A 110,452-nucleotide genomic window follows, 5' to 3' on the forward strand; every position below is an offset into this window, starting at 1 on the left:
TGTCTGGCTCGCCAGGCACTTACACCTATCGGTTATTCGTTTTGTTAAAGAGCGGGCTGACTTCGTTTCGTTGCGTCGTCAGCAGAGGAGGCGAACTATACCCAGCCAACCCACACCCGTCAACACCGGGAAGCGAAGAAAATTGCACAAATTCGCTAACCTATTGATTTGAATAAATACAAAAACACCGCCACACCGTTAATCTGACCGCGCTACACTGCGCATTCTGATTTTTGATGACGTAAACAATATTGATGAACTGGCTATTTGATCTGGATGAGACGCTGCATCACGCCGGCCATGCCGTATTTCCACGTATTAGCCAGCGCATGACCGACTATATCGTGCGGTACCTTGGCTATGACCTGCAGCAGGCCAATCTGCTACGCACACATTACTGGCGTCGTTACGGCGCCACCTTAGGTGGGCTGGTGCGCCATCACCACGTATCGGCAGACCACTTTCTGCGTTTCACCCACGACATGGACGAGCTGCTGCCCTGGATCAATTACAGCAATCGCTTACCACAGTTGCTGCGCAGCCTACCTGGTCGCAAGTGGGTATTTTCCAATGGTCCGCAACATTATGTAGAAGCCATTACCGCCCACCTGGGGATCGGACATCTGATTAGCCGCTGCTACGGCATGGAAGCACTGGACTACCAGCCCAAGCCGCACAGCAGTGGCTATCACCGGGTGTTGCGCGATGCCGGCCTGGCTGCCGGCAACTGTGTGATGATTGAAGATACTGCGGCCAACCTTAGAACGGCGAAACGCCTGGGCATGCAGACAGTGTGGATCAGCCCGACACTACGCAAACCGAGCTGGGTAGACTGGCGCATTACCGATTTGCGACAGCTAGCGACGCTGCCACTTGGCCGCTAACTGTTGCCACAGGCCAAGCCCCAGACACAGCAATGCTGTCGCTGGCCACAGGTCGGACAGAAAGTCCACTAGCGCACTCATATTGTGCAGATGCCCGTACGGCCAGCGGAACAAAGACAGGAAATCGGCCTGAACACCGCCCAGCGGCCATAACACGGCGGCAGTCTGAGCAATGGCCAGCGCAAGAATCGCGAGGAATGTCTGCACCATGCGACTACATCGAGCCAGCAACCAGGACAGTAGAAAGCCGGCAGCCCAGCCGGTTATCAGATGCGGATTTACCCACTGAAAAAATGCAAACGGCTTGAGCAACGCACCGGCAGCCAGCAACTTGAGTAGCCAGGCCGACAGCAGCAGCAGGAAAATGAACTTGCCGCGTTCTGCCTTGTTGGCAACAAAACAGGTAATGAACAGACAGACGGCCAGCATATTGCTGGCAGCCCCGCCGGCCTCCAGCAGAAACAGGAACAGCCGCGGGTTTTCCAGTGGTGAAAGATACGGTTGTGGCAGGCCTTGCGGGTAGGCAACCACCCCGAACAGCGGCAACGCGGGGTTAAGCTGGGTAAGAAACCATAGCCCCATCGCCAGCAGCGCGTAATCGACCGCACTGCCGGCAACAAAATGACGGCGACGCCACTGCCACAGATGATGCCAGTGCTTACGCAGCCAGGGAGAAACCGCCAGTACCGCCCCGAGCAATGCCCCCGCCAGATTGCACAGCACATCCAGATTGGAAGCAATGCGCGTCGGCAGGAACTCCTGCAGAAATTCGACACTGATGCTGGTCAGCGCCGCAACCAGCAGGGCAAGCAGCAGTGAAAACCAGCGCGGCACCAGCAACAACGCCAGACTGAAACCGTAGGGAATGTAGATCAGCAGGTTGGCCGCATTATCAAACAGCCGGGTGTAGTAAGGCAGTGGATAGAACAGGAACTCAAACAGCGGGCGCCCGCTATAGCTCCAACCGGAAAAGGGATACAGGCTAAGAAAGACGATGATGACCGCATTGATCAGTGCGGCATACAGCGCCACATGACTATGAGACGCGCGAGCGGGAAAGGCGGCCATCGCCAGATTCATTCCGGAGAAATAACCGGGCAAGGATACCCAGCCCCCTGTGCTGGCACAAGGAAGTAACGGCAAAAAGGGGCGCCACAGCGCCCCTTTCAGATAAATACAGCTAGCCCCAAATTAGAACTTGGTGCCGATACCTACACCGAATACCCACGGATTGATTTTCAGGGTACCCAGATCACTGCCACCAGCACTTACGTCGGTCTTGATGTAAATCTTCTTCACATCAACGTTAACGAACCAGTCCTTGTTGATAGCGATGTCGGTACCGACCTGCAGTGCGCCACCCCAGCTATTGCTATCTACATCAATTTTGGTGCCATTTGGCAATTGCAGATCGTTCTTGTAGAAGCGGGTGTAGTTGACACCAGCACCTACGTACGGACGAATCTGACCTTCCGGGTTGAAGTGATACTGCAGGGTAACGGTCGGCGGCAGATGGTTGATCTTACCCAGCGACCCCAGGTCGGAGGTCACTTCATGACGGGCAGTGCCAAGGATCAGCTCGGCACCAATATTGTTGGTGATCATGTAAGTGAAGTCCAGTTCCGGTACGGTCTGGTCATCTACATCAACATGTACGGCTGCCAAGGTCTGATCCGTCTTCACATCCGGGCTCACATTGATGATGCGCAGGCGAGCCAGGATGTCACCCTGGGCAGCAAAAGCGGAACTGGACAGCGCAGCAACCAGAGCGGCAATGGCGAACTTTTTCATATTTATCTCCAAGCATTTAGCAGACAGTCGAACTGTGCGCAGCCACTGCCAGCGGTTGACTTGCCAGTAAGCGGACAGTAGCTTGCGACGTTGGAGAAAGCTTAACCCTGCGCTGCCAAGGGCTTTTTGCGCTAGATCATGAAAGCAACATGAAATACAACGACCTGCGGGACTTCATGTCCCAGCTTGAATCGCAAGGCGAACTCAAGCGCATTCAGGTGCCGGTATCGCCGCACCTGGAAATGACCGAAATCGGCGACCGCGTGCTGAAGGCCGGCGGCCCGGCGCTGCTGTTCGAGCAGCCGCAACAGGGCGACAAACGCTATGACATCCCGGTGTTGGCCAACCTGTTCGGCACCCCCAAACGGGTAGCAATGGGCATGGGCGCGTCTGACGTGATGGAGTTACGCGAAATCGGCAAGACCTTGGCCTACCTGAAGGAGCCGGAGCCACCCAAGGGACTGCGCGATGCCTGGGACAAGCTGCCGCTGTTGAAGCAGGTGCTGTCGATGGCGCCGAAGGAAGTCAAGAAGGCGCCGTGCCAGGACATCGTGTGGGAAGGCGACGAGGTCGATCTGGCCCGCCTGCCTATCCAGCACTGCTGGCCCGGCGACGTGGCACCGCTGATCACCTGGGGCCTGACCGTTACCCGCGGCCCGCACAAAAAGCGGCAGAACCTGGGCATCTACCGCCAGCAGGTGATAGGCCGCAACCGCGTGATCATGCGCTGGCTGGCGCACCGTGGCGGCGCGCTGGACTACCGCGAATTCCGTGCGGCCAACCCGGACAAGCCCTACCCGGTGGCGGTGGTGCTGGGCTGCGACCCGGCCACCATCCTGGGCGCGGTGACGCCGGTGCCGGACACGCTGTCCGAATACCAGTTTGCCGGCCTGCTGCGCGGCAGCCGCACCGAACTGGTGAAATGCATCGGTTCCGACCTGCAAGTGCCGGCCAGTGCCGAAATCGTGCTGGAAGGCCACATTCACCCGAATGACATGGCGATGGAAGGCCCGTACGGCGACCACACCGGCTACTACAACGAACAGGACAGCTTCCCGGTATTCACCATCGACCGCATCACCATGCGCGAGAACCCGGTGTACCACAGCACCTATACCGGCAAGCCGCCGGATGAGCCGGCAGTGCTGGGTGTGGCACTGAACGAGGTGTTCGTGCCCATCCTGCAGAAGCAGTTTCCGGAGATCGTCGATTTCTACCTGCCGCCGGAAGGCTGCAGCTACCGCATGGCGGTGATCAGCATCAAGAAGCAGTACCCCGGCCACGCCAAGCGCGTGATGATGGGCTGCTGGAGCTTCCTGCGCCAGTTCATGTACACCAAGTTCATCGTGGTGGTGGACGACGACGTGAACACCCGCGACTGGAAGGAAGTGATCTGGGCTATCACTACCCGCATGGACCCGGTGCGCGATACCACGCTGATCGACAACACCCCGATCGACTACCTGGACTTTGCCAGCCCCATTTCCGGGCTGGGCGGCAAGATGGGGCTGGATGCCACCAACAAGCTGCCGGGCGAGACCAACCGTGAGTGGGGCACCCCCATCGTGATGGATGCCGACACTCGCCAGCGCGTGGATGGGCTGTGGCAGCAACTGGGGCTGTGAGCACCGGAAAGTGGCGGCCAGACCCGGCCGCCGCTGTTATCATGCCGCTTCTGATTTCTGAAAGAGTTTCACACCATGACCAACGCCAACTCCCGTAACCGCCTGAAACGCCTGAACAGCCGCCAGCGCAAAAAACTGCGCGTCGGCGAATTCCAGGAACTGGGCTTTACCGTAGTCGCCACACTGAGCTGCGACGAAGCCGCCAGCGACGCGTTCCTGAACGACTGGCTGGAAGCCGTGGATGCACAAGGCGTGAGCTTTGGCGGCCACTACAACCAGGGCGAACTGGACGGCATCGTGTTCCCGGTTGGCGCCGCGACGATTACCGCCGAGCTGCGCTCCGCGCTGGTGGCCTGGCTGCAGGGCCGTAAGGAAATCACCCAGCTGCAGGCCGGCGAGTTGATGGACGTGTGGCACAGCCACTGGTAAGCCGACGGCCTACCAGCTGCATAGCAAACGGCTCCCGCGGGAGCCGTTTTTCATGTGGACGTCGCAGCTAGCGCAACGCCTGCCGTGCATACCCCAGCAGACCGTCGCTACCGTGTCGGTGGCAGGCCGCCACGCAACGTTGGCCGCAGCGCCACAGTGGCCGCAACAGCCGTGCCGGACGCGGCACCGCCAGCAGCTGCGCCCAGTAGTGCATGCCGGCATCGAAGCAATCGTAGCCCAGCGCCAACCAGTGGCGCCGCAGCTGCTGCTGCCAGCGCGGCCAGTCATCGCTGCCGTTGGCCGCATCCAGCCACAGATGCGCGCAGCTCAGCCCTTGCGCGCGATGCCAGGCCTGCCAGCTTTGCCGCTGCGCCCGCTGGCAACGCAGCCAGGCATCCGGTAACGCTGCAACCCTTTCCCGCAACAGAGCAGCCATGGCACCCCCGATTGTGCAATGCAACAATCGTGGTATAGCCCACCCGCCGCGCTCAGACCAGCTCTTTTTCCAGCCACACGATGGCATCGTCCGGCGCCCGCGGATGCGGCTCTTCGCCGCTACGCACGTAGCCGCAGCGCAGATAGAACGCCAGGTTGCCCGGCAGCTTGCGACGGATCGACAGCCGCAGCCGCGCATAACCGTGCGCTTGCGCCAGCGGCTCCAGCCAGGCCAGCAACTGTTGGCCGCAGCCGTGGCCCTGCCACTGCGGCAACACCGCCACCCGCTTGATCTCTGCCACCCCGGCGCAATCGGTCGGCAACAGGCAGGCGGTCGCCACCGCCCTGCCCTCCAGCTCGCCGATGGCGAACAACTGCCCCTGCGCCAGCCGCTGTGTCAGCGTGGCCGCATCCTCATCCAGCGCCGTCGGGCGGCTGGACACCACCGCCTGCAGCGGGCCAAACGCCGCCTGCAACAGTGCGTGCAGGATGTCCACATCCGCCGGCCCGGCCAAGCGGCATGCAAGCTTGTCCATGCTCTCTCCCCACTCATCGTTGCCAGCCTAACAGAAGCAAAAAAATGCCGCGGCATCTTGCGACGCCGCGGCCAAGCTTCTTCACGTTACAGAGAGGGAGGGTAAATCTACAGTTGCAGCCAGCGCGGGCTGGTCAGCGCCGCCGGTTGCAGCACGGTGTCCAGCTGCGCCTGGGTGAGCAGCCCACGGCGCAGCACGATGTCGTAGACGCTGCAGCCGGTCTGGTGTGCTTCGGTCGCCACTTCGGTGGCGGCGGCATAGCCGATATAGGGGTTGAGCGCGGTCACCAGCCCCACCGAGCGGTGCACACTGTCGCGCAGGTAGTCGATATTGGCGGTGATGCCCACCACGCAGTTGTCGCGCAGCGTGTCGCAGGCATTGGCCAGGTGGCTGACGCTGCGGAACAGGCTGTAGGCGATCACCGGCTCGAAGGCATTGAGCTGCAGCTGGCCGGCTTCCGCCGCCATGGTCACCGTCATGTCGTTGCCGATCACCTCGTACGCCACCTGGGTCACCACTTCCGGAATCACCGGGTTCACCTTGCCCGGCATGATGGACGAGCCGGCCTGCCGCGCCGGCAGGTTGATCTCGCCCAGGCCGGCACGCGGGCCGGACGACAGCAGGCGCAGGTCGTTGCAGCTCTTGGACAGCTTTACCGCCACGCGCTTGAGCACGCCGGACAGCTGCACGAAGGCGCCGCAATCCTGAGTGGCCTCGATCAGGTTGGGTGCGGTCTCCAGCGCGAGGCCAGTCAGCGCCGACAGTTTCTCGCACACCAGCGGCGTGTAATCCGGGTGGGCGGTGATGCCGGTGCCGATGGCGGTGGCACCCAGGTTGATTTCCAGCATCAGCGCACTGGCCTCGTACAACCGCTGCTCGTCCTCGCCCAGCATCACCGCATAGGTGCGGAACTCCTGCCCCAGCGTCATCGGCACCGCGTCCTGCAGCTGGGTACGGCCCATCTTCAGCACGTCGGTAAACTCGTCGGCCTTGTCATCAAAGGCATCGCGCAGCCGGGCCATGGCCGCCAGCAGGCGCTGCACGCCCCAGAAGGTGGCCAGCCGCAGCGCGGTGGGATACACGTCGTTGGTGCTCTGCCCCATGTTGACGTGCTCATTGGGGTGCAGCTGCTGGTACTCACCCTTGGCGTGGCCCAGCAGCTCCAGCGCGCGATTGGCGATCACCTCGTTGGCGTTCATATTGGTGGAGGTGCCGGCGCCGCCCTGGATCACGTCGACCACGAACTGGTCATGCAATTTGCCGGCGCGGATTTCCTCGCAGGCCAGCACGATAGCGTCCTTGTGGTGGTCGCTCAGCAGCCCCAGCTGGTGGTTGGCCTGCGCCGCCGCCTGCTTGATCACCGCCAGCGCACGGATCAGATCACCGTAACTGGCGATAGTCTGCCCGGTGATGGGAAAGTTCTCGATGGCACGCAGGGTATGCACGCCCCAGTAAACATGCGCCGGCACTTCGCGGTCGCCGAGCAGATCGTGTTCCAGACGGATGGACATGGTGGCGCTCTCTTGCGTGGTTTGGATGCCGCGCACTGTAGCGCCGCCCGCCGACACGCCGCCAATTCCGAATGCCGATTGCCCCATGCAAGACTTGCATGATCCGCAAACGCGCCGGCTGCCGACGCAAAAATGGCCGCATCGCGCGGCCATCTGCAGGCTATCTATGTGCTACACCGCCGGATAGCGTGCGGCCAACCTTTGCCATAAACCATCCAGTGCCGGCAGCTCGCGGCGCGCATCACGGTAGACGCGGATCTCCATCTGCAGTGACCAGTCGTCGTCGCCGGCCAGCGCGAGCTGTCCGCCGGCCAGTTCGCGCTGTACCGTACTGTGCGGCAGGAAGGCGATGCCGTGCCCTTCCAGCACCATCGCCTTCAGCCCCTCGGCCATATCGGTTTCGAAGCACTGCTGCAGCACCGCCGGCTGCGGCACCCGCTCCAGGATCAGCTCCACCATGCGGTGGAAGTAGGCATTGGGGCCATAGGCCAGAAACGGGATCGGCAGCCGCGCCTCACCCGGCAGCTGCCATTCCGCGGTGCCGTCCGCCAGCTGGCGGGTGAACGGCCGCAGCGTCTCGCTGCCCAACACCAACGCCTGGTAGCGGTCGCCCGGCAGCTCCACCGGGTGGCGCGGATGGTGGTAGCACAGCATCAGGTCGGCGTGGCCTTCCGCCAGCGCCACCACCGCATCGTGCACATTGTGCGCCAGCAGGCGCCAGGCGATGTCGCCGACCGACTCGCGCTCTTCCGCCAGCCAGCGCGGCACGAAGCCGAACGACAGCGTGTGCGGCACCGCCAGCGTCAGCGTGGCGGCATCGGCCGCCTGTAGCGCACGCAGCTGGCTGCGGGTGGACGACAGCTCGCCCACCAGCAGGCGCGCCTTTTCGCGCAGCATCTCGCCGGCCGGCGTCAGCTGTGTCGGCCAGGTGGTGCGGTCGATCAGATCGGCGCCCAGCCAGCTCTCCAGCGCCTTGATGCGGCGCGAGAATGCCGGCTGCGTCAGGTGGCGCAGCTCGGCCGAGCGGGTAAAGCTGCCGGTTTCGGCCAGCAGCAGAAAATCTTCCAGCCAACGGGTATCCATCGGGCACTCCAGCACAAGTTGGCCGCATGCTACACCACTGCACGCCAGACGCAAAAAAGCCGCCCGTAGGCGGCTGTCTGGTGCGGCGGCAGGCAGCGGCGATCAGGCCTGCTGCTTGGCGTACGCCGGCTCCAGCTCCTGACGCGGTTCCGGATCGATATCGTCGTCCTCGTCCAGCTCCGGCTGGGCGGCACCCAGCGCATTTTCGCTCTTGGCTACCACGCTGGCGGCAATAGCGTTGCCCAGCACGTTGGTGGCGGAACGGCCCATGTCCAGGAAGTGATCCACGCCCAGCAGCAACAGCAGGCCGGCTTCCGGGATGTTGAACTGCGCCAGGGTGGCGGCAATCACCACCAGCGAGGCGCGCGGCACGCCGGCCATGCCCTTGGAGGTCACCATCAGGATCAGCATCATGGTGATTTCCTGCGACAGCGACAGGTTAATGCCGTAGGCCTGGGCGATGAAGATGCTGGCAAAGGTGCAGTAGATCATCGAGCCATCGAGGTTGAACGAGTAGCCCATCGGCAGCACGAAGCTGGCGATGCGGTCGCTGCAACCGAAGCGCTTCAGGCGATCCAGCGTCTTGGGGTAGGCGGCCTCGGAGCTGGCGGTGGAGAACGCCAGCAGCGCCGGCTCGCGCACCGCGGCCAGCAGTTCGAACACGCGGCGCCCCAGGAACACGCTACCCATCAGCAGCAGACACGTCCACAGCATGCCCAGCGTCAGGTAGAACTGCGCCATGAAGCTGCCGTAGGTGGACAGGATGCCCAGGCCTTCCTTGGCCACCATGCTGGCAATCGCCGCGAACACCGCAAACGGCGCGAAGTTCATCACGTAGCCGGTGACTTTCAGCATGATGTGCGCCACCGCGTCGATGGCGTCGATCAGGCCACGGGCCTTGTCGCCGACGGCGGCCGCGGCGGTGCCGAAGAATACCGAGAACACCACGATGGACAGGATTTCGTTCTTGGCCAGCGCATCGAACACGCTCTTGGGAATCAGGTGGCCGATGAAGTCCTTCAGCGTCAGCGCACCCTTCTCGATGCCGGAGCTGGCGGTCACGTCCGGCAGCGGCAGGCTCAGGCCCACGCCCGGCTTCAGCAGGTTCACCATGATCAGGCCCAGCGACAGCGACACGAACGACGCGGTCACGAACCAGCCCATGGTCTTGGCGCCGATGCGGCCAACGGTGGCCGAGTCGCCCATGCGTGCGATGCCCACCACCAGGGTGGAGAACACCAGCGGCGCGATGATCATCTTGATCAGGCGCAGGAAGATGTCGGTCAGAATGGAAAGCTGGTCGGCGAAGGCGGTAATGGCCTCCGGGCTGCCAGCCATTTCACGCCAGCCGTAGCCAGCAGCAATACCCAGCACCATGGCGGCCAGGATCATTGCGGTAAGTCGGTTGATTTTCACGGTGGTTTCCCTGTGCTGTCGTCACTGAAAACCTCCTTTGTAGTGCGCTGACCGGTCGTTGCCGCTCATTATCGTTGGCCTTCTTGGAGGCCTGTATTGCCGGCGGGGACCGGCCTTCATCGCGGACGCTGTCGACATCCGTCGTGAAGGGGTGGGATTAAAGCAGAAAACGCTGCGCTTGCCAGCCCTCCGTTTTCCCTATTGCCACAAAAAACCCCGTCGGCATGCGACGGGGTGCGAGAAGACCACAGCGACACACGCGGCACCATCAGCCCCTGCCGGCCTGGCTCACCCAGTCGGCCGTGGCCGCCGCGGCCTTGAATTCATGCACCACGCCCTGCAGCAGCGCAAACGCCTGGGCGGCATCCAGCTGCTGGCAGGCGGCGGCCAACGTTTGCAGATGGCGCCCCAGCTCGTCGGCCGGCAGGTGGTATTCCTGCGCCCGCATGATGCGCGGGTGATCGGTGGCCAGCACGCCGTCGCCGATCAGCAGCTCCTCGTACAGCTTCTCGCCCGGGCGCAGCCCGGTGCAGCGGATCTCGATATCGCCGTGCGGATGCTGCTCGTCGCGCACCTCAAGTCCGGACAGGTGCACCATGCGCCGCGCCAGATCGATGATCTTCACCGGCTCGCCCATGTCCAGCACGAACACGTCACCGCCCTGCCCCATCGCGCCGGCCTGGATCACCAGTTGCGCCGCTTCGGGAATGGTCATGAAGTAGCGGGTGATGTCCGGGTGCGTCAGCGTCACCGGGCCGCCGTTGGCAATCTGCTGCTTGAACAGCGGCACCACCGAGCCGGAGCTGCCCAGCACATTGCCGAAGCGCACCATCACGAAGCGGGTACGGCTGCCGGCGGCGTGGCGCGCCTGCAGTGCCAGCTCCGCCAGCCGCTTGGTGGCACCCATCACATTGGTTGGCCGCACCGCTTTATCGGTAGAAATCAGTACGAAGGTGGCGACGCCAGCGTCTTCTGCCGCCTGCGCGCAGGTATCGGTGCCGAAGGCGTTGTTGACGATGCCGGCCACCGGGTTGTGCTCCACCATCGGCACATGCTTGTAGGCGGCGGCGTGGTACACGGTGTCCACCGCAAACGCCCGCATCACCGAAGTCAGCCGCGCCAGGTCGGTAACATTGCCCAGCACCGGCAGCCGCTCCACCGTCGGCGCCATCCGCGCCAGCTCCTGGTCGATGCTGTACAGCGCGAACTCGGTCAGCTCGAACAGCACGATGCGCGCCGGCTGCTGCTTGACGATCTGGCGGCACAGCTCGGAGCCGATGGAGCCACCGGCGCCGGTGACCATCACCACCTTGCCGGTGATGTTGGCCGCCAGCAGCTCGCCGCGCGGCGGCACCGGGTCGCGGCCGAGCAAGTCTTCGATATCCACCTCGCGCAGCTCGTCCACCCGCACCTCACCGGACACCAGGTCGGCCATGCCCGGCAGGCGCTTGATCGGCACATGCAGGGTTTCCAGCTGCTCCAGAATCTGGCGGTGGCGCCCACGGCTGGCCGATGGTATCGCCAGCAGGATCAGCTCGGCCGCGGTGTCGGCCAGCAGTGCGGCCAACGTTTGCGGGTCATGTACCATCAGACCGCGATAGGTGCGGCCCCACAGCTGCGGGTTGTCGTCGACAAACGCCAGTGGCCGGTACTCGCGCCCTTCCTGCAACGCCGCCATCAGCTGCAGGCCGGCGCGGCCGGCGCCGTAGATGACCACCGGCCGCCGCGGCGCATCCAACGCATCGATACGGCGCACCACCCCGCGCAGCAGGAAGCGGCTGCCGCCGATGTAGGCAATGGCGAACACCCAGAAGATGATGATGGAGGTACGCGGAAAGGCGCCGATGCCGGCCATCAAGATCACCGCCATCAACAGCAGCACCGACAGCGACACGCCGACGAACACGGTGTACACGATGCGGTCGTCCAGAAACTTCAGCACCGCGCGGTACAGCCCCAGCTTGATGAAGATCGGCAGCACCCACAGCGGCGGCACCGCGAAAATCCACAGGTAGGCATCCAGTTTCGGGTCCCAGTTGCCGCCCAGGCGCAGCAGCACCGCGCTCCACAGCGCCAGCGGCAACAGCAGCGCATCCAGCAGCATCAGCAGCGCCATCTTGTGATGGCGCGAGAAGGAAAGCAGTTTGTCCAGCATGTCAGCTCTTGTAATGGGTTCCGCCATTCACGGCATCGCCGCGCCGATGGCCTGGCGCAGCGGGATGCCGCTCGGATCAAAGTCGTCCAGGCAACACACGTTGATGCCGAAATTGTCCGGCGTCACGCGCTTGCGATGAAACGGGTAAATACCGCACACCTTGCAGAAGAAATGCCGTGCGGTATGGGTATGAAACTGGTACTCGCTCAAGCTGTCCGCGCCGGCCAGCAGGCGGAACTGGCTCTCGTGCACCTTCACCATCAGCGCGTTCTTCTTGCGACACAGCGAGCAGTCGCACATAGTCAGCTCGGGAAAATCGCTGCGAATCTCGAACTGCACCGCGCCGCAATGGCAGCTGCCGCGATAAGTCTGTTCCGGTCGGCTCATGGCGCCCCCTCAGCGGGTAATGATCTTCAGCAAGGTGGCGAGGATGATCTGCACATCCCCGGCCAAGGTGTAGCTTTGCGCATAGCGCAGGTAATAGCCGAGCTTTTCCGGCAACACCTGCTCGATGTAGGCGCGTTCCGGGTCGGCAGCCTTACCCAGGATCTGGTTCTCGTCGATCATCCTGATCGACGCCCAGTCGGTAATGCCCGGGCGTACCGACAGCACAATGTCGCGCACCGCGGCCGGGTAATGCGCCACGTATTTGGGCACTTCCGGGCGCGGGCCGACCAGGCTCATGTCGCCGTACAGCACGTCCAGCAATTGCGGCAGTTCGTCCAGCTTGGTCTTGCGCAGGATGTGGCCGGCGCGGGTAACGCGACTGTCCGCGCCCACCGTCAGCTGGCCGGCGGCCTCGGCATTGATGCGCATGGTGCGGAACTTGTGGATGCGGAACAGCCGGCCGCCGCGCCCTACCCGCAGCTGGCGGAAGAACACCGGGCCGGGCGAATCCAGCTTCACCCACAGGCCGATCAGCAGCAGCAGCGGCCACAGCAGCCACAGCCCGGCCACTACCGCCAGCAGGTCAAACAGCCGCTTCAGCAGCGGCGAGCCGTGGGATGCGGCCAACGTTGGCCGCAGATTATCAGGCATCTCGCTCATTACTTACCCAGCAGCTGGCGCACGGCGGCAATCACGCGGCTCTGGTCGTCGTCCGTCATGCGGGTGTACAGCGGCAGCGTCACCTCGGCTTCGAACGCGGCATCGGCTACCGGGAAGCTTTCGCGTTTGAGGCTGTAGCCATCGCGCCATACCGGCTGGCGGTGCAGCGGGATGAAGTGCACCGAGCAGCCGATGCCCAGCTCGGCCATGCGCACGATAAAGTCATCGCGGCTGATGCCGGCTTCCGGCTTGAGGCGCACCGGGTACAGGTGCCAGGCGTGATTGCTGCCGGCCTCCGTGGGGCGCGCCGGCAGAATCAGCGGCAGGTCGGCCAGCTCGGCGTCGAAGCGTGCGGCCAAGGTTTCGCGTTTCTTCAGGAAGGCGTTGATCTTCTTCAGCTGATGGATGCCCATCGCCGCGGCGGTGTCCGGCATGTTGTACTTGTAGCCGGGGGCGACCACCTCGTAGTACCAGGCCGGGGTCTTGGAGGTGTAGCGGTCGAAGGCGTCGCGGCTGATGCCGTGCAGGCGCATCACCTTGCAGCGCGCAATGATGTCCTTGTTTTTGGATACCACCATGCCACCCTCGCCGGTGGTCATGGTCTTGTTGGCGTAGAAGCTGAACACCGTCACATCGGAATCCAGCGTACCGATCAGCTTGCCCTTGTAGTAGGTGGGCATGGCGTGAGCGGCGTCTTCGACGATCTTCAGGCCGTGCTCGCGGGCAATGGCAATGATCGCGTCCATGTCGCAGGCCAGGCCGGCAAAGTGCACCGGCATGATGGCGCGGGTCTTGGCCGTGATCGCGACGCGGATCGCCTCCGGGCGGATGTTGAACGTCACCGGATCGACGTCCACGATCACCGGATGGGCGCCCAGATAGCGCACCACCTCGGCGGTAGCGGTAAAGGTGTAGGACGGCACGATCACCTCGTCGCCCTCCTTCACCCCTACCGCTTCCAGCGCCAGGTGCAGGCCGGCGGTGGCGGAGTTGACGGCAATCGCCTCCACGCCGTCACCGATAAACGCCGCAAAATCGGCCTCGAACTGCTTGGTCTTGGGGCCGGTGGTTACCCAGCCGGAACGCAGCGCGTCGACCACTTCGTTGATTTCGTCTTCGCCGATATCCGGCAGTGCAAACGGGAGAAACTTCTGTTCAGCCATTGTCTTGTCTTTCGTTCATTCCGGCCGGCAACACCAGCCGGTTCATCATTCTTGTGGCCAACGTTGGCCGCGTCACTCATGCCATGTGTCGGCGGAACGCCGCGCGGCGGCTTCCGCCCTACTTGAGCTTGTCAGCCAGTTGCTTGCCGATCTTCTGCGTCGGCAGCTCCACCAGGCGGTTGATGGCCACGGCCATATACCAGGTAGCCACCAGCGCGATGGCCACCATCAGCCACCACGGGGTGCCGTATTGTGCCAGCGCGAACAGGATGGCGTAACCGGCCACCGAGTGGCACACGTACCAGGCGTAGCTGACACCGGCCACCCGCGTCAGCAACGGCGCGGCGACCAGCCGCGGCCACAGCGCGCCGGCGACGAACAACGCCACGCCGATGCCGTAGCTGGCGTACAACTCTACCGAGCCCCAGTTGCTCACCCACACGAACAGGCCCAGCATGGCGAGGAAGTGCAGCACGGTTTCCCATTTGCCGGCCTGCCCGGTCTGGTAGAAGTACAGCCAGCAGCCGGCGAACATCAGCGGAAAGTAGCAGACGATGGTCTGTAAACCGTTGGACGGAGCCAACTGGCACAGCCACACCACCAGCGGCAATAGCAGCCAGATCGCCCACTTGATGCGCCGGCCGCTGAGCGTGAACGCCGCGCCGAGCATGGCGTAGAACCACAGTTCCACCTTCAGCGTCCACATCACCGGGTCGATGTTGCGCCCGCCCAGCCAATCCTGGAACGCGATGCTGGCGTGGCCCAGTACGTCGGCGCGGGTCACGTCGAACTCGCCATCCGGTAGCAGGGAGGCCAGCCACAGCGCGCCTACAGTCAGCGCCAGCCCGGCCCAGTAGGTGGGATAAATACGAAAAAAACGCGACACCGCAAAACGCACCACGCCCATGCGAGTGAGCGACAGCGGGATCAGCAGCCCGGAGATCAGCAGGAACAGCCCCACCCCCACCGCGCCGAGGTTGAACGGCAGCACGAAGGAAGCGCCGTGGTAGCCGTCCAGCGGCGGCAGGTGCATCACCTCGCCGATGCGGTCGCGGCGCTGCCAGAAGATCTGCGTGTAGTGGAACAGCACCACGGCCAGCATGGCCAGCCCGCGCAGGCCGTCGGCAAAGTCGAAACGGAGGTGTTGTTGCTGGTTCATACCTGTCCTTGTGTGATGCGGCCAACGTTGACCGTGCTATTTGCGCTGCGCTGCCGTCGCCGCGGCAATGTCTATACCTGGCGGCCGACTCGGGCCGCAGCCTTAACGGATGCCCTGCAAAAAGCGTCTGGCCAGCACCGCGTAGTCGTGCTTGGCCAGCACGTACGCCTTGCCGGCGGCGCCCATGCGCCCGCGCTGGTTCGGCGTCAGTGCCGCCATGCGCCGCAGGCCGTCGGCGATGGCCGCCGGGTCTTCCGCGCCGACACTGATGCCGGCACCGGCATCAAGCACCATGTCGTTGCCGGCCTCTACCGAGTGCAGCACCGGCTTGGCGGCCATCAGGTAGTCGAACAGCTTGTTGGGGTTGATGCCGAAGCGGTAGATCGGCAGCTTGCGCCAGCCGATGTACAGCGCGTCACACTCGGCCAGAAAGGCCGGCACCGCGCGCTTGGGAATCGCCGGCAGGAAGCTGACATTGCCCAGCCCCAGCTGCTGTGCCTGTGCCTGCAGCGCCGCCTTGTCCGGGCCGTCGCCGACCAGCACGATGTGCAGGCCGGCGTCCGCCGGCAGCAGGCTGGCCGCCTGCAGCAGGAAGTCCAGCGCGTTGGCCAGACCGTGGCCGCCGGCATAGCCGACGATGAAACGCTTGTCGGCTTTCAGCTCTGCCAGTCGCATGCGGTGTTCGGCCGGCAGCGGCTCACTGGCGCCCTGCCACTCGGCCACGTCCACACCGTTGGGAATCACCACGTATTTTTCCGGCGCCATGCCGTGCTCAGTCATGTAGTCCTTCGCGCACGGCAGCATCGACACCACGGTGTCCGCCTTGCGGTAGCCGAAGTCCTCCGCCCACTGCAGCAGGCGGATGAACGGGTGCTTCGGGCTCATGCCGCCCACTTCCACCGGCGTCAGCGGCCACAGGTCGTGCACCTCGTACACCAGCTTGGCGCCGGTCTTGCCGGCGATGAAGGCCGCCGGCACGGTATCCAGCGGGTAGGTGGACGAGGCGATCACCACGTCCGGCCGCCACTCCTTGAGGTAGCGCCCGGACAGGCCCATCACCCGGCCGAGGAAACGGAAGATGTTGATCACCCGCTTCAGGCCGTTGCCTTCGTACTTCGGCGTCTTGCACCAGGTGTAGCGGATGCCGGCTATGTCCTCGTCGACATAGTTGGCCGCCAGCGTCGGATTGTGCTGGCGCAGGTGCGAGTAGTCCGCCGCCAGCATGTGCACTTCGTGCCCAGCCTTCACCCATTCGCGCGCCAGGTAGTAGGGGCGGAACTCCATGCCGTGCCGCGGGCTGCCGGCGTAGTGATTGATGTAGAGAATGCGCAAGTTACTGCTTTCTGAATTGGTTTAGCGCCGGCCCAGGCCGGCGCGCTGTGTGACGTGGCCTGCCCTGCGGCTACAACATGCCGGCGAGGATGTTGATCATCAGCGCCAGCACCGTGGTGTTGAACAGGAAGGACAGGATGCAATGCACGGTACCGATGCGCCGCATCTGCCGCGTGGCCAGACTGACATCAGCAGTCTGGGCCGAGGTACCGATCACCGCGGAAAAATAGAAAAAGTCGCCGTAGTCCGGGGTGTCATCGCCCGGAAACTGCAAGGCCGCCGGCGCGCCGCGCGCCAGACCGACAAAGTAGGTATGCGCGTAGTGCAGCGCGAACATGGTCTGGGTGAACAGCCACGACGTCAGGATGGTGAGCGCCGCCAGCGCCACATGGCTGGCGCGCAGCGCGCCGTGCAGCTGCCGCGCCGCCGACAGCTCCAGCGCAATCGCCAGCAGGCAGGTGATCGACGAACACACCACCAGCGCCAGGATGGTGCGCTGGCCCACGTCTTCGCGCAGCGCCTGGCGGCGGATATGCACCTCGCTGGCGCCGTACATCATGTGCGCGGCCAACAGCAGGTAGACCAGCGCGCCGGCGTTCCAGCCCAGCATGAACGCCGTCATGGTATGCAGCGGCAGCAGCGACTGGAACTGCACCAGCCACGCCACCGCCAGCCCCAGCAGGCCGGCCGACAGCAGCCGCGGCCGTGCCAGCAGCATGTGCAGCGGCAAGGCCGCGTGCGGGCGATGGGGTTTGGGCTTGGCCGCCGTCATCACGCCTCCCGTTTACGCCGCCAGCTGGCGATACAGTGCCAGCAGCTTGTCGCCCTCGGCCGCCCAACTGTATTTGGCCTGCACTGCGCGCTTGCCGGCATTGCCCATCGCCTGGGCGCGGGCATCGTCACCCAGCAGTTCGGCGACGGCATCGGCGATGGCGTGCGGGTCTTGCGGATCGACCAGCAGGCCGCAGCCGGCATCCTCGACAATGCCACGCCACAGCGGGAAATCGCTGGCGATCACCGGCATACCGGCGGCCATGTATTCGAACAGCTTGATCGGCAGCGATTCCACATAGCTGGGCGTCGGCAGCAGCGTCACCAGCCCTACCTTGCTCTGCGCCAGCACCGCGGCCACGCCGGCGCGGTCCAGCACGCCCAGATCATTGACACGGCTCCAGCCGGCCTCGCGCTGCAGCGCCGCCTTCAGCTCCGGCTCGCTCCAGATGCCGGCCAGGTTGAGGCGGGTGTCGGTGTCCGGCAAGGCGGCGATGATCGGCTCGATACCGCGGGTGCGGCTGATGCCGCCCAGGTAGCAGATCTCGTTGCGGCGGCTGGCCCACGGCGTATCGCGCACCAGCTCCTCCAGAATCGGGTAGTTGCACACGTCCACCGCGTGGCGGGCGCCGGCGCGTTCGAAGCGCTGGCGGATCACCGGCGTGGCGGCGACGATGGCGTCGAAACGGCGCGCAGCGTAGTCCTCCAGCGTTTCCACCCCGCGTGACACCCACGGTCGCGCCATGCCCGGAATCCAGTGCTTGGCCAGTACCTGGCGCGGCACGTCCTCGTGCACGTCGTACACCACCTTGATGCCGGCCTGCTGCAGGCGCAGCGCGGCGGGGATCAGCTCCGGGTCGTGAAAGTGCGCCACCTCCGGCATCAGCGCCAGCACCTTGTCGTATACCCGCTTCACCGTGCCGGTCATGCGTGCCAGCCGGCCGCCGCTCTTGGCGCCGACATCATGCAGCCGCACGCCGCGGTTGATCTCGTCGCCCAGCCCGTCGGCGACGATCAGGTGCACCTCGTGGCCGGCAGCGGCCAGGGTGGCGCACTCCTTGACGAAGATGCGGATGTCGTGGCGCGGGTGGGCGCTGGTGAGATGGGCGATTTTCATGTCTATGCTTTCCTGCTTCAGTGCGCCGCGGTGTCGCCGCGGCACACCAGCAATTCATGGTAGATGGCGGCAAAACGCGCCATATTGGCCTGCTGCAGGCCCTTGTCACTGACCAGCCGGCGGTTGAGCGCTACGGCAGCGGCCAGCTGGCGGTCATCGGCGGCGCGCAGCAGCTGGGCTTTCAGCGCATCGCCCAGCCGGCCCACGTCCTCGACGATGGCGCCGTTGACGCCGTCCAGCACCCACTCCAGGTTGGCCGGCAGGTTGGACAGCAGCGGCAGGCAGCCGTGGCCCATGGCTTCCAGCAGGCTGATGCTGGTGGCGTCGCTCTGCGGCACGCTGACAAACAGCCGCGCATCGCGGTACAGCCCGGCCAGCACCTCCGGGGTGACAAAGCCGGTGAACTCCACCCGCGTCAGCTGCAAGGACTGCGCCAGTTGCAGCAGCGCCTCGGTCTCGCTGCCGCTGGCGGCCACGGTCAGGCGCCAGCCGGCAAAGCGGGCATCCGCCTCCACCGCCGCCCAGGCGCGCACGATGGCATCGATGCGGTACAGCGGCTTGTGCAGGCGGCAGGACAGCACCTGCAGCGGCTTGGCGGCGATGTCCGGCGCCGGCGGCAGTTGGTCCATGCCGAAATTCAGCACCGCCATGCGCTGCAGTGGCGCCAGCTGGCGGCATACCGCCGCCATGTGCAGCGAATCGCTGGTCACCGCGCTGGCGGCCGCCAGGTTGGCCGCCACCATGCGTTTCATCAGCCGGCTCTGTTGCGGCAGCAGCAGCACGTCGGAGCCCCAGGTGGTGAGCACCCACGGTAGAGCCTTGCCGGCCAGCGCGCGGCGCGCGTGCCAGGCCACGCTGTTGGCCTGGTGCACGTGCACCAAGTCCGGCTGCACCGCGGCGATCAGCGCGGCGATCTTGCTGGCGGTAGTCAACGCGCGCAGGCTGAAATCCACCTGCAGCACGCGGCCAACGTTGGCCGCATGGTAGCGCGCCGGCAGCGGGCCGCTGGTCACCAGGTGGATTTCATCCACATGCGGCGCGATGCCGGCCAGGTAGCGAAAGGTATGCACCGAGGCCGAGCCGATCAGCAGCAGTTTCATGCCGACTCCTTCTGCTCGCGCAGCAAGCGGGCCAGCGCCTGCTGCAGGCGTTGCAGCTTGCGTTCCAGCGCGCCATCCACGGCGAGGTTGATGTTGACCGGCAGGTTGAACACGCTGGCCGCCAGCGTCTCGGCATGCGGCGCACTGCCGGCGGCATAGCCGTGGCGGAAGGAGCCGGCCGGATGGATCACGTCGTCGAACCACACACCGATGTTCAGGCCGCAGGCGGCGGACAGCTCGCGCGCCAGCCGCGCCTTGTCCACCACGTGGAACGGCAGCGCAAACGGGTAACGCACCCAGTGGCAATCGGCCGCGGCCGGCCACTGCTGGATGCCGGGCACCGCGCCGAGGGCGGCCTGATAGCGCGTCACCAGCTGCTGCTTGTGCGCCAGCGTCGCCGGCAGCCGCGCCAGCTGCGCGCGGAGCAGTACCGCCGACAGCAGCGGCAGCTCGCGCGCCGGATGCGCAGCGCCGTCGACTACCTCGTGATCGCCGGAGCGGTACACCAGCCCCAGCCGGCGCACCAGCGCCATGGTGAGGCGGCCAAGCAGCGGCCAGCGGGTAGACAGCAGGTGCGCCTTCAGCGTCGCCAGCAAGCGCCACTGGTCCAGGCAGGACACTTCCGGCAGCGCCGGCTGCGGCAGGTAGGCGCCGGCGGGCAGCAGCGCAAAGCCGCCAATGCCGCCGGTGAGATTCTTGGAATATTCGAAGCTGAAGAAAGCGCCGTCGTGATAACTGCCCAGCCACTGGCCATCGCAGCGCGAGGCAAAGCCGTGGGCGGCGTCATCGACGAAGCGCACTTGGCGGTGCTTCTCGCGCAGCCAGGTCGGCACCTCGCAGGCGATGCCGAAATTGTGCGGCACCACCACCACGCGGGTGTTGCGGCGGATGGCGATGTCCAGCATCTGCCAGTCGTAACCCAGGCTGCCGCGCTGGATGTCGACGAAACGCAGCGTGGCGCCGCTGGGCGGCACCTGGTTGGGCACCACCACGCAGGTGAAAGCCGGCACGATCACCTCGTCACCCGGCCCCACGCCGTGCAGCTGCAGCAGCGCGGCAAAGGCGGCGCGGCCGCTGTCGTACAGCACGATGCGGCTGTCCTCCACCTGCAGCAAGGCGGCCAGCTCGCGGCTCAACGCCCGCCGCTGGTAGCGCCGGCCGGCCAGCACGCCGGGCAGCGCCAGCAGAAAACGGCTGAAGGTCAGCGAATTGGCAGTCAACACAACGGTTTCACCTTTCTGGCCGGCGCACCGGCATACACCCAGCCGCTTTCCAGCACGCCCTTGACCACGCTGCCGGCGCCCACCACCACGTTGTCGCCGATGCGCGCCCCGGGCAGCACGATGCAGCCGGCGCCGATCAGCACATTATTGCCGACGCTGATGTCGCCATCGACATGGCAGTCGCTAAACGGCGTCGCCGGCGCATCGGCGGGAATGCCGTTGCTGTGGCAGAAAAACATGCAGCGCGGACCGACGGCGACGTGATCGCCAAAGCGCAGCCGATTCGCGCCCAGCAGGCAGTAGTAATGCGGCGCCAGGTGGCTGTGCGCCCCCAGTTGCAGGCCGCCGGCGCCATGGCTAAGCACCTCGCCGCCCCAGTACAGGCGGGCATGTGCCCCCAGCTGCAAAGCCGCAGGACGGGCTTTGACCGATGGATTCACCCGCGCCGATGCGGCCAACTTGGCGCCACGTAGCTGCAGCCAGCAGCGCCACAACAGCAGCAGCAGTCGATTAAGCATGTACCAGTTCCCGGCGGCCCAGCAGGCGGAACACCCACGCCACGTAGGCCGCAAAATAGACAGTCATCACCGCCGACATCAGCGCGAACGCCTGCATGGCATCGCGACTGGCCAGATACACCGCGGCAAAGGCCGCCAGATTGACCACCACGCCGATCAGCACAAACACGAACGAGGCGCGCTGGCGGCCGATCACCATCGGCACCATGAAGGCCGGGCCGGCGATGAACGCGGCGGCAAAATACGGCGCCAGCAGCGCGGCGATCTGCCCGGCACCGTGCCAGGCCGAGCCGAACACCAGCGCAAACAACGGCCCGCCCCACGCCGCCAGCACGCCGAACGGCAGCAGCGACAACGCCGCCAGAATCAGCAACGCGCGCTTGAGCAGGCCGGACAGCGCGCGGCCGCTGGCGGCGGCTTCGGCCAGATCGCGGAACACCACCTGCGCCACCGCCTGCCCCACCAGCGCCGCCGGCAGCTTGAGCACGCGCAGCACCAAGGCATACTGGCCGACGATGCCGGCGCCGGACAGCGCGGTGAGCATGGCCAGCATCAGCGAATCCTGAAACGCCACCACGAAGGCGTGCGGGGTATTCACCAGCGGGAACTCGCGGTAGCGCCGCGCCACCGCCCGCAGCGCCTGCGGCGCATGGCCGCGCAGGCTGGCAAACCGCGCCGCGATATCGGCGCGTGCCAGCGCCAGCAGCGCAATGGCCTGCCCCAGCAATTGCGATACGATCAGGCCGCCAGCCGCCAGCCCGGACCAGCCGGCCGCCACTTGCAGCAGCGACACCCCCAGCGACTGCGCTACCCGCCCCTGCGCGTTGGCCGCATAGCGGCGCTGACGGTTATTCCATGCCGTCCACGCCGCCACGCTACCGGCCAGCCACACGCCAAGCGGCAGCAGCGGCAGCCACGACGCCAGCGCCGGCGCCTGCAACAGCGTGGCGATGGCGTCGTGCCACGGCCAGAACAGCAGCAGGCACAGCAGCAGCAAAACCGTGTTGATCAGCAGCGACAGCCGCATCAGTTGCGCCGCCTCGACATCGCTTTTCGGCAATACCACCGCCATGTCGAAACGCGCGGTGGCGATCACCGCCAGGTTGGACAGCCAGGCAACGAACACCGCCAGCAGGCCGAAATCGGCCGGCGAGTACAGGCGGGTAAGCAAGGGCGCAAACAGCAGCGGCAGCGCCTGCGCCAGCGCGGCGCCACTGGCCAGGGTGGCCACGTTGCGGGCAAAACCGCCGGCCGTCAGCCGGCGCACAAGCGCCTGCATATTCATAGCAGCTGAATCCCGAACGGGCGCAGCAACCAGGCAAACAACGCGAACAGCAGCATGGTCAGCAGCGCGCTGGCACCCAGCGCCAGCCAGAACCCGAGCCGGCCCTGCAGCCAGGGAAACAGCAGGAACATCGGCAGCGTTGGCAGTACGTACCAGAAGGTATACCAGGCGTGGTTAGCCACCTTGGCCGCCGGCTGTTTTTCCAGCTGCAGCCAGATCAGCGTCAGCACCGTCACCAGCGGCAAGGACGCCAGCAGCGCGCCCAGCTTGTCGCTGCGCTTGGCCAGCTCCGACACCAGCACCACCATGGCGGCGGAAACGAGGTACTTGAACGCCAGATACGCCACTTAGGCCAGCGCCTTTTTCACCGCGGCGACGATGGCATCCTGGGTCGCTTCATCGAGGAACGGGTGCATCGGCAGGCTCATCACCCGGCGGCCGGCGGCCTCGGCCAGCGGGAAGCTGCCCGCGCCCTGCCCCAGATCGGCAAATGCCGGCTGCAGGTGCAGCGGGATCGGGTAGTGCACCGCGGTCGGCACCCCCAGCTCCTGCAGCGCCTTTTGTACCGCTTCACGGTTGTCCACCTCGATGGTGTACTGCGCGTAGACGTGGCTGTTGCCGGCGGCAATCACCGGCACCCGTGCCACCTCCGCCAGCAGCGCGCTGTAGCGCGCACCGATGCGTGCGCGCGCCTCAACCTCGGCCGGGAAACTCGGCAGCTTGGCCAGCAGCACCGCGGCCTGGATAGTATCCAGCCGGCCGTTGAGGCCGATCACCGGGTGGTGGTAGCGGCGGTCCTGGCCGTGCACGCGGATCTCGCGCATTTTCTTCGCCAGTTCGTCGTCGTTGGTGAACACCGCGCCGCCGTCGCCGTAGCAGCCCAGCGGCTTGGACGGGAAGAAGCTGGTGGTGCCGATAGTGCACAGGTTGCCGGAGCGCTTGCCGTGCTGGCTGGCGCCAAAGCTCTGCGCGCCGTCCTCGATCACCGCGATGCCGTGTTTTTCGGCGATGGCGTTGATGGCCGCGAAATCGGCACACTGGCCATACAGGCTGACCGGCATGATGGCGCGGGTACGCGGCGTGATGGCGGCTTCCAGCAGCGCCGGGTCGAGGTTGTAGGTCAGCGGATCGATGTCGACAAACACCGGCTTGGCGCCCAGCAGCGCGATCATCTCGCCGGTGGCGATGAAGGTGAACGGGGTGGTGATCACCTCGTCGCCGGCCTGCACGCCCAGCGCCATCAGCGCGATCAGCAGCGCCTTGGTGCCGTCGCAGACGCCGATCGCGTGTTTGGCGCCGGTATAGGCCGCCAGCTGCTCTTCCAGCTGTTTCACCTCCGGCCCCATGATGTACTGGCCGTGATCCAGCACCGCGTGGATGCGGGCGTCAATGTCGGCCTTGAGATGCTGGTACTGCGCTTTCAGATCGATGAACTGGATAGACATGGTGTCACTCTCAACAGGGTCAAAGCGGCGCGCAGTGGTTGCCGCCGATGTCGTAACGTTGGCCGCAGGCGGTGCAAGCGTGCTGGTCGATGCTGTCCGGCAACCGCTCGCCGCACTGGCACATCCAGCCGATGCGCCGCGCCGGAGTGCCGACCATCAGCGCGTACGGCTTGACGTCGCGGGTCACCACCGCGCCGGCGCCGATGAAGGCGTACTCACCGATTTCGTGGCCGCAGACCACAGTGGCATTGGCGCCGATACTGGCACCGCGCTTCACCACTGTACGGCGGTACTCGTGCTTGCGGTTGACGTGGCTGCGCGGGTTGTTGACGTTGGTGAACACCATCGACGGGCCGCAGAACACGTCGTCTTCCAGCGTCACCGCGTCGTAGATCGACACATTGTTCTGCACCTTGACGTTGTCGCCGATGATCACGTCGTTGCCGACGAACACGTTCTGGCCGAAGGAACAGCGCGCACCGATGCGCGCGCCGCTGCAGATATGAACCCAGTGCCAGACGCGGGTGTCGTCGCCGATCACGGCGCCATCGTCGACGATGGCGGTAGAATGGACAGTGTAGGCAGCCATGATCAGTACTCCAGCGGCAGGCTGATGCGCTTGCCGTCGCGGGCGGACAGGTACATGCCGATCAGCAGTTCCAGCGACTTCAGCCCCTCGCGGCCGTCGGTCTCCGGCTCCGCCTCACCGCGCATCACCTGGATCACATTGTCGTAGTACAGCGGGTGGCCGAAGCCGTACACGCTGGTGGTGGCGTAGCTGGCGCCCTGAATCTCGTCGTCCATCGCGTGCGGCGCGGCAAACTCCCAGTGCTGGATCTCGTTCACCGCCATGCCGCCAACGCGCACACTGCCCTTCTCGCCGAGAATGGTGATCGAGCCTTCCAGGTTCTTCGGGTAGGTGAGCATGGTCACGTTCATGCTGCCCAGCGCGCCGGAGCGCCAGCGCAGGCTGACCACGCCGCTGTCTTCCACCTCGATGTCACGCTCCAGGGTGGCGGTGTAGGCCTGCATGCTTTCCACCGGGCCGATCAGCCAGTCGATCAGGTCGACGTAATGGCTGGCCTGGTTCATGAACGCGCCGCCATCGTATTCCCAGGTGCCACGCCAGTCGGCCTGGTCGTAGTAGGACTGCGGCCGGGTCCAGAACACGTTGATGTTCACCATGTAGATGCGGCCGAAGCGCTTTTCCTGCACCGCGCGCTTGAGCAACTGCAGCGTGGCGTTGCGGCGATTCTGTTTCACCACGAACAGGCGCTTGCCGGCCTGGTCGGCGGCTTTCACCATCGCCACGCCGTCATGCCAGCGGGTGGCCATCGGCTTTTCGGTCATCACGTGGAAGCCGGCGGCAAAGCAGTCGATGGCTTGCTGCGGATGCAGCCCGGACGGGGTGGTCAGGATCACCACGTCGGCATCGCTGCTGGCCAACAGCTCGCGCAGCGTGGCATGGCCACGGGCGCCGGTGCGCGCCACCGCGGCAGCCAGTGCTGCCGGGTCGGTATCGCACACGTCCACCAGCTCGCAGCGCGCGGCGTGCTGTTCAATGGCACCGAAATGGTTGGCCGCAATGCGACCGCAACCGACCAGCGCAAAGCGCAGCTTGCGGTCGGTAATGGTTTGGTAACTGATCATCGCTTTATCCCTTGTTCGGCCGGCCTGCGGCCAACCTGTCAGCCCGTCGTCATGACAACAGGCAAAAAAACCGTTGGCCGCACGCGGCGGCCAGCTTGTGTCGTGCTGCCGTCACAGCAGCAGGCGGTTATTGCTGTGCAGATTCACATCCTTCATACGACTGACAAAGTCGCAGAACTCCAGCCCGAAGCGGCCTTCCAGCTGGTCGGCCTTGGTTTCCAGCGCCTCCCAGCCCAGCGGCGACGGGGTTTCCTTGAACGCCATCACCGCCATATTGCCGTGGCTGACCGCCGGCAATTCGATGACCCGGCCTTCGAACACGGCCAGCAGCCGCTCCACGAACTGCTGGTAGCGCTTGTCGCCGCTCCACCAGTTGGTGACGAACACGCCGTTCGGCGTCAGCGCGCGGTAGCAGTCCTCGAAGAATGCCTCGGTGGTCAGCTCGTCCACGATCTGCAGGCCGTCGAAGCCATCCACCATGATCACGTCGGTGGATTCGCGGAACACTTTCACGTATTCGGCACCGTCGGCTTCGACGATCTCGAAGAAGTCGCCCTCTTCCGGCAGCTGGAAAAACGCGCGCGCCACCGCGATCACCTGCGGATTGATGTCCACCGCCACGCTCACCGCGTCCGGCAGGTATTCGTCGATCCAGCGCGCGAACGAACCGCCGCCCAAGCCGATCTGCAGAATGTGGCGCGGATCGTCGTGCCACAGCAGGAACGCCATCATGGCGCGGCTGTAGCTCAGCACCAGATCGGCCGGTTCGTCCAGGTTCATCGAGCTCTGGATGGTTTCCGAGCCCAGGTGCAACGAGCGGATATTGTCGGCTTCGGAGATTTCCACCTCCGGCATGGCGTCCACACCCTTGCGCACACGGCGGCGGAACGGATGCAGGGCTCTATGCGCCACAGCTGTCTCCAGCCTTGGGCCGCGAATCCAGGATGCTGATGGTGCGGCGCGGCGCGGCGGCCGGCGGCGCATCCTCATCGTCCTCGGCCAGCACCACCGGGTCGCGGAATTCTTCCTTGTCGAAGGCGGTATCGCCGCCCTCGAACGGGGCATCGCCAGTCTGCAGGCCGGCAAAATCGAACAGGCCGGTGTCAGCCAGGTGCGACGGCACTACGTTCTGCATGGCGCGGAACATGCTTTCCACCCGGCCGGGGAAGCGCTTGTCCCAGTCGTTAACCATCTCCTTCACCACCTGGCGCTGCAGGTTGGGCTGCGAGCCGCACAGGTTACACGGGATGATGGGGAACTCGCGTAACGTGGCGTAGCGCTCGATGTCCTTTTCGCGGCAGTAGGCCAGCGGGCGGATCACCATGTGGCGGCCGTCGTCCGACACCAGCTTGGGCGGCATCGCCTTGAGCTTGCCGCCGTAGAACATGTTCAGGAAGAAGGTGTGCAGGATGTCGTCGCGGTGGTGGCCCAGCGCGATCTTGGTGGCGCCCAGCTCGTCGGCCACGCGGTACAGGATGCCGCGGCGCAGGCGCGAGCACAGGCTGCAGGTGGTCTTGCCTTCCGGCACCAGCCGCTTGACGATGCTGTAGGTGTCTTCCTCGACGATGCGGTATTCCACGCCGATGGATTCCAGGTACTGCGGCAGCACATGCTCGGGAAAGCCCGGCTGCTTCTGGTCCAGGTTGACCGCCACGATGGAGAAATTGATCGGCGCCGACTTCTGCAGCCCCAGCAGGATGTCCAGCAGGGTGTAGCTGTCCTTGCCGCCGGAGAGGCACACCATCACGCGGTCGCCCTCTTCGATCATGTTGAAGTCGTTGATGGCATCGCCTACGTGGTGACGCAGACGCTTGGTGAGTTTGTTGCCTTCGAAGCTGGCCTTTTTGGCCTTGGCATCGGCATCGGCATCGCGGAGTTGTTCGGACATGAGGTACGGCTAAGAAATTGAAAAACCGCCTATTTTAGTCCGATCAGGGCGGTTTTTGCCATGCGGCCGCCAATTTTTTGCACGGCAGCAAAGGTTGGCCGCAAGCGGCGGCCAGCTCACGGCTACAGCACCACGCTGCGACCACCGTCCACCGCCAGGATCTGGCCATTGACGTAGTCGGTGTCGAACAGCAGAAACGCCACCGCGCGGGCGATGTCCTCCGGCTGCCCGGCGCGCGCCAGCGGAATCGACGCCTCAATGGCGGCGCGCTCACCGGCATCGAACGACACCTCGTCCTCCGGCCACAGGTTCACCCCCGGTGACACGCCGTTGACGCGCACCAGCGGCGCCAGCTCCACCGCCAGGCTGCGGATCAGCTGCGCGTGGCCGGCCTTGGCCAGGCTGTACACTAGGTGGCGCTTCATCGGGCGCTCGGCATGGATGTCGACGATGCCGACAATGGCGCCGCGGGTGGCCGCCAGATAGCTGGCCGCCGCCTGCGCCAGGAACAGCGGCGCCTTGAGATTGCTGCCCATCAGGTCCAGCCACTCCTGCTCGCGGATGGTGCCGATTTCGGTGGGATAGAAGCTGGAAGCATTGTTGACCAGCCCGTCCAGGCGACCAAAGGCGGCATGTGCATCGTCCACCAGCCGCGGCAAGGCGGCCGTATCCAGCAAGTCGGCCTGCAGCAACACTACCGAGCCGGCACGCTGCGCGTTCAGCTCTGCGGCCAACGTTTCCGCCGCGCGGCGCGAGCCGCGATAATGCAGCACCAGCCGCGCGCCACGGGCATGCAGATGGCGCGCAATGCCCGCCCCCACCCGCTTGGCCGCCCCGGTAATCAGCACCACCTTGTCGTGAACATCCGCTTGCATGCGCTCTCCCGTTGGTATTTGCTTGGCGACAACGCGCCGATTAGCGACAATTCCCGCCATTTTAAACGCGAACCCGCGCCGCGTGATGGCCGCGCGTTCCGCCCTGCGAGTTTTCACACCATGTCCCTGCCCGAAGCTTCCGCCGACGCGCTGGCCGTCAGCCAGACCCTCGCCCGCACCATCGCCGCCGAAATCGCCGACCGCGATGGCTGGATGCCGTTTTCGCGCTACATGGAACTGGCACTGTACGCCCCCGGCCTCGGCTACTACACCGCCGGCAGCCGCAAGTTCGGCGAGAGCGGCGATTTCATCACCGCGCCGGAGCTGACGCCGCTGTTTGCGCAGACGCTGGCGCGGCAGCTGGCCGAACTGCTGCCGCAGACCGCCGGCCACATCGTGGAATTCGGCGCCGGCAGCGGCCGCCTGGCCGCCGACCTACTGCTGGCGCTGAACGCGCTGGGCTGCGAACCGGCCAGTTACAGCATCATCGACCTGTCGCCCGAGCTGATCGAACGCCAGCAGGCCACCATCGCCACCCTGCCGCCAACGTTGGCCGCCAAGGTACGCTGGCTGCCGGCACTGCCGGACAGCGTGGACGGCATCCTGCTGGGCAACGAGGTGCTGGACGCCATGCCGGTGGAACTGGTGCTGCGCAACGCCAACAAGCAGCTGCAGCAGCGCGGCGTTACCGTGCGCGACGGCGCGTTGGCTTATGAAGACCGTGAGATTGCCGAGCCGCAGCTCAAGGCACTGGCGGACAGCCTGTTGCCGCAGATCCCGGATTATGTCAGCGAGATCAGCCTGGCCAACCGCGCCTTCATCCACACCCTGGCCGGGGTACTGACCCGCGGCGCCCTGCTGATGATCGACTACGGTCACAGCGCCGGCGAGTACTACCACCCGGAGCGCAGCATGGGCACCCTGCTCGGCCACTACCGCCACCACACCGTGCAGGACCCGTTCTACCTGCCAGGGCTGATGGACCTGACCACGCACGTGGATTTCAGCGCGGTGGCGCAGGCCGGCATCGACGCCGGGCTGGAGCTGATCGGCTACACCAGTCAGGCACAGTTCCTGATCAATGCCGGCATCACCGAGCTGCTGTCCTTCCTGGATGCGGCCAACGTCAAGGACTACCTGCCGGTAGCCAAGGCAGCGCAGCGGCTGCTGTCGCCACAGGAAATGGGCGAGACCTTCAAGGTGATCGGCTTTGGCAAGCAGGTAGCCATCGACTGGCTGGGCTTCCGCAGCGGCGACCGCTGCTACACGCTGTAAGCATCGCTAGACCATTTGCCGGCATTCCGCAGAAATAGTTGACACTGCAAAAATCGCTACGTATAGTTCGCAACCTCGATGCCAACGCATCGAAATGTGGCGAATTAGCTCAGTTGGTTAGAGCGACGGAATCATAATCCGCAGGTCCGGGGTTCGAGTCCCTGATTCGCCACCACAGTTTATCGAGACTGTGTGCAAGCAGAGTCTCACGGCGAATTAGCTCAGTTGGTTAGAGCGATGGAATCATAATCCACAGGTCCGGGGTTCGAGTCCCTGATTCGCCACCAGTTAAAAAAGCCAGCTCATCGAGCTGGCTTTTTTGCATTCGCCGCACAGCAGCAAACGGCAAGCCTGGAGGCCCGCGCCGCACCTCACTCCCCGCGCAACAGCGCATCCCGCCGGATACGCAGGCCTTCCGGCATGCGCAAGGTCTGCCGGTCCCAGCCCTCCAGCGCCAGCACCTCGCTCAGGCACGCCTCCATTAGCGCATGAGACTCGATGGCATGACGGGCAATGCACTGATGTACCGCGCTGACATGATCCGGCCGCTGCTCGCAGGACAGCTGGTACGCAATGAGTTCGCGCAGGCGGCGGATCTCGCTGGCCACCTGCCCGGGGCAGGCGCACATGTACAGCATTGCCTCCTCGCCGATCCGATCCAGCTCTGCATCCGAATATTCTTTTCGCAACATTTGCCAGTCTCCAGCATCGATTTCGTTTAATTTTAAGCAATTACTCGTTGAGTGCGCAGGAACTCTCGCCGCTGACCGCTCTCGTATTTCAATAAACGAAAACAGGGAGACATCATGCACGCAACACCCCTCATCACCACCCTTGTCGCTGCCCTGGTAGCGGCCTTCGCCCTGGGCGCCGTGGCACTGAAACTGCGCCTGCCGCCGCTACTGGGCTATCTGGCCGCCGGTATCATCATTGGCCCGTTCACCCCAGGCTTCGTCGCTAACGGCCACCTGGCGTCCGAGCTGGCGGAACTGGGCGTCATCCTGCTGATGTTCGGCGTCGGGCTGCACTTTTCCATCAGCGACCTGCTGGCGGTGAAACGCATCGCCCTGCCCGGCGCCATCGCGCAAATCGCAGTGGCCATCGCTTTGGGTTGCGGCCTGTCCACCGTGCTGGGCTGGCCGCTGGCCGAGGGCCTGCTGTTCGGCATGGCGCTGTCGGTCGCCAGCACCGTGGTACTGCTCAAATCGCTGGAAGAACACCAGCGGCTGGAAACCCCGGCCGGCAAGGTGGCGGTAGGCTGGCTGGTAACCGAGGACATCGCCACCATTCTGGCGCTGGTGCTGATCCCGGCCATCGCCGGCAACGCTGCGGCCAACCTTGGCGCCTCACTGCAGGCCATCCTGCTGACGCTGGGCAAGGTGGCGGCCTTCGTGGCGGTGATGATGCTGGTGGGGCAGAAAGTGATTCCGTGGATGCTGGAAAAAATCGTCTACACCGGCAGCCGCGAGATGTTCCGCCTGGGAGTGCTGGCCACCGCGCTGGGCGTGGCCTATGGCGCCACCGCGCTGTTCGAGGTGTCGTTCGCGCTGGGCGCGTTCTTTGCCGGCACCGTGCTGGCCGGCTCGCCGTTCAGCCACCGCGCCGCCGAGGAGGCGATGCCGCTGCGCGACGCGTTCGCGGTGCTGTTCTTCGTCGCCGCCGGCATGCTGTTCGACCCGCGCGTCCTGGTCAACGACCTGCCGGCGGTGCTGGCCACGCTGGCCATCATCATCGTCGGCAAAGGGTTGGCCGCCTGGTGGCTGATGGCGGCGCTGCGCCAACCCAGGGGTGACCGCTGGCTGATCGCCGCCAGTCTGGCGCAGATCGGCGAGTTCTCCTTCATCCTCGCCGGGCTGGGGCTGCAGCTGGAGCTGCTGTCCAGCCGCGGCCATGCGCTGATCATGGCCGGCGCCATCCTCTCCATCCTGCTCAATCCCTTCGTGTTCAAACTGGCGCTGCGCCGCGGCGGCGCCACTGCGACCAGCCCCGCGCTGTGATAAACTCGCGCGCAAGACATTCATTTGCCAGCGAAAAAGCGCATTCCTTCGTGGAAACCGGCGCAGCCACCGCTGGCCTTTCTTTTTGCGGCAGGCCCCGCCTGCCCAGTTTATTTGCAGACAGAAGCAGGCATGAAAAAGGTTTACATCAAGACATTCGGCTGCCAGATGAACGAGTACGACTCGGACAAGATGGTGGATGTGCTGGGCAGCAGCGAAGGCATGATCAAGACCGATAACCCGGAAGACGCCGACGTTATCCTGTTCAACACCTGTAGCGTGCGCGAAAAGGCGCAGGAAAAAGTGTTTTCCGACCTGGGCCGCATCCGCCCGCTGAAGGAAGCCCGCCCCGAGCTGATCATCGGCGTCGGCGGCTGTGTGGCGTCGCAGGAGGGCGACACCATCGTCAAGCGCGCGCCATACGTGGACGTGGTGTTCGGCCCGCAAACCCTGCACCGCCTGCCGGAGCTGATCAAGAACCGCCAGCAAAGCGGCAGCGCGCAGGTGGATATTTCCTTTCCGGAGATCGAGAAGTTCGACCACATTCCGCCGGCCAAGGTGGAAGGCAGCGCCGCCTCGGTGTCGATCATGGAAGGCTGTTCCAAGTACTGCTCGTTCTGCGTGGTGCCATACACCCGCGGCGAGGAAGTGTCGCGCCCGTTCGAGGACGTGCTCACCGAGATCGCCGGCCTCACCGCCCAGGGGGTGAAGGAAATCACCCTGCTGGGGCAGAACGTCAACGCCTATCGCGGCGTGATGGCCGATGGTGAGATCGCCGATTTCGCCATGCTGCTGGAGTACGTGCACGAGATTCCGGGCGTGGAACGCATGCGCTTCACCACCAGCCATCCACGCGAGTTCAGCCAGCGCATCATCGACTGCTACGGCAAGCTACCCAAGCTGGTATCGCACCTGCACCTGCCGGTGCAAAGCGGCTGCGACCGGGTGCTGAGCGCGATGAAGCGCGGCTACACCGCGCTGGAGTACAAGTCCATCATTCGCAAGCTGCGTGCGCTGCGCCCGGACCTGTGCCTGTCGTCCGACTTCATCGTCGGCTTCCCCGGCGAAACCGAGGCCGATTTCGCGGCAACGCTGAAACTGGTGCAGGATCTGGCGTTCGACTTCAGCTATGTGTTCATCTACAGCCCGCGCCCGGGTACCCCGGCGGCCAACCTGACGGACGACACCCCGCACAGCGAGAAGGTGCGCCGGCTGGAAGCGCTGAACGAGGTGATCGAGGCTCGCGGCTTCGAGATCAACCAGAGCATGGTCGGCAGCGTGCAGCGCGTGCTGGTGCAGGCCATCTCCAAGAAAGACCCCAATATGCTGGCCGGCCGCAGCGCCAACAACCGCGTGGTGAACTTCTACGGCCATCCACGCCTGCTCAACCAGCTCGTCGACGTAGTGATCACCGAAGCCTTCCCGCATTCGCTGGGTGGCGAGGTGCTGACCAGCGACACGCTATAAGGCCGCCAGGCCGGGAGATGGCATGAAACACCTGCTGCAACCCCTTCTCGTCGTCGGCCTGCTGGCCGGCTGCGCCAGCACGCCGGACGATGACGGTTTTATCGCCAGCGATCCGGCCACGCTGGACTGCGCCGGGCTGGCACGCCAGCAGCAGCGCAGCGCAGCCCGCCTGCGCCAGCTGCAGACGGCCAACCCGGACGTGCAGATGAACATCGGTCTGGGCAGCGCCATCGGCAGCCATGGCAGCATCGGGCTGTCGATTCCGGTGCCGATGGGCCAGCTGCGCCGCCCGGAGCAGGAAATCGCGGCGCTTGAACAATACCAGTCCCGCCTACGACAATGGCAGCAACAGAAACGCTGCCCGGAAGCCCTCCTCAAGACGCCATGAGCGACCAACAAAGCTGCAGTTACCAGTTCACCCCGGTGGACAACGAACGTCTGGCGCGCCTGACCGGCCCGCTGGACGAGAACCTCAAGCAGATCGAAACCGGGCTGGATGTCAGCATCCAGCGCCGCGCCGAGCAGTTCACCATCAAGGGGGAACAGGCCACCCGTGCCCTCGTGCTGCTGCAACGCTGCTACACCCTGGCGGAAAAGCGCGAACTGAATGTGCGCGACATCCAGCTGGGGCTGGTGGAAGCGCGCCAGGACAACCCGCAGGATGACGACATGCCGCCGCTGGCGACCCGTCGCCGCGACCTGAAGGGCCGCACCCCGCGCCAGAGCGGCTATATCAAGCAGATTTTTGCCCACGACATCACCTTCGGCATCGGCCCGGCCGGCACCGGCAAGACCTACCTGGCGGTAGCCTGCGCGGTGGATGCCATGGAGCGCGAGGTGGTGAAGCGCATCGTGCTGGTGCGCCCGGCGGTGGAAGCCGGCGAGAAGCTGGGCTTCCTGCCCGGCGATCTGGCGCAGAAGGTGGACCCGTACCTGCGTCCGCTGTACGACGCGCTGTACGATCTGATGGGCTTCGACAAGGTGGCGCGGCTGTTCGAGAAGAACCTGATCGAAATCGCACCGCTGGCGTATATGCGCGGCCGCACGCTGAACAATGCCTTCATCATCCTGGACGAGGCGCAAAACACCACGCCGGAACAGATGAAGATGTTCCTGACCCGCATCGGCTTCGGTTCCAAGGCGGTGATCACCGGCGACATCACCCAGATCGACCTGGCCCGCAACCAGAAAAGCGGGCTGGTGGAAGTCGAGCGCATCCTCAAGGACGTGCGCGGCATCCATTTCCATCATTTCAATAGCGAAGACGTGGTGCGCCATCCGCTGGTGCAGAAAATCGTCGACGCCTACGACCGCTATCAAAGCAAGCAGGACAATGAAACAAGCCAAACGTAACAAACTACTGCAAAGGTTGGCCGCACGGCTGGAACTGACGCTGGAAGACCGCCTGGACAGCGAGCAGCCGCTGCCGGACGGCAAGCTGTGGCGCCGCTGGTGCCAGGCCGCGCTGCAAAGCGGCGTGAAGCAGGCACAGATCTCGCTAGTGGTAGTGGACGAAGCCGAAGGCCGTGCGCTGAACCGCGATTACCGCGGCAAGGACTACGCCACCAATGTGCTGAGTTTCGCGCTGAATGAAGGCGACACCGTGGCCGGGCTGCCCCTGTTCGGCGACCTGGTGTTCTGTGCGCCGGTAGTGGCGCGCGAAGCCGCCGAGCAGGGCAAGACGCTGGCAGCACACTACGCGCACCTCACCGTGCACGGCATGCTGCACCTGCAAGGCTTCGATCATGAAGCCGACGACGAGGCCGAGGCCATGGAAGCGCTTGAAAGCGTCATCCTCGCCAAGTTAGGCTATGCCGACCCTTACGCCGCCGAGAAGGCCTGACCCCATCGCCATTATGGAAGATTCCAGTAAACCGTCCCCCAATTGGTTTGAGCGCCTGCTGAACCGCTTCACCCACGAGCCGGAAGACCGCGAGGAGCTGAAAGCGCAGCTGCACGCCGCCTTCGAACGCAACCTGCTGGACGCTGAGGCGCTGGCGATGATCGAAGGCGTGCTGTCGTTCTCCGAGCGCACCGTGCGCGAGATCATGGTGCAGCGCAGCCAGATGGATGTCATCAGCCTGGGCGACCCGATCGAGAACCTGCTGCCGCGGGTGATCGAACTGGGGCATTCGCGCTTCCCGGTGATCGGTGACGACAAGGACGACGTGCAGGGCATCCTGCTGAGCAAGGATTTGCTGCGCTACTTCCTGGCACCGCAGGAGTTCAATCTCCGCGCCATGCTGCGGCCGGTGGTGTTCGTGCCGGAAAGCAAGCGTGTGGACAGCCTGCTGCGCGAATTCCGCGCCACCAAGACGCATATGGCGATTGCGGTGGATGAATACGGCGGCGTGTCCGGCCTGGTCACCATCGAGGACGTGCTGGAAGAAATCGTCGGCGACATCGACGACGAGCACGACCTGATCGAATCGGAAGAAGACATCGTGCCTGTGCGTGGCGGCCGCTTCCGCGTGCTGGCCACCACCACGGTAGAAGACTTCAACGACTTCTTCGAATGCGCGCTGCCAGACGACGAGGTGGACACCATCGGCGGTCTGGTCACTGCCAACCTGGGCTACGTGCCGGTGCGCGGTGAAGGGCTGCAGCTGGACGGCTGGCACTTCACCGTGATTCGCGCCGACAGCCGCCGCCTGCAGGCGCTGCTGGTCGAACGCCGCGGCCAACCCCAGGACTAAGTATGCTGCAACAACTCGCCTGGCTGCTGCTGACGCTGCTCAGCGGTGCCGCCACGGTGCTGGCCTACGCGCCGTACCGGCTGTTCTTCCTGATGCCGCTGTGCATGGCCGTGCTGCTGTGGCTGGTGCAACGTTGGCCGCAACGCGCGTTTAGCACCGCCTGGCTGTGGGGCCTCACCGCCTACTGCGGCCAGTTCTACTGGATCTACATCAGCCTGCACGACATCGCCGGCATGCCGGCGCCGCTAGCCGGTGGCATGACGCTGCTGTTGCCGGCCTATCTGGCACTGTATCCGGCGCTGGCCTGCCACCTCAGCGTGCGCATGCACAGCCAGCCGCTGGTGCGCTGGCTGCTGTTTCCCGCCGCCTGGACACTGAGCGAGTGGCTGCGCAGCTGGATGCTGACCGGCTTTCCCTGGGGCGCCGCCGGCTACAGCCAGATCACCGAAAGCCCACTGGCCGGCTATGCCCCGCTGGGCGGCATCCACTTGGTAACATTTGCCGTCGCGCTTAGCGCCGCGCTGCTGATGCTGCTATGGCAGCTGCCACGCCGCGGCCAACTTGCCGCCGCGCTGCTGCTGGTCGCCGTGTGGGTCGGCGGTAACCAGTTCAAACAGCAACAGTGGACGCAGAACAGCGGCGCCCCGCTGCGGGTGGCCCTGCTGCAAGGCAATATCCCGCAGTCGCTGAAGTGGGACCCGGCCACCTTCGAATTCACGCTCGCCACCTACTACCGCATGCTGGTGCAGGCGCCGCCGGCACAGCTGCTGCTACTGCCGGAAACGGCGCTGCCGGTGTTTCTGGAAGACATGCCTTCCGGCTACCTCACCATGATCAATGCTGCGGCGGGCCTGAAAAACAGCGCGCTGGTCACCGGCCTGCCGCGGCGCACGCCGGATGGCCGCGGTTACCTCAACGCGGTGGTGGCGCTGAACCAGCCGGGGCAGCCGTATTACGCCAAGAACCACCTGGTACCGTTTGGTGAGTTCATCCCGCTGCCGACGCTGACCAGCTGGATCTACCAGTTCATGAATATGCCGCTGTCCGGCTTTACCCCCGGGGGCGACCGCCAGCCGCCGCTGGCCATCGCCGGGCAGCGCATTGCCTTTAACGTGTGCTACGAAGATGGTTTCGGCGAGGAGCTGATCGGCCCGGCCGCCGACGCCACTATGCTGGCCAACGTCAGCAATCTGGCCTGGTTCGGCAAGAGCAATGCCATGAGCCAGCACCTGCAACTGTCACAGGCACGGGCGCTGGAAACCGGCCGCCCGATGCTGCGTAGCACCAATACCGGCATGACCGCCGTAATCGATCATCACGGCGAAGTGGTCGCCGTGGCCGCACCGGATACCCGCCAGACCCTGGCCGCCAGCGTGCAGGGGCGCAGTGGCCTGACACCGTACATGTACTACGGCAACCGCCCGGTGCTGCTCGGCTGCGGCACCCTGCTGCTGCTGGGCATTGGCCTCGGTTTGTGGCAACGGCGACAGCAACGCCAGGCGCTGGAAAGCTGATTGCCCGGCGATATGAAAAAGCCCGGCTTGCGCCGGGCTTTTTTTGCGTGCTGAGCTGCCTTACACCTGGAAGCGCGACACCATGCCGCGCAGGCGCTCAGTCAGCTGGTTCAGCTCGCCGATCGCGCTGGAAGCCTTGCCCGATGCCTCGGCATTGTTGGCCGCACCCAGCGCAATATGCTCGACATTGCGGGTGATTTCCTCGCTGGCATTGCCCTGCTCGGCCAGCGCCTGCGAAATCTCCCGCACCACGCCGACCACCCCATTGGCGCTGTCACGGATGTGGCGGATCGCTTCCCCGCCCTGCTCGGCCAGGGTCAGACCCGATTTCACCCGGCTGACCGCTTCCTCCATATTACTGCGCGACTCCTCGGAGCCGTGCTGGATGTCGCGGATCATCTCAGCGATTTCCTGCGTCGCGCCGGCAGTACGCTCCGACAGTTTGCGCACCTCGTCCGCCACCACGGCAAAACCGCGCCCGGTTTCACCGGCGCGTGCTGCCTCGATTGCCGCATTCAGCGCCAGCAAATTGGTCTGGTCGGCAATATCCTTGATTACCTGCATGATGCTGGAAATGGTCTGCGTCTTGCTGACCAGGTCGCCAATGGTCAGCGCCGCATGATCGACAGCCTCGTTGATGCGCTGCATTTCCACTACCGCGCTGGCGATAACCTCGCCGCCCTGATCCGACAGCTGGCCGGAGTTGGCCGACACTTCGCGTGCATGGTCGGCCAGCTCGGCAATCTGCTTGATGCTGGCTGTAAGCTGTTCGATGGAAGCAGCCATCGCGGTGGCGGCATGGCTTTGCTGGTCGGAGCTTGCGGCCACGGCACCGGCGCTGCCGGAAATATCACCGGCCATGCCAGACAACGTGCGACTGCTGTTGGCAATGCCACCCACCAGTTCGCGCAGGTGTTGCTGCATGTCGGCCACCGCGGCCAACAGGCTGTGGTCATCGCCACTAATCACCGGCACCGGCACATGCAGGTCGCCCTCGGCGATGCGATGCACCACCTCGCGCGTCAGCGCCGGCTCTGCGCCCAGCTGCTGCATCACGCTGCGCCGCAGCCAGATACCGACGCCAATCACCACCGCGATCGCCGCCAGCACCTCCAGCGCCAACAATAGCGCCTGCTCCATGAAGGCCGCCTGCACGTCGTCAAGATAAATACCAGTCCCGACCACCCAGCCCCACTTGGCCGATGTCGCCAAGTAGGACACTTTCGGTTGCGGGCTGCTGAAACCCGGCTTGTCCCACACATAGCTCGCCATGCCCTTGCCGCCACCGGCGCTCAGCGCTGTCTGGAACAAAGGCTTCAACGGATTGCCGGTCGGATCCTTGATGGTTTCCAGATTCTTACCGACCATTGCCTGCTTGGCGCCATGCACCACCCAGTTCCACGCCGGATCGAAGGCAAAAAAGTATTCCGTACCATCGTAGCGGGCGGCATTCAGCACCGCTGCCGCCTGCTGCTTGGCGTCGGCCTCGCTGAGTTGACCACTGGCCGCGCGCTCCTCGTAGTTCTTGATCACGGTGAGCGCCACTTCCACCAGGTTGCGCACCTTGGCCTCGCGGTCCTGCAGCATCACGCTACGCTCGTGCAGCAGCGACAAGCCGCCTACCACGCACAAAATCACCGCCACCAGCATCACCTGCAACTGCAAACGTCGCTTCAGGGTCCAGCCATTGCTTTGCTTCATCGACAATCTCCCGTGTAGCTTTTTGTGTAGTTTGTTCACTACGGAACAATTCAGTGCAGATCAATTTAAGACGGATGCAGTTATCTGTCACCGTATCTGACAATGAAAAAACCGACCACTATCGGTAGAAGATCGCGGATCAAGGGTAATCCCCAGTCTGTAGACAGTGAATTTCACTATGTGCAATACAATGAAATCGAGCGGATACACGGCCAACGTTGGCCGCAAATGCCATAGTCGATGTATTGCATGCTGAGACTAGACGTCGGCCAACTAGTACCGGGGTGTGGCAAGCACAAAGCGGATTAGGTCGTCGGCATGCAGTACGCAGCGGCTCCACGCAGGCATACAAGCCATGTGCGAGCGACAAGTGAAGCGGCATGCGCACTGGATAGTGATTGATGCGCGATGCGCATTGCTGCGCCATACGTAATGCGCGCTGCAAGCGACTGCCGCTTGGCGCTTCCCAGCCGTCTGCACAATGCCTGCCGGCATTCAGCCGTAGCCGCTCGTTAGCGACGACAACCCGCTGCCCCCCCCACGCCGGGATCACGGCCAACAACCAGCAACTACCGTGAACGTGCGCGGCCGCTGGGAAGCAAAACTTACACGGCTTAACGCGCCGTAAACATCGCACATTCACAGCAGCAGCACGCCGGAAATGAAAAAAGCCAGCGCAAGCGCTGGCTTTTTCTAGAATCGACTGCGATTACTCGGCAGCTTCTTCAGCAACTACTTCACCTTCTGCACGGTCAACCAATTCAACCAGTGCCATCGGAGCGTTGTCGCCCTGACGGAAACCGTATTTCAGGATGCGAACATAGCCGCCGTTACGGGCTGCGAAGCGCGGCCCCAGAACGTCGAACAGTTTCACCACGATTTCACGGTCACGGGTGCGGTCGAAAGCCAGACGACGGTTAGCCAGCGACGGCTTCTTACCCAGGGTAATCAGCGGTTCGGCAACACGGCGCAGTTCTTTGGCCTTCGGCAGAGTAGTCACGATTGCTTCGTGACGCAGCAGCGAGTTAGCCATGTTACGAAGCATGGCCAGACGGTGGCTACTGGTACGGTTCAGTTTACGATTGCTATTACGATGACGCATTGTAGTGTCCTTTTATCCCGGCTTAGGGCTTTTCGAGACCAGCCGGTGGCCAGTTTTCGAGTTTCATGCCCAAGGTCAGGCCTTTAGAAGCGAGAACTTCCTTGATCTCATTCAACGACTTACGACCAAGGTTCGGAGTCTTCAGCAGCTCGGTTTCCGTACGCTGAATCAGATCACCGATGTAGTAGATGTTCTCGGCCTTCAGACAGTTGGCGGAACGTACCGTAAGTTCGAGATCGTCTACCGGGCGCAGCAGGATCGGATCGATCGGCGGTGCCTTTTCAACGACTTCCTCAACTGCGGTGCCTTGCAGGTCTGCAAAGATCGACAGCTGATCAACCAGAATGCGGGCAGCCAAGCGGACTGCTTCTTCCGGCTCAATCACACCATTGGTCTCGATATCGAGAACCAGACGATCCAGGTCGGTACGCTGCTCTACACGGGCGCTTTCAACATTAAAGCTGACACGACGCACCGGGGAGAAGGAGGCATCAAGCTGGATGGTACCGATCGCACGGTTATCATCATGATTGATACGGGCCGCTACCGGCTGATAGCCACGACCTTTCTCTACCTTGATTTCCATGTCGATCTTGCCACCAGCAGCCAAATGACCGATAACGTGATCCGGATTGATCACTTCAACGTCATGCGGCAGCTCGATGTCACCGGCCAGAACAGCGCCTTCACCGTCCTTTTTCAAGGACAGGATCAGGCTGTCACGACCATGCAGTTTAAGCACTACGCCCTTCAGGTTCAGGAGGATGTCAACAACATCCTCCCGTACACCGTCAAGAGCGGAATACTCATGCAAAACGCCAGCGATGGTTACTTCGGTCGGGGCGTAGCCCGGCATCGAAGAGAGCAGAATGCGGCGCAGCGCATTGCCCAGGGTATGGGCATAGCCACGCTCAAACGGCTCCATCGACACACGTGCATGTGTAGCCGATACCGGCTGCACATCGATCAGACGCGGTTTCAGAAATTCCGAAGCGCTGTTTTGCATAGTCATTCCTTAAGAGCTAGCGATTACTTGGAGTAGAATTCCACAACGAGCTGTTCGTTGATATCGCTAGACAACTCGGAACGCTCCGGAACAGTCTTGAATACGCCTTCCATTTTCTTTGAGTCAACTGCGACCCAAGCCGGGAAGCCGATCTGTTCGGCCAGAGCCAGACCTTCTTGAATACGAACCTGCTTCTTGGCCTTCTCACGAACAGCAACCACGTCGCCAGATTTGACCTGGTAAGACGGGATGTTCACTACAACGCCATTTACAGTGATCGCCTTGTGGCTTACCAGCTGGCGTGCTTCTGCGCGAGTAGAACCGAAACCCATGCGATAAACAACGTTATCCAGACGGGATTCCAGAATCTGCAGCAGGTTTTCACCAGTGGAGCCTTGACGACGGGCAGCTTCCGCGAAGTACTTACGGAACTGACGTTCCATAATGCCGTACATGCGGCGAACTTTCTGCTTTTCACGCAGCTGAATACCGAAGCCGGACAGGCGGGTATTCTTCGCGCCGTGCTGACCTGGAGCGGTATCCAGTTTGCACTTGGAGTCCAGTGCACGACGTGCGCTCTTCAGGAAGAGATCAGTCCCTTCGCGACGAGCCAGTTTACATTTAGGGCCAGTGTAACGTGCCATTTCTCAGACTCTCCAGATTAGATACGGCGTTTCTTGGGAGGACGGCAGCCGTTGTGCGGAACTGGCGTCACGTCGGAGATGCTGGTCACTTTGAAACCCAGCGCGTTGAGCGCGCGTACAGAGGATTCGCGGCCAGGGCCCGGACCCTTGATACGTACTTCCAGGTTTTTTACACCGTATTCTTGGGCAACTTTACCAGCGTGCTCTGCCGCTACTTGAGCAGCAAAGGGTGTACTTTTACGCGAGCCTTTGAAGCCAGCACCGCCGGAGGTAGCCCAAGACAAAGCATTCCCTTGACGATCGGTGATGGTAATAATGGTGTTATTGAAGGAAGCGTGCACGTGCACGATGCCATCGCTAACAGACTTGCGTACTTTTTTGCGTACACGACCAGCTGTGTTTGCTTTAGCCATTATCTAAGTTCCTTGAATTACTTCTTACCAGCAATAGGCTTACGCGGGCCTTTGCGGGTACGTGCATTGGTACGGGTGCGCTGACCACGGCACGGCAGACCACGACGATGACGGAAACCGCGGTAGCAGCCCATGTCCATCAGTCGTTTGATGCTCATCGTGATTTCACGGCGCAGGTCACCTTCAACAGTGAACTTAGCCACTTCAACACGCAGAGCTTCCATCTCGGCTTCAGTCAGATCTTTAACCTTGCTTGCCGGATTGATACCGGAAGCAGCACAAATGTGCTTGGCGCGGGTCTGGCCGATGCCATAGATTGCCTGCAGGCCGATAACGGCATGCGCATGATTGGGGATGTTTACCCCTGCAATACGGGCCATTCTCTTTCCTTAAGCGTTAAGCTTGAAAAGGTTGCGATTCTAGCACAACAAAAGCCAAGACAACAAATGTTAGCCTTGCTTTTGCTTGTGACGCGGATCAGTACAAATCACTCGTACAACACGGTTGCGACGAATGATTTTGCAGTTACGGCAAATTTTCTTTACCGAAGGTTGTACACGCATTTCAGTTCCTTTCTATCTGAAAGAGCGAGTGCGATTACTTCGCACGGAACACGATACGGGCACGAGACAGGTCATAGGGGGTCATCTCCACTGTAACCTTGTCACCCGGAAGAATGCGGATGTAATGCATACGCATTTTGCCGGAGATATGCCCGAGCACAACGTGTCCATTCTCGAGCTTCACCCGGAAGGTTGCGTTAGGCAACGTTTCCAGGACTTCACCCTGCATCTGGATGGTATCTTCTTTCGCCATTTGCTCAGTTACCGTTTACCTTAGCGACTTACGCCACTCTTGAAGTTCGCTTTCTTCAATAGGCCTTCGTACTGATGGGAAAGAACATACGACTGTACTTGCGCCATGAAGTCCATGGTTACCACTACCATGATCAACAGCGAGGTCCCGCCAAAGTAAAATGGCACGTTCCAGTTCAGGATCAGGAACTCTGGCATCAAGCAAACAAGTGTGATGTAGATCGCACCAATCAGCGTGAGGCGAAGGATGATCTTCTCGATGTAACGCGAAGTCTGTTCGCCAGGACGAATACCGGGAATAAACGCCCCGCTTTTCTTCAGGTTGTCTGCAGTCTCTTTGGGGTTGAAAACCAAAGCGGTGTAGAAGTAACAGAAGAAAATGATTGCCGCAGCGTACAGCAACACATAAACCGGTTGACCAGGATGAAGCTTGTCAGCGACAGACTTCATGAACCCCAGACCCTCGGTATTACCAAACCAACCCAGTACGGTTGCCGGGAACAGGATGATACTTGAGGCAAAGATAGGAGGGATAACACCTGCCATATTGAGCTTGAGCGGCATATGCGTACTCTGGCCCTGCATGACACGATTACCTACCTGACGCTTCGCATAGTTCACCAGAACCTTACGTTGCCCACGCTCAACAAACACCACGAGATAGGTCACTGCAATCACTGCCACAAACAGCAGGATCACCAGCAGGATTGGCAGCGAACCTTGACTGGTAAGAGTCAGGGTCTTGCCGACTGCCGCCGGCACACCGGCAGCAATACCTGCACAGATAATCAGCGAGATGCCATTGCCCAGACCACGCTCGGTAATCTGCTCACCCAGCCACATGAGGAACATGGTGCCAGTAACCAGACTCACCACTGTCGTTACATAAAACTCGAACTGCGGAACGACAACGAGGTTGGGTTGCTTGAACAACATCACAGCTATGCCAAAGCTCTGGAATGAAGCCAGAGCCAAGGTTGCATAGCGTGTGTACTGAGTGATTTTGCGACGCCCAGCATCACCCTCCTTCTTCAACTGCTTCAGCGTTGGAACAATCTCCGAAGCAAGTTGAAGAACGATGGAGGCAGAGATGTACGGCATAATGCCCAGGGCAAATACCGTAAATCGCTGAAGGGCCCCACCCGAAAACATGTTGAACATGTCGAGCAGGCCCGTTTGTGACGTCTGGAACAACTTCGCTAGTGCCGCCGGATCAATACCGGGAACCGGAACATGCGCACCAATGCGGTAAACGATCAATGCGCCAAGCAGAAACAAGATTCGGCGCTTCAAATCACCAAATTTGTCACCGTTTCCAACTAGAGAAGTATTCGCCACGGACTGAGCCTTATTCTACGAAGCTACCACCAGCAGCTTCGATTGCAGCCTTGGCACCAGCGGTAGCAGCAACGCCACGCAGGGTGAAAGCGCGATCTACACCGCCGGACAGAATCAGCTTGGCACCTAGCGACTGGGCAGGAACCAGACCAGCCTGCTTCAGAGTTAGCAGATCCACCTCCACAACCGGCAGCAATGCCAGTTCGGACAGACGAACCTCGGCAACGTTGCCAGCAGTCAGCGACTTGAAGCCACGCTTCGGCAGGCGGCGCTGCAACGGCATTTGACCGCCTTCAAAGCCGACCTTGTGGAAACCACCGGCACGGCTCTTCTGACCTTTGTGGCCACGGCCACAAGTCTTACCCAGGCCACTACCAATGCCGCGGCCTACACGGCGCTTGGCATGCTTGGAGCCGGCACCAGGCTTAATGGTATTCAGCAACATTTCTCAGCCCTCGAATTTAACCAGATAGCTGATCTTGTTGATCATGCCACGGTTAGCCGGAGTGTCGATTACTTCAACAGTCTGGTTCAGCTTCTTCAGGCCCAGGCCGCGCGCGCACGCACGGTGGGACTCAATGCGACCAATCAGACTCTTAACCAGCGTTACTTTGATGGTTTTGGTATCACTCATGATCAGCCCCCAGGATCTGCTCAACGGTCAGACCACGCTTGGCAGCGATCTGCGACGGAGTGCAGATCTTGCTCAGGCCATCCAGGGTTGCACGAACCACGTTGTACGGGTTGGTGGAGCCATGAATTTTGGCAGATACGTTGTGAACGCCCAGTGCTTCAAACACGGCGCGCATCGGACCACCAGCTTTAACGCCAGCACCTTCCTTAGCGGGCTGCATGAATACGGTAGTGGCACCATGGGTACCAACTACTGCATGATGCAGAGTGCCGTTTTTCAGCGGAACTTTGAACATGTTGCGGCGGGCCTGCTCCATACCTTTTTGTACGGCAGCCGGCACTTCCTTGGAACGGCCCTTACCCATGCCGATACCACCATCCCCATCACCGACAACAGTCAGAGCCGAGAAGGCCATGATGCGACCACCCTTCACCACTTTGGTGACACGGTTTACGCCGATCATTTTCTCGATCAGACCATCGCCACGATCTTCGATCTCGTGCTTAGCCATTCTTAACTCCGATTAGAATACAAGACCGTTTTCACGGGCTGCGTCAGCCAAGGCCTTGATACGACCATGGTATTTGAAGCCGGAACGGTCAAAGGCAACCTGGCTAACACCGGCAGCCTTGGCTTTTTCGGCGATAGCCTTGCCAACAACAACTGCAGCGGCGGTGTTGCCACCGTTGGTCACTTGGGAGCGCAGGCCTGCCTCCAGGCTGGAAGCACTCGCCAGGACGCGGCTGCCAGTTTCATCGATGACCTGAGCGTAGATGTGGCCATTAGTGCGGTGAACGCACAGACGAGCCATCTTGAGCTCCGCAATACGAGCACGGGTTTTGCGTGCACGACGGAGTCGAGTCTGTTTCTTGTCCATTTCAGTGCCTCAATTACTTCTTCTTGGTCTCTTTCAGAACCACAACTTCATCCGCGTAACGAACGCCCTTGCCTTTGTACGGCTCAGGAGAACGGTATGCACGAATTTCAGCTGCGACCTGGCCAACTTGCTGCTTGTCAGCGCCTTTGATCAGGATCTCGGTCTGAGTCGGAGTTTCACACTTCACGCCAGCCGGCATTTGATGCACAACCGGATGAGAGAAACCAAGCGACAGGTTCAGCGCATCACCCTGTGCCTGAGCACGGTAACCAACGCCAACCAGTTGCAGTTTCTTTTCGAAGCCTTTGCTAACACCAGTCACCATGTTGTTCAGCAACGCACGCAGCGTACCGGACATGGAGCGAGCGAACTTGCTGTCGTTCTTGGCGGCAAACTCCAGCTGGTTATCCACCAGCTTGACTTCTACTTCGCTAGACAGCGCGGTAGTCAGGGCACCCAGCGCACCTTTAACGGTAACGTCAGCCACACCAAACTTTACTTCAACGCCTGCCGGAATGACTACGGGGTTTTTAGCTACGCGAGACATATCAACCCTCCGATTAAGCCACTACGCACAGCAGCTCGCCGCCGATACCGGCTGCACGTGCTTTGCGATCAGTCATAACGCCGCTGGAGGTCGAAACGATAGCCACACCCAGACCGTTCATTACTTTAGGGATCTCGGTAGAACCCTTGTAAACGCGCAGGCCAGGACGGGATACACGTTCGATACGCTCGATAACCGGGCGGCCAACGTAGTACTTCAGCTCAACTTCAAGAACCGGCTTCTTTTCTTCGCCAGTTACGGCAAAGCTCTCGATGTAGCCTTCATCCTTCAGGACCTGAGCGATAGCCACTTTCAGCTTCGACGACGGCATAGCGACGGAAACTTTATTGGCGCGCTGGCCGTTGCGGATGCGAGTCAGCATATCGGAGATAGGATCTTGCATACTCATTCTGTATCTCCTATTACCAGCTGGCTTTAACTACGCCCGGGATTTCGCCTTTCATAGCGATTTCACGGAGCTTGTTACGAGCCAGACCGAATTTGCGGAACACGCCACGCGGACGACCGGTCAGGGCGCAACGACGACGCTGGCGAACCGGGCTAGCATTGCGCGGCAGCTGCTGCAGCTTGAGGCGTGCAGCAAAGCGTTCTTCGTCGGACAAATTCGAATTGTTGATGATGGCGAGAAGTTCTTCACGCTTGGCAGCGTACTTAGCCACGAGCTTCGCGCGCTTCTCTTCGCGATTGATCAGTGCAAGAGTTGCCATGTGCTTAGCCCTTAAACGGGAATTTGAACGCAGCCAGCAGAGCGCGGGCTTCTTCGTCAGTCTTCGCGGTAGTGGTAATGGTAATGTTCATACCACGCAGAGCATCGATCTTGTCGTACTCAATTTCCGGGAAGATGATCTGTTCTTTGACGCCCATATTGTAGTTGCCGCGGCCGTCGAAAGACTTGCCGGACACACCACGGAAGTCACGCACGCGCGGCAGCGCGATAGTAACCAGGCGATCCAGGAACTCATACATGCGTTCACGACGCAGGGTAACCTTGCAGCCAACCGGGTAGTGATCACGAATTTTGAAGCCAGCGATGGACTTACGGGCAGTGGTCACAACCGGCTTTTGACCTGCGATCTTTTCCAGGTCGCCAGCGGCGTGATCCATTACCTTCTTGTCGGCAACAGCTTCACCAACACCCATGTTCAGAGTGATCTTTTCGATGCGCGGCACTTCCATTACGGACTTATAGCCGAACTGCTTGATCAGCTCAGGAACAACGGTGCTTTTGTAGAAATCATACAAACGTGCCATTTTTGCTCCTTACGCGCCGACGATTTCGCCGGTGGACTTGAAGATGCGCACTTTCTTGCCATCTTCGAGCACCTTGAAGCCAACGCGGTCAGCTTTCTGGGTAGCTGCATTGAAGATTGCAACATTGGACACGTCCAACGGCATGGTCTTCTCAACGATGCCACCAGCGATACCACGCACCGGGTTCGGCTTCTGATGTTTCTTGGCGATATTCACGCCTTCAACTACCAGCTTACCTTCAAGAACACGCAGGACAGCGCCACGCTTGCCTTTATCTTTGCCGGTGATTACGACTACTTCGTCGCCTTTACGAATCTTACGCACTGGTTCTCTCCTTACAGCACTTCAGGAGCGAGCGATACGATCTTCATGAAGCGCTCGGTACGCAGTTCACGCGTAACGGGCCCGAAGATACGTGTACCGATCGGCTCAAGCTTGTTGTTGAGCAGAACTGCGGCGTTGTTGTCAAATTTGATCAGGGAGCCGTCCGGACGACGAACACCCTTAGCAGTGCGCACAACAACAGCGTTGTACACATCGCCTTTTTTGACACGACCACGCGGTGCTGCATCCTTGATGCTCACCTTGATGATGTCACCCACGCCGGCATAGCGACGCTTGGAGCCGCCCAACACCTTGATGCACATTACGGAACGCGCACCAGTGTTGTCTGCAACATCCAAAATGGACTGCATTTGAATCATGTGATTACCTTTCTATCCAACTTAATTCCGCCTCTTTCCCTCCCAAAGATGAAGGAAACGCCGCAAAAAATTGCGGCGTGTCTAGCGGCCAGTCTTGGACCCCGTCAGGGATGATTTCGAGGGAACCCTCGAAAACAACCATTATACAGAGGGGAGAACCCCTCTGCAAGCCTTACACTTGACGAGCTTTCTCGACAAGTGCAGTTACTGCCCAAGCCTTGGTTTTAGAAACCGGACGAGTTTCGCTGATAACTACTACATCACCAACGTTGTACTCGTTGTTTTCGTCATGGGCATGGAACTTCTTGGAGCGACGAATAACCTTGCCGTAGATCGGGTGCTTAACCTTGCGCTCGACCAGGACGGTTACAGTCTTGTCCATCTTGTCGCTGACAACTTTACCAGTCAGCGTACGAACAACTTTAGTTTCGCTCATCTTATGCAGCCTTCTCTTTCAGAACGGTGCGAACACGCGCGATGTCACGACGCACACGCTTGAGCTCACTGGTCTTGGCCAGCTGCTGGGTTGCGTGCTGCATGCGCAGCGCGAATTGAGCCTTCAGCAGACCGAGCAGCTCGGCCTTCAGCTCATCAACGCTCTTGGCTTTCAGTTCAGTCGCTTTCATTACTGACCCACCTGTTTAGTCACAAACACCGTCGGAATCGGCAGCTTGGCAGCAGCCAGACGGAAGGCTTCACGAGCAAGCTCTTCAGCCACGCCATCCATTTCGTACAACATCTTGCCCGGCTGGATCTCGGCTACGTAGAACTCCGGAGAACCTTTACCCCCACCCATACGAACTTCGGCTGGTTTGGAAGTAATCGGCTTATCCGGGAATACACGAATCCAGATACGACCACCACGCTTGATGTGACGAGTCATCGCACGACGAGCAGCTTCGATTTGGCGCGCAGTCAGACGACCACGACCGATGGCCTTCAGGCCAAAATCACCAAAGCTCACCTTGTTGCCACGAGTGGCCAGGCCAGTGTTACGGCCTTTGTGCTGTTTGCGGTATTTGAGTCTAGTTGGCTGCAGCATTTCGAGCTCCTGCCTTACGCGGTTTCTTCTCAGGTGCTACCGGCGCAGCCTGAATCTGACCAGGCTTAACGTCACCCTTGTACACCCATACCTTGATACCGATCACACCGTAAGTGGTGTGAGCTTCGGAGGTAGCGTAGTCCACATCTGCACGCAGAGTGTGCAGCGGAACACGGCCTTCACGGTACCATTCGCTACGTGCGATATCGATACCATTCAGACGACCGGAGCTCATGATCTTGATACCCTGGGCACCCATACGCATGGCGTTCTGCATGGAACGCTTCATGGCGCGACGGAACATCACACGCTTCTCCAGCTGGGAAGCGATACCATCGGCAATGATTTGCGCATCGATTTCCGGCTTGCGGATTTCTTCGATGTTCACGTGAACCGGCACGCCCATGCGAGCTTGCAGTTCTTTCTTCAGAACTTCGATATCCTCGCCTTTTTTACCAATCACCACACCCGGACGGGCGCTGTGAATGGTGATACGGGCGGACTTAGCCGGGCGCTCGATCACTACGCGGCCAACGGCGGCGTGAGACAGTTTCTTCTTCAGAAACTCGCGCACTTCGATGTCTTGCTTCAGCTGGCCGGCAAAATCCTGCGAGTTTGCGAACCACTTGGAAGCCCAGTTTTTGGTTACTGCAAGACGGAAACCCGTCGGATGAATCTTCTGACCCATAGCTTGCCCCTTAGTTGCCCACGCTCAGCGTGATGTGGCAGGTCTGCTTTTCGATGCGGTTACCGCGACCTTTAGCACGAGCGGTAAAGCGCTTCAGGCTCGGACCCTTGTCCACGTAGATGCTGGTCACTTTCAGCGTATCGATATCCGCGCCTTCGTTGTGCTCAGCGTTGGCAATTGCGGATTCCAGTACCTTCTTGATGAGTGCAGCACCCTTCTTCGGGCTGAAGGTCAGAATGTTCAGTGCCTGACCAACGGACTGACCGCGGATCAGATCTGCAACCAAGCGGCATTTTTGTGCCGAAAGGCGTGCATTGTTCAGTTGTGCAGAAACTTTCATCGCATCACCTTATTTCTTCTTGGCCTTCTTGTCAGCCGCATGGCCTTTGAAGGTACGAGTCAGCGAAAACTCACCGAGCTTGTGACCAACCATGTTCTCGGAAACGTACACCGGAACGTGGGTACGGCCGTTATGAACAGCGATAGTCAGACCAATGAAGTCCGGCAGGATGGTGGAGCGGCGAGACCAGGTCTTGATCGGGCGCTTGTCGTTTGTTGCACGCACCGCATCCACTTTCTTCAGCAGGTGGAGATCAACAAACGGGCCTTTTTTAAGCGAACGTGCCATAACTCTTTACCCTTTATTTGTGAAAGCGACGGCGTACGATCATATTGTCGGTACGCTTGTTGCGACGGGTACGGAAGCCCTTAGTCGGGGTACCCCACGGGCTAACAGGCACGCGACCTTCACCAGTGCGACCTTCACCACCACCGTGCGGGTGATCCACCGGGTTCATCGCCGTACCGCGAACGGTCGGACGAATACCACGCCAGCGGTTGGCACCGGCTTTACCGATCTTGCGCAGGCTATGTTCTTCGTTGCCAACTTCGCCAACAGTGGCGCGGCAGTCAACGTGCACCTTGCGGATCTCGCCAGAGCGCAGACGCAGCTGGGCGTAAACGCCTTCGCGGGCCAGCAGCATGGCGGAGGAACCAGCAGAGCGTGCCAGCTGAGCACCCTTACCCGGCTGCAGTTCGATGCAGTGGATAGTGGTACCAACCGGAATATTGCGGATCGGCAGGGCGTTACCGGCCTTGATCGGGGCTTCTGCACCAGACATCAACTCAGCGCCAGCCTTCACACCGCGCGGAGCGATGATGTAGCGACGCTCACCGTCGGCATAGCACAGCAGAGCAATGTGAGCGGTACGGTTCGGATCGTATTCGATGCGTTCAACAGTCGCCGGGATAGCATCCTTGTTGCGACGGAAGTCAACGATACGATAGTGTTTCTTGTGACCACCACCTTTATGACGGGTAGTGATGTGACCGTTGTTGTTACGGCCAGCAGTAGAGTTTTTCTTCTCTACCAGCGCTGCATATGGCGCACCTTTGTGCAGATCCGGGCTTACAACCTTCACTACAGCGCGGCGGCCAGCAGATGTGGGCTTAACTTTTACGAGAGCCATGCTCTATCTCCTTACTCCGCAGCGGCCGGGGTGGCAGTCAGGTCAATCTCTTGACCCGGAACCAGACTTACATAAGCCTTTTTCCAGTCCTTACGGCGGCCAACGAAACGGCCAAAGCGCTTGGTTTTGCCTTTAACGTTGAGAGTGGAAACACCTTCAACCTTAACGTTGAACAGCAGTTCAACAGCAGCCTTGATTTCCGGCTTGGTCGCATCGGTAGCAACACGGAAAGCAACTTGCTGGTTCTTTTCAGCCAGCAGCGTGCTTTTCTCGGATACGATCGGCGCCAGAATTACTTGCAGCAAACGTTCCTGGTTCATACCCATTGCTCCTCGAGTTGCTTCACGGCATCACGGGTGATAACCACTTTATTGAAGCGAACCAGGCTGAACGGATCAGCTTGTTGAGCTTCAATGACCAGCACGTTCGGCAGGTTACGGGAAGAGAGATAGAGGTTTTCGTCGAGCTCTTTGGTAATGATCAGAGCACGATCCAGACCCAGCGACTTAACCTTGGCCGCAAACTCTTTGGTCTTCGGCGAGGCAACAGTCAGTTCATCAACCACGATCAGACGCTCGTCGCGCACCAGCTGCGACAAGATCGAAGCCATACCGGCACGGTATTGCTTGCGGTTAACTTTCTGGGTGAAGTTTTCATCCGGCTTGTTCGGGAAGGTGCGACCACCACCACGCCACAGCGGGGAAGAAGTCATACCAGCACGGGCGCGGCCAGTACCTTTCTGACGGAAAGGCTTCTTGGTGGAATGCTTAACTTCAGCACGAGTCAGCTGTGCACGGTTAGCGCTACGAGCATTGGCCAGGAATGCGGTAACAACCTGGTGAACCAGCGCTTCGTTGTAGTCACGTGCAAACAGTGCCTCGGAAGCCTGCAGGGCTTCAACCTGCTGCCCTTGAGCATTGATTACTTTCAATTCCATTATGCACCTGCCTTCACGCTAGGACGCACTACCACGTCACCGTTCTTGGCACCCGGCACTGCGCCTTTTACCAGAATCAGTTGACGCTCCGCATCGATACGAACCACTTCCAAGCACTGAACAGTGCTCTTCACATTGCCGTATTGACCAGCCATGCGCTTACCCGGGAAAACGCGACCCGGATCTTGCGCCATACCAATCGAACCCGGCGAATTGTGGGAAACGGAGTTACCGTGCGATGCGCGGTTAGACGAGAAGTTGTGGCGCTTGATGGCACCAGAGAAACCTTTACCCTTGGAGGTACCGGTTACATCTACCAGCTGGCCAACTTGGAAAACTTCAACCGACAGCTTGTCACCCACGTTCAGGGTTGCCAGTTGCTCGGCAGTCAGAGCGAACTCGCGCATAGTGCGAGCAGCTTCGATACCAGCTTTGGCAAAATGACCAGCTTCAGCCTTGTTTACGCGATTGGCTTTGCGGGAACCAGCTGCAACCTGAACGGCTACGTAGCCATCAGTGTCAGCAGTTTTAATTTGCGATACGCGGTTAGCGGACATATCCAGCACAGTTACCGGAACGGTAGCACCGTCTTCGGTAAAAATGCGGGTCATGCCGACTTTGCGACCGACCAGACCTAAAGTCATGTTTATTTCCTTTACAGGCGCCGATTACGATTGACCGGCTTGCTCAAAAGAAAAGCGGACTCATCAAAATGATGAGTCCGCGACTGTATCACAGAAAAATCAATGCTTGCAAGCACTTAGCCGACAAACATCGATCTACTGCAATTATTGCAGCTTGATTTCCACATCCACGCCAGCCGGCAGATCCAGCTTCATCAGCGCGTCAACGGTCTTGTCGGTAGGATCGACAATGTCCATCAGGCGCAGGTGAGTGCGGATTTCCAGCTGGTCACGCGAAGTTTTGTTCACGTGCGGGGAACGCAGCACGTTGAAACGCTCGATTTTAGTCGGCAGCGGAACCGGGCCTTTAACAACGGCGCCGGTACGCTTGGCGGTTTCAACGATTTCCTGAGCAGAGCGGTCGATCAGGTTGTAATCGAACGCCTTCAGGCGGATGCGGATTTTCTGGCTAGACATTAGATTCTCCGATCCTTAAGCGATGATCTTGGCAACAACACCTGCACCAACGGTGCGGCCGCCTTCACGGATCGCGAAACGCAGACCATCTTCCATAGCGATCGGAGCGATCAGTTCTACGGTGATTTCCACGTTGTCACCCGGCATAACCATTTCCACACCTTCGGCCAGCGTAATCGCGCCGGTCACGTCGGTAGTGCGGAAGTAGAACTGCGGACGGTAGTTAGCGAAGAACGGGGTGTGACGACCACCTTCATCCTTGCTCAGTACGTATACGGAAGCCTGGAACTTGGTGTGCGGGGTAATGGAACCCGGCTTGGACAGCACCTGACCACGCTCAACGTCTTCACGCTTGGTACCACGCAGCAGCACGCCAACGTTGTCGCCAGCCTGACCTTGGTCCAGCAGCTTGCGGAACATTTCCACGCCAGTGCAGGTGGTCTTCACGGTCGGCTTCAGACCAACGATTTCCAGTTCTTCACCAACTTTAACGATACCGCGCTCTACACGACCGGTAACCACAGTACCGCGACCGGAGATGGAGAATACGTCTTCGATCGGCAGCAGGAACGGCTTGTCGATGGCACGTTCCGGAGTCGGAATGTAGGAATCCAGCGCGTCAGCCAGGCGGAAGATCGCCGGCTCACCGTATTCGGATTGGTCGCCTTCCAGCGCCAGACGAGCGGAACCGGTAACGATCGGGGTGTCGTCGCCCGGGAAGTCGTAGGACGACAGCAGGTCGCGCACTTCCATTTCCACCAGTTCCAGCAGCTCAGCGTCGTCCACCAGGTCGGCCTTGTTCAGGAACACGATGATGTACGGAACGCCAACCTGACGGGACAGCAGGATGTGTTCGCGGGTTTGCGGCATCGGACCGTCAGCGGCCGAGCACACCAGAATCGCGCCGTCCATCTGGGCAGCACCGGTAATCATGTTCTTCACGTAGTCAGCGTGACCCGGGCAGTCAACGTGAGCGTAGTGACGTGCTTCGGTTTCGTATTCTACGTGCGCGGTATTAATGGTAATACCACGAGCCTTCTCTTCCGGCGCGCTGTCGATCTGGGAGTAGTCTTTGGCTTCGCCACCGAACTTCTTGGACAGAATGGTGGTGATAGCTGCGGTCAGAGTGGTTTTACCATGGTCAACGTGACCGATGGTGCCGACGTTTACGTGCGGTTTGGTCCGCGCGAACTTTTCTTTTGCCATTTTGCAAAATTCCTTAATTAAAGAACAAACAGTTTGAAGGTTGGCCGATGCGGCCAACCTTCATTGCGCCAATTACTTGCGGGAAGCCATCACGGCGTCAGCAACATGCTTCGGAGCTTCAGAGTAGTGCTTGAACTCCATGGAGTAGGTAGCACGGCCCTGGGTTGCGGAGCGCAGGTCGGTGGAGTAACCGAACATCTCGGCCAGCGGAACTTCGGCCTTGATCTTCTTGCCACCCAGACCATCATCGTCCATACCCTGAACGATACCGCGACGACGGTTCAGGTCACCCATCACGTCACCCATGTACTCTTCCGGAGTCTCTACTTCCACGGCCATCATCGGCTCGAGGATGCAAGGACCAGCACGACGCATGGCTTCTTTGAAGGCGATGGAACCGGCCAATTCAAAGGCGATCTGCGACGAGTCGACATCATGGTAGGAACCGAAGGTCAGACGTACGGTTACGTCAACCACCGGGAAGCCGGCCAAGATACCGCTGGACAGGGTGTTTTGAATACCCTTGTCAACCGAAGGGATGAATTCGCGAGGAATTGTACCGCCCTTGATTTCATCGATGAACTTGTAGCCCTGGCCTTCACCGGACGGCTCCAGAGTGATCTGGGCATGACCGTACTGACCCTTACCACCAGACTGTTTGACATGCTTACCGTCAACTTCAGTCACTGTCTTGGTGATGGTTTCACGGTAGGCAACCTGAGGCGCACCAACGTTGGCCTCAACACCGAATTCACGCTTCATGCGGTCAACCAGAATTTCCAGGTGCAGTTCACCCATACCGGAAATAATGGTCTGGCCGGATTCTTCGTCGGTACGCACGCGGAACGACGGGTCTTCCTTGGCCAAGCGGTTCAGGGCAACGCCCATCTTCTCTTGGTCAGCCTTGGTTTTTGGCTCAACGGCAACGTGAATCACCGGCTCCGGGAACTCCATGCGCTCCAGGATCAGCGGCGCGTCAACAGCACACAGGGTTTCACCGGTAGTTACTTCCTTCAGGCCGATACCAGCGGCGATGTCGCCGGCACGAACTTCGGTGATTTCCTTGCGGTCGTTAGCGTGCATCTGCACGATACGGCCCATACGCTCTTTCTTGCCCTTAACCGAGTTCAGCACGGTGTCACCGGAGTTAACCACGCCGGAGTAGACACGGAAGAACGTCAGCTGACCAACATACGGGTCGTTCATTAGCTTGAATGCCAGAGCGGAGAACGGTGCGCTGTCGGAAGCTTCACGAGTGGTAGGGGTACCATCGTCCAGTTCACCCGGAACCGGCGGCACGTCCAGCGGGCTAGGCAGCAGTTCAACAACCGCATCCAGCATGCGCTGAACGCCCTTGTTCTTGAACGCGGAACCGCACAGCATCGGCTGGATTTCGCAACGCAGGGTACGCTGACGCAGACCGTGAACGATTTCTTCTTCGCTCAGGGTTTCGCCTTCCAGGTACTTGTTCATGGTGTCTTCGTCGACTTCCGCCGCCGCTTCAACCATCTTCTCGCGCCACTCTTCGGCAACCGCTACCAAGTCAGCCGGAATGTCGCCGTATTCGAACTTCATACCCTGGGAGGCTTCGTCCCAGATGATGGCTTTCATCTTCAGCAGATCAACCACACCGGTAAAGCCTTCTTCGGCACCGATAGGCACCACGATAGGCACCGGATTGCCACGCAGACGGGTCTTAACCTGCTCTACGGCACGGAAGAAGTTGGCACCCTGACGGTCCATCTTGTTCACGAAGGCAATACGCGGCACTTTGTACTTGTTGGCCTGGCGCCATACAGTCTCGGACTGTGGCTGTACACCACCCACGGCGCAGTACACCATCACAGCACCGTCCAGAACACGCATGGAACGCTCTACCTCAATGGTAAAGTCCACGTGGCCCGGGGTATCAATGATGTTGAAGTGATGCTCGGGGAACTGGAGAGCCATGCCCTTCCAGTAGGTGGTGGTCGCAGCGGAGGTAATGGTGATACCACGCTCCTGCTCCTGCTCCATCCAGTCCATGGTGGCGGCGCCATCATGCACTTCACCGATTTTGTGGTTCACACCGGTGTAGAACAGAATACGTTCAGTAGTCGTGGTCTTACCAGCATCAATGTGAGCCGAAATACCGATATTACGGTAGCGCTCAATTGGGGTCTTTCTAGCCATGGCCAGAATCCTTTCGCAGGATTGAGATTAGAAGCGGAAGTGGGAGAAGGCCTTGTTGGCTTCTGCCATACGATGCACTTCGTCACGCTTCTTCATCGCACCGCCACGGCCTTCGGCCGCGTCGATCAGCTCACCTGCCAGACGCAGGTCCATGGATTTCTCACCACGCTTACGCGCAGCGTCACGCAGCCAACGCATTGCCAGAGCCAGTCGACGGGACGGGCGTACTTCAACAGGAACTTGATAGTTGGCACCACCTACACGGCGGCTTTTCACTTCAACGACCGGCTTGGCATTGGAGATGGCAGTGTTGAACACTTCAATGGCGTTCTTGCCAGTTTTCTTCTCGATTTGCTCGAGGGCGCCGTAAATGATGCGCTCAGCAACAGACTTCTTGCCGTCGATCATTACAACGTTCATGAACTTGGTCAGATCCTGGCTACCGAACTTCGGATCCGGCAGGATATCGCGCTTGGGGACTTCTCTGCGTCTTGGCATTTCAATTCCTTCAAATATTCAGTTGAGCTCATGCTCGCGACCACCCAGCAAGGCAGTCACTTACTCAACGGCATAAAGCCGCTGTCGTACTAAGTAAAAATTACTTAGGACGCTTGGCACCGTACTTGGAACGAGCCTGCTTACGATCTTTCACGCCAGCAGTATCCAGGGAGCCGCGAACGGTGTGGTAACGCACACCTGGCAAGTCTTTTACACGACCGCCACGAATCAGCACTACCGAGTGTTCCTGCAGGTTGTGGCCTTCACCACCGATGTAGGAAATCACTTCGAAACCGTTGGTCAGGCGAACCTTGCACACTTTACGCAGTGCGGAGTTCGGCTTCTTCGGTGTAGTGGTGTAAACACGGGTGCACACGCCGCGCTTCTGCGGGCAGGCTTCCAGTGCAGGCACCTTGCTCTTCGTGGTAACCGCAGTGCGGCCCTTGCGAACGAGTTGGTTAATGGTTGGCATTACTATCAGTTCCTAGTTGATACTCTTGGCGGCACCATACCACCAAGAGAGTCCGCGATTATATTTTGGTCAATAGCAAGCGTCAATGAAAAAACGCTGCCCTAGCAACGTTAACCGTTGATAGGACAGCGTTTTTTACAGTGGACGCTTACAGTGCTGCGTCGCCTGCTTCTACCGGTGCTTCCAGGCTGCCAAACTCCAGCCCGGTCTCGCCACCGCCAAGACGGCGGCGGTTGCGGTGGTAAGCCAGACCGGTACCTGCCGGGATCAGACGGCCAACGATCACGTTCTCTTTCAGACCGCGCAGATCGTCTTTCTTGCCCATGATCGCCGCTTCGGTCAGCACGCGGGTGGTTTCCTGGAAGGACGCCGCGGAGATGAACGAATCGGTGGACAGCGAAGCCTTGGTAATACCCAGCAGCACGTTCTCGTACTGTGCCGGCAGCTTATCGTCTTCGGCCATGCGATCGTTGGTTTCCAGCACTTCAGCGCGCTCAACCTGCTCGCCCTGGATGAAGTCGGTATCACCGGAATCGATAATGATCACGCGACGCAGCATCTGGCGAACAATCACCTCGATGTGCTTGTCGTTAATCTTCACGCCCTGCAGTCGGTAAACTTCCTGCACTTCCTGGCAGATGTAGCGCGCCAGTGCCTCAATACCCTGCAAGCGCAGAATATCGTGCGGATCGACCGCACCGTCGACGATCAGTTCGCCGCGGTTCACCACCTGGCCATCGTGCACTAGTACGTGCTTGTCTTTCGGGATCAGGCTTTCGTAGCCGTTGCCGTCCAGATCGGTAATGATCAGCCGTTGCTTGCCCTTAGTGTCCTTACCGAACGATACGGTACCGGTCACCTCGGCCAGCATGCCGGCGTCTTTCGGCGAGCGGGCTTCGAACAGCTCGGCCACGCGCGGCAGACCACCGGTAATGTCGCGGGTCTTGGACGATTCCTGCGGAATACGTGCCAGCACTTCACCCTTGCCCACTTCCTGGCCGTCACGCACGGTAATGATGGCGCCAACCTGGAAGGTGATCGATACCGACGCATCGGAACCGGCCAGCTTCACTTCGTTGCCGCTGTCATCCAGCAGTTTCACCAGCGGACGTAGCATCTTCGACTGAGCCGATGCGCGACGCTTGTTGTCGATAACCACCAGCGTGGACAGACCGGTTACTTCGTCGGTCTGCTTGGCGACGGTTGCGCCTTCTTCCACGTTTTCGAACTTCACGCGGCCAGCGTACTCGGTAATGATCGGACGGGTATGCGGGTCCCACGTCGCCAGCACCGCACCGGCCTTGATGGACAGACCGTCAGTCACCATCAGGGTGGCACCGTACGGCACCTTGTGACGCTCGCGCTCGCGACCGGCATCGTCATGAATCACCACTTCACCGGAGCGGCTGATCACGATCAGCTCACCCTTGGTATTGGCCACATAACGCATCTGGCTGGAGAAGCGTACGGTACCGTTGGACTTACCTTCAACTTGGCTGGCAGCTGCATTTCGCGATGCCGCACCACCGATGTGGAAGGTACGCATGGTCAACTGGGTACCCGGCTCACCAATCGACTGCGCGGCAATCACACCGACCGCTTCGCCGGCATTCACGCGCTTGCCGCGGGCCAGATCGCGACCGTAACACTGCGCGCACAGACCGTAACGGGTTTCGCAAGTGATCGCGGTACGAACCTTGACTTCATCGATACCGAGGGTGTCGATCTGGTCAACCAGGCTCTCGTCGAGCAGGGTGCCGGCTTCGATCACAGTTTCGCTGGTGGACGGATCCACCACGTCGGTGGCGGTTACACGGCCGAGGATACGGTCGCGCAACGGCTCGATCACGTCACCACCCTGCACTACCGCCTTCATGGCGAAGCCATTGCTGGTACCGCAGTTGTCTTCGATCACCACCAGATCCTGCGTCACGTCAACCAGACGACGGGTCAGGTAACCGGAGTTTGCAGTTTTCAGTGCCGTATCCGCCAGACCCTTACGTGCACCGTGGGTGGAGATAAAGTACTGCAGAACGGTCAGGCCTTCGCGGAAGTTGGCCGTAATCGGCGTTTCGATAATGGAGCCATCCGGCTTGGCCATCAGGCCACGCATACCGGCCAGCTGCTTGATCTGCGCAGCTGAGCCACGAGCACCGGAGTCAGCCATCATGTAAATCGAGTTAAACGATTCCTGATCGACTTCGTTGCCGTCGCGGTCGATGACTTTCTGCTTGGACAGCTCGTCCATCATCGCCTTGGCAATCTTGTCACCGGTACGGCCCCAGATGTCCACTACCTTGTTGTAGCGTTCACCCTGGGTCACCAGACCCTGGCGGTACTGCTCTTCGATCTCTTTCACTTCCTTCTGAGCATCGCCCAGCAGGTCGAATTTCTTCGCCGGAATCTGCATGTCGTCCACGCAGATGGAGATACCACCGCGGGTCGAGTAGGCAAAACCGGTGTACATCAGCTGGTCGGCGAAGATCACCGTGTCACGGATGCCGCAACGACGGAAGGAAGCGTTGATCAGCTTCGAAATTTCTTTCTTCTTCAGCGCCTTGTTGATGTGCTCGAACGGCAGACCACGCGGCATGATTTCCGACAGGATGGCGCGGCCAACAGTGGTGTTGTAGCGCTTCAGCACCTGCACCAGCTCGCCCTGCTCGTCGCGGACCCATTCCTTCAGGCGCACGGTGATGCGGGTAGCCAGCTCAACCTGACGCGTTTCGTAGGCGCGGTGCACTTCGGCGGTGTCGGCAAAGAACATGCCTTCACCCTTGCCGTTGATCTTGTCGCGGGTCATGTAGTACAGACCCAGCACGATATCCTGCGACGGTACGATGATCGGCTCGCCGTTGGCTGGCGACAGCACGTTGTTGGTGGCCAGCATCAGGGTGCGGGCTTCCATCTGAGCTTCCAGCGACAGCGGCACGTGAACGGCCATCTGGTCACCGTCGAAGTCGGCGTTGAATGCCGCGCAGACCAGCGGATGCAGCTGGATGGCCTTGCCTTCGATCAGCAGCGGCTCGAACGCCTGGATACCCAGACGGTGCAGCGTCGGTGCACGGTTCAGCAGTACCGGATGCTCGCGGATCACGTCTTCCAGGATGTCCCAGACTTCCGGCACTTCCTGTTCAACCAGTTTCTTGGCCGCCTTGATGGTGGAGGCCAGGCCCAGCACTTCCAGCTTATGGAAGATGAACGGCTTGAACAGCTCCAGTGCCATTTTCTTCGGCAGACCGCACTGATGCAGACGCAGGGTCGGGCCTACGGTAATCACGGAACGACCGGAGTAGTCCACGCGCTTACCCAGCAAGTTCTGACGGAAACGACCGCCCTTGCCCTTGATCATGTCGGCCAGTGACTTCAGCGGACGCTTGTTGGCGCCAGTCATGGCCTTGCCGCGACGACCGTTGTCCAGCAGCGAGTCAACCGATTCCTGCAGCATGCGCTTTTCGTTGCGCACGATGATGTCCGGTGCACGCAGCTCCAGCAGGCGCTTCAGGCGATTGTTACGGTTGATGACGCGGCGGTACAGATCGTTCAGGTCGGAAGTGGCGAAACGGCCACCATCCAGCGGCACCAGCGGACGCAGTTCCGGCGGCAGCACCGGCAGCACTTCCATGATCATCCATTCCGGCTTCATGCCGGAACGCTGGAACGCCTCCAGCACCTTCAGGCGCTTGGCGATCTTCTTGATCTTGGTGTCGGAGCTGGTGGCTTCCAGTTCGCGACGCAGGGTCTCGATCTCACCGGCCAGATCCAGCTTCTTCAGCAGTTCACGCACGGCTTCGGCACCCATCAGGGCTTCGAATTCTTCGCCATGCTGATCCAGCTTGTCGAGGTAGTCTTCTTCGCTCAGCAGTTGGCCGCGCTGCAGGCTGGTCAGCCCCGGCTCGGTCACCACGAAGGCTTCAAAGTACAGTACGCGCTCGATGTCGCGCAGGGTCATGTCCAGCACCATGCCCAGACGGGACGGCAGCGACTTCAGAAACCAGATGTGCGCGGTCGGGCTGGCCAGTTCGATGTGGCCCATGCGCTCGCGGCGCACTTTGGACAGCGTGACTTCCACGCCGCACTTCTCGCAGATCACACCACGATGTTTGAGGCGCTTGTACTTGCCGCACAGACACTCGTAATCCTTCACCGGGCCAAAAATGCGGGCGCAGAACAGGCCGTCGCGTTCCGGTTTGAAGGTACGGTAGTTGATGGTTTCTGGTTTCTTTACTTCACCGAACGACCAGGAACGGATCTTGTCCGGGGAGGCGATGCCGATCTTAATCGCATCAAACTCTTCTTCATGCGTAACTTGCTTAAAGAGATCGAGCAGAGCTTTCATTGCGTCTCCATTCAGGAAGACGCCCGCGGCCAACGTTGGCCGCAGGCAACCTTACCTAATTAATAACGTTCCAGGTCGATATCCAGACCCAGCGAGCGGATTTCCTTCACCAGCACGTTGAAGGACTCCGGCATGCCGGCATCGATCTTGTGTTCGCCCTTGACGATGTTTTCGTAGATCTTGGTACGACCGGTCACATCGTCCGATTTCACCGTCAGCATTTCCTGCAGGGTGTAGGCCGCGCCATACGCTTCCAGCGCCCACACTTCCATCTCACCGAAACGCTGGCCACCGAACTGCGCCTTACCACCCAGCGGCTGCTGGGTAACCAGCGAGTACGGACCGGTGGAACGGGCGTGCATCTTGTCGTCAACCAGGTGATGCAGCTTCAGGTAGTGCATCACGCCCACGGTCACCTTGCGGTCGAAGGCTTCGCCGGAGCGGCCGTCGAACAGGGTCATCTGGGTCTTGCTGGCGTTGAACTCCAGCTGCTCGGTATGCTCGTCGGCATCCGGGTAGGCTAGGTCCAGCATCTGACGGATCTCGGTTTCCTTGGCACCGTCGAACACCGGCGTAGCAAAGGTCATGCCCTTGCGCAGGTTGTCGGCCAGCAACTTGATCTCGGTCTCGGTCATCTCGGCGATCGGCTCTTGCTTGCCGGTCTCGTTATAGATGCTCTGCAGATAGCTGCGAACCTGCTCCACGCCTTGCTGCTGCTTGAGCATGCGGTCGATACGCTCGCCGATACCCTTCGCCGCCCAGCCCAGATGCACTTCCAGAATCTGACCGATGTTCATACGCGACGGTACGCCCAGCGGGTTCAGCACGATGTCTACCGGACGGCCATCCGCCATGTACGGCATGTCTTCCACCGGCAGGATCCGCGATACCACACCCTTGTTGCCGTGGCGACCGGCCATCTTGTCACCAGCCTGCAGACGACGTTTCACGGCGATGTACACCTTGACCATCTTCTGTACGCCGGCCTGCAGTTCGTCGCCCTGGGTCAGCTTGCGTTTCTTGTCTTCGAATTTGAGATCGAATTCTTCACGCTTCTGCGCCAGGCTTTCCTTGATCAGTTCCAGCTGCTTGGCGATATCTTCATCGGCCATGCGGATGTCAAACCACTCATGCTTGGACGGCAGGCTTTCCAGGTACTCGGCGTCGATCAGCGTGCCCTTGGCCAGGCGCTTTGGACCACCGTTGGCCGGCTTGCCCACGATCAGGCGCTCGATACGACTGAAGGCATCGTTGTCGAAGATGCGCAGCTGGTCGTTCAGGTCCAGGCGGTAGCGCTTCAGTTCGGCATCGATGATGGACTGGGCGCGCTTGTCGCGCTCGATACCTTCGCGAGTGAACACCTGCACGTCGATCACGGTACCGGTCATGCCGGTCGGCACGCGCAAGCTAGTGTCCTTCACATCGGACGCTTTCTCACCGAAGATCGCACGCAGCAGTTTTTCTTCCGGCGTCAGCTGGGTTTCGCCCTTCGGCGTTACCTTGCCCACCAGCACGTCGCCGGCATTCACTTCGGCACCGATGTAAACGATACCGGAGTCATCCAGACGACCGGCCATGCGCTCGGACAGGTTCGGGATGTCGCGGGTGATTTCTTCCGGGCCCAGCTTGGTATCACGGGCAACCACCGACAACTCTTCGATGTGGATCGAAGTGTAACGGTCGTCGGCTACTACTTTTTCGGAGATCAGGATCGAGTCTTCGAAGTTGTAGCCGTTCCACGGCATGAAGGCGATGGTCATGTTCTGACCCAGCGCCAGTTCGCCGATATCGGTGGAGGCACCATCCGCTACCACGTCGCCGCGGGCGATCAGGTCGCCGACACGCACGATCGGGCGCTGGTTGATGTTGGTGTTCTGGTTGGAACGGGTGAACTTGGTGAAGTTGTAGATATCCACACCGACTTCACCGGCCATCGCTTCTTCGTCGTTAACGCGAACCACCACACGGTTGGCATCTACGTAGTCCACCACGCCGCCACGGCGGGCGATCACGGTGGTGCCGGAGTCAACCGCCACCGCGCGTTCGATACCGGTACCGACCATCGGTTTTTCCGGACGCAGGCACGGTACGGCCTGACGCTGCATGTTGGCGCCCATCAAGGCACGGTTCGCATCGTCATGTTCCAGGAACGGAATCAGCGAGGCTGCCACGGACACCACCTGGCCGGTGGCCACGTCCATGTACTGCACGCGGTCCGGGGTTGCCAGAATGGTTTCGCCCTTCTCGCGGCAGGTAACCAGTTCGTCGATCAGGGTACCGGCTTCGTCCAGCTCGGCGTTGGCCTGAGCAATCACGTAGCGACCTTCTTCAATCGCGGACAGGTATTCGATCTCGTTGGTCACCTTGCCATCGATTACCTTGCGGTACGGCGTTTCCAGGAAACCGAACTCGTTGGTACGGGCAAATACCGCCAGCGAGTTGATCAGGCCAATGTTCGGGCCTTCCGGTGTTTCGATCGGGCATACACGACCGTAGTGGGTCGGGTGTACGTCGCGCACTTCGAAACCGGCGCGTTCGCGGGTCAGACCGCCCGGGCCCAGGGCCGATACGCGGCGCTTGTGGGTCACTTCGGACAGCGGGTTGGTCTGGTCCATGAACTGCGACAGCTGGCTGGAACCAAAGAATTCTTTGATCGCAGCGGAAACCGGCTTGGCATTGATCAGATCGTGCGGCATCAGGTTCTCGGATTCCGCCTGGTTCAAGCGTTCCTTCACTGCGCGCTCGACACGTACCAGACCAGCGCGGAACTGGTTTTCGGCCAGCTCGCCCACCGAGCGCACGCGACGGTTGCCCAGGTGATCGATGTCGTCCACTTCGCCGCGGCCGTTCCGCAGTTCGCACAGAATGGCGATCACGGACACGATATCTTCGGTGGCCAGCACACCATCGATGGAATCGCGGCGGCCGGCGAACTTCTCGCCGATCAGCGTGCGGAACCAGTCCGGCGACTTGTCATCGAACTTGTACTGGAAGGTACGGGTATTGAACTTCATGCGGCCAACGCGGGACAGGTCGTAGCTGTCCTCGTTGAAGAACAGGCGCTGGAACAGCTGTTCTACTGCGTCCTCAGTCGGCGGCTCGCCCGGGCGCATCATGCGGTAGATCGCCACGCGTGCGGCCAGCTGATCGGCAGTGTCGTCACCACGCAAGGTCTGGGCGATGTAGGCACCATGATCCAAATCGTTGGTGTACAGCACCTCGACTTCGGCCACATCCTGGATGTCCATCTTGGCCAGCAGTTCGTCGGTGACTTCCTCGTTGGCACGGGCGATCACTTCGCCGGTTTCCGGCGCCACCACATTTTTGGCCAGCACCTTGCCCACCAACACGTCGAACGGCACTTCGATGCGGTCCAGGTTGGCCGTGGTGATGTCGCGGATATGCTTGGCAGTAATGCGCTTGTCTTTGGCAACGATCAGCTTGCCGTCCTTGTCCACGATGTCGGACTTGGCCACTTCGCCTTTCAGGCGTTCGGCCACGACTTTCATGAACACGCCTTCACCGGTCAGGAAGAAGGTGTCGGTGTTGTAGAACTCGGACAGGATACGTTCGTTGCTGTAGCCCAGTGCTTTCAGCAGGATGGATACCGGCATCTTGCGACGACGGTCGATACGGAAGAACAGCTGATCCTTGGCATCGAATTCGAAATCCAGCCAAGAGCCGCGGTAAGGAATCACGCGAGCGGAGAACAGCAGTTTACCGGAAGAATGCGTCTTGCCGCGGTCGTGCTCGAAGAACACGCCCGGGGAACGGTGCAGCTGGGAAACGATAACACGCTCGGTACCGTTGATGATGAACGAGCCGTTCGAGGTCATCAGCGGGATTTCGCCCATATACACTTCATTTTCACGCACTTCCTTCACCACCGGCTTGGACGATTCCTTATCCAGGATGGTCAGGCGGATACGTGCACGCAGCGGTGCAGCGAAGGTAATGCCGCGCAGTTGGCATTCCTGCACGTCGAATGGCGGCTCGCCCAATACGTAGTGAACGAAATCCAGACGCGCAAAGCCATTGTGGCTAACGATCGGGAAGATCGACTTGAATGCGGCCTGCAGGCCTGCATCCTTGCGCTGATCAAAGGGCACACCCAGCTGGAGAAACTCGGTGTACGAATCGATCTGGGTCGCCAGCAGGAATGGGACGTCGAGAACAGTGTTACGCTTCGCAAAGCTTTTACGAATACGCTTCTTCTCAGTAAACGAATAACTCATAGAGTCTCCATCGGGGGGGGTGGCGCAAGTAACCAAACGTCAGCAGCCACATTCAAATTGATTGCTGACCTTTAACCACTCGCAAAGCATTACAAGCGCAACAAGGCTGGCGGATTTCTCCGCCAGCCTTACTAATCTTCCCTAAGGAAGATTATTTTACTTCAGCCTTGGCACCGGCTTCGGTCAGCTGCTTGGCAACGTCTTCGGCTTCAGCCTTGGAAACGCCTTCTTTAACAGCTTTCGGAGCGCCGTCTACCAGGTCTTTGGCTTCTTTCAGGCCCAGACCGGTGATAGCACGTACCACTTTAATTACGTTTACTTTGTTGTCGCCGGCAGCGTTCAGGATAACGTCGAACTCGGTCTTCTCTTCAGCGGCTGCAGCGCCACCAGCAGCAGGACCAGCAACAGCAACAGCAGCAGCGGAAACGCCGAACTTCTCTTCGAACGCCTTAACCAGGTCGTTCAGTTCCATAACGGTCAGACCAGCAACTGCGTCGAGGATATCTTCTTTGGTGATAGCCATTTGTATAACTCCTGAATGGGGAATATGTCGAATTGATTAAGCGGCTTCGGTTTGCTGCTTCTCGGCCAGAGCGGCCAGAGCACGAGCAAAACCGGATACCGGAGCCTGCATAACGAACAGCAGCTTGGACAGCAGCTCTTCGCGGCTCGGGATGGAAGCCAGTTCGGTTACTTCGGCAGCGTCCAGCAGCTTGCCGTTGTAGGAACCTGCCTTGATGACAATCTTGTTGTCTTCTTTGGCAAATTGATGCAGCACCTTGGCAGCAGCAACGGCGTCAACGGAAATACCGTATACCAGCGGGCCAACCATCTGATCGGCCAAGCTTTCAAACTGGGTACCGGCAACCGCACGACGCACCAGCGTGTTCTTCAGAACGCGCAGGTAAACACCATTCTCACGTGCCTTGGCACGCAGTTTGGTCATGCTGCTAACCTCGATGCCCCGATATTCAGCGACAACTAGCGTCTGAGCATCTGCCAGTTGAGCAGAAATCTCAGCGACGACCGCCTTTTTATCTTCGATATTGAGACTCAAGGTCCACCTCCTAGACTGAAATGAAGCAGGATATCCTGCCCCTGTTTGCAGCGGCGACCTAATCAGGAGATATACAAACAGATGGTGCTCATGGGCGGAATTGAACCGCCGACCTCTCCCTTACCAAGGGAGTGCTCTACCCCTGAGCTACATGAGCGTATCGTTGATACAGTCTTCTTAAGGGTACACCGTCTGCGTAGGCTACTCGCGAGGAGCATTAAGTCATTGACACCTACGGTCTTTGACAATCTGGCGGACCGAAGTCCGCCAGCCCAAAGCCTTTGGTGCCCATGGGCAGAATTGAACTGCCGACCTCTCCCTTACCAAGGGAGTGCTCTACCCCTGAGCTACATGGGCCCGGGCAACGCCAGGATTACGCCTGAGCGCTTGCCACATCTACGCGTACACCAACACCCATGGTGCTGGATACGGCGATTTTCTTCAGGTACTGGCCTTTGGCAGCAGCCGGCTTGGCTTTTACCAGGGCATCAACCAGTGCCGCAAAGTTTTCACGCAGGGCTTCAACTTCGAAAGAAGCACGGCCGATGGTGGCGTGAATGATACCGGTCTTGTCGGTACGGTACTGCACCTGACCTGCTTTAGCGTTCTTCACCGCTTCAGCAACGTTCGGCGTAACGGTACCAACCTTCGGGTTCGGCATCAGGCCACGCGGGCCCAAGATCTGACCCAGTTGACCAACAACGCGCATCGCATCCGGGGAAGCAATCACTACGTCGAAGTTCAGATTACCAGCCTTAACTTGTTCGGCCAGGTCGTCGAAACCAACAACCTCAGCACCAGCGGCCTTAGCTGCTTCAGCGTTCGCGCCTTGCGCAAACACGGCAACACGAACCGACTTGCCGGTACCACGCGGCAGAACCACGGAACCACGCACAACCTGGTCGGATTTACGCGGATCAACACCCAGGTTCACGGCCACATCGATGGACTCGTTGAACTTGGCAGTTGCAGCGCCTTTTACCAGGGAGATAGCCTCTTCAACCGCATACAGCTTGTTGCGATCTACTTGTGCATTCAGCGCCTGCAGACGTTTGGAAACCTTAGCCATATTACAGACCCTCCACTTCAAGACCCATGGAACGAGCGGAACCAGCGATGGTGCGGACAGCAGCATCCAGGTCGGCAGCGGTCAGGTCCGGAGCTTTAGCCTTGGCAATCTCTTCCAGCTGAGCACGGGTCACTTTGCCGACTTTGTCGACGTGAGCCTTAGCACTACCGGACTTGATGCCAGCGGCCTTTTTCAGCAGGATGGTTGCCGGCGGGGTCTTCATCACAAAAGTGAAGGACTTGTCGGCGTAAGCGGTAATCACCACCGGAATCGGCAGACCCGGCTCAACGCCTTGAGTCTGGGCGTTAAACGCCTTGCAGAATTCCATGATGTTCAGACCGCGCTGACCCAGTGCCGGACCGATCGGCGGCGACGGGTTTGCCTTACCAGCGGGCACTTGCAGCTTGATATAGCCTACAATTTTCTTTGCCACGATAAACTCCTAATAGACGGGTATAACGCGCCGACGGCGCTCCCCAAGCGAAGCCCAAGATTATATCCCCGAGCTTCCAGAAAAACAAGCTTATAGCTTCTCGACTTGTGAAAATTCGAGCTCAACCGGAGTGTCACGACCAAAAATCTGCACCGACACGCGCAGCTTGTTCCGCTCGTAGTTCACCTCATCCACCGTGCCATTAAAGTCAGTGAACGGCCCCTCGTTGACACGCACCTTCTCGCCAACCTCAAACAACACCTTCGGCTTCGGCTTCTCAACACCCTCTTGCATCTGCTGCATGATCGCCTCGACTTCCTTAACGGAAATCGGTGCCGGGCGGTTGGCAGTACCACCGACAAAACCGGTAACTTTCGGCGTACTCTTGACCAGGTGCCAGGTATCGTCAGTCATTTCCATCTCGACCAACACATAACCCGGGAAGAATTTGCGCTCGGAAATAGAACGGCGACCATTCTTGATATCGACCACTTCTTCCACCGGCACCAGCACCTGACCAAACAGATCCTGCATGCCATCGCGCTCGATACGCTCCCGCAGCGCCTTCTGCACACTCTTTTCAAAACCAGAGTACGCGTGCACAACATACCAACGCTTAGCCATAATCAACCCCGACGAAGCAACACGTCATAAAAGAGCCAGGACAACGAGGAGTCAACCAGCCACATGAACAGCGCCAACACGAACACAAAAACAAATACCAGCATCGTCAGCTGGGTAGCCTCCTTGCGCGCTGGCCACACAACCTTGCGAGCCTCCGCCACCGACTCTTGAGCGTAGACAACAAAATCACGCCCCATAGTCGACTGCCACACCACACCCGCAGCGGCCAACAAAGATGCAATAAAAAGCACTACGCGCAGCACGGTTTGATCTGCCGGCAGCAGATAAAAACCAGTCACGCCCGCCACTACCAGCAGGGCAGCAAGGCCAAGTTTGATTTTATCTTGCGATTCCATTCGATATTCTCGTGTTGCAGATACGTGAAAAGACTAACCGGCGAAAACGCCGGTTAGTCTTATTTGGCAGGCCAGGAGGGTCTCGAACCCCCAACCCTCGGTTTTGGAGACCGATACTCTACCAATTGAGCTACTGGCCTAAAACCTTACTTAAGCGATGATCTTGGCAACAACACCTGCACCAACGGTGCGGCCGCCTTCACGGATCGCGAAACGCAGACCATCTTCCATAGCGATCGGAGCGATCAGTTCTACGGTGATTTCCACGTTGTCACCCGGCATAACCATTTCCACACCTTCGGCCAGCGTAATCGCGCCGGTCACGTCGGTAGTGCGGAAGTAGAACTGCGGACGGTAGTTAGCGAAGAACGGGGTGTGACGACCACCTTCATCCTTGCTCAGTACGTATACGGAAGCCTGGAACTTGGTGTGCGGGGTAATGGAACCCGGCTTGGACAGCACCTGACCACGCTCAACGTCTTCACGCTTGGTACCACGCAGCAGCACGCCAACGTTGTCGCCAGCCTGACCTTGGTCCAGCAGCTTGCGGAACATTTCCACGCCAGTGCAGGTGGTCTTCACGGTCGGCTTCAGACCAACGATTTCCAGTTCTTCACCAACTTTAACGATACCGCGCTCTACACGACCGGTAACCACAGTACCGCGACCGGAGATGGAGAATACGTCTTCGATCGGCAGCAGGAACGGCTTGTCGATGGCACGTTCCGGAGTCGGAATGTAGGAATCCAGCGCGTCAGCCAGGCGGAAGATCGCCGGCTCACCGTATTCGGATTGGTCGCCTTCCAGCGCCAGACGAGCGGAACCGGTAACGTTCGGCGTGTCGTCGCCCGGGAAGTCGTAGGACGACAGCAGGTCGCGCACTTCCATTTCCACCAGTTCCAGCAGCTCAGCGTCGTCCACCAGGTCGGCCTTGTTCAGGAACACGATGATGTACGGAACGCCAACCTGACGGGACAGCAGGATGTGTTCGCGGGTTTGCGGCATCGGACCGTCAGCGGCCGAGCACACCAGAATCGCGCCGTCCATCTGGGCAGCACCGGTAATCATGTTCTTCACGTAGTCAGCGTGACCCGGGCAGTCAACGTGAGCGTAGTGACGTGCTTCGGTTTCGTATTCTACGTGCGCGGTATTAATGGTAATACCACGAGCCTTCTCTTCCGGCGCGCTGTCGATCTGGGAGTAGTCTTTGGCTTCGCCACCGAACTTCTTGGACAGAATGGTGGTGATAGCTGCGGTCAGAGTGGTTTTACCATGGTCAACGTGACCGATGGTGCCGACGTTTACGTGCGGTTTGGTCCGCGCGAACTTTTCCTTTGCCATGGCAAAAATTCCCTGAATGCGAGTTAAAGTCTAAGTAATACTTGGTGCCCATGGGCAGAATTGAACTGCCGACCTCTCCCTTACCAAGGGAGTGCTCTACCCCTGAGCTACATGGGCCAACTAAATCTTGGAGCGGGTGAAGGGAATCGAACCCTCGTCGTAAGCTTGGAAGGCTTCTGCTCTACCATTGAGCTACACCCGCCTACGATCCGGACGACCACTTTTTTTGCCGCCAAGACTCATAGCAACTGGTGGGGGGAGAAGGATTCGAACCTTCGAAGGCTGAGCCGTCAGATTTACAGTCTGATCCCTTTGACCGCTCGGGAATCCCCCCGTCGAAGAAGCCCGAATATTATAGACACCCCGACAGGTCGTCAACACCCAAATGGCCTTTTTTTCGCACTTTGTAAGCAAACGGCCCTGTCATCAGCAGGGCCGTGTTGCAAATCAGGCACTTAAGCGACTCAGGCTTTGCCGCTGATACGCAGATATTTCTGGTGCAGCTGATCCTGGGTCTCTTCATGCGTCGGATCCAGCGGAATGCAGTCCACCGGACAGACCTGCTGACACTGCGGCTCATCGTAGTGGCCTACGCACTGAGTGCACAGGTCCGGGTCGATCACATAGATTTCTTCGCCCTGCGAGATCGCATTGTTCGGGCATTCCGGTTCACAGACGTCGCAGTTAATGCACTCGTCAGTAATCATCAAAGCCATAGTAATTTCCTCAAGTATTCCACACAGTGAATTCTGTCACTCGACCCGAGCACAAGCAAGTTCGAGCCGTTATATCCTTATATGCTGCTTTCCCGCGCCAGCAGATAACCATGCACAAGCCCGGCACGAATCGTGCGCAGCACTTCCCAACCGGCAAAATCACGCGCCACTGCCGTTTCCACGTAAAGGCGACCATCTGCGGCCAACCTTGCCGACAGGTCCGGCAGCACCTGGTCCAGCAGTTCACTGGCGTAAGGGGGGTCGACGAAAATCACGTCGAACTGCCCCTGCCCGCTACGCAGATAGGTCGATGCATCCTGATTCAGCACCTGCATCTGCGTTGCCCCCAGGAGCTGGACGTTACGCCGCAAGGTATCCGCCACATTGCGCACTTTCTCTACCAGCACGACTTCCCTGGCGCCACGCGATGCCGCCTCAAAACCCAGCGCACCGCTGCCAGCGAACAAATCCAGACAACGCAGCCCATCGAGCTCCTGGCCCAGCCAGTTGAACAACGTCTCACGCACCCGGTCAGGGGTTGGCCGCAAACCATCGACTGCCGGCACATCCAGCAAGCGGCGGCGATATTGCCCACCGATGATGCGAACCTTGTTGCGCTGCTGCGTCATGTATCCTCCTGAATTTCAAGGGCGGGATTCTACCCTGAGTCGGGTGCTGGCGTCTGTTATTGCATGCATGCGCTGCGCGAGCGACGATTGCCTATATAAGGAATACATTCAGCCGCCGCTCTTCCACCCGGTTTTGACGTTACAATCGCACTTTCTCTAGCCGCCTTTATTCTCAAAGCATGTTTAGCTTCTTCAAGAAAAAGACCGACACCCCCGCTTCGCCCAGCCCCGAGGCGAGCGAAGCGCCCGCCGCCAGCCCGGCCATCAATTCGCCAGCAGATGCCGGCACCGCCACCGTAGCCAAGCCCAGCTGGACCGAGCGCCTGAAGGCGGGGCTCTCCAAGACGCGCGACAAGCTCGGCAAACAACTTGCCGGGCTGTTTGGCGGCGGCAAGATCGACGAGGATCTGTATGAAGAGCTGGAAACCGTGCTACTGACCGCGGACATGGGCGTGGATGCGACCATGCACCTGCTCAAGGATGTACGGGAGCGCGTCACGCTGAAAGGCCTAAGTGACGCCAGCGAGCTCAAGGGCGCACTCAAGGACTCGCTGTCGGCGTTGATCGGCCCGTTGCAGCAGCCGCTGGACGTGTCCACCAAAAAACCGTTCGTGATCATGATGGTCGGCGTCAACGGCGCCGGCAAAACCACGTCCATCGGCAAATTGGCCAAGTACTTCCAGAGCCAGGGCAAGAGCGTGCTGCTGGCCGCCGGCGACACCTTCCGCGCCGCCGCCCGCGAGCAGCTGATGGCGTGGGGCGAGCGCAACAACGTTACCGTCATCGCCCAGCAGAGCGGCGATGCGGCGGCGGTCTGCTATGACGCCATCCAGGCCGCCACCGCCCGTGGCATCGATGTCGTGCTGGCCGATACCGCTGGTCGCCTGCCCACCCAGCTGCACCTGATGGAAGAAATCAAGAAGGTGAAGCGGGTAATCCAGAAAGCCATTCCGGATGGCCCGCACGAAGTAATGCTGGTGCTGGACGCCAATATTGGCCAGAACGCCATCAACCAGGTCATGGCCTTCGATGATGCACTGGGCCTGACCGGCCTTGTGCTCACCAAGCTGGACGGCACCGCCAAGGGCGGCGTGATTGCCGCCATCGCCAAACAGCGCCCGATCCCGCTGCGCTTTATCGGTGTCGGCGAGAGTATCGACGACCTGCGTCCGTTCGAGAGCAGCGACTACATCGACGCATTGTTCGATTAAGCCTGCGGCCAACTCTGTTCTCTTGAGGATGCGACATGATCCAGTTTGATCAGGTGACCAAGCGCTACCCCGGCGGCCATGAGGCGCTGCGCAATCTGTCATTCACCATCGACAGCGGTGAAATGGTGTTTCTCGCCGGTCATTCCGGAGCCGGCAAGAGCACGCTACTGAAGCTGATCTCCGGTATCGAGCGCGCCACCAGCGGCAGCGTACTGGTCAACAACCAGAACCTGAGCCGGCTGCGCGCCAGCCAGCTGCCCTACGTACGCCAGCACATCGGTATCGTGTTCCAGGACCACAAGATCCTGTTTGATCGCAATGTGTTCGACAACGTGATGCTGCCGCTGAACATCATCGGCTTCGACCGCCGCGATGCCGCGCGCCGCGTGCGGGCAGCACTGGACAAGGTTGGCCTCGCCGGCAAGGAAAAGGTCATGCCGGTACGGCTGTCCGGCGGCGAGCAGCAACGCCTGTGCATCGCCCGCGCCGTAGTGCACAGACCCAGCATCCTGCTGGCCGACGAACCATCGGCCAACCTGGATCGCGCCTACGCCCTCGACATCATGGAACTGTTCAAGTCCTTCCACCAGGTGGGCGTCACCGTGCTGATTGCCGCGCATGACGAAACGTTGATGGAAGACTATGGCCGCCGCATCATCCGCCTGCGGGAAGGACAATTCGCCTCATGAAGCACTTCTTCTACCTGCACTGGCAAGATGCCAGACAAGCACTGCGCAAGATGCTGCGCCAGCCGGTGGGCAGCCTGCTGAATCTGCTGATGCTGGCCGTTGCCATGTCGCTGCCGGTAACGCTGTTCCTTACCGCCGGCAGCCTGCAACACTGGGTGGGTAAACTCACCGCCTCGCCACAGATCACCCTCTTCATGGAGCTGTCAGCCGAGCCGGCCGACATGGCGGCAGTGCAGTCCAGCCTGTCATCGCATCCACGTGTCGCCAGCTTCCGCTTCATCGCCCGCGATCAGGCGCTGCGCGACCTGGAGCAGCGCAGCGGCCTGAGCGGCATCAGCGAGGGACTGGAAGGCAACCCGTTGCCAGATGCCTTCATCGTCACCCCCAAGCCGGACGCCACGCCGGAACAGCTGGACATGCTGCAGAAGGAATTATCCGGCCTGCCGATGGTGGAGCAATCCCAGTTCGATGCCGCCTGGGCCCGCCGCCTGCACGGCCTGCTGGACATCGCGGTGAAACTGGCCTGGTTCCTTGGTGCCAGCTTCGGCATTGCCTTGGTGCTGATCACCCACAACACCATTCGCATGCAGATTCTGGCGCGACAGGAAGAAATCGAAGTGGCCAAGCTGATCGGCGCCACCGACAGCTTCATCCGCCGTCCCTTCCTCTACCACGCGTTCTGGCTGGGACTCCTCAGCGCGCTGCTGTGCTGGGGGCTATCCAGCCTGTTCGTGAACCAGGCGGCACCGGCACTGAACGAATTTTCCCGCTTGTACGGTGAAAACATCAGCCTGTCCAGCCTCAGCGCCATCGAGTTGGCCGCACTGGCTGGCGGCAGCATTTTGCTGTGCCTGTTTGGTGCGCGGCTGGCGGCGGACCATCACCTGCGCAAGGTCCGCGCCCACTGACACTATCAGCCGGATAAAAAAATACCATCAAACGGGAACCGGGCCCGATCTGGCACTCTCATAAGCTGAGTGCTAACATCAGTTCAGGTTTTCTTGAGGACAAGCCATTTATGACTGCAATCGCCTTGCCTGTACTCTCCTCCAACGGCAGCCTGGAGCAGTACATCCAGACCGTCAACAGCATCCCGATGCTGACGCCGGAAGAAGAGTTCGAGCTTGCCACCCGCCAGCACCAGCAAGGTGATCTGGAGGCGGCCAAGCGGCTGGTGCTATCGCATCTGCGCGTGGTGGTGTCCATCGCCCGCGGCTATTCCGGCTACGGCCTGCAGCAGGCCGATCTGATCCAGGAAGGCAATATCGGCCTGATGAAGGCGGTGAAGCGCTTCGAGCCCAATCGCGGCGTGCGCCTGTTCTCCTTTGCCGTGCACTGGATCAAGGCCGAGATTCACGAGTTCATCCTGCGCAACTGGCGCCTGGTGCGCATTGCCACCACCAAGCCGCAACGCAAGCTGTTCTTCAACCTGCGCAGCATGCGCCAGAGCCTGTCGGCACTGTCGGAAAATGAAGCACGCGCCATCGCACAAGAGCTAGGCGTCAAGCCGGAAGAAGTGCGCGAAATGGAAACGCGCATGAGCGGCCAGGACATCGCCCTGCTGGCGGATGATGGCGATGACGAGGGCTTTGCCCCCATCGACTGGCTAGCCGATTCGCACGACGAACCGACCCGCGCCCTGGAGCGCCGCTCGCTGGATCTGTTGCAAAGCGAAGGCCTGGAGCAGGCACTCAGCACGCTGGACCCGCGCAGTCGCCGCATCATCGAGGCGCGCTGGCTGGCGGACGACAGCGGTGCCACCCTGCACGAGTTGGCCGCAGAGTTCGGCGTGTCCGCCGAGCGCATCCGCCAGATTGAGGCCAAGGCACTTGGCAAGATGAAGACCGCGCTGAGCAGCGGCCAGGTCATCAACGCTTAAGCCTGCCATCAAATAGAAAAAGCCACCTTGCGGTGGCTTTTTTATTGGCGCTGAGACAGCCAAAGCAAGCATCAGCGGTATTGCGGCGGCAAGGCGGCTGCCGCCTGCTGCGCAATCTGCCGCAGCTCACGCCACGCCGGCTCATCCTCATCCAGATCATCCAGAAAATCCGGGGCATAGGTGGGAAACGATGCCAGCGCCGTACGCAGCGTGCTGGCCGCCCTGACTTGCTCCCCCGCCAGAGCCTCCATCTTCGCCTTGCGCAACAAGACGTCCGGGTAGGGGCGGTAGGCCGCCATCAAGTCCAGCCACTTGCGCTGGCTTGGCGTCGCCTCCGCCGTGGGCTGGATGACATCATCCAGCAGGCCAAGGGCATGGGCGGCAAACATCGGCTCCGTGCGGATGATTTGCTCCAGCCGCTGTTGCTTTTTCTGGCTGCTCGGATAGTACAGCCCCTGCATTTCCACGTAGCGCCAGCTGCCATACAGCGCAAACGCCAGCATGACCAGCGCCAGGATGCGCGCCAGCAGCGACAGCGCCACCGGCGCCGCCCTGCCGGATGCCGGCGCCAGTGTCGCCATCATCACCAGCACCGCCGGGAAGTACAGGTACCACAGCGGGTACTCCAGCATGCTGTGAATCAGGGTGACGCTCATCACCGCCACCGGCACCAGCTGCGATGCCTCGACCCGGCGCGACAGATACGGCCAGACCGCCCACACAAAGCCGAGCAGCGCCACCGAGGTGCCGATCAACCCCATTTCGGCCAGCAACTGGAACGCCAGATTGTGCGCATTGGCGAACAAGCCGCTGTTGACTCCGGCGTTGGCAAACTGCGGCAACATCTGCAAGCGCACACTCTGTGCGGCATACTGGCTCCAGCCCACGCCGTAGACCGGCGCATCGCGGAACACCAGCCAGGCTTTGCCCCACTCGGCAAGCCGGCGTGCGCCCATGCTATCGACGTTGCTGCTGAGCCGCTCCACGCCGCTGGCCACCACCTGACCATGCAGCAACGGCGCCAAGAGATGCTCCCCCAGCGGCAACACGAACTGCATCGCGATCATGGCGAGCACCGCCAGCCACAACGCCCACCACATGCGCCGCGACTCCACGCTGCGCACGCGCCAGTGCCACCACGGCGCCAGCAGCGCCAAGGCCACGGTATACAGCAACACCGTGCGCGAACCGGCAAAAGCAATCGACAGCGCCAGCCACAACACGGCGGCGGCCAACCAGCGGCGCGACCACTGACCACTCGCCGCCAGCCAGCAGGCGGCAATCACCCCCCAGGTCAGATAATGCGCATACTGGTTACGCTGACCGATGTGGCCGAAAATATTGGTCGTGGGATGGGAGCCGTCATAGAACAAGACTCCTCCCATTACCTGCGCCAGCCCGGTCAGCTGCGCCAGGCCGATCAGCGATTGCGCCAGCGCGCCCAATAGCAGCGACTGGCACAGCAAGGCAATAACGGCATTATTGCCCTCTGCCGCACGCCACTGCGCCGTCATCCAACCCAGCAGCGCCAAGGCTACAAATGCCAGCGCCGTTGCGTCGTTAAGCCCCGGAAATAGTACCGGCACCAGCAATGGCTGCGCCGCCCACACGCCAGCCAGCAGCAGCATCCACAGCGTGCTGCGCGGCAGCTCGGCCGCGCACTGCCGCGGCAGGCAGCCGCAGGCAAAAATCGTCAGGAAGACGACGGTGATCTCGCCCCACCATTGCGGCAGGGGCAAGAAATGAAAGCGGGAAAGAAATGGCAGCGAGGCAACTGCGGCCAACATCAGGGCCGCCAGCGACTGGCGACGTTGGGCAAACATCATGGGTAGCGGCGTGCAGGCAAGGAAAGCGGCAAGTCTAGCCCAGCGCAGGAGCGCTGTAAAAATGCGTTTGTAACGCCAGCGCCGCCCTGGCACCACCCACAGCCGCCATTGGCAAACCATGGCCGCACTTTCCGGAGGCATATCGAAGCAGCGCTACACAGGAGCCTCGCAGGCCGTACACGGGACAGCACAGCAAAACAAAAAGCCCGATCTTTATGATCGGGCTTTTTGAGAAATACCGTGGTGGGTCGTGCGGGGCTCGAACCTGCGACAAACGGATTAAAAGTCCGCTGCTCTACCAACTGAGCTAACGACCCTACCTGAGGGCTGCGTGGTGGGTCGTGCGGGATTCGAACCTGCGACCAACGGATTAAAAGTCCGCTGCTCTACCAGCTGAGCTAACGACCCTACGCAATTCTCTGGGTGGTGGGTCGTGCGGGATTCGAACCTGCGACCAACGGATTAAAAGTCCGCTGCTCTACCAGCTGAGCTAACGACCCCCAAGAGAGTTCGCAACTATACGGATGCTATTTTGTTCCGTCAAGTGCTTTTACAAAACAATGCAGAAAAACGCCTATATGGAACGTTTACCCGGACAGGATGCCTCACCCTCAGGGCGTCACAGCGGCCATCACCCACTGCTGGTAGGCCATGGCGCCGGCCGCCAGTGGCAGCGCGATAATTTCCGGCACATCATACGGGTGCAGCTCTTGGATTCTTTGCTCCAGGGCTGCATATACTGTGTCGGTAGTCTTGAGCAACAGCGGCACCTCGCGTGCCCGCTCCACCTGCCCCTGCCAACGGTAAACCGACTCGCACTCGGGCAGAATGTTGGCACAGGCGGCCAGACGCTCACTAACCAGCGTTTCGGCCAGCTGCTTTGCCAGCATGGCATCCGGCACATTGCACACAACCAGTAACACTTTCATGCGGATATCCGTTTCATGCGTGGATTATTGATTTTATTGCTGCTTTACCCATTTCTCGAAATGTACTCACTCTTTCTGCTGGCCGACAAGATTGGCGGCGGCTGGACCCTGCTGTGGGTCATTGCCAGCTTCTTCCTCGGTAGCCTGCTGATGCGCGGTAGCAAGCTGGGCGGCTTGCTGACCGTGGCCGCCACCCTGCGCGAAGGCAAGGTGGGGCTGTTTTCGCTGCTGTGGCCGCTGCGCATCATGATTGCCGGCCTGCTGCTGGCGATTCCCGGCCTGGTCAGCGACGTCTTCGCCTTGCTGCTGCTGTTGCCGTGGCCCAGCCCCAAGCTGGCCGAGATCAATCTGGACGAGCGCTTCCGTGCCGGCCCGCAGCCAAACGGCGAACAGGGTAAGGACATCATCGAGGGTGAGTACGAACGCGTTGATCCGCGCACACCTAGCGATCGTCATCTGCACTAGACGCAGTCGCTGGCAGCAGACGGGCCAATACCGCGCTGCCACTCAAGCCGCTGATGGCCACGATCTTGTGGCGGTTACGCTCGCCGGACAGCAGGCTGACGCTCCGGCGCGGCACCGCCAGGTAATCGGCCAGCCACAACAACAGCGCGGCATTGGCCTTGCCTTCCACCGGCGGTGCGGCCAACCTGATCTTGAGCGCCTCGCCATGTTCGCCCGCCACTTCGCTCTTGCGGGCTCCCGGCTGCACATGCAAGGTTAGCCGCACGCCAGCAGGGTTTTCTGTCAACCAGGGTTTCATTGGCGCCTTTTTGTCCGCAAAGGGGCAATTGTAGAACGTAACGCAGTATTGATCAGACAGGAGCAACAATATGGATATCGGCATTTCCGCCCAAGACCGTGCCCGCATTGCAGAAGGCTTGTCCCGCTTGCTGGCCGACAGCTACACCCTTTATCTGAAAACCCACTTCTTCCACTGGAACGTAACCGGGCCGATGTTCCAGACCCTGCACCTGATGTTCGAAACCCAGTATAACGAGCTGGCCCTGGCCGTCGATCAGATCGCCGAGCGCATCCGCGCGCTGGATCACATCGCCCCCGGCAGCTACGGCGACTACGCCCGCCTGACATCGATCAGCGAAAGCAAGGGCGTGCCCAAGGCGCAGGACATGATTCGCGAGCTGGTGCAGGGTCATGAAACCGTGTGCCGCACCGCGCGTTCGCTGTTCCCGCTGGCGGATGCCGCCAGTGACGAGCCGACCGCCGACCTGCTGACCCAGCGTCTGCAAGTGCATGAAAAGACGGCCTGGATGCTGCGCAGCCTGCTGGAAAACTAAGCGTCGTTACGGGCGTGCTACACTGCTGGCATGCCCGCTCCAAACCGTTTCGGCCCGCCGCCCGCCACGGTGGACCCCTCTCTCTTCAAGGTCGCGATCATGGTATCGCTGGCCTTGCACCTGTTATTGCTGCTCGCGCTCAGCGGCTGGCTGCCCAGCAGCAACACGCCAGCAGTCAACCTGCCGCTCTCCTCGCTGCAAGTCACCCTGCTGACCACCCCGGCCGGCCCCGCGCCGCAACGTGCCCAGGTACTGGCGCAGCACGATAGCCAGGGTAGCCAACACGCAACACCGCTATCCGCCGCCACGCCGCAGGCCGAACAGCAATCGCCGGCGCCAACCCGCGTCGCCAATGCCCGGCTGCTTTCTGCCCAGCCTGCTACCGCGCAACGGCCTCAAGCCAAGCTTGCCACCGCCGCGGTGGGCGTCAGCTGGGCAAGCTACGTGGAGGACTGGCGCCACCGGGTAGAGGACATCGGCAATCGCAACTATCCACCGGAAGCCCGGCAGCAGAACCTGTTCGGTAGCCTGGAGCTGCTGGTCACCATCCGCGCAGATGGCGCCTTGCTGGATGTCCGTGTACTGCGCAGCTCCGGCACTGCGGTACTGGATGAAGCGGCGTTGCGCATCGTGCGCCAGGCCGCGCCCTACCCGCCGTTCCCGTCCACGTTGGCCGCAGAATACGGTTCGCTGCAAGTCGTGAGAAAATGGACCTTTACCACCGCCAACCAGCTGGCTGGCAGCTGAACAAGGAATTGCCATGTACGAAGTCAACCGCAGTGTCGCCGTCCTGAAACCCCGCCAGGCCTTCCTGGACTGGCTGCTGCAGCTGCCGGGCAATCTGGAAGGCAGCCTGCAGCTGGAAGAACTACGTCGCGACTGTAACGCGCTGCTGATTCCCGCTGCCGATGACTATGCCAGCGCCCAGGATTTCGTTCACCACCACTACCGCACCCTGTTTGGCGCAGAGCTGGCGGACTGGTGCGACGACGACGCCTTCTGGCCCGAGCTGTCGCCACAGCTGTTCCTGCAGTGGTTCGATGTGGAAATCCATTCAGTGCTCACCGATCTGGTGGATTTTCCGCTGGAGCGCGAGCCGTTCGTGCCGTTCGACCTGGATCAGGAATAACACCACATCTGTTGTTGCCACCGGCCGCCCAGCGGCCGGGGCTGCCGGCAACGTACCGGCCACTTTCACGAAGGGGAATCCATGCCACACCACACTAAGATCAAGGTTCGCGGTTATCACCTGGACCTGTACAGCCATGTCAACAACGCGCGCTACCTGGAGTTCCTGGAAGAAGCACGCTGGACGTTTTTCGAGGACTGCGCCGACCTGCCCGCCTTTCTGGCCTCCGGCATCGCGCTGATCGTGGTCAACATCAATATTGACTACCGTCATCCGGCGACGATGAACGATGAACTGCTGATCGAAACTTCGGTAAAATCGGTGGGCAATCGCAGCAGCGTGATCCACCAGTGCGTCAAACTGGCGGCCAGTGGCAAGGTCGCCGCCGAGGCCGACGTAACCCTGGTCGCTTACGACAGCCGCCAGCAGAAAGCCGTGCTGATCGACGGCGAGCTGCGGGAACTTCTGGCATCACTGCAGCACCAAGCCTGATCGTCGCCACAGCCAGCCTGCGGCCAACCTGGAATACCGACATGAAGCTCAACAAAGCCCTGCTCATTGCTGTCCTTGGCGCCACCATGGCGCTGAGTGGCTGTTTCACCGACAGCGCGCCGGGAGTGCAGTACACCAGCCTTTCCGGGCAGCAAGCCAGTACCGACAGCCTGAAAGGCAAGGTGGTGCTGGTGAACTTCTGGGCCACCAGCTGCAGCGGCTGCATGGCGGAAATGCCCAAGCTGGTCGCCACCCAGCACAAGTACGCGGCACAGGGCTTCCAGACCGTGGCAGTGGCAATGAGCTACGATCCGCCCAACTATGTGCAAAGCTACGTCAACGACAAGAAGCTGCCGTTCTTCGTGGCACTGGACAGCCAGGGCAGCATCGCCAAGGCGTTTGGCGACATCCAGCTGACGCCGACTTCGATCCTGATCGACAAGCAGGGCAATATCATCAAACGCTTTGTCGGCGAGCCGGACTTTGCCGAGCTGCACCAGCTGATCGAGCAAAACCTCAAGGCCTGATCCTGAGGGACAAAAAAAGCCGCTTTCCAATGGAAGCGGCTTTTTTCATGCTGCGGCCAACTTCACGGCCGCTGTGCGCACACCGGGCAGTCCGGGTCGCGCGGCACCTTCAGCTGGCGGAAGCTACCATCCAGCGCATCGTACAGCGTCAGCTGCCCCAAGGTTGGCCGCAAGCCGGCCAGCAACTTGAGTGCCTCCACCGCCTGCAGGCTGCCGATCACCCCCACCAGCGGCGCCAGCACGCCAAAGGTGGCGCACGGGCCATCCGTAGCCTCGCCTTCCTCCGGGAACAGGCAGTGGTAGCACGGTGATGCCGCGTCGCGCGTGTCGTACACCGCCAGCTGGCCGGAAAAACGCACTGCGGCACCGGACACCAGCGGCACGCCGGCGGCCACGCAGGCACGGTTGATAGCGTGGCGGGTGGCAAAGTTATCCGAGCAGTCCAGCACCAGGTCGTGCGCTGCCACCTCTGCGGCCAACGTTGCCCCCTGCAGCCGCTCGACCAGCAAGCGCAGCTGCACGTCCGGGTTGATGGCCGCCAGCCGCGTGGCCGCCGACGCCACCTTGGGCTGCCCCAGCGTAGTCATGTCGTGAATGATCTGGCGCTGCAGGTTGGTCAGCTCCACGGTATCGTCGTCTACCAGCGTCAGCTGGCCGATGCCAGCACTGGCCAAGTACAGCAGCGCCGGTGCGCCCAGACCGCCGGCGCCTACCACCAGCACGCGGGCCGCCAGCAGGCGCTCCTGGCCGGCGACGTCGATTTCCGGCAGCAGGATGTGCCGGCTGTAACGCAGCAGCGCTGCGTCGTCGAGTTCTTTGCTCATGATGCAAAAACGGCCGCCAAGGCGGCCGTCCCGTCAGGTGTTACGCCGTTCATTCCTCGGCGGTCTTGCGACTGAATTTCACGCCCAGCTGCTTGAGCTTGCGGTACAGGTGGGTGCGTTCCAACCCCACTTTCTGCGCCACGCGGCTCATATTGCCGTTTTCCAGCACGATGTGGTACTCGAAATAGCGCCGTTCCAGTTGCTCGCGCAGTTCGCGCAGCGGCAGGTTGAAATCGAAGCCGGTTTCTTCCACCGGTTTTTCGTGGCGGAACTGGGCCAGTACCTTGTTCACTTCCACTACGTCGATTTCTTCCGCCTCGGTGGTCAGCCCCAGGCTCTTGATGATGCTGCGCAGCTGTTCCAGGTTGCCCGGCCAGTCGTACTGGCGCATGGCATTCAGCGCCGCGGTGGTCAGCTTGCGCGTTGGAATCTGCTTGGACTCCACCAGCTCGTGCAGGATCTGCTCGGCGATGAAGATGATGTCCTCGGCATGCTCGCGCAGCGGCGGAATCGGCACGATCACGCTGGATAGCGCAGTCAGCATGCGGTTATCGCACTCCGGATCCACCAGCAACTCCTGCAGCGGGCGGCTGCAGGAACACACCAGCCGCACATTGAAGCGGTCCAGCTTGGACAGCAGGAACAGCAGGCCCTGCTGCGTACGGCGGTTGTACTGGCCGATGTCCGGCAGGAACAGCACGCCGTTATTGGCCTTCTGCAACAACTCCAGCGGCGCATCGGCCAACTGTTCCAGCTTGGCCGGCATCACCCACGGCATGTTGCCGTGGTGGAAAAAGCGCGCCACCAGTTCGAAACCGACACCGGGTTCGCCGGTGAGCAGTACCGGCGATTTCACCTTGGAAACGCGATCCAGCTGCCGTTTCAGCTCCTGAATCGGTGCGCTCTTGCCGAGCTTGTCCAGGTTCAGCGAGGTATTCGCCTGCATGTCGCCGTACTTGAGTGCACGCTGCACGGTGGTCAGCAGTTTCTGCAGCGCAATCGGCTTTTCCAGGAAATCGAAAGCGCCGATGCGCGTCGCCTCGACCGCGGTATCGATGCTGGCATGGCCGGACATCATCACCACCGGCATGTTCAGCTGCCCGGACTTGGCCCACTCCTTGAGCAGGGTGACGCCGTCACAGTCCGGCATCCAGATATCCAGCAACACCAGTGCCGGCCGGGTCTGCCCCCGCAACTGACGGGCTACTTCGGCATTTTCGGCAAGCGCTACGGTAAAACCTTCGTCCTGCAGGATCTCCGAGAGCAATTCCCGGATACCGATTTCGTCATCAACAATCAGAATGTCGCTGCTTCGCATTAAGCCTCCAGCATTGGCAGGGTGAGAAGGATCCGCGCGCCGCCGCTGTCTCCATTGGCCAGTTGAATCTGGCCGTGGTGCTCCTCCACTATCTTTTTCACCACCGCAAGGCCCAATCCGGTGCCCTTGGCCTTACTGGTAACGTAAGGCTCAAAAGCGCGGTGCAGTATGTCTGCACTGAACCCTGCGCCGTTGTCCTGTACACAGACGAGCGCGTTCCTTCCTTCTAGTCGGCTGCTAATGTGAATCATCGGGATGTCAGCGTCAAGGACTGCATCTTGTGCGTTCTGCAGAAGGTTGTGCAGTACCTGCCGCAGCAGCGCCGCATCGCCCATCAGCGGCAGCGGCTCGGCACACAGTTCCGCCCGCAATGCCGGGTTGCTTTCGTACAGCGTCAACACCTCTCGAATCAGGGTGTTAAGCTCCAGCGGCCCCAGCTTGGTACGCGGCGCACGGGCATAGTCGCGGAAGGCATCCACCATGCCTTTCAACGCCGTAACCTGCTTGATGATGGTATCGGTGGCGCGACGCAGCATGTCGGCATCGGCGCCTTCCAGCTTGTCCGCCAGCTTCATCGCCAGCCGTTCGGCCGACAGCTGGATCGGGGTCAGCGGGTTGCGGATTTCATGTGCCAGCCGCTTGGCCACCTCGCCCCAGGCGGCATCACGCTGCGCCCGTCCCAGCTCGGTAATATCGTCGAACACCACCACGTAGCCGGTGCCGGAGCGTTCCGGCAGCACCGCGCCGCGCACCACCAGTTGCCGCTGGCCATTGGCGCCGCTGTAGTCGATCTGCTGCTGCCAGTCGTGCGGGTTAACGTTGGCCGCTTCGCGCAGGATAGTATCCACCAGCGGCGTCAGCTCCGGCCGCAGCACCGGCCAGACTTGCAGTTCCTCGGTGGCCAGCGCCTCGAAGTTCACGCCGAGGATGCGCCCGGCACTGGTGTTGGCCGCGCGCAGGTTCCAGTTGCTGTCGAACGCCACTACCCCGGCAGACAGGTTGGCGAGGATGCTTTCCAGGTACAGCTTGCCCGCCTCCAGCAGCCGGCGGTTCTCGTCCGCGGCGTGGCGGGCCTCCTCCAGCTGCTGCGTCATGCGGTTGAACATGGTGGTGAGGATGCCCAGTTCATCCTTGCGATACACCGGGTGGCGCTTGGAATAGTCACCCTGCGCTACCGCGCGCGTGCCGGCAGCCAGCTCGGACAGCGGCGCCGACAGCCGCTCGGAGATGAACAGCGCAAACGCCAGTGCCGCGGTCAGCGCCAGCAGGAACACCAGCGCCAGCGTCAGCATGTAGAAGGTTTTCAGGCCATCGCGCGCCAGCACCAGCTGGCGGTAGTCGGTACGCGCTTCCTCGATCAGCTCGGCATCGCGGGCGATCTGCGCGGGTGCCGGCTGGATGATCTGCACCACCAGCGCCTCGTCGGTGACAAAGCTGCGGTAGGGCAGCAGCACCTTCAGCAGCAGACCGCTACGGGCGTCGTTGTCGATGCTTTCATGCAGCTTGCGGCTCTGCAACGAGCGCAGCAGCTCGTAGTCCGGCGCGCGCGGCAGATAACGCAGCTCGTCCGGCCCGGCAAAACTCACCAGCTTGCCCTGGCGGGTGTAAACGGCGATTTCCTCCACCCCCAGCTGCTCACGCAAGCGTGCCAGCCGGCTGGTGAGTTCGCGCTCGCTCTGGTCGGCAATGTCGTTGGACACCACCCGCGCCTTGCGCGACAAATCGGTCAGCACATAGCCCAGCGCATTACGCCCCAGCTCCAGCCCGCGGTCGAGCGCAGTTTCCACCTGCACGTTGAACCAGCTCTCGATACTGCGGGTCAGGAACTGCGCCGATACGGTGAACACCAGCATGCCCGGCAGCAGCGCCACCACGGTGAACATCATCACCATCTTCTGCGTCAGCTTGGCACCGAACTCGCGGCTCTTCACCCGCCGCCGCAGGCGCAGCACCTGCCGCACCACCACGCCGATCAGCCCGGCCAGGCCCAGCGCATTGAGGCCGAACACCCACCAGTAGTATTCAGCCAGTTTGGAAGTATTGCCGGTGGAAATCGCCAGCAGGTACATCAACACCACGCCCAGCGCGGCGGCTATCGCCGGATAACGCATCAGCTGCCCCCCTCGACCGTCACCGGGGTCCACGCCGACTCCAGCGACCAATCGCTGGTGCCCAGCGCATTGAGCTGGAACGGCCGCGGCAGCTGGCCGATATCCAGCTCCAGCTGCACGCGGCCGCGCAGCAGGCGGCGATCGCTTTCATCCCAATCAGATACGTCCAGCACCCGCCAGCCGGCAATGCTGCCTACCGCCGCCACCGCCTCGCTCAGCGAGTTGTAATTGTTGGCCAGACTGCCGATCGCCACCCGATAGCGATTGGTAAGCCGGTAGTACATCAGCTTGAAATTGATGCTGGCGGTTGGCTCGAAGAAATGCTTGAAGCGCAGCCAGTAGGCGCTGCTGCGCGGATGGGTCAGTTCGAAGGTAAGACGGAAGGTAAGTGGAATGCCCTGCTGCACCGCATCCTGCAAGGCGTTGGGCAGCACGATCTGGTAACGGGTGGAGATGGCCAGCGCGTGCTCTTCCACCTCGGCGCGCGCCCGCAGCGCGGTAATGCCCTCTGTCGCCTGCGCCGCAAGCGGCAGCAGGCAGGCAGCCAGCAGCAACAGCAGGCTAAGGACGTTTTGCCAACAGCGCGTAATAGAAGCCGTCATGTTCCGGGGTAGGCAGCAATTGTTCGTCTTGTAGTAGCTGGGCGTCGGGATGACGCGTCAGGAAGGCGTCCACCTGCAGGCGATTTTCCTCCGGCATGATGGAGCAGGTTGCATACAGCATTTTGCCACCGGCGGCCAGCAGCGGCCACAGCGCGTCGCTGAGCGCGCCCTGCTGCTGCCCCAGCGCGGCAAAATCGGTCGGGCGGCGCAGCCACTTGATGTCCGGATGGCGGCGTACCACGCCACTGGCCGAGCACGGCACATCGGCCAGAATACGGTCGAACGGCTGGCCGCCCCACCACTTGGCCGGCTGCGCAGCATCGGCAGCGACCACGTTGGCCGCAAGCCCCAGCCGTGCCAGGTTTTCTTCTACCCGCAGCAGGCGGCCGGCATCCACGTCCAATGCGGTCAGTTTGATGTCGGCCAGCTCCAGCAGGTGGCCGCTCTTGCCGCCCGGTGCGGCGCAGGCATCCAGCACCCGCATGCCCGGCTGCACATCCAGCCAGCGCGCCGCCTGCTGTGCGCCCCAGTCCTGCACCGATACGCGGCCGTCGGCAAAGCCCGGCAGCTCGCGCACACTGCACGGCACTTCCAGCAATACCGCGTGACTATCCAGCTCGCGCGCCGCCATGCCCTGTGCGGCCAACTCGCCGACGTAGCCGGCAGCATCGCCGTGGCGGGCGTTCACCCGCAGCGTCATCGGCGGATGGCGGTTGCTTTCGTCCAGGATGTCCGCCCACTGTGCCGGATAGGCCGCGCGCAGGCGCTGCAGCCACCAGCGCGGGTGGTTGTAGCGCGCCTCGTTGTCACGCTGTGCCGCGGCCAGCAGATCCTCGCGCTGGCGCAGCGCATTGCGCAGCACGCCGTTGACCAGGCCCTTGAACTTGCCGCCGGCCAGCCTGGCCGCCGCATTCACCGCCTGGTCCACCACCGCGTAATCGGCGGCGCGGGTATGCAGCAGCTGGTACAGCGCCACCAGCAACAGCCGCTCGATGTCGGCCGCCGGCAACGGTCGCGGCACCAGCTGGCGCAGCACGAAACGCAACTGCCCCAAGCGGCGCAGGCTGCCGTAGGCGATGTCCTGCAACGCGCCGCGCTCGGCGGGGCTCAGCTCGTGATTGCGCTGGATGGTGGCCAGCGCTTCGGTCAGGGTGCGCCCCTGCTCGATACGCTCGAGCAGGCCGGCCGCCAGTTCCTGGATACGGTGCATGTATGTGTTCCAACAAGAAAACCGGCCACCGTCCGCAAACGGGACGGTGGCCGTGATTCGACAGGGCGGATGATACCGGTTCAGCGCATGCCGCGGGCGATCTCCTGCAGCCGGGCGATGCGCTCCTCGGTATGCGGGTGAGTGCGGAACAGGCCGCTGATGCCACCACCGGACAGCGGGTTGATGATCATCATCTGTGCGGTTTCCGGGTGCGCCTCGGCGGCATACATCGGCCGGCCCTGCGCGTAGTACTCGATTTTCTGCAGCGCGGCGGCCAGCGCCAGCGGGTCGCCGCTGATCTCGGCGCCGCCGCGGTCGGCCTCGAATTCGCGTGCGCGCGAAATCGCCATCTGGATCAGGCTTGCGGCCAGCGGCGCCAGGATCGCCACCGCGATGCCGGCAATCGGGTTTACCGGACGGCCGTCTTCGTCGCGGCCGCCAAAGAACATGGCGAAGTTGGCCAGCGCGGAGATGGCACCGGCCATGGTGGCGCTGATGGTGGAAATCAGCGTGTCGCGGTGCTGTACGTGCGCCAGTTCGTGCGCCATCACCCCGCGCAGCTCCTGGTAGCTGAGCATGCGCATGATCCCGGTGGTGGCTGCCACCGCGGCGTTTTCCGGATTGCGGCCGGTGGCGAACGCGTTCGGCTGCTCTTCGTGGATCACGTACACCCGCGGCATCGGCAGGCCGGCGCGCTGCGCCAGCTCGGCCACCATGCCGTACAGCTCCGGCGCGCTATGGGCATCCACCTCCTGGGCGTTGTACATACGCAACACCATTTTGTCGGAGTTCCAGTAGGCGAAGATGTTCATGGCGCCGCCGAACAGCAGCGCCAGCAGCATGCCGCTCTTGCCGCCGATCATGCCGCCGATCATGGCGAACAGCGCCACGATGGCCGCCATCAATACCGTGGTTTTCAACCAGTTAAAGCCCATGACGTTTCCCTTTCGCTTCAGGCATGCCTATTCAGATGCGGGCAGGTTTTGGAGGCTCAAGCCCCCAGTACGGTTCCCACCAGGCCACTGCGGCCGGCAGCAAACTCGCGTGCGGCCAACCTTTTGCCACCCGCCGCCTGCAGCTCGGTAATGCGCACCAGGCCGTGGCCGCTGCCCACCACCACGCCGTCGGCATCGGCACGCAGCACCTCGCCCGGCGCGCCGTGGCCGTCGATGGCCTCGGCAAACCACAGCTTCAGCGCCTCGCCGGCCAGCAGCGTGTGCGCGCCCGGCGCCGGGTTGTAGGCACGAATGGCACGGGCAATGTCGACCGCCGACTGCGTCCAGTCCACGCGCGCTTCTTCCTTGCTGAGCTTGGCTGCATAGGTAACGCCGGCTTCCGGCTGTTTCTCCGGCACGCAGGCATCCAGCTGCGCCAGGGTGCCGACGATGGCCTCGGCCCCCAGCCCCGCCAGCTTGTCGTGCAGTGTGGCGGCGGTATCGTCGGCCGTAATCGGCAGCGTGTGGATAGACAGCATGTCGCCGGTATCAAGGCCGACATCCATCTGCATGATGGTGATGCCGGTGTCGGCATCACCGGTCAGGATGGCGCGCTGGATCGGTGCGGCACCGCGCCAGCGCGGCAGCAGCGAGGCATGGATGTTGAGGCAGCCGCGCGCCGGCATCTCCAGCACCGCCTTGGGCAGCAGCAGGCCGTAGGCGGCCACCACCATCACCTCGGCGCCGACCTCGGCCACCAGCGCCTGCGCTTCCGGTGTCTTCAGCATCAGCGGCTGTTCCACGCGCAGGCCGTGCTGCAGTGCCAGTTCCTTCACCGGGCTGGGCTTGAGCTTCATGCCGCGGCCGGCGGGGCGATCCGGCTGGGTCAGCACCAGCGCAATGTCGTGACCGGCGGCCAGCAGCGCCTCTAGCGCCTTGGCGGCAAATACCGGGGTACCGGCAAAAATCAGCTTCATCGGGAATCCTCAAATGCGACGGGGCACGACTGGCGTGCCCCGCATCAGGCTGCGGCCAACGTTGGCCGCACGCTTACATGGTGTGCTTTTCGCGCTTTTTCATCTTGGTCTTGATGCGCGCCTGCTTCAATTCCGACAGGTATTCCACGAACACCTTGCCATCGAGGTGATCCACCTCGTGCTGCAGGCAGATCGCCAGCAGGCCGCCGGTTTCCAGCTCGAACGGTTTGCCGTCGCGCCCCAGCGCACGCACTTTCACGTGCTCGGCGCGGGTCACCTTGTCATAGATGCCGGGCACCGACAGGCAGCCCTCCTCGTACACCGTTTCGCCGTCCTTGTGAAGGAACTCCGGGTTGATGAAGACATAGGGTTCGGACTTGTCTTCCGAGATATCGATGACGATCAGGCGATGATGGTAGTCCACCTGGGTGGCGGCCAGGCCGATGCCGCGCGCCTCGTACATGGTTTCGAACATGTCGTCGATCTGCTTTTGCAGCGCCGCGCCAAAAACTTCTACCGGCTTGGCTACCTTGTGCAAGCGCGGATCGGGATAATGAAGGATATTGAGTAATGCCATAATCAAAACCGTTTCAGTTGAGGATGCCGACACGGCTGACAATAATATTGTCATCAGACCGGTGGTAAGCGTTTCTCTGTCCAGTGCCGGCTATAGATGGGGTCACTTTCAGATGTTAAAACCTATTATATCTCTTGTTCTGGCCCTTGGCCTGTCCGCCCCGGCCATAGCCGACACCTTGCAGCTGCGCGAGGATGCACCGCAACGCTATGTGGTGAAAAAGGGCGACACGCTGTGGGACATCTCCGGCAAATATTTGAAATCGCCGTGGAAGTGGCCGCAGCTGTGGCGCATGAACCGCGCCGAAATCAAGAACCCACACTGGATCTACCCGGGCGATGTGCTGTACCTGGAGTACGTCGATGGTCAGCCGCGGCTGCGCATCGGCAGCAACCGCACGGTGAAGCTGTCGCCGCAGGTGCGCAGCACGCCGCTAGATGAGGCCATCACCATGATTCCGGCCAAGGCGATCGAGCCGTTCCTCAGACGCCCGCTGCTGGTGGATGACACCGCCGATTACGAGCGTGCGCCACGCCTGGTGGCCACCCAGGAAAACCGCGTCATCCTGTCCACGCTGGACCCGGCCTACGCCACCGGCCTGACCTCCGGCGGCACCTGGCAAGCCTACCGCCTGGGCCGCCCGGTGGTGGACCCGGACAGCAAGGAGCTGCTGGGCCACGAGGTGATCTACGGCGGCGACCTGCAAGTACGCAAGCTTGATGCGGTCAGCAGCCTGCAGGTGGGCAAGGTCAACGAGGAAATCCTGATCGGCGATCGCCTGGCGAAGAAGGCCGAGCACGAAGACCTGCAGTACATCCCGCATGAGCCGCCGCCCGAGCTGCAGGGCAAGATCGTGCAGAGCGTCAGCGGCGTCAACGAGATCGGCCAGCTGTACAGCGTGGTGATCAACCGCGGCCAGCGAGAGGGCGTCGAGATCGGCCACGTGTTCGGCATCTATCGTGCGCCCAAGATCATCAGCGTGGAAAACAACGGCCAGAAGCAGCAGCTGGCAATGCCGTCCGAACAACTGGGCGACCTGATCGTCTACCGTGTGTTCCAGAAAGCCTCCTACGCGCTGGTGCTGCGTAGCAGCCAGTCGGTGATAGTGGGCGACCGCATCGCCGCACCGCAATGAGCGACAGCCTGCTTGCCTGGGCCACGCTGGCATTCTCGCCCGGCGTCGGCCCGCAACGCTTCCTGCAGCTGCTGCAGCGCTTCGGCAGCGCCGAGGCGGCACTGTCGGCACGCCCGGCGCAGCTGGGCGAGCTGCTGGATCGCGACATTGCCGCAACCCTGGGTGGCGAGCTGGCGCAGCAAAGCGCCGCGGCAGCACTGGCCTGGGCCGCCGCCGATGGCTGCCATCTGATCACACTGCAGGACGACGACTACCCGTGCCAGCTGGCCGAGGCCGGCGCCGCGCCACCACTGCTGTTTGCCCGCGGCCGCCGCGAACTGTTGGCCGCACCGATGCTGGCCATCGTCGGCAGCCGCAACTCCACACCGCAGGGCGACGACAATGCCCGCAGCTTTGCCCGCACCCTGGCGGCCAACGGTTACAGCATCGTCAGCGGCCTGGCCGGCGGCATCGACGCCGCCGCGCACGAAGGCGCGCTGAGCCAGGCCGCCAGCACCGTGGCGGTGATAGGCACCGGCATCGACCGCGTCTACCCGGCACGCAACCGCGAGCTGGCGCACCGCATTGCCGAGCAAGGGCTGCTCCTGTCCGAGTTTCCGCTGGGCAGCCCGCCGCTGGCGCAGAACTTTCCGCGCCGCAACCGCATCATCGCCGGCCTGGCGCGCGGCTGCCTGGTAGTGGAAGCCACCTTGCAAAGCGGTTCGCTGATCACCGCGCGGCTGGCGCTGGAAGCCGGGCGCGAGGTGATGGCCATTCCCGGCTCCATCCTCAACCCGCAGGCACGCGGCTGCCATCGGCTGCTGAAGGACGGCGCCCGGCTGGTGGAAACCGTGGACGATGTACTGGACGAAGTCGGCCGTCTGCCGCTGCGCCCCAGCCCGCCCACGCTCAGCGCGGCCAGCGATGACGATGCGCTGCCGCAGCAGCCCTTGCTGCAGGCGATGGGCTTCGATCCGGTGGATGCCGACACCCTGGCCGCCCGGCTCGGGTTGACGCCGGGGGTGGTTTACGCGATGCTTCTCGAGCTTGAAATACAAGGTCATGTTGACAGCATGCACGGCGGCCGCTATCAGCGCCGTCGCGATGCCACCAGCACGACCTGCTAACCGGTTGATTCCCCTGAATGTTTGACGTACTCGCCTACCTGCTTGAAGAATTCAGCGACCCCGACGCCTGCCCCGCGCATGACGATCTGGGACGCCAGCTGGCGGCTGCCGGTTTCGAAAACGACGAAATCAGCAACGCGCTGGAATGGCTGGATGGCCTGAACAGTCTCAACGATGGCGCCTACCAGGGTGCCAACGACAGCACCGGCCTGCGCGTGTACCACGACGAGGAAATCGCCCGTCTGCCCACCGAGATTCGCGGCCTGATCATGTTCCTGGAAGACAACGGCGCGCTGTCGCCAGCGCAACGGGAAATGCTGATCGACCGCCTGCTGGCGTTGCCGGATGACGAAATTTCGCTGCCCACCGCCAAACTGGCGGCACTGATGGTGCTGTGGGCACAACGCGCCGAGCTGCCGGTACTGGTTGGCGAAGATCTGCTGACTGCACTGCATGGCGAGCCCACCATGCAGTAAGCGCTACGGCCAGCTGCTAGTTGGCCGCAACGCATGCCCCGACAAGAGCGCCAAACTTGCGCTCTTGTTTTGTTTGATGAATACACAATATTGTCGTCCTGAACCCGGGACCTCTGCAGAAACGACCCGCACATGCCCACTAGCCTGCTGATTGTCGAATCGCCGTCAAAAGCGAAAACACTGAAAAAATATCTGGGACCGGACTTCGAAGTCCTCGCCTCCTACGGCCACGTGCGCGACCTGGTGCCCAAAAACGGCGCGGTGGACCCGGAAAAAGACTTCGCCATGAAGTACCAGCTGATCGCGCGCAACAGCAAGCACGTCGATGCCATCGTCGATGCAGTGGCCAAGGTAGACCACGTCTACCTGGCAACTGACCCGGACCGCGAAGGCGAGGCCATTTCCTGGCACTTGGTGGAAATCCTCAACAAGAAAAAACTGTTGAAGGACCGCACCGCGCAGCGCGTGGTGTTCCACGAGATCACCAAGAACGCGGTGCTGGACGCCATTGCCCACCCGCGCGACATTTCGCAGGAACTGGTGGATGCGCAGCAGGCACGACGGGCGCTGGATTATCTGGTCGGCTTCAACCTGTCGCCGCTGCTGTGGAAGAAGATCCGCCGCGGCCTGTCCGCCGGCCGCGTGCAGAGCCCGGCGCTGCGCCTGATCTGCGAGCGCGAGCACGAGATCAAGGCCTTCGTGTCGCAGGAATACTGGACCGTGCACCTGGACAGCCACAAGAGCCGCACCAAGTTCAGCGCCAAGCTCAACGAATTCGCCGGCAAGAAGCTGGATCAGTTCGACATCCCCGATGCTGCCGAGCAGGCGCGCATCGTGGCCGCGCTGGACGGCCACAGCGCCCAGGTTGGCCGCATCGAGAAGAAAAAGAAAACCCGCAACCCGGCGGCACCGTTCACCACCTCCACCCTGCAACAGGAGGCAGTGCGCAAGCTGGGCATGACGACCGATCGCACCATGCGTACCGCGCAGCAGCTGTACGAGGGTATCGACATCGGCCAGGGCACCGTCGGTCTGATCACCTATATGCGTACCGACTCGGTGGCGCTGGCCAATGAGGCGGTAGAGGAAATCCGCGGCTACATCGCCGAACGCTTCGACGGCGAGCACCTGCCGAAGAACCCGGTTACCTACAAGAACAAATCCAAGAACGCCCAGGAAGCGCACGAGGCGATCCGCCCGACCTCCATCCTGCGCACGCCGGAATCGGTGAAGGCCTTCCTCACCGCCGACCAGTTCAAGCTGTACGAAATGGTGTGGAAGCGCACCCTGGCCTGCCAGATGGCACCGGCCAAGTTCGACACCACCAGCATCGATATCCATGTCGGCGAAGGCATGTTCCGCGCCAGCGGCCAGGTACTGGTGTTCGGCGGCTTCCTGTCGGTGTACGAGGAAGACGTCGACGACGCCGAGGACGAGGAAAACGCCAAGCTACCGCTGCTGGAAGAAGGCGAGAGCCTGCCGGTGGACAAGCTGTACAGCGAGCAGCACTTTACCCAGCCGCCGCCGCGCTTCTCCGAAGCCTCACTGGTGAAGGCGCTGGAAGAGTACGGTATCGGCCGCCCGTCCACCTACGCCAGCATCATCTCCACGCTGAAGGATCGCGAGTACGTGATTCTGGACAAGAAGCGCTTCTTCCCCACCGATACCGGCGACATCGTCAACAAGTTCCTCACCGAACACTTTGCCCAGTACGTGGACTACAACTTCACCGCCAAGCTGGAAAACCAGCTCGACGAGATCGCCAGCGGCCAGCGCCAGTGGGTGCCGGTGATGGAAAGCTTCTGGAAGGGTTTTTCCAAGCAGATCACCGAAAAAGAAAGCATTAGCCGCGCCGAGGTGACCACCGAAAGCCTGGACGAAGCCTGCCCGAAATGCGGCCAGCCGCTGTCGATCAAGTTCGGCAAACGCGGCCGTTTCATCGCCTGCACCGGCTACCCGGACTGCGACTACACCCGCAACGTCGGTGAAACCGCCGAGCAGGCCGCGGCGGAAGCCGAGGCGCCGACGGTGATCGAAGATCGCACCTGCCCGGATTGCGGCGGCGAGCTGCATATCAAGAAGGGTCGCTACGGCAAGTTCATCGGCTGTGCCAACTACCCCAAGTGCAAGCACATCGAGCCGCTGGAAAAACCGCGCGACACCGGCGTCACCTGCCCGCAGTGCAAGGCCGGCAGCCTGATCGAGCGCAAGAGCCGCTACGGCAAGCTGTTCTACAGCTGCAATACCTATCCCAAGTGCACCTACGCCACCTGGAACCCGCCGATCGCCGAAACCTGCCCCAAGTGCCAATGGCCGGTGCTGACCATCAAGGTCACTAAGCGCCGCGGCACCGAGAAGGTGTGCCCGCAGAAAGAATGCGGCTACGCCGAGCAGATCGCGCCGCCGGAAGGCAAGGAAGCCGACGCCTGATGCGGCCAACGTTGGCCGCAAAAAAAACCGCCTCTCGGGGCGGTTTTTTCATGGTGCGGGCGCGGGTTTTCCGACTGGTATCCGCCATAGCAAGGGCTATGATTCAGCCAAGGGGGACGTCGGAGATCGCAAGCTTTGCACTGCATACGGGGCGATGATCGCGCTCCATTCCCGACGGACCCCTGCCAGATTGACAGCACGCCGCCGCCAGGCGGCGTTTCTCATTGCCACACCCCGTCCGTGACGGAATGGGCCAGCGGGACGCGACGCCATGCCTAACAGTCAATTCTTCTTTACCGGAGCCAGCGTCCTCAGCCTGATCTTTGCGCTGGATGGCGCCTGGCCGATGCTGGCGTTTTCCCTGCTGGTGATGTTTACCGGCATCTGGCGCGCCGACCGCGAGCAGATCAGCGAACTGGCCCCCAGCACGCTGGCGATGTTCATCAGCCGCCAGGAGCTGCCGCTACTACCGCTGGAACGCTTTCACGGTCAGGAGCTGCTGCACTACGAGGCCGGCTACCCGGTGTACCGTGTACTGCGCGCCGGCGACCTCGAATGGGAACTGGCCGGGCGCGATGGCGAGGTGCCATGCGAGCGCGACATGATCCGGGTAGTACCCGGCCTGCTATATCGCCGTAGCAGCAGCCATTAGCCGAACAACACCAGCCCCCACATCGCGGCCAGATTGAGCAGCCCCAGCAGTTGCGCCGCGCTGCCCATGTCCTTGGCGCGCTTGGCAAGTGGGTGACGCGCCAGCGAGGTGTGATCCACCGCCGCCTCGATGGCGGAATTCAACAGCTCGATCACCAGCGTCGCCAGCGAAGCGGCCACCAGAATGGCCTTGCCCACGCCGCTGGCCGGCACCGCGAACAGCGCCAGCGGGATCAGCAGCACCGCCAGCAGACTGAGCTGGCGGAACGCATCTTCATGCCGCAAGGCGGCGCGCAACCCATCCAGCGAGTAGCCAAAAGCGTTGATTAGCCGGGTTAGCCCGGTCTTGCCCTTGAATGGGCTTTCCTGCGAGGGGGTCATGGTGCTCCTGTCACATATAAGCTATCGGGTGGCTGCTGCCACTGCAGTCGCTGGCGCAGAGCCGGTGTCACCCATACCGCCCCCTGCGCATCCACCAGCAACCAGCCGGCCAGCGCAAAGCGGCGCGCCAGGTTGGCCGCCTGCTGCGGGCCGGCAAAATACAGCGGCTTGCTGGCGACATCGGACACCAAGCCTGCGTCGCTACCTGGCCGGGCCAGCACCGACACGGATTGTACGCGACAGTCGGCATTACCATCGCGCGGATCAATCAGATGGCAGTAGCGGCGGCCATCCAGTTCGAAATAGCGCTGGTAGTCGCCGGAGGTGCCCAGCGCCTCGCCATCGTTCAGCGTCAGACTGAGCATGGCCGCCGCCCGCCGTGGGTGACGAATGCCAACCCGCCACGGCGAACCATCCGGCTTGCGGCCCAGCACCATGATGTTGCCGCCGATATTCAACAGTGCCGAGCTGATGCCAGCCTTAAGCAGCTGCCGCCGCGCACGATCCAGCGCCCAGCCTTTGGCCATGCCGCCGAAATCCAGCTGCAGCGCCGGCTTGTGCGCCAGTATCTGCCCGCCCTGCCAACGGATATCCGCCAGTCGCGGCCGTGCCGCCAGCAATGCGGCCAAGCCGTCGGCCGGCGGCAGGCGCGCGGCATAGCTGTCGGCATGAAAGCCCCAGGCCGCCACCAGCGCGCCGATGGCCGGAGAAAACAGCCCGTCCGATTGCACCTCCAGCCGCTGCCCTTGGTACAGCAGCTCGGCCAGCTCCGGCGACGGGCGGAATGGCTGCCCACTCGCCAGCGCGCGGTTGGCCGCCGCCACTTCGCTATCCGGCGCCCAAGCATGCAGCTGGCGGTGCAGCCGATCCAGCTCCGCCAGCACTGCGGCGGCAGCGTGCGCGGCCGCGGCCTGATCGGCGGCGTACAGCGTCAGCTCCACCCGGGTACCGAATACATAGCTTTCCTGGCGGTACACTTCCGGCGCCCGGCTGCAAGCCGCCAGCAGGCAAATGAAAAGGGCGGCCACTGCCGCCCTTGGCCACTGCCACGCCGGCATTACTCGCCCGGCGGCGTCATGGCCCGCTCCACCGCGCGCTCCAGCGCATCGATAAACAGCGCGGCGACATTGATGTCAGCCTGCTCCATGATCTCGCGGAAGCAGGTGGGGCTGGTGACGTTTACCTCGGTCAGGTAGTTGCCGATCACATCCAAGCCGGCCAGCAGAATGCCACGCTTTTTCAGCTCCGGCGCCAGCGCCAGTGCGATCTCGCGGTCGCGGTCGGACAATGGCCGCGCCTCGCCCCGGCCACCGGCGGCCAGATTGCCGCGTGTCTCGCCGCCCTGCGGAATGCGCGCCAAGCAGTACTCCACCGGCACACCGTCGATCACCAGCACGCGCTTGTCGCCGTGACGGATCTCCGGGATGTAGCGCTGCGCCATCACCGTACGTTCGCCGTTCTGGCTGACGGTTTCGATGATCACGTTCAGGTTGGGATCGTCAGGGGTGACGCGGAAGATACCGCTGCCGCCCATGCCGTCCAATGGTTTGAGGATAGCGTCCTGGTGCTGACGCACGAAGCGCTTCAGCCGGTCCGGCCGCGAGGTGACCATGGTCGGCGCAATCTGCTCCGGGAAGTTCAGGATCGCCAGCTTCTCGTTGAAGTCGCGCAGCGCCTGACCGCGGTTGAACACGCGCGCGCCCTGCGCCTCGGCCAGCGTCAGCAGCTGGGTGGCGTACAGGTACTCCAGGTCGAACGGCGGGTCCTTGCGCATCACGATGGCAGAGAAGTTCTGCAGTGCCTGCGCCTGCAGATTGCCCTTGCGGAACCAGTCCTTGCCCTTGCTGCCGGTCAGGTGCACCGGTACGGCCTCGGCCAGAATGCGCTCGCCCTCCACGTACAGGTCACTGGCCTCGCAGAACCAGATGCCGTGGCTGCGCCTGGCCGCCTCCTCCATCATGGCGTAGGTGGTGTCCTTGTGCAGCTTGAAGTGTTCCAGCGGGTCGGCGATGAACAGGATGTGCATGGGATAATGTCCTCAGGTTGGCCGCAAGATCAGGCGTCCGGGTCGGTGGCTTCCAGTTCCAGCGAGGCGGCCAGCAGCGCCAGCCGCGAGATGACGCCGTAGGCATAGAAGCGGTTCGGCGGGGCATCCGGGCCGGCCTGGCGGTCCGGCAGGCAGGGCTTCTCGAACGACAGCGGCACAAAGTGCATGCCCGGTGCGTTGAGGTTCTCGTCCACGCCGCGGCCGGTGTGCACGCGGTAGAAGCCGCCGATCACGTAGCGGTCCATCATGTACACCACCGGCTCGGCCACCGCCTCGTTGATCGATTCGAAGGTGTACACCCCTTCCTGCACGATCACCTCGGACACTTCCAGCCCTTCTTTCACCACCGACATCTTGTTGCGCGCCTTGCGGTTGAGGCCAATCACCTCTTCCGGTGATTTTACGCTCATCACGCCCATGCCGTAGGTGCCGGCATCCGCCTTCACGATCACGTAGGGCTCATGGTCGATGCCGTATTCGCGGTACTTGGCACGGGTACGCGCCAGCACGTCTTCCACCTTGGCGGCCAGCTCGTCCTCGCCCTGGCGGGTGTGGAAGTCCAGGCCGGTGGCAGTGCTGTAGTAGGGGTTGATCAGCCACGGGTCGATGGAAATCAGCGTGGCGAAATCGGCCGCCACCTTGTCGTAGGCGGCAAAGTGGTTGCTCTTGCGCCGTACCGCCCAGCCACCGTGCAGCGGCGGCATTAGGTTCTGTTCCAGGTTCTGCAGAATGCCCGGGATGCCACCGGACAGGTCGTTGTTCAGCAGCACGATGCAGGGGCTGAAACCGTCGGCCAGCACCACGCGGTTGCCGCGGCGCTCTAGCGGCTCCAGGGTAATCACCGCACCGTTGGCGGCGGTGAGCTGGGTGGGGGCGGTGATTTCCGGGTTCAGCGTGCCCAGCCGTACTTTCAGGCCGGCCTGTTCGAAAATGTGCACCAGTGCCGCCACGTTCTGCAGATAGAAACTGTTGCGGGTGTGGTTTTCCGGGATCAGCAGAATATTGCGCGCTTCCGGGCACACGCGATCGACCGCACTTTGCGCCGCCTGCACCGCCAACGGCAGGAATTCCGGATTCAGGTTGTTGTGCCCGCCCGGAAACAGGTTCATGTCCACCGGTGCCAGCTTGAAGCCGCTGTTGCGCAGGTCCACCGAGCCGTAGAACGGCACGGCATGGTTGTGCCACTGGCTGCGGAACCAGTGTTCGATGTGCGGTTGCGCAGCCAGGATGCGGCTTTCCAGCTCGCGTAGCGGGCCGGTCAGCGCGGTGGTGAGATGCGGTACGGTCATGTTGCCCTTTCTGCCGAGGGAATGCGGAATCTATCCATGGTGGGGCCGTGCGGTGCCAGATTCAAGCCTGCCAACAGCATGGAAATAGAAAAGCGTGTTCAATAACAGGTTAGCAAACCATGCCTGCTACCACCGTGACAGCCGCCAGGCGACCAGCATCCCCGTCCCGCCGACCTGACCACGGGCCAGGCACACCGCCGTTACATAGACAAACACCCGGCCAGGCCGGGTGTGAAACTATGCGCGCAACACGGGCGGCAGCAGGGTTACAGCGGCCAGGCCTCGCCATAGGCCTGCTGGTACAGGCTGCGCAGCTTGTCCCAGTCGAAATGATGGTTCTGGCAGCCGTGGGTGGCTACCTTGATGGCGCCGATCACATTGGCCAGCCGGCCGGTGACTTTCCAGTCCAGGCCGTATTTGATGCCATACAGCAGGCCGGCGCGGAAGGCATCGCCGCAGCCCATTGGATCTACCGGCTTGATCGGCATCTGCACGCGCGGAATCAGGTGAATGCTGTCGCCGACATAAATCTCGGCGCCCTTGGAACCCCGCGTCACCACCAGCGCCTTAACCTGTTGGCGCAGCTCGTCGATCGACAGCCCGGCGCGCTCGCGCATCAGCTCGCTTTCGTAGTCGTTGATGGCCACGTAATCGGCCAGCGTCACGATCTCGTGCAGCTCGTCGCGCGACAGTAGCGGCAGCTCCTGGCCCGGGTCGAAGATGAACGGGATGCCGGCGGCGTGCAGCTCGCGCGAGTGCTGCAAAAAGGCCTGATGGCCGCCCGGCGACAGAATCGCCAGCTCGATTGGGTCCGGGATATCGGCAATGTGATTATCGGTGGCAAAATCCATCGCCCCCGGGTGGAACGCCATCAGCTGATTGCCATCCTTGTCGGAAATGCCGAAGCACTGCGAGGTGTACTGGCCGCGGATGGTGCGGATGAAGCGGTCGTCCACGCTGTTGCGCTTCAGGTGCTGGCGGTAGGGTTCGAAATCTTCGCCCACCACGCCCATCACCATGGGTTTTTCACCCAGCAGGCTCAGACTGTAGGCAATATTGCCGGCCATGCCGCCAAATTCGCGGCGCATCGACGGCGCCAGGAAGGTGGTGGAGATCTTGTGCAGCTGATCCGGCAGGATCTGGCTGTCAAAACGGCCTTTAAAAGAAAACAGGGTATCGTAGGCTAGCGCCCCGCAAACCAGAATCGACATGACTCGCGCACAAACTAAAAGGCAATCGACAAGTCTATCATGAAGCACTGATGACAGTCAGCCGCGAACGGCGGCCAACTAGCAGATAACTAACGGCTTTATCGGCATTACTTCGGAATAATCATGACGCTATTTTTTCGCCGCGGCACCGGCCTGCTGGCCCTGCTGCTGCCCTTGCTGGCTCACGCCGGCACCACGCTGGGCACCATCCCGCTGAATACGCCGGAAGGCAAGCCGGCGCAGTTTTCCCGCCTGCAGGGCAAGGTTACCGTGGTGAATTTCTGGGCCACCTGGTGCGCGCCGTGCCGCATCGAAATGCCGCTACTGTCGGCGGAGGCGAAAAGGTTGGCCGCACGCGGCGTGCGCTTTGTCGGCATTGCGCTGGATCAGCCAGAACAGGTGCAGGGCTACCTGAAACAGACGCCGGTCAGTTACCCGATCCTGCTGGCCGATGGCGACGGCATCGAGCTGATGCGCACGCTGGGCAACAAGGCCGGCGGCTTGCCGTTCACCGTGATTCTGAACGAGCAGGGTCAGCCGGTGAAACGCATTCTCGGCATCCTGGACGAAAAGTCGCTGCAGCTGGCGCTGCCGCTGCGCTGAGCGCGCCTGCCACACGGCGCAGGCCCTGCTACTGCGCGGCAACAGGAACGACGGCGCAGGCGTGCAGCACACGCCTGCGCGCTACAGATCGAAATGCTCGTTGTGCCGGCTGGGCACGCCGTGGCCGGGCAACAGGCTGCGCACCGTGCCGGTCAGGGCATCGCGCAGCCGCAGCAGCTCCGGCACGTTGGCCGCAATCTCGGCGGTATCGTTCTGTTGCAGCGCCTGCCACAGGGTAAAGCTGTGGCTGCCGATGGCCTGCAGCAGCTCGCCCAGCTCGCGGTAGTGCGCATGATGGCCGTAACCGCGCTGCCCCTCCTCCAGATACCAGCAGGCAAAGTCGGCATAGCTGGCGGCATCCCAGTCGCCCGGTCCGCCGTCGCCGGCGGCCAGCTCCAGCAAGCGCCCCAGCGTGGCGCGGTAGGCCAGCTCCAGCCGGAACAGAGCGATATCCGGCTGCGACCAGCGCTGGCGCCCGGCGTATTCCCACGCTGGATTGCCCTGCCACTTGCGCACCCAGTCAAAGAAGCTGTCCGCCGGCATCGGCCGGGCAATGCCATAGCCCTGCGCCACCTCGCAGCCCAGATACAGCAACAGCTTGCCGTGTTCTTCGGTTTCCACGCCTTCGGCCACCAGGTGGCGGTTGAAGGCGCCGGACAGACCGATGATGCCCTGCACGATGGCCAGATCGTCAGTGTCTTCGTGCATGTTACGGATGAAGGACTGGTCGATCTTCAGCTTGTCCGCCGGCAGGCGCTTCAGGTACAGCAGCGAGGAATAGCCGGTGCCGAAATCGTCCAGCGCAAAGCGCACGCCCAGCGCCTGGCATTCGCGCATCAGGCTGATCACCCGCTCCAGATCGGATAGCGCGGTGCTTTCCAGCACCTCGATCTCCAGCATGTCGCGCGGCACATCCGGGTAGTCCTGCAGAATCAGCGCCATGCGGTGGGCAAAATCCGGCTGTTGCAGATGGAAGGCGGAGATGTTCACGCTAACGCCCTGCAGCAGCCCGCGCGCGCGCCAGTACTGCATCTGCGCCAGCGCGGTGCGCAGCACCCACTCGCCCAGCGGAATATCCAGCTCGCTGTCCTCGATGTCGGCCAGGAAGGCCCCCGGCGCCAGCACGCCATGCTGCGGGTGGTGCCAGCGCAACAAGGCTTCTGCCCCCACCACCTGCCCGCTACGCATGTTCACCTTGGGCTGGTAATAGAGCTGCAGCTCGTTGTGCGCCAGTGCCAGTTGCAGGCGCTCCTGGCTTTCCTTGCGGTTGCGGCGGCGGCGGTCATGCTCGGCATCGAAGATGCGGTAGCCGTTGCGCCCCTGTTCCTTGGCCTGATACATCGCCTGGTCGGCGTGGCGCAGCAGGGTGTCCGGGTCGTCCTCGTCCTGCGGGTACAGTGCCACGCCGATACTGGCCGAGATGTGCACCTGGATGCCGGACAGGTCGTACGGCTGGGCCACGATGTCCAGCAGGCGCTGCAGGCTGCGGTGGCAGGCGGCCACATCCGGCAGCTCGGTCAGCACCAGCGTGAATTCGTCGCCGCCCAGCCGCGCCACGGTATCGCTGCCACGCAGCGCGTCGCGCAGCCGGCCGGCAACCTGGATCAGCAGCTGGTCGCCATGTTCGTGGCCAAAGCGGTCATTGACGCGCTTGAAGCCATCCAGATCCATGAAACAGATCGCCTGGTACAAGCCGCTGACCCGCGCCTGGGCAAACGCCTGCTGCATGCGCTCGGCCAGCAGCACACGGTTGGGCAGCTGGGTCAGCGGGTCGTGGTGCGCCATGCGATCCAGCCGCTGCTCCTGCTCTTTCAGCGTGCTGATGTCGGTGAAGATGGCGATGTAGTTGCGCAGACTGCCGTCGGCATCCAGCACGCTGGAGATCGACAGCAGCACCGGGTACTGGCTGCCGTTGCTGCGCCGCGTCCACACCTCGCCCTGCCAGTAGCCATCGTCGCGCAGCGCCAGGCGAATCTGCTCGTAAAACTGCGGTTCATGGCGGGCGGAATAAAACTGCTGCAGCTTGGCCGCCAGCAGCTCCTCGCGCGCGTAGCCGCTGATCTGGCACAACGCGCGGTTAGCATCGACGATCACGCCACGCTGGTCGGTGATGGCGATGCCTTCGCGGGAATGCTTGAACACGCCGGCCAACATCCGCAGCCGCTCCTCAGCCTCGCGCAGCTCGCTGATGTCATTCCAGGCACCGATGATGCCGGCCACCTTGCCGTCGTCGTCGTAGAACACGTTCTTGGAGAAAATCACCTGCCGGCGCTGGCCGTTGCGGTCGCGCAGCTCGCCCGGGTAATCCTGCCGCGGCTCGCCACGCAGCAGGGCGGCATCGTGTTGCAGGTGCAGCGCCGCCAGTTGCCGCCCCCACAGCTGTTCGGCGCTGCGGCCGCGGATGGCGCGCGGCGACAGGCCGGTAACGCGGCCGAAGGCCTCGTTGCAGCCCAGGTAGCGGCCATGCACATCCTTGTAGAACACCGGCAACGGCATGCCCTGCAGCAGCATGTCGGCAAAATGCCGCCCCTGATCCAGCCCCAGCCGCGCCGCCTGCAGCTGCGCCGCCATGGCATTGCAGGCCGTCGCCAGCTGCGCCAGCGCATCCTGCCCCTGTGCCGGCAGGCGCTCGGCCAGACCGCCGTCGGCCAGTGCCTGCGACCGGCGTGCCAGCTCGCGCAGCCGCCAGTGCTGGCAACGGTACAAGCTGCCCAGCCACAGCGTCGCCCCCAGCAGCAGCGGCAATAGCCACGCCAGCTGAGCCTGCGGCCAACCTTGCCATTGCAGCCACAACAGCAGCAGCAACTGGCTCCACAACAGCCACGGCGCCAGGCGCCAGGACAACAGGTAGTGACCGAGGGTGCGGATCATGCTGTCGCTGCTCCCTGCCGAGCCGGCAACTGGCGGGGCAATGACGGCGACGCCTGCCGCCGCGCGAGGACGCAGCGCCCCACGGCCGCCACCGGCCACCAGCGGCATGCCGGTGGTGGCGCCCATTGCTTGTCCTTGCGTCCCGATATCCTCATCGCATCAATTTTGCCAGTACAGTGCGGCGCGCCGGATGGCGAGCACGTGTTGAGCCAGCGCTGGAGCGGTGTTGCTCCACCCGGCGGGCGAGGACCCCACTGTAGCGTTTCGATAAATCGGCTTTATGATAAAACGCAAACAAAGCAGCGGATTAGCCGCGGCGGCGCTCCAGCTGTGGCAGCGCGGCGACAGCCGGCCGCCATAAAAAAACGGCCGGGAATCCCGGCCGTTGCGGTGTGCGCCGTGGCGCTCAGATTTCTGCGGCCAACCTTGCGCCCTGGTCGATGGCGCGTTTGGCATCCAGCTCGGCCGCCACGTCGGCGCCGCCGATCAAATGCACCGGTTTGCCAGCGGCCAGCAGCGGCTGCTGCAGCTCGCGCAGCGGATCCTGGCCGGCACAGATGATGATGTTGTCCACCGCCAGCAGCTGCGGTTCACCCTTGATGGTCACGTGCAGGCCGGCATCGTCGATCTTGTCGTAGCTGACGCCCGGGATCATCTTCACCCGCTTCATCTGCAGGCTGGTGCGATGGATCCAGCCAGTGGTCTTGCCCAGCCCCTCGCCCACCTTGCTGCTCTTGCGCTGCAACAGGTAGACCTCGCGCGGGCTGGGGTGTGGCTGCGGGCCACTGGCGGCCAGGCCGCCGGCGGTGGCGATGTCCATGTCCACGCCCCACTCCTGCATGAAGGCCGCGGTATCCAGCGACGGCGACTTGCCCTCGTGGCAGAGGAACTCGGCGGTATCGAAGCCGATACCGCCGGCGCCGATGATGGCCACCTTGCGACCCACCGGCTTGCCATGTTTCAGCACATCCAGATACGTAAGCACCTTGGGGTGCTCCACGCCCGGAATGTCCGGCGTGCGCGGTGCGATGCCGGTGGCCAGCACCACTTCGTCGAAGGCGGCCAGATCGGCGGCGGCCACCCGGCGCCCCAGCTGCAGCCGCACCCCGGTGATGTCGATGCGGCGCGCGAAGTAGCGCAGCGTCTCGTAGAACTCCTCCTTGCCCGGCACCTTCTTGGCCACGTTGAACTGGCCGCCGATCTCGCCAGCAGCATCGAACAGCGTCACCGCATGGCCGCGCTCGGCGGCGATGGTGGCAAACGCCATGCCGGCCGGGCCGGCGCCGACCACTGCCAGCTTCTTGCGCGTGGCGGCCGGGGTGTAGTTGAGCTCGGTCTCGCGGCAGGCACGCGGGTTCACCAGACAGCTGGTCAGCTTGCCCTGGAAGATGTGGTCGAGACAGGCCTGGTTGCAGCCGATGCAGGTGTTGATCTCGTCGCTGCGGCCGGCAGCGGCCTTGTTGACGAACTCGGCGTCGGCCAGGAACGGGCGTGCCATCGACACCATGTCGGCACAGCCGCTGGCGATGATGTCTTCCGCTACCTCGGGGGTGTTGATGCGGTTGGTGGTGATCAGCGGGATACCCACCTTGCCCATCAGCTTCTTGGTCACCCAGGCAAAACCGCCGCGCGGCACGCTGGTGGCGATGGTCGGTACCCGCGCCTCGTGCCAGCCGATGCCGGTGTTGATGATGCTGGCGCCGGCCTGCTCCACTTGCTGCGCCAGCGCCACCACTTCGTCGAAATTGCTGCCGTCCTGCACCAGGTCCAGCATCGACAGGCGGTAGATGATGATGAACTCGCGGCCCACTGCGGCGCGCACCGCGCGCAGCACTTCCAGCGCGAAGCGGATACGGTTTTCAAAACTACCGCCCCAGCGATCGCTGCGCTTGTTGGTGTGGCGGGCAATGAACTGGTTGATCAGATAGCCTTCCGAGCCCATCACTTCCACGCCGTCGTAACCGGCTTGCTGCGCCAGCTTGGCGCAGCGGGCGAAATCGGCGATGGTGCGCTGGATGTCGTCTTCCGACATCTCGCGCGGGCGGTAGAAGTTGATCGGTGCGCAGATCGGCGACGCCGACACCAGTTGCTCCTGAAAGCTGTAACGGCCGGTATGCAGGATCTGCATGGCGATCTTGCCGCCGGCGGCATGCACCGCGTCGGTGACGATGCGGTGCTGCGGCACCTCGTGCTCGTCGGCCAGCATCGAGGCGCCCTCGGCTACGCGGCCTTCCTCGTTGGGGCCGACGCCGCCGGTGACGATCAGCCCCACCCCGCCGCGCGCGCGCTCGGCGTAGAACGCGGCCATTTTCTCGAAGCCTTGCGGCGCCTCTTCCAGCCCGGTGTGCATCGAGCCCATCAGCACGCGGTTTTTCAGCGTGGTGAAGCCCAGATCGAGTGGTGCCAGCAGGTGCGGGTAAGCCGTCATGGTGTCTTCCTCGTGTTGCTTGCGTGCTGGCGGTGCACCCTGCCCGGCAGGTTGGCCGCAGCACAAGCCGTTGATTATTCAGTATGGTGTCAGCCCTGCCGGCGACGATACTTACTGGTTAGTAAGTTGTCAAACGGTCGTTTTAAAAATGACAATTCCGTGCCAGCGCCGGCACTGGCTTACAATGACTGACCAACACTCATCCGGGAGCGCCGCCATGTGCCAGCCAAGCTGTCATGCCGATCACACCACGCCGCAGCCGCTAGGCCGGCGCCAGTTCCTGCGTCTGGCATCGCTGGGCGGCGGCGCCGTACTGCTGGGCAGCCTGCTGCCGCGCAGTGCGCAAGCCGCCGGCGGCACCGAGGCGCTGCTGCTGTCGTGCATGGACTACCGGCTGGTAGACGACACCGAGCGTTTCATGGCCGGCATGGGGCTACGTAACAAGTACGACCACATCGTGCTGGCCGGCGCCGCGCTGGGCGCGGTGACAGACAAGTTTCCGGCGTGGAACGCCACGTTCTGGGAGCATCTGCAGGTGGCCATCGACCTGCACCACATCCAGAAGGTATTCATCCTCGACCACCGCGACTGCGGCGCCTACAAGGTGGTGCTGGGCGAGGACTTCGCCAGCAAGCCGGACGAGGAAACCCGGGTGCATGCCGAAACGCTGATGCGGCTGCGACAGCAGATCGCCGCCAAGTACCCGCAGCTGCAGGTGCACAGCTATTTGATGGCGCTGGACGGCAGCGTGCAGCAGATCGTGCCCAAGCTGTAACCCGCTCCGCATGCAAAAGCGCCTGAGCACGCAAGTGGCAGGCGCTTCTGTTTGCGGATGGCGGCTCAGCGCGCGGTGACGCGGTTGAGCCAGGCCAGCAGGTCGGCCTCGAATTCGGCGCGATTGGTTTCGTGGTGCATTTCGTGGCGCCCGCCCGAATACACCGTCACCGTCACATCGCGCAGGCCGGCGCGGCGGTAGCGTGCGGCCAACTGTCCCAGCCCAAACTTGCCCAGGCTCACCGGGTCACGGCTGCCGGCCTGCAGCCACACCGGGCAGGTTTTCGGCAGCGCCTTGCCGTCGGCTTCGCCGGCTTCCATGGCGACAATGCCGCCAAACAGGTCCTGCCACAGCTGCGGGGTGGGGAACTGGCCGCACAGCGGGTCGGCGATGTAGGCATCCACCGCCGCCGGATCGCGGCTCAGCCAGTCCAGCCGGGTACGGGTGGGCATAAAACCCAGATTGAAGCTGCCGAACACCAGCGCGGTCATGAACGGGCTAGGTCTGGCCGGGCCTTTCAGCCAGCCAGCCAGCCGCGCCACCTGGCGCATCAGGCGGGCCAGCAAGCGCTGGCGGTAGCCGGTGGCGGACAGCACCAGCCCATCCAGCCGCTGGCCGTAACGCAGCAGGAAACTGCGCGCCACGAAGCTGCCCATGCTGTGGCCGTACAGCACCAGCGGGCAGGCATGCTGGCCGCGGGCGTAATCCACCACGCAGCGCAGATCGTCCACCACCTGCTCCCAGCCGCCGCTGGCGGCAAACCAGCCGGGCAACGGCGAATGGCGACCATGGCCGCGGTGGTCATGGGCGTAGACGGCATAACCGGCGGCGGCCAGCTTGTCAGCCAGCGGCGCATAGCGCGCCGCGTATTCGCTCATGCCGTGGCTGATCACCACCACGCCGCGCGGATTGCCGACCGGCAGCCAGCACTGGCCGTGGATGCTGCTATCGTCACTGGCTTGCAGGGTAAAGGTTTGCATCGGGAGACGTTTCCTGTTGGCAAGATAGCGGCCAATCAACAACGTTGGCCGCACGATGACAACAGTTTGGCAGAATTTTGCGGCCGGTAGAACCCCGCCAAGCCGCCGCAGGCCCGCTCGCGGCCGACGGTTCAGCCCTGCAGCGGGCGGGCGTCGTAATCCGGGTTGCAGCGCGAGGTCAGCACGTGGTCGCGCCAGGCGCCGTTCAGGAACAGATAATCCTTGGCCTGACCTTCGATCTGGAAGTTCAGCCGCTTGAGCAGGCCGGCGCTGCGCACATTGTGCGGCTGGTAATTGGCCTGCACCCGGTGCAGGCGCAGATTGCTGAACGCGAACTGCACCACCGCTTCCAGTGCCTCGCGCATCAGCCCCTGGCCTTCACACTCCAGGTCCAGCCCGTAGCCCAGATGGCAGGCCTGAAACACGCCGCGCACGACATTGCTGATGGTGATCATGCCGATCACCCGCCCCGGCTCCTTGTCGCGCATCAGCAGAAAGGTGGCGCCACGGCCTTCGCGCCAGTCTTCCTCGCGCTGGCGCATGCGCATCGACCAGAAGAATTCGGAGTAATACATCCCGCCCGGCGTCGGCTCCCACGGCGCGAAATGTTCACGGTTGCGCAGCTGGTAGTCCAGCACCGCCTTGGCCCAGGCGGACTCGGCCGGCAGCAGTTGCAAACGTTCGGTAGACAGGGGGGGCTGCGATGTCGCCA

The 110,452-nt window shown here is 61.8% G+C and carries 120 protein-coding genes and 11 tRNA genes (1 of these 131 cut by a window edge); 30 read left to right on the forward strand and 101 right to left on the reverse strand.

Annotated elements, in window-relative coordinates; genetic code table 11:
- Positions 1–254: 254 nt before the first annotated feature.
- Complete coding sequence (locus ABNW52_RS10040; protein ID WP_349587136.1) at positions 255–884, forward strand: pyrimidine 5'-nucleotidase; 630 nt, start codon at positions 255–257, stop codon at positions 882–884.
- Here the strand turns inward: ABNW52_RS10040 and ABNW52_RS10045 are convergent.
- Complete coding sequence (locus tag ABNW52_RS10045; protein WP_349587138.1) at positions 858–1,952, reverse strand: VanZ family protein; 1,095 nt, start codon at positions 1,950–1,952, stop codon at positions 858–860. The two genes, ABNW52_RS10040 and ABNW52_RS10045, sit on opposite strands and share 27 nt — an antisense overlap.
- A 123-nt stretch (positions 1,953–2,075) precedes the next feature.
- The gene (locus ABNW52_RS10050) at positions 2,076–2,675 is read right to left on the reverse strand and encodes an OmpW/AlkL family protein (protein ID WP_349587140.1); all 600 of its coding nucleotides are present in this window, start codon (positions 2,673–2,675) and stop codon (positions 2,076–2,078) included.
- A 149-nt stretch (positions 2,676–2,824) separates the two neighbouring features.
- Between ABNW52_RS10050 and ubiD the strand changes: the two genes are divergently transcribed.
- Both ubiD and ABNW52_RS10060 read left to right on the forward strand, forming a co-directional pair.
- Positions 2,825–4,300: a 4-hydroxy-3-polyprenylbenzoate decarboxylase gene (gene ubiD / locus ABNW52_RS10055; RefSeq protein WP_349587142.1), complete on the forward strand. Its 1,476-nt coding sequence runs from the start codon at positions 2,825–2,827 to the stop codon at positions 4,298–4,300.
- Positions 4,301–4,375: 75 nt separating this feature from the next.
- A complete protein-coding gene (locus ABNW52_RS10060; RefSeq protein WP_349587145.1) occupies positions 4,376–4,729 on the forward strand; it encodes a YggL family protein in 354 nt (117 codons plus the stop codon).
- A 67-nt stretch (positions 4,730–4,796) separates the two neighbouring features.
- On the opposite strand, the gene ABNW52_RS10065 is transcribed toward ABNW52_RS10060, so the two are convergent.
- The 24 genes from ABNW52_RS10065 to ABNW52_RS10180 all read right to left on the reverse strand — a co-directional run bounded on the left by ABNW52_RS10065 (position 4,797) and on the right by ABNW52_RS10180 (position 28,438).
- On the reverse strand, positions 4,797–5,165 hold the full coding sequence (locus ABNW52_RS10065; protein WP_349587148.1) for a hypothetical protein: 369 nt from the start codon (positions 5,163–5,165) through the stop codon (positions 4,797–4,799).
- A 52-nt stretch (positions 5,166–5,217) separates the two neighbouring features.
- Entirely contained in the window at positions 5,218–5,700 is a 483-nt protein-coding gene (locus ABNW52_RS10070; RefSeq protein WP_349587150.1) for a GNAT family N-acetyltransferase, read from the reverse strand.
- Positions 5,701–5,807: 107 nt separating this feature from the next.
- On the reverse strand, positions 5,808–7,211 hold the full coding sequence (aspA, locus tag ABNW52_RS10075; RefSeq protein ID WP_349587151.1) for an aspartate ammonia-lyase: 1,404 nt from the start codon (positions 7,209–7,211) through the stop codon (positions 5,808–5,810).
- Between the two features lie 171 nt (positions 7,212–7,382).
- Complete coding sequence (locus ABNW52_RS10080) at positions 7,383–8,294, reverse strand: LysR substrate-binding domain-containing protein (protein ID WP_349587154.1); 912 nt, start codon at positions 8,292–8,294, stop codon at positions 7,383–7,385.
- A 102-nt stretch (positions 8,295–8,396) separates the two neighbouring features.
- Positions 8,397–9,710, reverse strand: a complete 1,314-nt coding sequence (locus ABNW52_RS10085) for a dicarboxylate/amino acid:cation symporter (RefSeq protein WP_349587156.1) — start codon at positions 9,708–9,710, stop codon at positions 8,397–8,399.
- Positions 9,711–9,978: 268 nt separating this feature from the next.
- Entirely contained in the window at positions 9,979–11,865 is a 1,887-nt protein-coding gene (locus tag ABNW52_RS10090; protein WP_349587159.1) for a polysaccharide biosynthesis protein, read from the reverse strand.
- A 27-nt stretch (positions 11,866–11,892) separates the two neighbouring features.
- Positions 11,893–12,252: a GFA family protein gene (locus ABNW52_RS10095; RefSeq protein WP_349587161.1), complete on the reverse strand. Its 360-nt coding sequence runs from the start codon at positions 12,250–12,252 to the stop codon at positions 11,893–11,895.
- 9 nt (positions 12,253–12,261) lie between these two features.
- Positions 12,262–12,912 (reverse strand): sugar transferase, encoded by a 651-nt coding sequence (locus tag ABNW52_RS10100; protein ID WP_349587164.1) that lies wholly within the window; start codon positions 12,910–12,912, stop codon positions 12,262–12,264.
- On the reverse strand, positions 12,912–14,075 hold the full coding sequence (locus tag ABNW52_RS10105) for a DegT/DnrJ/EryC1/StrS family aminotransferase (RefSeq protein WP_349587167.1): 1,164 nt from the start codon (positions 14,073–14,075) through the stop codon (positions 12,912–12,914). Before ABNW52_RS10105 ends, ABNW52_RS10100 begins: the two co-directional genes overlap by 1 nt.
- Before the next feature lie 118 nt (positions 14,076–14,193).
- Positions 14,194–15,234: an acyltransferase family protein gene (locus ABNW52_RS10110; protein WP_349587169.1), complete on the reverse strand. Its 1,041-nt coding sequence runs from the start codon at positions 15,232–15,234 to the stop codon at positions 14,194–14,196.
- A 102-nt stretch (positions 15,235–15,336) separates the two neighbouring features.
- A complete protein-coding gene (locus tag ABNW52_RS10115) occupies positions 15,337–16,566 on the reverse strand; it encodes a glycosyltransferase family 4 protein (RefSeq protein ID WP_349587172.1) in 1,230 nt (409 codons plus the stop codon).
- 70 nt (positions 16,567–16,636) lie between these two features.
- Positions 16,637–17,338, reverse strand: coding sequence for a DUF1345 domain-containing protein (locus ABNW52_RS10120; RefSeq protein WP_349587174.1), 702 nt, complete (start codon positions 17,336–17,338; stop codon positions 16,637–16,639).
- A 12-nt stretch (positions 17,339–17,350) separates the two neighbouring features.
- Positions 17,351–18,454, reverse strand: a complete 1,104-nt coding sequence (locus ABNW52_RS10125) for a glycosyltransferase family 4 protein (RefSeq protein WP_349587177.1) — start codon at positions 18,452–18,454, stop codon at positions 17,351–17,353.
- A 17-nt stretch (positions 18,455–18,471) separates the two neighbouring features.
- Positions 18,472–19,554, reverse strand: coding sequence for a glycosyltransferase family 4 protein (locus tag ABNW52_RS10130; RefSeq protein WP_349587180.1), 1,083 nt, complete (start codon positions 19,552–19,554; stop codon positions 18,472–18,474).
- On the reverse strand, positions 19,551–20,777 hold the full coding sequence (locus ABNW52_RS10135) for a DegT/DnrJ/EryC1/StrS family aminotransferase (RefSeq protein WP_349587183.1): 1,227 nt from the start codon (positions 20,775–20,777) through the stop codon (positions 19,551–19,553). The genes ABNW52_RS10130 and ABNW52_RS10135 overlap by 4 nt, the downstream gene beginning before the upstream one ends.
- Positions 20,771–21,295: an acyltransferase gene (locus tag ABNW52_RS10140; RefSeq protein ID WP_349587186.1), complete on the reverse strand. Its 525-nt coding sequence runs from the start codon at positions 21,293–21,295 to the stop codon at positions 20,771–20,773. The genes ABNW52_RS10135 and ABNW52_RS10140 overlap by 7 nt, the downstream gene beginning before the upstream one ends.
- The gene (locus ABNW52_RS10145; RefSeq protein ID WP_349587188.1) at positions 21,288–22,580 is read right to left on the reverse strand and encodes a lipopolysaccharide biosynthesis protein; all 1,293 of its coding nucleotides are present in this window, start codon (positions 22,578–22,580) and stop codon (positions 21,288–21,290) included. Before ABNW52_RS10145 ends, ABNW52_RS10140 begins: the two co-directional genes overlap by 8 nt.
- Positions 22,577–22,927: a DUF3147 family protein gene (locus ABNW52_RS10150; protein WP_349587190.1), complete on the reverse strand. Its 351-nt coding sequence runs from the start codon at positions 22,925–22,927 to the stop codon at positions 22,577–22,579. The genes ABNW52_RS10145 and ABNW52_RS10150 overlap by 4 nt, the downstream gene beginning before the upstream one ends.
- Positions 22,928–24,025 (reverse strand): DegT/DnrJ/EryC1/StrS family aminotransferase, encoded by a 1,098-nt coding sequence (locus ABNW52_RS10155; RefSeq protein WP_349587192.1) that lies wholly within the window; start codon positions 24,023–24,025, stop codon positions 22,928–22,930. It lies immediately after the preceding gene.
- A gap of 19 nt (positions 24,026–24,044) precedes the next feature.
- Positions 24,045–24,614, reverse strand: coding sequence for an acyltransferase (locus tag ABNW52_RS10160; protein ID WP_349587194.1), 570 nt, complete (start codon positions 24,612–24,614; stop codon positions 24,045–24,047).
- A gap of 2 nt (positions 24,615–24,616) precedes the next feature.
- The gene (locus tag ABNW52_RS10165; protein WP_349587196.1) at positions 24,617–25,675 is read right to left on the reverse strand and encodes a Gfo/Idh/MocA family protein; all 1,059 of its coding nucleotides are present in this window, start codon (positions 25,673–25,675) and stop codon (positions 24,617–24,619) included.
- A gap of 111 nt (positions 25,676–25,786) precedes the next feature.
- Positions 25,787–26,530, reverse strand: coding sequence for a polyamine aminopropyltransferase (locus ABNW52_RS10170; RefSeq protein WP_386107796.1), 744 nt, complete (start codon positions 26,528–26,530; stop codon positions 25,787–25,789).
- A gap of 46 nt (positions 26,531–26,576) precedes the next feature.
- Entirely contained in the window at positions 26,577–27,563 is a 987-nt protein-coding gene (gene ttcA / locus ABNW52_RS10175) for a tRNA 2-thiocytidine(32) synthetase TtcA (RefSeq protein ID WP_349587200.1), read from the reverse strand.
- A gap of 122 nt (positions 27,564–27,685) precedes the next feature.
- On the reverse strand, positions 27,686–28,438 hold the full coding sequence (locus tag ABNW52_RS10180) for a pteridine reductase (protein ID WP_349587202.1): 753 nt from the start codon (positions 28,436–28,438) through the stop codon (positions 27,686–27,688).
- A gap of 120 nt (positions 28,439–28,558) precedes the next feature.
- Here ABNW52_RS10180 and ABNW52_RS10185 point away from each other — a divergent pair, with 120 nt between their 5' ends.
- The 3 genes from ABNW52_RS10185 to ABNW52_RS10195 all read left to right on the forward strand — a co-directional run bounded on the left by ABNW52_RS10185 (position 28,559) and on the right by ABNW52_RS10195 (position 30,000).
- Positions 28,559–29,713, forward strand: coding sequence for a class I SAM-dependent methyltransferase (locus ABNW52_RS10185; protein WP_349587204.1), 1,155 nt, complete (start codon positions 28,559–28,561; stop codon positions 29,711–29,713).
- A 98-nt stretch (positions 29,714–29,811) separates the two neighbouring features.
- Positions 29,812–29,888: transfer RNA gene (locus ABNW52_RS10190), tRNA-Met, on the forward strand.
- Positions 29,889–29,923: 35 nt separating this feature from the next.
- A tRNA-Met gene (locus ABNW52_RS10195) sits at positions 29,924–30,000 on the forward strand.
- Between the two features lie 84 nt (positions 30,001–30,084).
- Here ABNW52_RS10195 and ABNW52_RS10200 read toward each other — a convergent pair.
- Positions 30,085–30,405 carry a hypothetical protein gene (locus tag ABNW52_RS10200; protein ID WP_349587206.1) on the reverse strand — a complete coding sequence of 107 codons (321 nt, stop codon included), beginning with the start codon at positions 30,403–30,405 and terminating at the stop codon, positions 30,085–30,087.
- Between the two features lie 114 nt (positions 30,406–30,519).
- On the opposite strand from ABNW52_RS10200, the gene ABNW52_RS10205 reads away from it, so the two are divergent.
- From ABNW52_RS10205 to lnt, 7 genes are all read left to right on the forward strand, one after another.
- Positions 30,520–31,710: a cation:proton antiporter domain-containing protein gene (locus ABNW52_RS10205; protein WP_349587208.1), complete on the forward strand. Its 1,191-nt coding sequence runs from the start codon at positions 30,520–30,522 to the stop codon at positions 31,708–31,710.
- A gap of 132 nt (positions 31,711–31,842) precedes the next feature.
- Complete coding sequence (gene miaB, locus ABNW52_RS10210) at positions 31,843–33,177, forward strand: tRNA (N6-isopentenyl adenosine(37)-C2)-methylthiotransferase MiaB (RefSeq protein WP_349587210.1); 1,335 nt, start codon at positions 31,843–31,845, stop codon at positions 33,175–33,177.
- 22 nt (positions 33,178–33,199) lie between these two features.
- Positions 33,200–33,565: a hypothetical protein gene (locus ABNW52_RS10215; RefSeq protein ID WP_349587212.1), complete on the forward strand. Its 366-nt coding sequence runs from the start codon at positions 33,200–33,202 to the stop codon at positions 33,563–33,565.
- Entirely contained in the window at positions 33,562–34,530 is a 969-nt protein-coding gene (locus ABNW52_RS10220) for a PhoH family protein (protein WP_349587214.1), read from the forward strand. The genes ABNW52_RS10215 and ABNW52_RS10220 overlap by 4 nt, the downstream gene beginning before the upstream one ends.
- Entirely contained in the window at positions 34,511–35,020 is a 510-nt protein-coding gene (ybeY, locus tag ABNW52_RS10225; RefSeq protein ID WP_349587216.1) for an rRNA maturation RNase YbeY, read from the forward strand. Before ABNW52_RS10220 ends, ybeY begins: the two co-directional genes overlap by 20 nt.
- Positions 35,021–35,033: 13 nt before the next feature.
- Positions 35,034–35,873, forward strand: coding sequence for an HlyC/CorC family transporter (locus tag ABNW52_RS10230; RefSeq protein WP_349587218.1), 840 nt, complete (start codon positions 35,034–35,036; stop codon positions 35,871–35,873).
- Positions 35,874–35,875: 2 nt separating this feature from the next.
- The gene (gene lnt / locus ABNW52_RS10235) at positions 35,876–37,387 is read left to right on the forward strand and encodes an apolipoprotein N-acyltransferase (protein ID WP_349587220.1); all 1,512 of its coding nucleotides are present in this window, start codon (positions 35,876–35,878) and stop codon (positions 37,385–37,387) included.
- Between the two features lie 60 nt (positions 37,388–37,447).
- Here the strand turns inward: lnt and ABNW52_RS10240 are convergent, their stop codons facing one another.
- The 51 genes from ABNW52_RS10240 to rsmD form a co-directional block, all read right to left on the reverse strand.
- Entirely contained in the window at positions 37,448–39,088 is a 1,641-nt protein-coding gene (locus tag ABNW52_RS10240) for a methyl-accepting chemotaxis protein (RefSeq protein WP_349587222.1), read from the reverse strand.
- Positions 39,089–39,797: 709 nt separating this feature from the next.
- Positions 39,798–40,190, reverse strand: coding sequence for a 50S ribosomal protein L17 (rplQ, locus tag ABNW52_RS10245; protein ID WP_174873625.1), 393 nt, complete (start codon positions 40,188–40,190; stop codon positions 39,798–39,800).
- A 22-nt stretch (positions 40,191–40,212) separates the two neighbouring features.
- On the reverse strand, positions 40,213–41,196 hold the full coding sequence (locus ABNW52_RS10250; protein ID WP_174873624.1) for a DNA-directed RNA polymerase subunit alpha: 984 nt from the start codon (positions 41,194–41,196) through the stop codon (positions 40,213–40,215).
- Between the two features lie 23 nt (positions 41,197–41,219).
- Positions 41,220–41,840, reverse strand: coding sequence for a 30S ribosomal protein S4 (rpsD, locus tag ABNW52_RS10255; protein ID WP_174873623.1), 621 nt, complete (start codon positions 41,838–41,840; stop codon positions 41,220–41,222).
- Between the two features lie 17 nt (positions 41,841–41,857).
- The gene (rpsK, locus tag ABNW52_RS10260; RefSeq protein WP_088965543.1) at positions 41,858–42,253 is read right to left on the reverse strand and encodes a 30S ribosomal protein S11; all 396 of its coding nucleotides are present in this window, start codon (positions 42,251–42,253) and stop codon (positions 41,858–41,860) included.
- A gap of 17 nt (positions 42,254–42,270) precedes the next feature.
- On the reverse strand, positions 42,271–42,633 hold the full coding sequence (gene rpsM, locus ABNW52_RS10265; RefSeq protein ID WP_349587227.1) for a 30S ribosomal protein S13: 363 nt from the start codon (positions 42,631–42,633) through the stop codon (positions 42,271–42,273).
- A 69-nt stretch (positions 42,634–42,702) separates the two neighbouring features.
- Positions 42,703–42,816 carry a 50S ribosomal protein L36 gene (gene rpmJ / locus ABNW52_RS10270; RefSeq protein WP_011137711.1) on the reverse strand — a complete coding sequence of 38 codons (114 nt, stop codon included), beginning with the start codon at positions 42,814–42,816 and terminating at the stop codon, positions 42,703–42,705.
- A 34-nt stretch (positions 42,817–42,850) separates the two neighbouring features.
- Complete coding sequence (gene infA / locus ABNW52_RS10275; RefSeq protein WP_144372263.1) at positions 42,851–43,069, reverse strand: translation initiation factor IF-1; 219 nt, start codon at positions 43,067–43,069, stop codon at positions 42,851–42,853.
- A 20-nt stretch (positions 43,070–43,089) separates the two neighbouring features.
- Positions 43,090–44,406: a preprotein translocase subunit SecY gene (gene secY / locus ABNW52_RS10280; protein WP_349587232.1), complete on the reverse strand. Its 1,317-nt coding sequence runs from the start codon at positions 44,404–44,406 to the stop codon at positions 43,090–43,092.
- Positions 44,407–44,416: 10 nt separating this feature from the next.
- Complete coding sequence (rplO, locus tag ABNW52_RS10285) at positions 44,417–44,851, reverse strand: 50S ribosomal protein L15 (RefSeq protein ID WP_349587235.1); 435 nt, start codon at positions 44,849–44,851, stop codon at positions 44,417–44,419.
- Between the two features lie 3 nt (positions 44,852–44,854).
- A complete protein-coding gene (gene rpmD, locus ABNW52_RS10290) occupies positions 44,855–45,040 on the reverse strand; it encodes a 50S ribosomal protein L30 (RefSeq protein ID WP_088965548.1) in 186 nt (61 codons plus the stop codon).
- Entirely contained in the window at positions 45,033–45,551 is a 519-nt protein-coding gene (gene rpsE, locus ABNW52_RS10295) for a 30S ribosomal protein S5 (protein WP_349587237.1), read from the reverse strand. Before rpsE ends, rpmD begins: the two co-directional genes overlap by 8 nt.
- A gap of 12 nt (positions 45,552–45,563) precedes the next feature.
- On the reverse strand, positions 45,564–45,917 hold the full coding sequence (rplR, locus tag ABNW52_RS10300; protein ID WP_349587239.1) for a 50S ribosomal protein L18: 354 nt from the start codon (positions 45,915–45,917) through the stop codon (positions 45,564–45,566).
- Between the two features lie 13 nt (positions 45,918–45,930).
- Positions 45,931–46,464 (reverse strand): 50S ribosomal protein L6, encoded by a 534-nt coding sequence (gene rplF, locus ABNW52_RS10305; RefSeq protein ID WP_349587241.1) that lies wholly within the window; start codon positions 46,462–46,464, stop codon positions 45,931–45,933.
- Between the two features lie 13 nt (positions 46,465–46,477).
- Positions 46,478–46,873, reverse strand: a complete 396-nt coding sequence (gene rpsH / locus ABNW52_RS10310) for a 30S ribosomal protein S8 (RefSeq protein WP_174873615.1) — start codon at positions 46,871–46,873, stop codon at positions 46,478–46,480.
- Positions 46,874–46,886: 13 nt separating this feature from the next.
- On the reverse strand, positions 46,887–47,192 hold the full coding sequence (gene rpsN, locus ABNW52_RS10315) for a 30S ribosomal protein S14 (protein ID WP_088965553.1): 306 nt from the start codon (positions 47,190–47,192) through the stop codon (positions 46,887–46,889).
- Positions 47,193–47,196: 4 nt separating this feature from the next.
- Positions 47,197–47,736 carry a 50S ribosomal protein L5 gene (rplE, locus tag ABNW52_RS10320; protein WP_174873614.1) on the reverse strand — a complete coding sequence of 180 codons (540 nt, stop codon included), beginning with the start codon at positions 47,734–47,736 and terminating at the stop codon, positions 47,197–47,199.
- 9 nt (positions 47,737–47,745) lie between these two features.
- Positions 47,746–48,060 carry a 50S ribosomal protein L24 gene (rplX, locus tag ABNW52_RS10325; RefSeq protein ID WP_349587246.1) on the reverse strand — a complete coding sequence of 105 codons (315 nt, stop codon included), beginning with the start codon at positions 48,058–48,060 and terminating at the stop codon, positions 47,746–47,748.
- Between the two features lie 11 nt (positions 48,061–48,071).
- Positions 48,072–48,440: a 50S ribosomal protein L14 gene (gene rplN, locus ABNW52_RS10330; protein ID WP_174873612.1), complete on the reverse strand. Its 369-nt coding sequence runs from the start codon at positions 48,438–48,440 to the stop codon at positions 48,072–48,074.
- A gap of 172 nt (positions 48,441–48,612) precedes the next feature.
- On the reverse strand, positions 48,613–48,876 hold the full coding sequence (rpsQ, locus tag ABNW52_RS10335; RefSeq protein WP_174873611.1) for a 30S ribosomal protein S17: 264 nt from the start codon (positions 48,874–48,876) through the stop codon (positions 48,613–48,615).
- 1 nt (position 48,877) lies between these two features.
- A complete protein-coding gene (rpmC, locus tag ABNW52_RS10340; RefSeq protein ID WP_174873610.1) occupies positions 48,878–49,066 on the reverse strand; it encodes a 50S ribosomal protein L29 in 189 nt (62 codons plus the stop codon).
- Positions 49,066–49,482: a 50S ribosomal protein L16 gene (rplP, locus tag ABNW52_RS10345; protein WP_349587251.1), complete on the reverse strand. Its 417-nt coding sequence runs from the start codon at positions 49,480–49,482 to the stop codon at positions 49,066–49,068. Before rplP ends, rpmC begins: the two co-directional genes overlap by 1 nt.
- Entirely contained in the window at positions 49,466–50,170 is a 705-nt protein-coding gene (gene rpsC / locus ABNW52_RS10350; RefSeq protein WP_349587254.1) for a 30S ribosomal protein S3, read from the reverse strand. The genes rplP and rpsC overlap by 17 nt, the downstream gene beginning before the upstream one ends.
- Before the next feature lie 10 nt (positions 50,171–50,180).
- Positions 50,181–50,510, reverse strand: coding sequence for a 50S ribosomal protein L22 (gene rplV / locus ABNW52_RS10355; RefSeq protein WP_017507371.1), 330 nt, complete (start codon positions 50,508–50,510; stop codon positions 50,181–50,183).
- A gap of 9 nt (positions 50,511–50,519) precedes the next feature.
- Positions 50,520–50,798, reverse strand: coding sequence for a 30S ribosomal protein S19 (rpsS, locus tag ABNW52_RS10360; RefSeq protein WP_017507372.1), 279 nt, complete (start codon positions 50,796–50,798; stop codon positions 50,520–50,522).
- A 13-nt stretch (positions 50,799–50,811) separates the two neighbouring features.
- Positions 50,812–51,639: a 50S ribosomal protein L2 gene (rplB, locus tag ABNW52_RS10365; protein ID WP_174873608.1), complete on the reverse strand. Its 828-nt coding sequence runs from the start codon at positions 51,637–51,639 to the stop codon at positions 50,812–50,814.
- Between the two features lie 11 nt (positions 51,640–51,650).
- Positions 51,651–51,959 (reverse strand): 50S ribosomal protein L23, encoded by a 309-nt coding sequence (gene rplW, locus ABNW52_RS10370; RefSeq protein WP_349587257.1) that lies wholly within the window; start codon positions 51,957–51,959, stop codon positions 51,651–51,653.
- Positions 51,956–52,576, reverse strand: a complete 621-nt coding sequence (rplD, locus tag ABNW52_RS10375) for a 50S ribosomal protein L4 (protein WP_174873606.1) — start codon at positions 52,574–52,576, stop codon at positions 51,956–51,958. Before rplD ends, rplW begins: the two co-directional genes overlap by 4 nt.
- The gene (rplC, locus tag ABNW52_RS10380; protein ID WP_174873605.1) at positions 52,576–53,220 is read right to left on the reverse strand and encodes a 50S ribosomal protein L3; all 645 of its coding nucleotides are present in this window, start codon (positions 53,218–53,220) and stop codon (positions 52,576–52,578) included. The genes rplD and rplC overlap by 1 nt, the downstream gene beginning before the upstream one ends.
- A gap of 144 nt (positions 53,221–53,364) precedes the next feature.
- On the reverse strand, positions 53,365–53,676 hold the full coding sequence (gene rpsJ / locus ABNW52_RS10385; protein WP_011137734.1) for a 30S ribosomal protein S10: 312 nt from the start codon (positions 53,674–53,676) through the stop codon (positions 53,365–53,367).
- 15 nt (positions 53,677–53,691) lie between these two features.
- Complete coding sequence (gene tuf / locus ABNW52_RS10390; protein WP_349587262.1) at positions 53,692–54,882, reverse strand: elongation factor Tu; 1,191 nt, start codon at positions 54,880–54,882, stop codon at positions 53,692–53,694.
- Positions 54,883–54,954: 72 nt separating this feature from the next.
- Positions 54,955–57,054: an elongation factor G gene (gene fusA / locus ABNW52_RS10395; protein WP_349587264.1), complete on the reverse strand. Its 2,100-nt coding sequence runs from the start codon at positions 57,052–57,054 to the stop codon at positions 54,955–54,957.
- Positions 57,055–57,081: 27 nt separating this feature from the next.
- Complete coding sequence (rpsG, locus tag ABNW52_RS10400) at positions 57,082–57,552, reverse strand: 30S ribosomal protein S7 (protein ID WP_349587267.1); 471 nt, start codon at positions 57,550–57,552, stop codon at positions 57,082–57,084.
- A gap of 100 nt (positions 57,553–57,652) precedes the next feature.
- The gene (rpsL, locus tag ABNW52_RS10405) at positions 57,653–58,024 is read right to left on the reverse strand and encodes a 30S ribosomal protein S12 (protein WP_174873602.1); all 372 of its coding nucleotides are present in this window, start codon (positions 58,022–58,024) and stop codon (positions 57,653–57,655) included.
- Between the two features lie 148 nt (positions 58,025–58,172).
- A complete protein-coding gene (gene rpoC / locus ABNW52_RS10410; RefSeq protein ID WP_349587269.1) occupies positions 58,173–62,363 on the reverse strand; it encodes a DNA-directed RNA polymerase subunit beta' in 4,191 nt (1,396 codons plus the stop codon).
- 59 nt (positions 62,364–62,422) lie between these two features.
- Positions 62,423–66,598 carry a DNA-directed RNA polymerase subunit beta gene (rpoB, locus tag ABNW52_RS10415; RefSeq protein WP_349587271.1) on the reverse strand — a complete coding sequence of 1,392 codons (4,176 nt, stop codon included), beginning with the start codon at positions 66,596–66,598 and terminating at the stop codon, positions 62,423–62,425.
- Between the two features lie 151 nt (positions 66,599–66,749).
- Entirely contained in the window at positions 66,750–67,121 is a 372-nt protein-coding gene (rplL, locus tag ABNW52_RS10420) for a 50S ribosomal protein L7/L12 (protein WP_349587273.1), read from the reverse strand.
- Positions 67,122–67,157: 36 nt separating this feature from the next.
- Positions 67,158–67,655: a 50S ribosomal protein L10 gene (gene rplJ / locus ABNW52_RS10425; RefSeq protein WP_349587275.1), complete on the reverse strand. Its 498-nt coding sequence runs from the start codon at positions 67,653–67,655 to the stop codon at positions 67,158–67,160.
- A gap of 82 nt (positions 67,656–67,737) precedes the next feature.
- A tRNA-Thr gene (locus tag ABNW52_RS10430) sits at positions 67,738–67,812 on the reverse strand.
- A gap of 125 nt (positions 67,813–67,937) precedes the next feature.
- A tRNA-Thr gene (locus ABNW52_RS10435) sits at positions 67,938–68,012 on the reverse strand.
- Positions 68,013–68,028: 16 nt separating this feature from the next.
- Positions 68,029–68,724 (reverse strand): 50S ribosomal protein L1, encoded by a 696-nt coding sequence (rplA, locus tag ABNW52_RS10440; protein ID WP_349587278.1) that lies wholly within the window; start codon positions 68,722–68,724, stop codon positions 68,029–68,031.
- Position 68,725: 1 nt separating this feature from the next.
- On the reverse strand, positions 68,726–69,157 hold the full coding sequence (gene rplK, locus ABNW52_RS10445) for a 50S ribosomal protein L11 (protein ID WP_349587280.1): 432 nt from the start codon (positions 69,155–69,157) through the stop codon (positions 68,726–68,728).
- Positions 69,158–69,247: 90 nt separating this feature from the next.
- Positions 69,248–69,781, reverse strand: a complete 534-nt coding sequence (gene nusG / locus ABNW52_RS10450; protein WP_349587282.1) for a transcription termination/antitermination protein NusG — start codon at positions 69,779–69,781, stop codon at positions 69,248–69,250.
- A 2-nt stretch (positions 69,782–69,783) separates the two neighbouring features.
- Complete coding sequence (gene secE / locus ABNW52_RS10455; protein WP_349587284.1) at positions 69,784–70,137, reverse strand: preprotein translocase subunit SecE; 354 nt, start codon at positions 70,135–70,137, stop codon at positions 69,784–69,786.
- A gap of 64 nt (positions 70,138–70,201) precedes the next feature.
- Positions 70,202–70,277, reverse strand: a tRNA-Trp gene (locus tag ABNW52_RS10460).
- Between the two features lie 10 nt (positions 70,278–70,287).
- Positions 70,288–71,478, reverse strand: coding sequence for an elongation factor Tu (gene tuf / locus ABNW52_RS10465; protein ID WP_349587286.1), 1,191 nt, complete (start codon positions 71,476–71,478; stop codon positions 70,288–70,290).
- 42 nt (positions 71,479–71,520) lie between these two features.
- Positions 71,521–71,595 (reverse strand) — tRNA-Thr (locus ABNW52_RS10470).
- Positions 71,596–71,606: 11 nt separating this feature from the next.
- Positions 71,607–71,680, reverse strand: a tRNA-Gly gene (locus ABNW52_RS10475).
- A 47-nt stretch (positions 71,681–71,727) separates the two neighbouring features.
- Positions 71,728–71,812: transfer RNA gene (locus ABNW52_RS10480), tRNA-Tyr, on the reverse strand.
- Positions 71,813–71,942: 130 nt separating this feature from the next.
- Entirely contained in the window at positions 71,943–72,194 is a 252-nt protein-coding gene (locus tag ABNW52_RS10485) for a YfhL family 4Fe-4S dicluster ferredoxin (protein WP_349587288.1), read from the reverse strand.
- 77 nt (positions 72,195–72,271) lie between these two features.
- Positions 72,272–72,823 (reverse strand): 16S rRNA (guanine(966)-N(2))-methyltransferase RsmD, encoded by a 552-nt coding sequence (gene rsmD / locus ABNW52_RS10490; protein WP_349587291.1) that lies wholly within the window; start codon positions 72,821–72,823, stop codon positions 72,272–72,274.
- Positions 72,824–73,002: 179 nt separating this feature from the next.
- Here rsmD and ftsY point away from each other — a divergent pair, with 179 nt between their 5' ends.
- The 4 genes from ftsY (at position 73,003) to rpoH (ending at position 76,602) form a co-directional block, all read left to right on the forward strand.
- Positions 73,003–74,034, forward strand: coding sequence for a signal recognition particle-docking protein FtsY (ftsY, locus tag ABNW52_RS10495; RefSeq protein WP_349587294.1), 1,032 nt, complete (start codon positions 73,003–73,005; stop codon positions 74,032–74,034).
- Between the two features lie 35 nt (positions 74,035–74,069).
- A complete protein-coding gene (gene ftsE / locus ABNW52_RS10500; protein ID WP_349587297.1) occupies positions 74,070–74,723 on the forward strand; it encodes a cell division ATP-binding protein FtsE in 654 nt (217 codons plus the stop codon).
- Entirely contained in the window at positions 74,720–75,631 is a 912-nt protein-coding gene (gene ftsX / locus ABNW52_RS10505) for a permease-like cell division protein FtsX (protein ID WP_349587299.1), read from the forward strand. The genes ftsE and ftsX overlap by 4 nt, the downstream gene beginning before the upstream one ends.
- Before the next feature lie 110 nt (positions 75,632–75,741).
- Positions 75,742–76,602, forward strand: coding sequence for an RNA polymerase sigma factor RpoH (gene rpoH, locus ABNW52_RS10510; protein WP_349587302.1), 861 nt, complete (start codon positions 75,742–75,744; stop codon positions 76,600–76,602).
- Between the two features lie 71 nt (positions 76,603–76,673).
- Here the strand turns inward: rpoH and ABNW52_RS10515 are convergent, their stop codons facing one another.
- The 5 genes from ABNW52_RS10515 to cutA form a co-directional block, all read right to left on the reverse strand.
- On the reverse strand, positions 76,674–78,428 hold the full coding sequence (locus ABNW52_RS10515) for a PglL family O-oligosaccharyltransferase (protein ID WP_349587305.1): 1,755 nt from the start codon (positions 78,426–78,428) through the stop codon (positions 76,674–76,676).
- A 241-nt stretch (positions 78,429–78,669) separates the two neighbouring features.
- Positions 78,670–78,745, reverse strand: a tRNA-Lys gene (locus ABNW52_RS10520).
- Positions 78,746–78,760: 15 nt separating this feature from the next.
- Positions 78,761–78,836, reverse strand: a tRNA-Lys gene (locus tag ABNW52_RS10525).
- Positions 78,837–78,852: 16 nt separating this feature from the next.
- Positions 78,853–78,928, reverse strand: a tRNA-Lys gene (locus tag ABNW52_RS10530).
- 111 nt (positions 78,929–79,039) lie between these two features.
- Complete coding sequence (gene cutA, locus ABNW52_RS10535; RefSeq protein WP_349587307.1) at positions 79,040–79,357, reverse strand: divalent-cation tolerance protein CutA; 318 nt, start codon at positions 79,355–79,357, stop codon at positions 79,040–79,042.
- Between the two features lie 15 nt (positions 79,358–79,372).
- Here cutA and ABNW52_RS10540 point away from each other — a divergent pair, with 15 nt between their 5' ends.
- A complete protein-coding gene (locus ABNW52_RS10540; RefSeq protein ID WP_349587309.1) occupies positions 79,373–79,822 on the forward strand; it encodes an FxsA family protein in 450 nt (149 codons plus the stop codon).
- Here the strand turns inward: ABNW52_RS10540 and ABNW52_RS10545 are convergent.
- Positions 79,800–80,120 (reverse strand): DUF167 domain-containing protein, encoded by a 321-nt coding sequence (locus tag ABNW52_RS10545; protein ID WP_349587312.1) that lies wholly within the window; start codon positions 80,118–80,120, stop codon positions 79,800–79,802. The two genes, ABNW52_RS10540 and ABNW52_RS10545, sit on opposite strands and share 23 nt — an antisense overlap.
- A gap of 70 nt (positions 80,121–80,190) precedes the next feature.
- Here ABNW52_RS10545 and ABNW52_RS10550 point away from each other — a divergent pair, with 70 nt between their 5' ends.
- From ABNW52_RS10550 to ABNW52_RS10570, 5 genes are all read left to right on the forward strand, one after another.
- The gene (locus ABNW52_RS10550; RefSeq protein WP_349587315.1) at positions 80,191–80,655 is read left to right on the forward strand and encodes a Dps family protein; all 465 of its coding nucleotides are present in this window, start codon (positions 80,191–80,193) and stop codon (positions 80,653–80,655) included.
- Between the two features lie 99 nt (positions 80,656–80,754).
- Positions 80,755–81,402, forward strand: coding sequence for a TonB family protein (locus ABNW52_RS10555; RefSeq protein ID WP_349587317.1), 648 nt, complete (start codon positions 80,755–80,757; stop codon positions 81,400–81,402).
- A 13-nt stretch (positions 81,403–81,415) separates the two neighbouring features.
- A complete protein-coding gene (locus ABNW52_RS10560; RefSeq protein WP_349587320.1) occupies positions 81,416–81,784 on the forward strand; it encodes a VacJ in 369 nt (122 codons plus the stop codon).
- Positions 81,785–81,865: 81 nt separating this feature from the next.
- Complete coding sequence (locus ABNW52_RS10565) at positions 81,866–82,276, forward strand: acyl-CoA thioesterase (RefSeq protein ID WP_349587323.1); 411 nt, start codon at positions 81,866–81,868, stop codon at positions 82,274–82,276.
- Between the two features lie 41 nt (positions 82,277–82,317).
- The gene (locus ABNW52_RS10570) at positions 82,318–82,803 is read left to right on the forward strand and encodes a TlpA family protein disulfide reductase (protein WP_349587325.1); all 486 of its coding nucleotides are present in this window, start codon (positions 82,318–82,320) and stop codon (positions 82,801–82,803) included.
- A gap of 62 nt (positions 82,804–82,865) precedes the next feature.
- On the opposite strand, the gene ABNW52_RS10575 is transcribed toward ABNW52_RS10570, so the two are convergent.
- The 8 genes from ABNW52_RS10575 to def form a co-directional block, all read right to left on the reverse strand.
- On the reverse strand, positions 82,866–83,627 hold the full coding sequence (locus tag ABNW52_RS10575) for a HesA/MoeB/ThiF family protein (RefSeq protein ID WP_349587328.1): 762 nt from the start codon (positions 83,625–83,627) through the stop codon (positions 82,866–82,868).
- A gap of 49 nt (positions 83,628–83,676) precedes the next feature.
- Positions 83,677–84,945: a sigma-54-dependent transcriptional regulator gene (locus ABNW52_RS10580; protein ID WP_349587330.1), complete on the reverse strand. Its 1,269-nt coding sequence runs from the start codon at positions 84,943–84,945 to the stop codon at positions 83,677–83,679.
- Complete coding sequence (locus ABNW52_RS10585) at positions 84,945–87,089, reverse strand: sensor histidine kinase (protein WP_349587333.1); 2,145 nt, start codon at positions 87,087–87,089, stop codon at positions 84,945–84,947. Before ABNW52_RS10585 ends, ABNW52_RS10580 begins: the two co-directional genes overlap by 1 nt.
- Positions 87,056–87,658, reverse strand: coding sequence for a DUF4390 domain-containing protein (locus ABNW52_RS10590; RefSeq protein WP_349587336.1), 603 nt, complete (start codon positions 87,656–87,658; stop codon positions 87,056–87,058). The genes ABNW52_RS10585 and ABNW52_RS10590 overlap by 34 nt, the downstream gene beginning before the upstream one ends.
- Positions 87,618–88,868, reverse strand: a complete 1,251-nt coding sequence (gene rsmB, locus ABNW52_RS10595) for a 16S rRNA (cytosine(967)-C(5))-methyltransferase RsmB (protein WP_349587339.1) — start codon at positions 88,866–88,868, stop codon at positions 87,618–87,620. The genes ABNW52_RS10590 and rsmB overlap by 41 nt, the downstream gene beginning before the upstream one ends.
- A gap of 80 nt (positions 88,869–88,948) precedes the next feature.
- A complete protein-coding gene (gene htpX / locus ABNW52_RS10600) occupies positions 88,949–89,803 on the reverse strand; it encodes a zinc metalloprotease HtpX (protein ID WP_349587342.1) in 855 nt (284 codons plus the stop codon).
- 56 nt (positions 89,804–89,859) lie between these two features.
- A complete protein-coding gene (gene fmt, locus ABNW52_RS10605) occupies positions 89,860–90,780 on the reverse strand; it encodes a methionyl-tRNA formyltransferase (RefSeq protein ID WP_349587344.1) in 921 nt (306 codons plus the stop codon).
- Positions 90,781–90,853: 73 nt separating this feature from the next.
- Positions 90,854–91,357, reverse strand: coding sequence for a peptide deformylase (def, locus tag ABNW52_RS10610; protein ID WP_349587347.1), 504 nt, complete (start codon positions 91,355–91,357; stop codon positions 90,854–90,856).
- A 112-nt stretch (positions 91,358–91,469) separates the two neighbouring features.
- Between def and ABNW52_RS10615 the strand changes: the two genes are divergently transcribed.
- The 5 genes from ABNW52_RS10615 to ABNW52_RS10635 all read left to right on the forward strand — a co-directional run bounded on the left by ABNW52_RS10615 (position 91,470) and on the right by ABNW52_RS10635 (position 97,156).
- A complete protein-coding gene (locus tag ABNW52_RS10615) occupies positions 91,470–92,492 on the forward strand; it encodes a LysM peptidoglycan-binding domain-containing protein (protein WP_349587349.1) in 1,023 nt (340 codons plus the stop codon).
- On the forward strand, positions 92,489–93,598 hold the full coding sequence (gene dprA / locus ABNW52_RS10620) for a DNA-processing protein DprA (RefSeq protein WP_349587352.1): 1,110 nt from the start codon (positions 92,489–92,491) through the stop codon (positions 93,596–93,598). The genes ABNW52_RS10615 and dprA overlap by 4 nt, the downstream gene beginning before the upstream one ends.
- A gap of 17 nt (positions 93,599–93,615) precedes the next feature.
- Positions 93,616–94,074 (forward strand): Smg family protein, encoded by a 459-nt coding sequence (locus ABNW52_RS10625; RefSeq protein ID WP_349587354.1) that lies wholly within the window; start codon positions 93,616–93,618, stop codon positions 94,072–94,074.
- Between the two features lie 132 nt (positions 94,075–94,206).
- Entirely contained in the window at positions 94,207–96,504 is a 2,298-nt protein-coding gene (gene topA / locus ABNW52_RS10630) for a type I DNA topoisomerase (RefSeq protein ID WP_349587357.1), read from the forward strand.
- 271 nt (positions 96,505–96,775) lie between these two features.
- Positions 96,776–97,156, forward strand: a complete 381-nt coding sequence (locus tag ABNW52_RS10635) for a hypothetical protein (RefSeq protein WP_349587359.1) — start codon at positions 96,776–96,778, stop codon at positions 97,154–97,156.
- Here the strand turns inward: ABNW52_RS10635 and ABNW52_RS10640 are convergent.
- The 5 genes from ABNW52_RS10640 to ABNW52_RS10660 form a co-directional block, all read right to left on the reverse strand.
- Positions 97,153–97,536 carry a diacylglycerol kinase gene (locus tag ABNW52_RS10640; RefSeq protein WP_349587362.1) on the reverse strand — a complete coding sequence of 128 codons (384 nt, stop codon included), beginning with the start codon at positions 97,534–97,536 and terminating at the stop codon, positions 97,153–97,155. The genes ABNW52_RS10635 and ABNW52_RS10640 overlap by 4 nt on opposite strands.
- Positions 97,533–98,564: an FAD:protein FMN transferase gene (locus ABNW52_RS10645; protein WP_349587364.1), complete on the reverse strand. Its 1,032-nt coding sequence runs from the start codon at positions 98,562–98,564 to the stop codon at positions 97,533–97,535. The genes ABNW52_RS10640 and ABNW52_RS10645 overlap by 4 nt, the downstream gene beginning before the upstream one ends.
- A gap of 29 nt (positions 98,565–98,593) precedes the next feature.
- Entirely contained in the window at positions 98,594–99,562 is a 969-nt protein-coding gene (gene gshB / locus ABNW52_RS10650; protein ID WP_349587367.1) for a glutathione synthase, read from the reverse strand.
- 29 nt (positions 99,563–99,591) lie between these two features.
- Entirely contained in the window at positions 99,592–100,872 is a 1,281-nt protein-coding gene (gene gshA, locus ABNW52_RS10655) for a glutamate--cysteine ligase (RefSeq protein WP_349587369.1), read from the reverse strand.
- A gap of 266 nt (positions 100,873–101,138) precedes the next feature.
- Positions 101,139–102,083 (reverse strand): carbohydrate kinase family protein, encoded by a 945-nt coding sequence (locus ABNW52_RS10660; RefSeq protein ID WP_349587372.1) that lies wholly within the window; start codon positions 102,081–102,083, stop codon positions 101,139–101,141.
- A gap of 123 nt (positions 102,084–102,206) precedes the next feature.
- On the opposite strand from ABNW52_RS10660, the gene ABNW52_RS10665 reads away from it, so the two are divergent.
- Positions 102,207–102,686 (forward strand): TlpA disulfide reductase family protein, encoded by a 480-nt coding sequence (locus ABNW52_RS10665; protein ID WP_349587375.1) that lies wholly within the window; start codon positions 102,207–102,209, stop codon positions 102,684–102,686.
- Between the two features lie 81 nt (positions 102,687–102,767).
- Here ABNW52_RS10665 and ABNW52_RS10670 read toward each other — a convergent pair whose 3' ends face one another.
- Both ABNW52_RS10670 and ABNW52_RS10675 read right to left on the reverse strand, forming a co-directional pair.
- Positions 102,768–105,683 (reverse strand): EAL domain-containing protein, encoded by a 2,916-nt coding sequence (locus ABNW52_RS10670; protein ID WP_349587378.1) that lies wholly within the window; start codon positions 105,681–105,683, stop codon positions 102,768–102,770.
- Between the two features lie 280 nt (positions 105,684–105,963).
- On the reverse strand, positions 105,964–107,985 hold the full coding sequence (locus ABNW52_RS10675) for an NADPH-dependent 2,4-dienoyl-CoA reductase (RefSeq protein ID WP_349587380.1): 2,022 nt from the start codon (positions 107,983–107,985) through the stop codon (positions 105,964–105,966).
- A gap of 217 nt (positions 107,986–108,202) precedes the next feature.
- Here ABNW52_RS10675 and ABNW52_RS10680 point away from each other — a divergent pair, with 217 nt between their 5' ends.
- Positions 108,203–108,760: a carbonic anhydrase gene (locus ABNW52_RS10680; protein WP_349587383.1), complete on the forward strand. Its 558-nt coding sequence runs from the start codon at positions 108,203–108,205 to the stop codon at positions 108,758–108,760.
- Positions 108,761–108,825: 65 nt separating this feature from the next.
- Here the strand turns inward: ABNW52_RS10680 and ABNW52_RS10685 are convergent, their stop codons facing one another.
- Positions 108,826–109,740 carry an alpha/beta hydrolase gene (locus ABNW52_RS10685; RefSeq protein WP_349587385.1) on the reverse strand — a complete coding sequence of 305 codons (915 nt, stop codon included), beginning with the start codon at positions 109,738–109,740 and terminating at the stop codon, positions 108,826–108,828.
- A 131-nt stretch (positions 109,741–109,871) separates the two neighbouring features.
- Positions 109,872–110,452 carry the 3' portion of a GNAT family N-acetyltransferase gene (locus tag ABNW52_RS10690; protein WP_349587388.1) on the reverse strand. It continues 1 nt past the right edge of the window, so the window shows 581 of its 582 coding nt (coding positions 2–582); only part of the start codon is in view: it crosses the right edge, with 2 bases visible at positions 110,451–110,452; it ends in the stop codon at positions 109,872–109,874.

This window comes from Vogesella oryzagri (assembly GCF_040148885.1).
Lineage (GTDB): Bacteria > Pseudomonadota > Gammaproteobacteria > Burkholderiales > Chromobacteriaceae > Vogesella > Vogesella oryzagri.

Coding starts and splice junctions, on each gene's coding strand:
- ABNW52_RS10040 (WP_349587136.1), top strand. CDS start 255: ATGAACTGGCTATTTGATCTGGATGAGACGCTGCATCACGCCGGCCAT.
- ABNW52_RS10045 (WP_349587138.1), bottom strand. CDS start 1,952: ATGGCCGCCTTTCCCGCTCGCGCGTCTCATAGTCATGTGGCGCTGTAT.
- ABNW52_RS10050 (WP_349587140.1), bottom strand. CDS start 2,675: ATGAAAAAGTTCGCCATTGCCGCTCTGGTTGCTGCGCTGTCCAGTTCC.
- ubiD (WP_349587142.1), top strand. CDS start 2,825: ATGAAATACAACGACCTGCGGGACTTCATGTCCCAGCTTGAATCGCAA.
- ABNW52_RS10060 (WP_349587145.1), top strand. CDS start 4,376: ATGACCAACGCCAACTCCCGTAACCGCCTGAAACGCCTGAACAGCCGC.
- ABNW52_RS10065 (WP_349587148.1), bottom strand. CDS start 5,165: ATGGCTGCTCTGTTGCGGGAAAGGGTTGCAGCGTTACCGGATGCCTGG.
- ABNW52_RS10070 (WP_349587150.1), bottom strand. CDS start 5,700: ATGGACAAGCTTGCATGCCGCTTGGCCGGGCCGGCGGATGTGGACATC.
- aspA (WP_349587151.1), bottom strand. CDS start 7,211: ATGTCCATCCGTCTGGAACACGATCTGCTCGGCGACCGCGAAGTGCCG.
- ABNW52_RS10080 (WP_349587154.1), bottom strand. CDS start 8,294: ATGGATACCCGTTGGCTGGAAGATTTTCTGCTGCTGGCCGAAACCGGC.
- ABNW52_RS10090 (WP_349587159.1), bottom strand. CDS start 11,865: ATGCTGGACAAACTGCTTTCCTTCTCGCGCCATCACAAGATGGCGCTG.
- ABNW52_RS10095 (WP_349587161.1), bottom strand. CDS start 12,252: ATGAGCCGACCGGAACAGACTTATCGCGGCAGCTGCCATTGCGGCGCG.
- ABNW52_RS10100 (WP_349587164.1), bottom strand. CDS start 12,912: ATGAGCGAGATGCCTGATAATCTGCGGCCAACGTTGGCCGCATCCCAC.
- ABNW52_RS10105 (WP_349587167.1), bottom strand. CDS start 14,075: ATGGCTGAACAGAAGTTTCTCCCGTTTGCACTGCCGGATATCGGCGAA.
- ABNW52_RS10110 (WP_349587169.1), bottom strand. CDS start 15,234: ATGAACCAGCAACAACACCTCCGTTTCGACTTTGCCGACGGCCTGCGC.
- ABNW52_RS10120 (WP_349587174.1), bottom strand. CDS start 17,338: ATGACGGCGGCCAAGCCCAAACCCCATCGCCCGCACGCGGCCTTGCCG.
- ABNW52_RS10125 (WP_349587177.1), bottom strand. CDS start 18,454: ATGAAAATCGCCCATCTCACCAGCGCCCACCCGCGCCACGACATCCGC.
- ABNW52_RS10130 (WP_349587180.1), bottom strand. CDS start 19,554: ATGAAACTGCTGCTGATCGGCTCGGCCTCGGTGCATACCTTTCGCTAC.
- ABNW52_RS10140 (WP_349587186.1), bottom strand. CDS start 21,295: ATGCTTAATCGACTGCTGCTGCTGTTGTGGCGCTGCTGGCTGCAGCTA.
- ABNW52_RS10145 (WP_349587188.1), bottom strand. CDS start 22,580: ATGAATATGCAGGCGCTTGTGCGCCGGCTGACGGCCGGCGGTTTTGCC.
- ABNW52_RS10155 (WP_349587192.1), bottom strand. CDS start 24,025: ATGTCTATCCAGTTCATCGATCTGAAAGCGCAGTACCAGCATCTCAAG.
- ABNW52_RS10160 (WP_349587194.1), bottom strand. CDS start 24,614: ATGGCTGCCTACACTGTCCATTCTACCGCCATCGTCGACGATGGCGCC.
- ABNW52_RS10165 (WP_349587196.1), bottom strand. CDS start 25,675: ATGATCAGTTACCAAACCATTACCGACCGCAAGCTGCGCTTTGCGCTG.
- ABNW52_RS10170 (WP_386107796.1), bottom strand. CDS start 26,530: ATGCCGGAGGTGGAAATCTCCGAAGCCGACAATATCCGCTCGTTGCAC.
- ttcA (WP_349587200.1), bottom strand. CDS start 27,563: ATGTCCGAACAACTCCGCGATGCCGATGCCGATGCCAAGGCCAAAAAG.
- ABNW52_RS10180 (WP_349587202.1), bottom strand. CDS start 28,438: ATGCAAGCGGATGTTCACGACAAGGTGGTGCTGATTACCGGGGCGGCC.
- ABNW52_RS10185 (WP_349587204.1), top strand. CDS start 28,559: ATGTCCCTGCCCGAAGCTTCCGCCGACGCGCTGGCCGTCAGCCAGACC.
- ABNW52_RS10200 (WP_349587206.1), bottom strand. CDS start 30,405: ATGTTGCGAAAAGAATATTCGGATGCAGAGCTGGATCGGATCGGCGAG.
- ABNW52_RS10205 (WP_349587208.1), top strand. CDS start 30,520: ATGCACGCAACACCCCTCATCACCACCCTTGTCGCTGCCCTGGTAGCG.
- miaB (WP_349587210.1), top strand. CDS start 31,843: ATGAAAAAGGTTTACATCAAGACATTCGGCTGCCAGATGAACGAGTAC.
- ABNW52_RS10215 (WP_349587212.1), top strand. CDS start 33,200: ATGAAACACCTGCTGCAACCCCTTCTCGTCGTCGGCCTGCTGGCCGGC.
- ABNW52_RS10220 (WP_349587214.1), top strand. CDS start 33,562: ATGAGCGACCAACAAAGCTGCAGTTACCAGTTCACCCCGGTGGACAAC.
- ybeY (WP_349587216.1), top strand. CDS start 34,511: ATGAAACAAGCCAAACGTAACAAACTACTGCAAAGGTTGGCCGCACGG.
- ABNW52_RS10230 (WP_349587218.1), top strand. CDS start 35,034: ATGGAAGATTCCAGTAAACCGTCCCCCAATTGGTTTGAGCGCCTGCTG.
- lnt (WP_349587220.1), top strand. CDS start 35,876: ATGCTGCAACAACTCGCCTGGCTGCTGCTGACGCTGCTCAGCGGTGCC.
- ABNW52_RS10240 (WP_349587222.1), bottom strand. CDS start 39,088: ATGAAGCAAAGCAATGGCTGGACCCTGAAGCGACGTTTGCAGTTGCAG.
- rplQ (WP_174873625.1), bottom strand. CDS start 40,190: ATGCGTCATCGTAATAGCAATCGTAAACTGAACCGTACCAGTAGCCAC.
- ABNW52_RS10250 (WP_174873624.1), bottom strand. CDS start 41,196: ATGCAAAACAGCGCTTCGGAATTTCTGAAACCGCGTCTGATCGATGTG.
- rpsD (WP_174873623.1), bottom strand. CDS start 41,840: ATGGCACGTTACACTGGCCCTAAATGTAAACTGGCTCGTCGCGAAGGG.
- rpsK (WP_088965543.1), bottom strand. CDS start 42,253: ATGGCTAAAGCAAACACAGCTGGTCGTGTACGCAAAAAAGTACGCAAG.
- rpsM (WP_349587227.1), bottom strand. CDS start 42,633: ATGGCCCGTATTGCAGGGGTAAACATCCCCAATCATGCGCATGCCGTT.
- rpmJ (WP_011137711.1), bottom strand. CDS start 42,816: ATGCGTGTACAACCTTCGGTAAAGAAAATTTGCCGTAACTGCAAAATC.
- infA (WP_144372263.1), bottom strand. CDS start 43,069: ATGGCGAAAGAAGATACCATCCAGATGCAGGGTGAAGTCCTGGAAACG.
- rplO (WP_349587235.1), bottom strand. CDS start 44,851: ATGTTGCTGAATACCATTAAGCCTGGTGCCGGCTCCAAGCATGCCAAG.
- rpmD (WP_088965548.1), bottom strand. CDS start 45,040: ATGAGTGATACCAAAACCATCAAAGTAACGCTGGTTAAGAGTCTGATT.
- rpsE (WP_349587237.1), bottom strand. CDS start 45,551: ATGGCTAAGCACGAGATCGAAGATCGTGGCGATGGTCTGATCGAGAAA.
- rplR (WP_349587239.1), bottom strand. CDS start 45,917: ATGGACAAGAAACAGACTCGACTCCGTCGTGCACGCAAAACCCGTGCT.
- rplF (WP_349587241.1), bottom strand. CDS start 46,464: ATGTCTCGCGTAGCTAAAAACCCCGTAGTCATTCCGGCAGGCGTTGAA.
- rpsH (WP_174873615.1), bottom strand. CDS start 46,873: ATGAGTATGCAAGATCCTATCTCCGATATGCTGACTCGCATCCGCAAC.
- rpsN (WP_088965553.1), bottom strand. CDS start 47,192: ATGGCAACTCTTGCACTGATCAATCGCGAAGAGAAGCGCGCGAAGCTC.
- rplE (WP_174873614.1), bottom strand. CDS start 47,736: ATGGCACGTTTGTATGATTTCTACAAAAGCACCGTTGTTCCTGAGCTG.
- rplN (WP_174873612.1), bottom strand. CDS start 48,440: ATGATTCAAATGCAGTCCATTTTGGATGTTGCAGACAACACTGGTGCG.
- rpsQ (WP_174873611.1), bottom strand. CDS start 48,876: ATGAGCGAAACTAAAGTTGTTCGTACGCTGACTGGTAAAGTTGTCAGC.
- rpmC (WP_174873610.1), bottom strand. CDS start 49,066: ATGAAAGCGACTGAACTGAAAGCCAAGAGCGTTGATGAGCTGAAGGCC.
- rplP (WP_349587251.1), bottom strand. CDS start 49,482: ATGCTGCAGCCAACTAGACTCAAATACCGCAAACAGCACAAAGGCCGT.
- rpsC (WP_349587254.1), bottom strand. CDS start 50,170: ATGGGTCAGAAGATTCATCCGACGGGTTTCCGTCTTGCAGTAACCAAA.
- rplV (WP_017507371.1), bottom strand. CDS start 50,510: ATGAAAGTTTCTGCACAACTGAACAATGCACGCCTTTCGGCACAAAAA.
- rpsS (WP_017507372.1), bottom strand. CDS start 50,798: ATGGCACGTTCGCTTAAAAAAGGCCCGTTTGTTGATCTCCACCTGCTG.
- rplB (WP_174873608.1), bottom strand. CDS start 51,639: ATGGCTCTCGTAAAAGTTAAGCCCACATCTGCTGGCCGCCGCGCTGTA.
- rplW (WP_349587257.1), bottom strand. CDS start 51,959: ATGAACCAGGAACGTTTGCTGCAAGTAATTCTGGCGCCGATCGTATCC.
- rplD (WP_174873606.1), bottom strand. CDS start 52,576: ATGGAATTGAAAGTAATCAATGCTCAAGGGCAGCAGGTTGAAGCCCTG.
- rplC (WP_174873605.1), bottom strand. CDS start 53,220: ATGACTTTAGGTCTGGTCGGTCGCAAAGTCGGCATGACCCGCATTTTT.
- rpsJ (WP_011137734.1), bottom strand. CDS start 53,676: ATGTCTAGCCAGAAAATCCGCATCCGCCTGAAGGCGTTCGATTACAAC.
- tuf (WP_349587262.1), bottom strand. CDS start 54,882: ATGGCAAAAGAAAAGTTCGCGCGGACCAAACCGCACGTAAACGTCGGC.
- fusA (WP_349587264.1), bottom strand. CDS start 57,054: ATGGCTAGAAAGACCCCAATTGAGCGCTACCGTAATATCGGTATTTCG.
- rpsG (WP_349587267.1), bottom strand. CDS start 57,552: ATGCCAAGACGCAGAGAAGTCCCCAAGCGCGATATCCTGCCGGATCCG.
- rpsL (WP_174873602.1), bottom strand. CDS start 58,024: ATGCCAACCATTAACCAACTCGTTCGCAAGGGCCGCACTGCGGTTACC.
- rpoC (WP_349587269.1), bottom strand. CDS start 62,363: ATGAAAGCTCTGCTCGATCTCTTTAAGCAAGTTACGCATGAAGAAGAG.
- rpoB (WP_349587271.1), bottom strand. CDS start 66,598: ATGAGTTATTCGTTTACTGAGAAGAAGCGTATTCGTAAAAGCTTTGCG.
- rplL (WP_349587273.1), bottom strand. CDS start 67,121: ATGGCTATCACCAAAGAAGATATCCTCGACGCAGTTGCTGGTCTGACC.
- rplA (WP_349587278.1), bottom strand. CDS start 68,724: ATGGCTAAGGTTTCCAAACGTCTGCAGGCGCTGAATGCACAAGTAGAT.
- nusG (WP_349587282.1), bottom strand. CDS start 69,781: ATGGCTAAGCGTTGGTATGTTGTGCACGCGTACTCTGGTTTTGAAAAG.
- secE (WP_349587284.1), bottom strand. CDS start 70,137: ATGGAATCGCAAGATAAAATCAAACTTGGCCTTGCTGCCCTGCTGGTA.
- tuf (WP_349587286.1), bottom strand. CDS start 71,478: ATGGCAAAGGAAAAGTTCGCGCGGACCAAACCGCACGTAAACGTCGGC.
- ABNW52_RS10485 (WP_349587288.1), bottom strand. CDS start 72,194: ATGGCTTTGATGATTACTGACGAGTGCATTAACTGCGACGTCTGTGAA.
- rsmD (WP_349587291.1), bottom strand. CDS start 72,823: ATGACGCAGCAGCGCAACAAGGTTCGCATCATCGGTGGGCAATATCGC.
- ftsY (WP_349587294.1), top strand. CDS start 73,003: ATGTTTAGCTTCTTCAAGAAAAAGACCGACACCCCCGCTTCGCCCAGC.
- ftsE (WP_349587297.1), top strand. CDS start 74,070: ATGATCCAGTTTGATCAGGTGACCAAGCGCTACCCCGGCGGCCATGAG.
- ftsX (WP_349587299.1), top strand. CDS start 74,720: ATGAAGCACTTCTTCTACCTGCACTGGCAAGATGCCAGACAAGCACTG.
- rpoH (WP_349587302.1), top strand. CDS start 75,742: ATGACTGCAATCGCCTTGCCTGTACTCTCCTCCAACGGCAGCCTGGAG.
- ABNW52_RS10515 (WP_349587305.1), bottom strand. CDS start 78,428: ATGATGTTTGCCCAACGTCGCCAGTCGCTGGCGGCCCTGATGTTGGCC.
- cutA (WP_349587307.1), bottom strand. CDS start 79,357: ATGAAAGTGTTACTGGTTGTGTGCAATGTGCCGGATGCCATGCTGGCA.
- ABNW52_RS10540 (WP_349587309.1), top strand. CDS start 79,373: ATGCGTGGATTATTGATTTTATTGCTGCTTTACCCATTTCTCGAAATG.
- ABNW52_RS10545 (WP_349587312.1), bottom strand. CDS start 80,120: ATGAAACCCTGGTTGACAGAAAACCCTGCTGGCGTGCGGCTAACCTTG.
- ABNW52_RS10550 (WP_349587315.1), top strand. CDS start 80,191: ATGGATATCGGCATTTCCGCCCAAGACCGTGCCCGCATTGCAGAAGGC.
- ABNW52_RS10555 (WP_349587317.1), top strand. CDS start 80,755: ATGGTATCGCTGGCCTTGCACCTGTTATTGCTGCTCGCGCTCAGCGGC.
- ABNW52_RS10560 (WP_349587320.1), top strand. CDS start 81,416: ATGTACGAAGTCAACCGCAGTGTCGCCGTCCTGAAACCCCGCCAGGCC.
- ABNW52_RS10565 (WP_349587323.1), top strand. CDS start 81,866: ATGCCACACCACACTAAGATCAAGGTTCGCGGTTATCACCTGGACCTG.
- ABNW52_RS10570 (WP_349587325.1), top strand. CDS start 82,318: ATGAAGCTCAACAAAGCCCTGCTCATTGCTGTCCTTGGCGCCACCATG.
- ABNW52_RS10575 (WP_349587328.1), bottom strand. CDS start 83,627: ATGAGCAAAGAACTCGACGACGCAGCGCTGCTGCGTTACAGCCGGCAC.
- ABNW52_RS10580 (WP_349587330.1), bottom strand. CDS start 84,945: ATGCGAAGCAGCGACATTCTGATTGTTGATGACGAAATCGGTATCCGG.
- ABNW52_RS10590 (WP_349587336.1), bottom strand. CDS start 87,658: ATGACGGCTTCTATTACGCGCTGTTGGCAAAACGTCCTTAGCCTGCTG.
- rsmB (WP_349587339.1), bottom strand. CDS start 88,868: ATGCACCGTATCCAGGAACTGGCGGCCGGCCTGCTCGAGCGTATCGAG.
- htpX (WP_349587342.1), bottom strand. CDS start 89,803: ATGGGCTTTAACTGGTTGAAAACCACGGTATTGATGGCGGCCATCGTG.
- fmt (WP_349587344.1), bottom strand. CDS start 90,780: ATGAAGCTGATTTTTGCCGGTACCCCGGTATTTGCCGCCAAGGCGCTA.
- def (WP_349587347.1), bottom strand. CDS start 91,357: ATGGCATTACTCAATATCCTTCATTATCCCGATCCGCGCTTGCACAAG.
- ABNW52_RS10615 (WP_349587349.1), top strand. CDS start 91,470: ATGTTAAAACCTATTATATCTCTTGTTCTGGCCCTTGGCCTGTCCGCC.
- dprA (WP_349587352.1), top strand. CDS start 92,489: ATGAGCGACAGCCTGCTTGCCTGGGCCACGCTGGCATTCTCGCCCGGC.
- ABNW52_RS10625 (WP_349587354.1), top strand. CDS start 93,616: ATGTTTGACGTACTCGCCTACCTGCTTGAAGAATTCAGCGACCCCGAC.
- topA (WP_349587357.1), top strand. CDS start 94,207: ATGCCCACTAGCCTGCTGATTGTCGAATCGCCGTCAAAAGCGAAAACA.
- ABNW52_RS10635 (WP_349587359.1), top strand. CDS start 96,776: ATGCCTAACAGTCAATTCTTCTTTACCGGAGCCAGCGTCCTCAGCCTG.
- ABNW52_RS10640 (WP_349587362.1), bottom strand. CDS start 97,536: ATGACCCCCTCGCAGGAAAGCCCATTCAAGGGCAAGACCGGGCTAACC.
- gshB (WP_349587367.1), bottom strand. CDS start 99,562: ATGCACATCCTGTTCATCGCCGACCCGCTGGAACACTTCAAGCTGCAC.
- gshA (WP_349587369.1), bottom strand. CDS start 100,872: ATGACCGTACCGCATCTCACCACCGCGCTGACCGGCCCGCTACGCGAG.
- ABNW52_RS10660 (WP_349587372.1), bottom strand. CDS start 102,083: ATGTCGATTCTGGTTTGCGGGGCGCTAGCCTACGATACCCTGTTTTCT.
- ABNW52_RS10665 (WP_349587375.1), top strand. CDS start 102,207: ATGACGCTATTTTTTCGCCGCGGCACCGGCCTGCTGGCCCTGCTGCTG.
- ABNW52_RS10670 (WP_349587378.1), bottom strand. CDS start 105,683: ATGGGCGCCACCACCGGCATGCCGCTGGTGGCCGGTGGCGGCCGTGGG.
- ABNW52_RS10675 (WP_349587380.1), bottom strand. CDS start 107,985: ATGACGGCTTACCCGCACCTGCTGGCACCACTCGATCTGGGCTTCACC.
- ABNW52_RS10680 (WP_349587383.1), top strand. CDS start 108,203: ATGTGCCAGCCAAGCTGTCATGCCGATCACACCACGCCGCAGCCGCTA.
- ABNW52_RS10685 (WP_349587385.1), bottom strand. CDS start 109,740: ATGCAAACCTTTACCCTGCAAGCCAGTGACGATAGCAGCATCCACGGC.